Here is a 113076-nt window from a genome sequence, read left to right as displayed (position 1 = left end):
GTACAGCAGATACGCCACGACGAGGTCGGCGAGCCAGCCCGGCGACACCAGCAGCTGGTGCATCACGAACCAGGTCAGCAGCGTCGCCGACACCGCACAGCCGAGCGCCACGAGCCGGTCCTGCGGGGTGGTCGCGGACGTCCGGCGGCGCACCGGGGCCGGACGCGCTTGCTCGACGCGAATCTCGGTGGCGGTCACGCGTCGACCCCCGCTCCGGAACGGCTGCGGGAAATGATCACCGACGCGGTGAAGTTCGTCGCCAGCGTGAACGCGAACAACACCAGCCCGGCCGCCATCAACCCGCTCAGCGCGGGCCCGGACTGCCCGGCGTTGTTGGCGACGAACCCGGAGATGGTCGCGCCGCCGAACTCCAGCAGATGCGTCGTCAACTCCGGAACCTGGGGCAGCAGAAGGGAAACCGCGATCGTCTCGCCGAGCGCGCGGCCGAGCCCGAGCATCGAGCCGCCGACGATCCCGCCGCGGCCGAACGGCAGCACGACGGTCCGCACCATGCCCCAGCGCGTGCTGCCCAGCGCGAGCGCCGCTTCCTTTTCGCCAGGCGGGGTCTGGGTGAACACCTCGCGGATGACCGACGTCGTGATCGGGATGACCATCAGCGACACCACGAGCCCCGCGACGAACATCGAATTGAACAGCACCGCGCCCGGTTTCGTCTCGAACAACGGGAACCAGCCGAGATTGCCGGTCAGCCACTGCGACAACGGGGTGATGTACGGGCGCAGGAAGCTGAATCCCCAGAGCCCGTAGAGCAAACTGGGAATCGCGGCGAGCAGGTCGACCAGTCCGGTCAGGAACCCGCGCACCCGCGGACTCGCGTAGTCGCTGATGAACAACGCGGCCAGCACGGAGAACGGCACCGCGACGGCGACCGCGATCAGCGCGACCACCACCGTGCCGTACAGCAGGCCGAGCACGCCGAAGTGCCCGGACGCCGGGTCGAACTGGATCGTGGTGAAGAAGCCGAAACCGCTGGCCTCGAACGCGGGAACGGACCGGTAGACGAGGAAAAAGCCGATCACGATCAAGAGTGCGAGCACCGAAAGCCCGGCCCCGCTCGTGACGCGGCGGAAGAGCCGATCGGCACGGGAGGGCAGATCGGCGAGGACGAGACGATCCGGAGGCGCGGGGACGGAAGCTGAGGACGAGACGGTCACGGCAGCGAGTATCGCGACCCGGCAGCGGGGAAAGTTGGCTGGACAGCGAAGGCCCGACGGCGCGTTCGTGAACCGGTGCCCGCGTTCGGATCCCGTTTGTTGACGCCGCGCGCGACGCTGGAGAAGTTGAACTCATGAACCGCTTCAGACGCGTGGCGCACGTGCTCGCCGCCGGGGTGCTCGCGGTGCTCGGCGTCGCCGTCGTGCCCGCCGCGTCCGCGCAGACGCAGCCGCTGAACTACCAGGTGCAGGTGACGGGTGCCGATCCGATGAACGCGCAGGACGGGGACCCGCTGCGCATCACGGTCTCGGGGCTGCCCGCGGGGGCCACGGCGAACTACTCGGTGTGCCCGCTGCCGTTGCGGGATTCGCTCGTGAAACCGGGGACCTGGGCGCACGATCCGTCCGTCGCGGCCCGGGTCACCGCCTACTGCAAGAACTTCAACGACGAGCTGTCGGGCACGGAGTTCAAGACCCCGACCGAGGACGTCGGGCGGAGCGCGACCACGCACGACCTCGTGTTCGACACCTATGTGCCGCGAGGAGCGCGTACGCCCGCGACCATCGCCTTCGACCCGGACTTCACGGCTCTCAAGAAGACCGAGGCGCTGAAGTGGCCGAACAACCCAGATCACAAGCAGTATTCGTTCCCCTGCGACGAGAACCATCCGTGCACCATGATGCTGCGGATCGTCGTCCCGGCGACCGCGGCCGGTCCCGCGCAAACAGTGTTCGACAGTTCGATCACGTTCCGCGCGTCCGCGCCCGGACTCAAGATCAAGGGGTGTGGCGGGGTCGGGGCCGGCACACTGACCGGGAGCATGCCGGAGCGGTTCGGCCGCACCGCGGTCGGCTGGAACCAGATGATCTGCGCTCCGAAGAAGACGGTGCAGCCGGTCAACATCGTGAACGAGAGCGAGGACGTCGGGCTGACGTCGTTCGACAAGGGCGAGTCGGATGTGCAGGTCACCGGCTCCGGCGGAACGCTGGCCGCGCAGCAGGTCCGCGCGCGCAGCTACATCCCGACGGCGCTCAACGCCACAGTGCTCGCCGCGGTCGGATGGGCGCCGACGGACCGCCGGGACGACGGCGGCTCGCTGAACTCCCGTCTGGCCGACAACCTGAAGTTCGGCTGGGACGAACTCGCCGATCTGCTGAGCAAGGGCGGTTTGTCGCCGGACAGCACTGGCCGGGGCGGCATCTTCACGGACGGGTCCGCGCTGGTGCGGCGCAATCCGGCGCTGGCCGCGATCAGCGGGGCCGCGAATGCTCTCCTCTCGCCCAACACGCGCGCCGGCCAGTTCGCCACCGATTTCTTCGGGGTCACCGGCGAAATCGGGACGAGCACCGTGCCGCTGGTGCTCAGCAGCAGGCTGAACGGAATGCCCGCGTGGAAGTACGGGACTTTCGTGGACCTTGACAAGCAGAAGCTGAAGGGAAGCGACGGGCCGGTCGGCGTCGTCACTGATCTGAACGCGCTCAACCTCGGCGACGGCGGGGTGCACAACGTCGATGCGAAGACCGGTCAGGTCAACGTCCGCAAACAGGTCAGCAACGTGACGCTGGGGACCGGGAACGAGTGCAAGAAAGGGTGCCTGAACTGGGTCGTCACCGACCTGGCCACCGCGACCGAGAACGGCTGGACCCCAGTCGCCCTGCCCAACGGCAAGGGCGGTTACGTGGCGCCGACGCCGAAATCGCTGCAGGCCGCGGCCGCGCACACGGAGCAGGCCAAGGACGGTTCGGTGCGCATCGTTCCCAGCGAGGACCCGGAGGCATACCCGCTCACGTTCATCGAGTCTCTCACCGCGCCGCTGAACCCGCTGGTGGATGCCTCGTGTGCGCCGGAAGCGGCGAAGCAAGCCCAGCTCGCGACCTTCTTGAAAGCCGCGGCCAACGGCGGGCAGAACAGCTTGGGCCCAGGACTCGTTCCCTTGCCGCCGGATCTGCTTTCCGCTGCTCAGGCGGCCGTGGCGAAGGTCGGCACCGGCACGGCCGCGGATTCCTGCCATGAGCAGAAGGAAGCGCGGAACCCTGGCTCGGCCGCGACCGGCGGTCCTGGTGCCGCCGCGGGCGGGTCTCCGTCGAGCAGTGGCCTCGGAGGTCCGCTGGCTCGCTCCGGTTCGAATGGCCCTGGTGCGGCGGAAGCTGCTGCGCTGGCGATGAAGGCGCCGACGCAGGCGAGTGTCCAAGAAGCGCGCAGCCTGGCAGCGGCGGTGAAGGTCCCGCTGTTCCCGGGAGCGGGCGTGCTGGGGGCGTTGATTCCGTTGCTCGCTTTGGTCGCGTTGGTGCTGCTGCCGTCGACGACCGGTTACCTGACCGCGGGGAAGCCATTGCCCGCGTGGATGAACCGGCTCGCCGAGCGGGTCGTCGCATTGCGACGCCGGGCATGACGGCGACGCCGCGCGCCCCGGTGCGCTTGAATCCTCAGTGGACGGTTGTCGCGGTAGCCGGCTGGCTGCTCACGACGGTGGTGTGCTTCGGCATTGTCGCCTACGCGCTCGGCCCGATGCTCGCGAACAACGACCAGCGGACGGAGCTGGCGGTGCTGCGAGATCGGATGGCGCAGGCGCAGGGCGCGGCCCGCACGCTGCTCGGTGCCGCTCCGGTGACGAAGCCGCCGGAGTTCGGTGCGCCGGTGGCAGTGCTGGAGATCCCGAAGCTGCAGGTGCAGCAGGTGGTTCTCGAAGGCGTCGAACCGGGCGAAACGATGTCCGGACCGGGGCACGTGCCCGGCACCTCGGGCCCCGGCCAGCCGGGGAACTCGGCCGTGGTGGGCCGGTATTCCGGGTACGGCGCCCCGTTCTCGCGGCTGGGCGAACTGGCTCCCGGGGACCAGCTGGTGATCGCTACGACCCAAGGGAAATCGGTGTACACCGTGACCGGCACGGCGAACCGTGACCTGGACGAAGACCGCGACTACGGCCGTACGGAGAACGACCGGCTGACGCTGGTCACATCCGGTTCGTGGTGGCCCGGCTCGGCTTCGGGCGCGACGGTGGTGACCGCGGTTCTCGACGGCAAGCCGTTCCGCCCGACGCCGCAGAACGGCCGGGCCGACGCGCAGGACGGCCGCACGGGCGACCCGGGCGGCTGGGCCCGGCTGGTGCTCGCGTTCGGCGGGTTCGCGGTGGTGGCCGCGGGGGCGACGCTGCTGTATCGGCGCTGGCGCTCGGTGTCGACGTATGTGCTCACGACACCGGCGCTGCTGGCGTTGGCCGTGCTGGCGGCATCGGCGGTGTGGCGGTTGCTGCCTGCTTGGGCTTGATCTGCCTCAGCTGAAACCGGGGCTGGCCCGGAGACTCTCCGGGCCAGCCCCGGTTTCATGCCGGAGCACGGTGGGCGCCTGCCTTGCCGGGCACACGGAACCGGCCCGGCCGGGGAATCCCCCAGCCGGGCCGGTCCGATGCGTCAGCGGGTCAGGAAAGCGTGCAGGTGACGCCGTTCACCGGGGCGAGCGGCTTGAAACCGTACTGGCTCAGCGTGCCGGCGAGGCTGCCGTTGCAGAGCGGGCTCGGGCCGGAGGAGTCGAAGCCGACCGCGTTGAGCGCCGCGTCGTGCGACGGCGAGCGGGTGTCGAGCACGTAGTACACGAAACGGGCGCCGAGGAAGCCGTCGGCGAACGCCGGGGCGAAATTCGGCGCGGAGCCCGAAACCGGGGCGCTGTCCGAACCGGCACCGGTCAGGGCACCCTCGAAGAAGCCGGCGCGCTTGTCGCTGACGACACCGTTGCCCTGGGCGACCCACTGGGCCACGGAGTAGGGCGCGATCGCCGACGGCTGGTCGCCCGCCGGGATGGTGTTGCCTTCGTTCTCCTGGAAGCGCTTGATGGTGACCGGCTTCGTGGTCGGGTCGAAGCCGAGCACCGTGTTGGTGAAGAACGACAGCGTGCCGGAACCGGCCTGCGGAAGGTAGACGGAGATGGGCGTGTTGGTACCGCCGACCTGGTTCCAGTTGGTGATGGCGCCGCTGTAGATGTCGCGAAGCTGGGCCAGCGTCAGGGTGACCCCCGCGCCGGCGCCGGTCGACGAGGCGGCCCAGGACACGCCGTCCTTGGCGAAGGCGTAGTACTGGAAGGTCGACGGGTCGGAGGCCGACCGCGGGGACGAGGAGCGGGCGAGGTCGATCGACCCGCTGCCGGCCGCGGCGGCGTTGGCCAGCGCGGTCTTCCCCGCGGAAGAGCCGTTGGGGGGCGGGTTGGAGACGGTGTAGCTGGTTCCGCCGTCGTAGACGTCGCCGGGCACAGCGAACGACTGGCTGCCCGCGAGGACCGGCGGGACGTTCACGTAGTTGTCGGGGTCGCTGTTCGCCGCCGCGCCGTTGGCAGCGGCGAAGACCGCGCCGGTGACGTCCGCGATCGTGTCGGAGCCCACCGCGGCCACGACCTCGGGGAGCTGGTTCGGGCCGGGAACCGCGCCAGCGGTCCCCGGGAAAATCAGGGCAGCACCCGCGGCGACCGCGGCGGAGACGCCCGCGAACCGGGCAGTACGAGCACGCATCGGTTTGTACTCTTTCTGTCTGGTCTCGACCACGGGATTCCGTGGTCGAGACCAACTTCGCGGGGCCTGGCAAACACTGCCCGCCACGTCGCGTTCCCGCCCGACGGCGCGGGAGTTAATGCCCGACGAACGCGTTCAGCCGGGCAGCCGGTACTTCGTGCGCCAGTCGGTGATCCGGCCTTCCGCCGCGAATTCCGCCGCGTCCGCGATCGCGGCGACGAATCGCTCGTACCCGTGCTGCGCTTCGATGCGGCGTCCGTAGGCGTGGCTCGCCGAAGCGATCGTCCCGCTCCCCGCGCGCAGGACCCACCGCCAGTCGATTCCGTGGTCGTGGGTCAGTTCCATGCGCGTGCGCGGGAGGTTCGCGCACAGCCACTGGATCGCCGCGACGCATTCTTCCCCGTTGCGGTAGTCGACGGTGCCCAGCCCCAGCGACGCGTTGTTCGTGCCGAGGAGCCGCCACCTCGTCGCGTTCCCCGGGCCGCCGATCAGCTGGAACCGGGGAGTCCGACGTGGACTTCGAGCGCTTTTCATGTGTCGCAACCTCAGTCCGGCTCGGACGGCCGTCCGGTGACAAGCCGTCGCAGTCGATGAGGACATCGCGGACACGGCGCCGGAAAGTTACCGCCGGCGGTTAAGCGGCGACGGCCACCCGGTGAACAGCGGGCGGGCGCGGGCATTCCACAGTAGACCGTCGGCAGGCGGTCACCCTGGAGATTCTCTTCGCCACTCCTGGCGATGACATCGTTCGTTCCCGCGCGGACGTTTCGCCGGTTCCGGGGTTCGGGGCGAGTTCGACTGTTCGCCGCAACCCCGATTCGGGCGTTCGGCGGCACCCGCGGCGGGGTAGTTGGGGCACGCTCGGTGTCCTTCGGGGCGCGGAAATCCCGTTCCGAACCGGTATTTCGCGTCGCAGGCAAGGGGAGGTGGCCGCCGTTGCGTCTACTGTGGACGTCCGGGGCCGTTCGTTTCGGATATGGTTGGCGGAATGGCTGATCTGACGCTCACCGGCCTGCGGGTCGTGGTCGAGGTGGCCCGCACCGGGTCGTTCAGTGCTGCCGCGCATCGGCTCGGCTACACGCAATCCGCGGTGTCCCGGCAGATCGCGGCGAGCGAACGCGCTACTGGAACCGCGTTGTTCGAACGGCATGCCCGCGGAATCCGCCCTACGACAGCAGGAGAAGTGCTGATCCGGCACGCCGGTCGCGTGCTGGACAGCGTGAACGCGGCCGGAAAAGAACTCGCCGGACTGCGCGACCGGCTGGCCGGGCGGATCGCGGTCGGCGGATTCCCGGCGGCGTCGGCGGTTTTGCTGCCCCGCGCGGTTTCCCGGCTGCTGCGCGCCCATCCGGGCGTGGAGGTGCAGCTCGCCGAATCCGCGACCCCGGCGCAACTGCAGTCCCTGCGCCGCGGCCGCCTCGACGTCGCGGTGGCCGTCACCGGCGACGGCTTGCCGGAATACGACTTCGAGGGCTTGCGGCGCACCGAATTGCGCAGCGGAACCGGGTACGGAGTGGCGGTCGCGGAATCGCATCCGTTCGCCGGGCGCAGCTGGGTCGAACCGGACGAACTGGCCGAACAGCAATGGATCGTCGGTGCGGGCGGCTCGCCGGAATCCGGGACGTGGCCGGGAATCGCCGGGTCGTCGATCGCCTTCGCGGTACGCGCGTGGCCGACGCGGTTGGGCCTGGTCGCGGCAGGGTTGGGAATTTCGCTGGTGCCCGGTTTCGCGGCGGACTCGTTGCCCGCCGACGTGCGATGGGTCCCCGTGCGCGACGAGTGCGGCGGGCTGCGGCGCGTGCTGTGGGCGGTGACGGGGGAGCAGCCAAGTCCGGCGGCGGTGGCGATGGTGCGGGCGCTGGAGCAGGAGGCTGGGTCGCTGGGGCGGGGCTGTTAGACGAGGGATGTGCCGTCGTGCTGCGGTTTCTGCGGGTTTGATGTTCGTGAGAGGCGGGATTCGTCGTGGGGGCGCGCTTCTGTCCTGAGCGCGGTCCCGCTTCAGTCAGGTCGGCTCGCGTTCGTCGCGGGTCAGCTGATGCGCCACGACTGAGTGCCGCCGCCGTCGCAGTGCCGCGTCTGGATCGAAGCGCCCCACCAGATGTTGCCGAACGAGACGTCCAGGCAGTTCTTGTCGAGATCGCGCAGAGACGCTCCCTCGGTGTGGAATTGCTGGGCATCTCCGCCGCAGCGACTTCGCGTGTGCACGCCCGCACCCCTGCCTCCGGACGCCTCGCGACTGCGGCGTCTCGTATGACGAGACGTTCTCTTCCCGCATCATCGCGAAAGTCCCATTCTCTGTAACACGCGAACCGATTCGCGGAATTCAGCAAGAACTTTGCGGAGAATCCCCGCTCGCAACGAAAAGCGCTGTCCTCGACGACCGCGAGTCCGGTGTCCGGCGGGGTGGACTCGCGAGGGCAGGCGCGCGGGCACCGGGATACCCGGGGGGTCCCGGTGCCCGCGTGCTTCACCGCGGTTTCCGCCCGTCGCGCCGGCCAGTCAAGCCGATGCGGGACACGCGCGGGGCGACCGAATCGCCTCGGCGAGGTCGCGCCGCGTGACCACTGCGCCGGTGGTCACCTCGACCGGGTGGTCGGGTTGTACCTGGCCGAGTGATGCGATATCGAACAGGTGTTCGACATGATGGTGTGGTGACCAGAATGATGATTCTCCCGGAACCGCAGCCGCGAATCTGGGAGCGGAGAGACGAGTCCCGGCGGAGCCGCGGCAGCGAAGTTCAGCCGAAAACGCCGGAGCCGGATGCCTTGCCGCCGGAGTCCGGTGCGCGTCCCTTTCGGCGCGGTTCGTTCCGCGGATGGGGCCGGCGACCCGATCGCGGCCCGGAACGGTTGCCGGGTCGCGGGAAGCCGTGCCTGCGCGCGGGTCGCGACGAGCCGCGACGGTCGGGATTCCGGCGTCGCTGGCCGAGCGCCTGGCACCGCGTTCTTCACGCGGTCAGGAGCTGCCGCGGATGCTCTGACGGTGATTGCCGGAGAACGGGAAGGAAGTGCCGTTCCTGGCCGATGGGCAACCAGCGCATGGAATCTCGGCGTCACCGTCACGCGTTCCCCGTCGGAGTCGAGCCCAACGGCGGCTCAGCGGTCGCTCCAGCCCCAGAGATAACCCGGAACCTCGTCCGGACTCCCTTCCACGCCGAAATCGCCGCGGTAGAAGATCATCGGCCGGTCGTCGGTTCCGGGGTCGAGTGCGAGAACGCGGCCGAGGACGACGTCATGGTCGCCCGCGCGGTGCACGGTTTCGACCTCGGCGTGCACGCGCAGCAGCACACCGGGCAATTCCGGCGTGCCCCAGCGGGAAAGCTCCCAATCCAGTCCTTCGAAGCGAAGCCCGCGGCGGGATCCGAAGCGGCCGCAGAGATCGGCTTGCGGTTCGGCCAGCACGTTGACGCAGAACCGCCCGGCGGACCGGATGCGCGGCCACGCCCGGCCGCCGCGGTCGGCGCAGAACAGCACCAGCGGCGGTTCCAGCGACACCGACGTGAAGGACTGGCAGGTGAACCCCACCGCCTCGCCGCTGTCGACGCCGGTCACCACGGTGACCCCGCTGGCGAACCGGCTCAGCGCGCGGCGCATCTCCAGCGGGCTCGGTGCTTCGGTGGCTTGCATGGCTTCGACGGTAAAAGCTGCCGGCCCGGGCGGCTCCCGGCTCTCTCGGTGACCGGGACTGAAGGCCCGCGCGCGTCCGGCGGCTGGCTAGCTTCGGCGGTATCCCGCACCCACGAGCAAGAGGTCAGCCATGCCGGAACTGAGCCACGACGCGACGCTGCGCGAACTCCGCACCGACCGGGGCGTGCTGCGCTACCACGAAGCAGGCGACGGGCCGCCGGTCGTACTGCTGCACGGATCCGGCCCCGGCGTCACCGGATGGCAGAACTTCCGCGCGAATCTGCCGTCGTTCGCCGCGCACTTCCGGTGCCTGATCCTGGAATTCCCCGGATTCGGCGTCAGCGATCCGGTCGACGCGCCGCCGATGCCCGCCGCCGAACGCGCGGTGCTCGACCTGCTCGACGGGCTCGGCATCGCCGCCGCCGACCTCGTCGGCAACTCCATGGGCGGCTTCGTCGCCACCCGTACCGCGATCGCGCACCCGGACCGGGTCCGCCGGCTGGTGACCGTCGGCGGGATGGGCACGAACATCTTCAGCCCGGCTCCGGGCGAGGGCATCAACCTGCTGACCGAGTTCGTCGAAGACCCGACGCGCGAACGGCTCGTGCAGTGGCTGAACTCCATGGTTTTCGACCGCGGCCTGATCACCGAAGAGCTGATCGAGGAGCGGTGGAAGCTGGCTACCGCGGCGGATTCCTTGGCCAGCGCCAAGAAAATGTACGGCAAAGGAGTGCTGCGGGCGCAGGCGGCCGCGGCCTTCGACGTCACCCCGCTGTGGGCGACCCTGCGCAAGATCCGCGCTCGCACGCTCATCACCTGGGGCCGGGACGACCGGGTCAGCCCGCTCGACATGGCGTTGATTCCGATGCGCACGATTCCCCACGCGGAACTGCACATCCTCCCGAATTGCGGCCACTGGACGATGATCGAGCAGAAGGACGCGTGGGAAAGCGCCGTCCTCGCGTTCCTGCTCCGGAAGGACGGCGAGTGATGGCCTGGGACGCGGAGCACGACTTCGTCGTCGTCGGCTCGGGCGGCGGCGGGATGACCGCGGCGCTGACCGCCGCGGCGGCCGGGCTGGACGTGCTGGTCGTCGAGAAGGGCGCGATGTACGGCGGCTCAACCGGGATCTCCGGCGGCGGCATCTGGATCCCGAACAACCCGACGCTGCGCGCGGCCGGGCACGAGGACAGCCGCGCGTCGATCCGCCGCTACCTCGACCTGCTCACCGAGGGACGGGTGCCCGCGAAGCGGCTCGACGCGTATGTGGACCACGGCCCGGCGGCGATGGAGCTGCTGGAGCGCAGCAAGTGGCTGCGGTTCTTCTGGGTGAAGGGGTACGCCGATTACCACCCGGAGCTGGAGGGCGGTCGTCCGCTGGGGCGGTCGGTCGAGGCGAAGCCGTTCGACACCCGGCAGCTCGGCGAGGACGAGCGGTACCAGCGGCCGAACACGATGAAGGGTCCGCTCGGCCTGTGGGTCACCGCGAAGGATTACCACGATCTGGCGATGGTCAAGCGGACCTGGCGCGGCCGGTGGGCGTCGGTGATCGCCGCCTGGCGGGTCTCGTCCAACGTGGTGCGGCGCCGGCACATGGCGACCGGCGGTCGTGCGCTGGTCGCGCGGTTGCGGATGGCGTTGAAGGACGCCGGGGTCCCGCTGTGGCTGCGGTCGCCGATGACGGAACTCGTCGTCGAAGACGGCCGGGTGACCGGGATCGTCGCCGAGCACGACGGCGCGCAGCAGCGGATCCGCGCCCGCCGTGGTGTGCTGCTGGCGACCGGAGGTTTCGAGCACAGCGCTGATCTGCGGAAACGCTATCTGCCGGAAGCCGCGTGGGACGATTACAGCGGCGGCGCGCGGGAGAACGTCGGCGACGGCATCGAGGCCGGGCTGGGCGTCGGCGCGGCCACGGACCTGATGGACGACGCGTGGTGGATGCCGTCGGTGCGGCATCCGTCCGGCGCGGTCGTGCCGCTGGTGTCCGAGCGGTCGATCCCGCGTTCGGTCATCGTGTCGGCCGAGGGCACGCGGTTCACCAACGAATCCGCGCCGTATGTCACCTTCGTGCACGCCCAGCTCGAAGGCGGACACGTGCCCGCTTGGTTCGTGATGGACGCCAAGGCCCGGGCGCGCTATCCGTTCGCCCAGATCCTGCCGGGCGCGCCGATTCCGGAGCCGTACTACGCGGCGGGAATCGCGCACCGGGCGGACACTCTCGCCGGGCTGGCCGGGAAAATCGGAGTTCCGGCCGACGCGCTGGCCGGAACGGTCGAGCGCTTCAACGGCTTCGCTCGCAATGGAGTGGACGCGGACTTCGGCCGCGGGGAATCCGCTTACGACCGGTATTACGGCGATCCGACCCTGCCGAACCCGTGTCTCGACGTGATCGAGCGGGGCCCGTATTACGCGTTCCGCATCGAGGTCGGCGACCTCGGCACCAAGGGCGGCCTGGTGTGCGACGAGAACAGCCGGGTCCTGCGGGACGACGGTTCGGCGATCGACGGTCTGTACGCCACCGGCAACACGACCGCTGCGGTGATGGGCAACGAATACGCTGGTCCAGGCGCGACGATCGGGCCGTCGATCGTCTTCGGCTATCTCGCGGCACGGCACGCCGCGCGCTCGGCATGAGCGCGATGCGCGTGCGGGTGACCGAGGTGGTCCGCGAGACCGCTGACGCGCATTCGCTGGTACTGGAACCGATCGAGGGCAGTTTCGACTATCTGCCCGGGCAATTCCTCACCGTGCGGATTCCGTCCGCTGAGGACAGTGTCGCGCGGTGCTATTCGCTGTGCAGTTCCCCGTATTGCGAGGAGCCGGCGAGAATCACGGTGAAGCGCACCGCGGGCGGCTACGGGTCGAATTGGTTGGTGGACAACGCGGTCGAGGGGACCGTGCTGGAGGTGCTGCGGCCATCGGGCGCGTTCACGCCGCGTTCGCTCGACGCCGACGTGCTGCTGCTCGCCGCCGGAAGCGGGATCACGCCGGTGATGTCGATCCTGAAATCCTGCCTGCGGGCCGGTTCCGGACGGGTGACGCTGGTTTACGCGAACCGGGACGAGCAGTCGGTGATCTTCTGGGACGAGCTGGTGCGGCTGACGAAGGAGCATCCGGATCGGCTGACCGTGTCGCATTGGCTGGAATCGGTGCAGGGGTTGCCGACCGAGGCCGGGCTTCGGGCGTTGACCGCGCCGTACCGGGATCGGCAGGCGTTCCTTTGCGGACCCGGGCCGTTCATGGACCTGGCTTCAGCGGTCCTTGACGGACTCGGCGTGGAAAGCATTACGGTGGAACGGTTCACGTCGCTCACCGGTGATCCGTTCCAGTCAGTGGAGGTGGACGAGTCCGGCCCGGCGGGCACAGTGGAAGTCGAACTCGACGGGGAGACGCGCACCTTCCGCTGGCCGCGGGAGAACGCGTTGCTCGACGTCCTCCTGGCGGCAGGCCTGGACGCGCCGTTCTCGTGCCGGGAAGGCGCGTGCAGTGCCTGTGCTTGCGTGCTCGTGAGCGGTGAAGTCGACCTGGCGCACAACGAGGTCCTGGATGCCCAGGACCTCGCGGACGGGTTGATCCTGGCCTGTCAGGCCCGCCCGAAGACGGACGAGGTCAAGGTTACGTACGAGGCGTCGTGAGTGGCGATGCCGGTTCTCGCCGGCGTAAACACTCACGGCGCCCCAGTGAGGCAGCGATGGGCCGATTCGAGAACGCGAAAGTCCTGCTCACCGGTGGCGGCTCGGGGATCGGCCGAGCGACCGCGCTCCGTCTCGCGGCCGAATGCGCGACCGTCTTCTCCGTGGACGTCGACCACTCCGGGACTCCGGAAACAGAACGAATCCTGCGGCATCAGGCCGATGTCTCCGACGAATCCGCGATCTCGGCCGCGGTCCGGGCCGCGGCGGCTGAACTCGGCGGCATCGACGTGGTCGTCAATGTCGCCGGAATCCACCGCACGACGCCGATCGCCGAGTTGACCGTCGAGGACCTGCGGCGGCTCTACGACGTGAACTTGATCGGCACCGCGCTGTGCTGCCGGGAAGCGTTGCCGCAGCTGCCCGACGGCCGTGGCGTGATCGTGAACGTGTCCTCCAGTTCCGCTACGCACGGAAATCCTTACATGACCGCCTATTCGGCGAGCAAAGCCGCAGTGCTGGGGTTCTCGCTGAGCCTCGCGGCGGAGGTCGTCGGCCGCGGCGTGCGCGTGGTCGTCGTGTCGCCGGGCACGGTCGCGACGCCGCTGGTCGGCGAGCACGTCCTGGCCGGTCTCGACACCTCGTACTACAGCCGCATCCGCTCGCCGATGGGCGCGGCGGAACCGGACCAGATCGCGGCGACGATCGCCTTCGCCGCTTCCGCGGACGCGGGATACCTGACCGGTGCGGAGATCCGCGTCGACGGCGGCTCGCATATCTGAAGGGGTTTCGGCTCTCCCGGTGAGCGGGATCGCGCCAGGGCTGTCCGGCCGCCGTGATTACGCTCACGTCGATTCCGGCCTCATCAGCGCGGGACCTCGTATTCCGGCGGGGATTCCCCTGATCACTTCTGGAAAGGGACCGGCATGGCACTCGACCTGAATCCGGCGAACGGACCTGTTTCCCGCGGGCGGATCATCGCGGTCTGCGCGCTGATCATTCTGCTCTCCGAAATCGCCACGTTCGAAATACTCATGGTGTACCCGGCGCTGCCCGGGATGGCCGCGCATTTCCGCACCCTGGACGTGGCGCAGGCGGCCTCGGTGGTGACGCTCGCCGGCGCGGTCGTGCTGCCGCTCGCGGGCAAGGCCGCCGACCGCTACGGCAAGAAGCGGATCATCCTCGTGATGGGCGCGATCTTCCTGCTCGGCAGCATCGTGTGCGCGACCACCGACGTGTTCGCGCTGCTCCTGATCGGCCGCCTGCTGCAGGGCAGCCTGGTCGGCATCGTGAACATTTCCTACGCACTCGTGCGCGACGTGATCCCGCGCTCGTACGTGCCGGTCGCCCTCGGTTCGGTGGTCACCGGAATCGGCATGGGCGCGGTCGCCGGCCCGTTTCTCGCCGGGGTGCTGATCGACAATTTCGGGTTCCGCAGCGTGTTCTGGTTCATGGTGATCTACGTCGGCATCCTGCTGCCGCTGCACGCGTGGCTGGTGCCGGAAAGCAAAGTGCGGGTCAAATCTTCGTTCGACATTCTCGGCGCCATTCTGCTCGGCGCGAGCCTCGGCATTCTGCTCGTCGCGGTCGGCAAGGGCGGCACGTGGGGCTGGGGTTCGACGAAGACCGTCGGCGCGTTCGGGATCGGGGTGCTGCTGCTGGCCGCGTTCGTGCTGCGCGAGCTGAAGGCCAGGGAACCGCTGATCGACCTGCGGGTGCTCGTCGGCCGCAAATTCCTGCCGACGGTGGTCGCGGTCGGGCTGGTGTCGTACATGATGAACGCGCACGGCATCCTCAGCCCGACCATGTTCGAGACGCCGCACATCCCCGGAAACACTTACGGCGTCGGCCTTTCCGCGTTGCAGCTGGCACTGTGGACGTTCCCGCTCGGCGTCGTGGGCATGGTCGTCGGCCCGCTCGGCGGCTATCTGTCGAAGCGGATCGGCGCGCGGCAGGTGCTGCTCGCGTCCAGCCTGTGCTTCCTCGTGGTGATGTTCCTCGGCTCGCGGATGTTCACCGTGCAGTGGCAGGTCGCGATCACCAGCTTCGTCGCCGGGTTCGCGGTCGGGTTCCTCCATTCCTCCAACGCGAACCTGCTGCAGGACGCCCTGCCCGAGCGGCTCGGCGGCGCGGGCAACTGCATCGCCGGCGTGATCGCGATGCTGGCGTCGTCGGCCGCGGTGACGGTGACCGGCGCGATCATGGCCGAGCACGTCCGGATGACGCTGCCCCAATCGCACGCGGTGATCTACGGCGACGCCGCGTTCACCCAGTCGTATCTGTGGGCGGGCGTCGTCGGCATCGTCGGGGTGGCGATCATCCTGGTGATGAAGCACGGCCGCAAACCCGCGCAGGGCGGGCTGGTCGAGGAGAACGACACGGCTGCCCGGGTGCGGGTCGCGCAGGCCTGACCGCCGCCATACTGCGTCGCGTGGATCAAGCGGTGCGGACGGAAGACGGCATCCGGCTTTGGGCGGCGAAGACAGGCGACGGCGAACCGGTCGTCTTCTGTCACGGCGGCCCGGGGCTGTGGGACATGATGGCGGACGTCGCGGCTGACCTCTCGGCAGCCGCGACGATCTGTCGCTGGGACCAGCGAGGATGCGGCCGGTCGCAGCGGCGGGGACCGTACTCCGTGGAGCGGACGGTGGCCGACCTCGACGCGATCCGGGCTCATTTCGGCTGGGACAGCGTCGCGCTGCTGGGCCACTCGTGGGGCGCGCAGCTGGCGTTGCGCTACACGCTGGCGCATCCGGACCGCGTAACGAAGCTGGTCTACGTCTCCGGCACCGGGATCGACGACGACTCGACCTGGCACGCGGAGTACGAGCACAACCTCCGCGTCGCGCTCGGTGGGCGCCTGGGGCGCTGGGAGGCGCTGCGGGACCGGGACCGCACCGCGGAGGAAGACCGGGAGTACTGCGTCCTGCAATGGTCAGCGGACTTCGCCGACCGGGAGCGCGCACTTCGGCACGCCGAAGCCATGGCTGACCCGTGGTTCGGCGTGAATTTCGAGTGCAACGCCGCGCTGAACCGTGAGCGTTCGCCGGATCTGCGTGGCCAGTGCGAGACGCTGAAGGCGCCGACCCTGATCGTGGACGGGACAGCGGACATCCGGCCCCGCAAGGCGGTGGACTCGCTGGAACGGGCGCTGCCCGAGGTGTCGCGCGTGCAGCTGCCAGCCGGTCACCTGCCGTGGGTGGAGGACCCGAGCGGTTTCCACTCCGCGGTCGGTGGTTTCTTGGCAGGTCCGTGAAGGGCTCCTTGAGGGAATCAGATTCCCTCAAGGAGCCCTTCACGGACCGCTGGCTACCGCGTTGGGAGCAGCTTCCGCGTCGCCTCGTGTGCGGCCAGCGCCAGTTCCGCTCGCGGGAACCCGCTCCGCTTCTCCGCCGCGGCGAGGTTGCCACCCGCCACCCACACCGGCCCGTCCGCGAGATGCGCCAGCCCTTCCCGCGCGACGTCCTCCGGTTCGGCCACGTTCAGCCCCGGCAGGTCGAACGCCAGCCCGGCCCGCTCCATCGCCGGAGTCCGGGTGACGCCCAGCACCAGTTCGAGCACGTCCACGCCGCGGTCCCGCATCTCCAGCCACAGCCCCTCGGCGAACACCCGGCTGAACGCCTTGACCGCGGAATACACGCTGATCTCCGCCTGCCCGAGATACCCGGCCAGCGAGCCCACGAGCAGGATTCCACCGCGCCCGCGTGCTGCCATCAACGCGCCGAAGTGATGTGCCAACGCGAGCTGCGCGGTGATGTTCAGGTCGATGACCCCACGCACCCGCGAGAGATCCCCGGTGACGAACTCGTGCCCGTAACTGTTCGCGCCAGCATTGAAGATCAGCAGACCGACTTCACGCCCGTCAGTCACTTCCCGGATCGCCGGGAGCGCGACTGGATCGAGCAGATCCACCTGCGCGGTCAGCACTTCCACACCGCGTGCCCGCGCCGCCGCCGCAGTCTCTGCCAGCGGTTCCGGCTTGCGCGCGATCAGCACCAGATTGATCCCGGCCTCGGCGAGCTGATGCGCGAACGCCGCGCCAACGCCCTCCGAACCGCCCGCGATCACCGCCCAGGGTCCGTACTTCTCGTTCATGCTCATTCGCCGGCCACCGGAATTCCCCCGTCCGCGACCGCCCGGTCGATCGAATCCCGCAACGCGTGACAGCCGCGGAACAGATCCTCCGGGCAAGCCGACCGTTCGACACATCGCGCGGAAGCGTCGGCATCCCACTGAATGCTTGTCTGATGCCAGCTGCTCTTGCGCACCGTCAGCCACGCCTCGCAGGTTCCGCATTGGACCGGCCGCATCGGCTCGTCCAGCAGCCGGTTGTCGGCCCGGACCGCCATCAGACGCGCTCGCCGGTCCGGCGGCCGAGGTTCTCCTCGACCTCCTTGCGCCACGCGGCGTTCGGCTTCGCGGTGTCCAGTTCGAACTCGAACCGCTCGGTCATCTCCGGCGTGACGTCCGCGACGTCCACATAGAACTGTTCGTACCAGCGCCGCAGCTGGTAGACCGGACCGTCCTCCTCGCACAGCAGCGGGTTCTCGATCCGGGTCTTGTTCTTCCAGATCTGCACGTCCTGTTCGAACCCGATCCGGATGAAATCGCCCATCTTGCGCGCGGTTTCCTCGGCCTCCGCGCCGGAGAGCTTGTCCGTGCGCTTCACGATGATCCCGTACTGCAGCTTGAACGAATTCGCCGTGACGGGGTAGTGGCAGTTGATGAGGACGGCGTCGATGTCCATGCCCTCGTAGTGATATGTCAGCTCGTCGATCATGAACGACGGCCCGTAGTAGGCGGCGACGGAGGTGTTGCCGAGCGCCTTCGGCTGCCCGTCCTTGGCGGGCGGACGCACGTCCTCCCGCGAAGTGCCGCGCTGCAGCTGGGTGGCGACGTGTCCCTCGAAGATGTTCTTGAAGTACGTGGGGAAAGCGAAGTGCACGTAGAAGAAGTGCGCCATGTCGACGACGTTGTCGACGACCTCGCGGCAGTTCGTGTCGACGTGCGTTTCGTACCAGGTCCAGTCGGTCCAGTCGTCGCGCGTGGCGCCCTCGATGCGCGGGATGACGACGTCGGCCGGCGGCGGATTGCCCTCCGGGTCGTTCCAGACGAACAGCATCTTGTCCTGCACCATCGTCGTCCACGCCGCGGTGCGCGCCCGCAGCGGAACCCGGCGGCTGTAGGGGATCTGCTTGCAGCGGCCGTCGCCGCCCCAGCGCCAGTCGTGGAACGGGCAGGCGACCTCGTTGCCCTTGACCGTGCCCTGCGACAGGTCGCCGCCCATGTGCCTGCAGTACGCGTCGAGCACGTTGAGCTTGCCGTCCTCGCCGGCGAACACCACGAGCTTCTGCCCGAACGCGGTGATGGGATGCGGCTTCCCGTCGGCGAAGCTTTCGGCCAGCCCGAGACAGTGCCACCCACGGGCGAACCGCGTGGGCGCCGCGCCGGCCTCGATCACGCGGACCTCGTCCGGTGCCGGCTCCACTGTGGTCATCGTCGGATCTCCTTCCAGTGCCCCACTTCTGCGAGGTAGAACGTAGAACGGCGGGCGGTCCCGAGGCCGGTGGCATCCCAGTGACCGGAAGTCCTTTGTGGACGGTTCAATTCCAGGCGGGCTCGGCGGTGCGCAACCGGACCATCGGGTACAGCTCCTGCGTGACCTGCCGTGCGGCGACCACGACGAGCGGTGCGACGCGCTCCAGTGCGGTGTGTGCGTCGCCGACCAGAGAGATCGCCGCCTCGGGTCCTTCCGGGCCTCGGATGGCAGCGGCGACACAGGAGATGTCAGCGAAGCATTCGCCGCGCTCGAAGGCGAGGCCGTTGCGGTCGCGGATCCGCCCGAGTTCGCGGTGCAGCGTCACCATGTCGCAGATCGTCCGGCTGGTCTGGCGGCCGAGTGTCGGCATGACCCGGTCCTCGACCTGTTCGGCGGGCAGCCACGCGAGCATCGCCTTGCCGAGCGCGGTGCACTGCGCGGGCGCGCGGCCGCCGACGCGCGACGGGACCACCGCGGCGAACCGGCCGCCGACCTTGTCGAGATACCGGACGTCGGCGCCGTCGAGGATCGCCAGGTGCGCGACCATCCCGGTGCGCAACTGCAGTTCGTGCAGCACGGCCGCGGTCGCCTCGCGCAGTTCGAGGTGGTTGCCGCCGGTGCCGCCGAGATTCAGCGCCCGCGCGCCGAGCGCGTAGCCGAACGACGAATGCGACAGCCACTGCAGTCGCACGAGCTGGTCGAGGATGCGGTGCGCGGTCGAACGGGGGAGATGGGTCGTGCGTGCGACCTGTTCGAGGGTGAGCCGGGTGCTCGGCGCGTCGAACGCGTCGAGGATCAGCGTCATCCTCTCGACCATCGACGGCGGCAGGGCGCGGTTCTGTGCGACGTCCGTGCCGAGGGAGTCCGTTTCGATCGCGACAACCGTCATGCTGTGCTCCTCGCGGACGAATTGAAATCATTTCTAGTTTTGACGGTAACACGGCGGCCGGGCACGGCGTCAACAAGCGGCGGGTCACGAGTGCGGCACGGCTCCCGATCAGCGGGAGAAGCCGCTCGCGCAGGCGCGAGCGGCCGGTAGGCATGGCGCATGGACATCGGCCTCGTGAGCCCCGTGGTGACCCGGCTGCCGGGGGATCCGAACGCCTGGGAGGACGCCGCGGGCATCGAAGACCTGGCACGGATCGCCGAGACCGCGGACCGTCTCGGCTTCCATCACCTGACCTGCAGCGAGCACGTCGCGGTGCCGGTACCGGTGGCGGAGCAGCGCGGCTCGACGTACTGGGATCCGCTCGCCACCTTCGGCTTCCTGGCTGCTCGTACCAACCGGATCCGGTTGGTCACGCAGGTGCTCGTGCTGGGATATCACCACCCGCTGGAGATCGCGAAGCGCTACGGAACGCTTGACACGGTCAGCGGCGGGCGGCTCGTGCTCGGCCTGGGCGTCGGGTCGCTGCGGGAGGAGTTCGACCTGCTGGGCGCGCCGTTCGAACAGCGCGGCGAGCGGGCCGACGACGCGCTCCGGGCGCTGCGGGCCGCGTTGTCGCAGCGGCTGCCGGAATACCACGGTCCGCACTACGACTTCGCCGGGATGATCGTCGAACCGCATGCCGTCCAGGCGAAAGTCCCGCTGTGGATCGGCGGCCGAACCAAACGCTCGCTCCGCCGCGCGGCGGAGCTCGCCGACGGCTGGGTCCCGTTCGGATTGTCGCTGGAAGAGCTGCGCCGGATGCTCGGCACGGTTCAGCTGCCGGACGGCTTCCAGGTCGTGCTGTCGCCCGGACGGCCGCTGGACCCTGGCACGGCGTCCTGCCGGGACCGGCTGGCCCGGGTGGTCGAGGCCGGGGCGACGACGGTCAGCGCGCGGATCGCCGCGAACTCGGCCGACCACTACCGCGAGCAGCTCGAAACGCTCGCCGAGCTAGGAAGCGAGGTCTGAGGTGGACCGGATCGCCCAGTTGGAGGCGCGGCTCGCGCGGCTGGAGGACGAACGCGAGATCAGCAGGCTGATCGCCGCGTACGGTCCGCTGGTCGACGCCGGCGCGGCCGAGGACGTCGCCGCGCTGTGGACCGAGGACGGCGTGTACGACGTCGACGAGATCTACCTCGAAGGCCGGGAGCAGCTGGCCCGGATGGTGCGGTCGAGCGCCCATCAAGGCTGGATCTCCGGCGGATGCGCGCATTTCGTCGGCCCGCCGCACGTGACCGTCGACGGCGACACGGCGATCGCGGTATGTCATTCGCTGATGGTGGTATATCAGGACGACCGCTTTGTTGTCCGGCGGGCGACGGCGAACCATTGGGCGCTCGCCCGCACCGATGCAGGATGGAAGGTCACCCGGCGTACCAACCGGGTTCTCGACGGCCGGGCCGAGTCGCCCGGGCTGCTGCGCCAGGGCGCGTACGGCGAACCAGCGTTCCTCTGAGCCGGTCCCGGTCACTGGAATCGGCCCGGCGCTCACTGCGGCGAGCAGGCACAATCACGCCCGCACCGGTGCGCGAGGAGGGAGACCTTTGATGAGCCTCTCCGCTGATCCTCGGCAGGCACTGACCGCGCCCGGCGGACCGTGCGAGCTTCGCACCGAAGAGGTGCTGGGCGTGCCGATGACGGTGTTCGCCCGCCGCGCGCGGTCCTTGGGGGAGGTGCTGGCGGCCTCGGCACGACACGGTGAACGCGAGTACCTGGTGACGGCCGATCGCCGTATCAACTTCGCTGACCATGCCCGGCAGGTCGCATCGGTGGCCTGCGCGCTTCGCGACGAGTACGGGATCGGCAAGGGCGACCGGGTCGCGATCGCGGCGGCGAACAGTCCGGAGTGGGTGATCGCGTTCTGGGCGACGGTGTCGCTGGGCGCGATCGCGGTCGGCTACAACGCGTGGTGGTCGCGGCCGGAACTGGCGTACGCGCTCGGCCACACCCGACCGTCGCTCGTGGTCGCCGATTCGAAGCGGGCCGCGCTGCTGGACGGCGTTCCGGTGCTGACTGTCGAGGAGGATGTTCCCCGGCTCGCCCGCTCCCGGCCGGACGCACCGCTGCCTTCCTGTGCGGTGGCCGAGGACGATCCGGCGGTCATCCTTTACACCAGCGGCACGACCGGACGGCCGAAAGGCGCGGTGCACACGCACCGGAACCTGACGTCGGTGATCGAGTTTCACCGCCTGAACAGCGAAGTCGCCCGTGTGCTCGGCGACCCGACGGATCCGTCCGCGCGGCGGTACTTGCTCGGGGTGCCGCTGTTTCACATCGCCGGACTGCACAACCTCGTCGTGCCGCGGCTGGCGGACGGCAGCGCGGTCGTGGTGCACCAGGGAGGTTTCGACGCGGAGCGAGTGCTGCGATTGGTCGAGGCTGAGCGGGTGACGAACTGGGGCGTCGTGCCGACCATGGCACACCGGCTGCTGGAACACGGCAACCTTGCCCGATACGACCTTTCCTCGCTGACCGCTTTCACTCTCGGTGCCGCGCCTTCTTCGCCTGCATTCCAGCAACGGCTCCGCGCGGAACTCCCCATGGCGGAGAAGGGATTGGTCGACAGCTACGGCCTCACCGAATCCTCCACGGCGATCGCCGTTGCCGCTGCTGGTGACCTGGCGGCTTTCCCCGGCACTGTCGGGCATCCGATCGCGACGGTGGAGTTGGAGATCCGGGACGCGTCCGGCGAGGCGATGCCGGAGGGCAGCGCGGGAGAGATCTGCGTGCGCAGCCCGTTCACGATGCTCGGCTATTGGGAAGATCCCGAAGCCACCGCAGCCGCTATCGACGACGAGCGATGGCTGCACACCGGGGATATCGGCGTTCTCTCCGACGGGCTGCTCCGGCTCGCCGCACGGCGTTCGGATTTGATCCTGCACGGCGGCGAGAACGTTTATCCGGCCGAGGTCGAGAACGTGCTGGCGGAACATCCGGCGGTGCGGGAATGCATTGTGCTGGGCGTGCCGCATGTCGACCTCGGCCAGGAAGTGGCTGCGGTCGTGGTGGTCTCGGTGCCGATCGAGGCGGAGGAACTGCGGGCCTTCGCGGCCGAGCGGCTGGCGTATTTCAAGGTTCCGTCGCGGTGGCGGATCGGGCCGGATCCCTTGCCGCGCAACGTGACCGGCAAGGTCGTGCGGAGCAAGGTGCCGCGGCCCTGATCCCGTTGACCGGGAGCGCGCCCGCGCGCTCGGGTGCTCCGCTGGGAGGCTCGGGGCAGCCGGGACCGCACCGTATCCGGACCGGAGAAAGGGAAGCGCCATGACCCATCCCGCTCTAGCCGCCGTCGAGGAGCGGTCCGAGGAGATCGCCGCGCTCGGACCGGAAAACGAGCGGCTCGGCCGGCTCGCCGACGAAGCGGCGAAGGTGCTCCGGGAAACCGGCGCGATCAAAATGCTCCAGCCCGCCGATTACGGCGGCGCGGAAGCGCATCCGCGCGAATTCGCGGAAACGGTGATGCGGCTGGCTTCGCTCGACGGTTCGACGGGCTGGGTGGCCGGGATCGTCGGCGTGCACCCGTGGGAAATGGCGCTCTGCGACCGTCGCGTCCAGGAAGAAATCTGGGGTGCGGACAACGACACCTGGATCGCTTCGCCGTACGCGCCGATGGGCGTGCTGAAGCCGGTCGACGGCGGGTATGTCTTCAACGGACGGTGGCAGTTCTCGTCCGGCACCGATCATTGCGACTGGATTTTCCTCGGCGGATTCCTCGGCGACGCGGACGGCGATGTCGTGCAGCCGCCCCGGAATTACCACGTGATCCTGCCTCGCGCGGATTACGAAATCGTCGAGGACACCTGGGATGTCGTCGGCCTGCGCGGCACCGGCAGCAAGGACATCGTCGTCAAGGACGCGTTCATTCCGGAGTACCGGGCGGTCCCGTTCAGCCGGATGACCGACGGCAGCGCGCTGCGGGAATCCGGCCGCACGAACCCGACGTACGGCGTCCCGTTCACCACGATCTTCCCGCTCGGCATCACGTCCGCGGTGATCGGCATCGCGGAGGGCGCGCTGGCCGCGCATCTGGCATATCAACGCACTCGCGTGCAGATCACCGGCACCCGGGTGAAGGACGACCCGTACGTCCTGTTCGCGATCAGCGCCGCCGCCGAAGAGATCAAAGCCTCGCGAATCGCCATGCTGGACAATGTTTCCCGGTTCTACGACAAGGCAGCGGCCGGGGAGCCGGTGACGCTCGCCGACCGTGCCGCGTCGCGCCGCACCCAGGTCGCCGCGGCATGGCGGGCGGTGCGCGCGATGGACGAGGTGGTCGCCCGCAGCGGCGGCAACGGCCTGCGGATGGACAACCCGATCCAGCGGTTCTGGCGCGACGGCCACATGGGCCTGGCGCACGCGATCCACGTGCCCGGTTCGGTGTTCCACGCGTCCGCGCTCACCGACCTCGACGTCGAGCCGCCACCCGGCCCGATGCTCTCCATGATCTGAACCTTCCTATCCCGCAAGGAGTTTCGCCATGACCGAGATCCGAGGGCTCGGATACCTCCGGGTCCAGAGCCGGGACCTGCCGCGCTGGCGCGAACTGACCGTGGAGGCGCTCGGCTTCGCCGAAACGTCCGGCCCGGTCGCCGACGGCCTGTACCTCCGGATGGACGAACGCGAGGCGCGGCTGATCGTGCTGCCCGGCGAGGACGACCGGGTGCTCGCGGTGGGCTGGGAGGTGCGCGACCAGTTCGCGCTGGCCGCGGTCGGGCGGGCGGTGGAGGCGTCCGGAACCGCGGTGAAAGTGTTGTCGGAAGAGCAATGCCGCGAACGCCGCGTGGATTCGGCGCTCACCTTCGACGATCCGTCCGGCACCCCCGTCGAGGTGTTTTTCGGCCCGGTCCTCGATCACGACCCGGTCCGGACGAAGTGGACGCAGCAGTTCGTGACCGGCGCACAGGGCATGGGCCACGTCGTGCTGCCGACCACGAACTTCGCCGAGGTCGAGACGTTCTACACCGAGGTCCTCGGCTTCCTGCCGCGCGGCGCGGTCGCGATGGGCGGCGCGGCTCCCGATCAGAAACCCCGCCGGGTGCGCTTCATGGGCGTCAACCAGCGCCACCACAGCCTGGCGATCTGCCCCGCCCCGCACGGCGAACCGCCGGGCCTGGTGCACCTGATGGTCGAGGTCGACTCCCTCGATGCCGTCGGCCGCGCCCTGGACGAGGTCGGCAAACGCGGGTTCTCGGTGTCGTCGACGCTGGGTCGGCACACGAACGACAAGATGGTGTCGTTCTACGTCCGGGCTCCGGGCGGGTGGGATCTGGAGTACGGGACCGAGGGAATGCTGGTGGACGAGCGGTTCTATACGGCCGAGGAGATCACCCGGGACAGCTACTGGGGGCATGACTGGTCCGGGTCGGAGCAGTTGGCCGCGTTCACCCCGCCGAAGGGATAGCGCGGACCACGGTGTCATCCGGTGGTTTGCTCCGCAACGAAGTCTGCCGTGTTCTCGCTGACGGCGGTGAGCGGGAGCGCACCGGGACCGAGGACGACCTCGTGGAAGGCGCGGACGTCGAAGGCGGCCCCGAGTTTCCGCGCGGCTTGTTCGCGCAGTTCCCAGAACTTGAGGAACCCGAGGCGGTAGCCAAGCGCTTGGCCGGGCATATCAGTGGAGTAGCGCAGCGTTTCGGTGTGTATTTGAGGCGGCGATTCCAAGGTCGTGGCCGCCATGTACGCCTCCGCCTTCTCCAAGGACCAGCCGAACGCGTTGAGCCCGGTGTCGACGACGAGTCGTTGCGCGGTGAGGCGCTGGTGCACGTAGTGGCCGTACCGGTCCCAGGGATCGGCGTAGAGGCCCATTTCGGTCCCGAGCGAGGCGGCGTATTCGGCCCAGCCTTCGGTGTAGGCGCCGAGCAGTTCGGGGGCGAACTTGCCGCGGATCGGGTGCAGTGCGGTGTCTTCTTCCTGGCGCGCGAGGTGGAAGTGGTGCCCGGGAACGAGTTCGTGAAAGATCAGGGTCGCCGCGTTGATCTGTGATCGGCTGTCGAGCCCGGATCCGTTGTAGCGGTAGCGGCCTGCGGGATTGGCCGGTCCTGGTTGTTCGTAGTACCCGTAGGACAGTCCGGCTTCGAGTTCGGGATCGAGGCGTTCGACTGTGTGCGGTGCCTTGGGCAGCACCGAGAACCAATGCCCCAGCAGCGGTTCGACGGCGGCGAGGTGGCGCTGGTAGGTCGCGGCGACGTCCTCGGCGTGGCGGGCGTGGAATCGTTCGTCCGCGTCGAGGACGCTCCGGTAGGCGGCTTCGTCGCCGTCGAACCCGATCTCGGAGCGCAGTTTCGCCATCTTCTCGGTGAGCTCGGCGACCTGGGTTTGCCCGATGTCGTGCACCTGCTCTGGTGAGATGTCATAGGAGGCGTACTGCCGTACCAGTCGCCGGTATGCTTGCTCGCCGCCGGGGTATTGGCCGAGCCCGACCCCTGGTGTCGCGGTGTCTCGTGCCGGACCGTCGAGGTAGCGCAGCAGGGAGTCGACCGCGGGCAGTACGTCGTTGGTCACGGCGCGGCCAAGTCCGTCGGCGAGCCTGCCGCGCAGTGCGGGGGAGAGGGGCTCGATGCGATGCTCGTCCAGGCTGAGCCACCGCTGCGTCGCGGCGCGCAGGCCGACGACGGCGGAGACGAATCCTGGCAACGCCGCTCGCGGCGTTCCCCATCCGCGCTCGGCCTGCGCACGAAGCTTCGCCTCCGCGCCGCGTACCCGCCGAGCGAGATCCCCAGCGAGGGAAAGGAAAAGCTCGACATCGGCGTTCGGGTCGGCGAAAGTGATCGCGCCGAAGGCTTGCGGCGCGGTGAAGCTGAGCTCGAACAGCTGGTAAGGCGCGACCGGGAAGTGCCACCACCACGATTGGTCGGCGCACGCCCACTGGTCGGCGATGAAGTGCAGCAGCGCGGCCGTGTCCCGGTCGAGCGCGGCGTCGTCGGTCTCGGCGAGTGCCGCACGCACGGACCGGCCCGTCGCGGCCCGTTCTTCCGCCTCGTCGAGTGACCCGTTCGGCAGGTGCTCGACGGGACGGCCGGCGCGCAGCGCGTAGTGCGGCTCGGTCCGCAGGACGTGGTCCCACACCCGGTCGGCGAGGGCTCGGACGGTCGGGGCCATGTGCGTCTCCTTGGTCGGACGGATGCGCGCGGTTCAGCGTGCGGCGGTGAGCCGCGCGGGGAGCCGGAAAGACACCGCTGCCACGAGCGCCCCTACCGCGCCCGCGCCGAGGAAGACCCAGGTGATGGCGTTCCAGGTGGGCAGCTGGGTGCCCGGAAGCAGGTCGAGGGCCATGACGGTGGCGGCCAATTGGGCGCCGACCGCGTTGCCGACAGCGCGCAGCACGTAAGCGAGCCCGGTCACGCTCGCGACGCGGTCGGCGGGAAGCGTGAGCGCGATGATGTTGACGCCCTGAGTGAGCCCGGTGCCGATGGCCACCCCGACCAGTCCGGCGCCGACGGCGAGGACGAAAGCGCTGGACCGGCCGCTCACCATGATCAGTCCCGCCGCGAGCAGCAGCGCCCCGGAAAGCACCATCACCATGCGCGAACCGACCAGCCGCTCCAGCCGGCCGGTCAGCGGGGCGGAGACCGCGCCGAGCACCCCGAGCGGGAACATGATCAGCCCGGTGGCGACCGCGGTCGAACCCAGCCCGTACCCGGTCGCCGCCGGCGCCGCCGCGATTCTCGGCACCGCGATCATCAGCACCGCCGAGGACACTCCCGCGGCGAACGCGGTCACGTGCACGATCAGCACCGCGGAGCCGCCCAGCCGCAGATCCACCAGGGGGTCGGCGACGCGTCGCTCGACGAGGACGAACCCCGCCAGCGCGACGATCGCCGCCGCGCCCAGCCCGAGCACGGGAGCCGACGCCCACCCGGTCGAGGCGGCGAAGGTGATGGCCAGCAGGAGCGCGACCACTCCGAGGCCGAGCAGGGCGGCGCCGGCGGAGTCGACCCTGCCGCGTACCGAAGGCGGATAGGAGGGCATCACGGCAACCGCGAACGCCAGCAGCGGAACGAGCACGATCAACGCCAGCCAGTACAGCCATTGGTACGGGAGCGCGGAGAGCAGCGGCCCGGCCAGCAGCACCCCGGCCGCGTTGGCGACGGCCAGTCCTCCGACGAACAGGCCGTTCGTCCGGCGCAACCGCTCGGGCGGTTCGGTGTCGCGGACGATGCCGACGGCGAGCGGCACCAGGCCGACCCCGGCGCCCTGCAGCCCCTGGCCGATCGCGAACACCAGCACCGACGGGGCCAGCCCCGCGGTCGCGATCCCCACGAAGACGACCGCGAGCACACCGAGGAAAACGCGCCGCCGGTCGCGGATGTCGGCGAGCCTGCTGACGACCGGCGTCGCGACCGCGCCGACGAGCGCCATCGCCGAGATGATCCATCCGGCTTCCGCCTGAGTGGCGCCGATTCCGCCTTGAATGAGCGGCAGCGCGGGCACGATCATGGCTTCGAGCAAGCCGTAGACGAGCACGGCACCGACCAGCAACGCGCTCACCGATCGCGTTCGGCCCCTCGGCGCCGGCAGGCCGCTCGCCACCACTTCATTTTTCATCGCCCGCCACCTCCTCCTCGACCAGCCGCTTGAGCGTGGCGAGTTCGGCGTCGAAGCGAAGCCGGTTCGCCGCCCGGTAATCGTCCGCGGTCATCGCGCCGTCCATTTCGTGCCGGCTGTAGACCTCGTAGCTCACCAGCGTCGAGCCGGCCAGCGGGACGAGCTGCCACGCGGCCCACCCGGGATCGTCCGGGGCTCCGGTCAGCAGCTTCACGACCTTGCGGAAAGGCGGTTCGAGCACCACCGTCTCGACGGCCAGGCGGTACTCGACGCCGTCGATCGTCTCCCGGGCGACCCGGACCTCCCCGACGGCGCCCGGCTCACCCGATTCCCGGACCGGTTTCGCCCCCTGTTTCCACCTGTCCGGATCGAGCAGCAACGGCCAGATCGCGGCCGGTTCCGCGGGAATCTCGACGACGTTGCGGGTGACGAGGTCGACCGTGCGTGCGGACATGAATACCTCCAGGCGGGGGCGAAGGCGGCGAACCCGGTACCCAGCTTGCGATGCGGACTCGCCGAGGAGAATTGGACAAACGTCGGGCAGTTCGGCGCGGCGGTCCGACATCTGGCGCGGGCGACAGCTGTCGCGTCCCCGGGCGCGGAGTCGCAACGCTTGTCTGCGGCCGCTAGCGACGGCGAATCCTAAGCTGAACCGCACGATTGGCGCGGAGCGCGTTCCTTGCCCACACAGAACCGAGGAGCACGGGTGACGACGGAAACGGCGGACGGGAATACCAGCGAGCAGGTCGTGACGGTCGGGGCGGTGACGTTCACCGACGAGAACCGCTGGCTGCGGGAGAACACCCCGGAGACGCTCGCCTGGCAGGAACGGGAGAACGCCGCCACCACGGCCGCGATCCGCGGCTGGGCGCACTTCGGCGAGATCCGCGACCAGCTCGGCCGGACCGTCGCGGACCAGCCGTCGAACGCGGAGATCTGGGGGACCACGACGCCGCGCCGCATGGGCCGGTTCTGGTTCCGGCTCGCCGCGGTCGCCGCCGACGACCCGACGCTGGGCCTGTGGGTTTCGGAAACCGCGGACGGCCCCCGCACTCTTCTCGTCGACCCGCGCGACCCCGCGTTCGGCCAGGGCTCGCAGCTGCTCTGGTACGAACCGGCCCCCGACGGAGCACGGGTCGTGTTCGCCGCTTACCCGCTGGGACAGACGATCGGCACGCTGCACGTCGTCCGCACCGAAGACGGCCGGATGCTGCCGGTCGAGGCGCCGCGCCACGTCGCCGCGGGCGCGACTCCTGGCTGGCTGCCGGACGGTACCGGGTTCTACACGGCCGACCGGACGGACACCGGCGAGCACCGGCTGCGCTTCGTCCCGGTAACCGCGGGCGTCCCCGCCGAGGCCGACACCGTGTTCCCCTGCGACCAGTTGCCGCACAACACCTTCACGCTGACCGCGCAGGTGTCCCCGGACGGCGCCCGGGTCGTCGCCCTCGCCGGGCAGCACGAGCAGATCGCCTGCCGCCTCCTGGACCGCGCCACCGGCGAATGGCGGCCCTTCCTCCCCGCGGACTACCGCGGCGAGTGCCACGGGGTGTGGTACGACGACGACACCTACGTCGCGGTGGTCACCGGCGACGCGCCGCGCGGCAGAGTGGTCGCCGTCCCCGTCGCCACCTCCGCCGACGAACGCACCTGGCGCGAACTGGTGCCGGAGTCCGAAGCGGTCCTGCGGTGCGTCCGCAAGCTCGGCGACGACCTGGTCGTCTGCGAGATCCGGGACATCGCGGTCGAGTTCCGGGTGGTCGGCGCGACCGGCGAGGCGAAGGCGGCCGTCCCGATGCCCGGTTCCGGTTCCTCGCCCACCGCGATGGCCGCCCGCCGCTTCGAGCGTTCCACCGAGCTGACGTTCACCCACGAGACTTTCCAGCAGGCGTCGGTGGACTACCGCTACCTGCCCGAGACGAACGAACTCGTCCGGCTGAGCGAGAGCGGCCGGGCCTTTCCGGACCTGACCGTCGACCGCGCGTTCGCCACGAGCCGGGACGGCGCCCGGATCCCGTACTTCGTCGTCCACCGGCCCGATCTCGACCGCAGCAAGCCGCAGCCGGCCTTCATCGAAGCCTACGGCGGGTTCAACCAGGCGCTGATGCCCCACTACCTCGGGAATGTCGGGCCGTTCCTCGCGGCGGGCGGCGTGTACGTGCAGGCGAACCTTCGCGGGGGCGCCGAATACGGCCGGGAGTGGTACGAAGCCGGGCGCTTGGCCAACAAGCAGAACACCTTCGACGACCTGTTCGCCGTCGCCGGCGAACTGATCGCGACCGGGGTCAGCGAACCCGGACGGCTCGCCTTCTACGGCAAGAGCAACGGCGGCATGCTCGCCGGCGTCGCGCTCGTGCGCCGGCCGGATCTCTGGGGCGCGGTGGTGGCCGATGTGCCGCTGCTGGACATGCTGGAGTTCCAGAGCCCCGGCAACCCCGCGGCCAAGGAAGCGCGCGGGGCGTTCCTCGAGGACTACGGGGACGTCACGGACCCCGAGGACTCCCGTCGTCTCGCCGCCTTTTCCCCGTACCACAACGTTCGCGTCGGCGTGCGGCATCCGGCTGTGCTGCAGATTTTCGGGGAGCACGACTTCGGCTGCGAGCCGTTCCACGGCCGCGTCTTCACCGCGCGGCTGCGCGCGGCCAGCGCCGCGAACAAGCCGCTGCTGCGGGTCCGGAAGGACTACGGCCACCTGCCGGCGACGCGGGCGCAGGCCATCGAACACCACGCGGAGATCCTCGCGTTCGTCATGGACCATCTCGGGATGAAGCCAGCTGCCGGCAACCTGTGAGAGATGATGGCTTTGGTGCGGTGGTTTCCGGCGGAGCAGGCGGAAAATCCGCTTGGGCGGCGCCAACGTCATGCCCAGCAGTCTTGCGGCTGAGGGGTGCGCTTTCCTGGTGGGTCAGGACACCGAGCGCAGCGCGGCGGAAGAGGTCTCCGGAGCCGTCTGGTTGCGGTAGGCGGCGGCCAGGGTGCGCAGTTTCAGTCCCAAGTGGAGGGTGAGCCGGTCTTCGCCTCGGTTCAGGTCGCATTCGGTGATCGCTTCGATGCGTTTGAGCCGGTGGTACAGGGTGGCCCGGTGCACCTTGAGCTCGCCCGCGGTACGGGCGACATCGCCCGCGTTGTCGAGGAACGCTTCCAGCGTCGTGACGAGCCCGCGTTGGCCGTCCTCGCGTTCCAGGACGGCGAGCGCCGGCACCTGCGCGGCGGCGAGCAGATCCTCGGCGGGCATTTTCATCAGGAGCGCGTAGGGCCCCAGTTCGTCCCAGCGGGCGATCGGTCCGACGGAGGGGACGAGCTGTGCCGCGCGCACTGCGAGGAAAGCCTGCCGGTACGACTCGATGATGTCCTCGATCCGGGCGACGGGACCGCCGATGCCCAGCACGAGTTGCCCGTCGTGGTGGGTGAGCTGGTCGAATCGTGCGGTGAGGCGGTCGCAGACGGTCTCCGTCTCGCGCCGCGACAACGGCCGCGGCTGGGCGATCACCAACCAGGCCCGGGACTTGTTCGCGGCGACGAGCGCGGAGCCCTGCGCCCCGCAGTACTGCGCGATCGTGTCCTGTGCGTCCTCGAGCGCCGCCTCCATGGCCACCGTCTGCGGGGATTCGGCTCCCCGGTGCTGCACGCCGAGCACCTGGAAGTGCATGGCCGTCGCGGGGAACAGCTGCTCGGCACGCAGGTCCTCGACCGCCTGCGAACGGATGGCCGGGTCGGTGGCCACCAGCTCCCACAGGATCGCCTCGTGCCGGGCCCGGGTGCGTTCGTGCACGATGAGGTCCCGGTACAGCACGACGCCGGCGCGTTCGGCGGCTTCCCGCGCGCTCTCCTTGTCGTGCTCGGTCAGCGTGGCATCGGGGTCGATGAGCCACAGGTAGCCGAGCAGCAGACCGGCACAGCGGATCGGTACGCACAGCCGCGGCAGCGTCCCTTCGTTCGGCACGGCCACCAGGCCCGGGCTGGTCCACTGCACGATGCCCTTGGCGAGGATCTGCTCGCACAACCGCGGGTCGAGCGAGCGGTTGAGCACCGAGAAGACCCGCGTCGTGTCCTCGTCGCCGAAATGGCGGCTCGCCGCGAGCAGCCGGATCTGCGGGTCGTCGATCGCCACCGACCGCTGCAGCCGCTCGGCGAGGGTGTCCACGACCTCCTGCAGCTCATCAGCCATGAGCGCTTACCTCCGCTGGTACGGGCCAGCGTCCACTGTCTCCCACCACGCCTTCGAGGACAAGCGACACCTGTCGTGCGCGGTGGCGGTCCGGCGCGACAGATGACGCGTGCAGGCTGCGCGGTCAGGTCGGCTGACGCAGGGGACAGGCGGCACCGCGGGTCGACAGTGGTCGCGGTTTCGCGCGCGGAGATGCGGCGAATGCTTGATGCCGCGCGACTGCGCGCCTGCCGACAATGGCCGTGTCATCGTGCGTGCCCGGCGTGGCGCACGGGGTTTCCGTGAGGGGAGTGGGGTTCCATGGCCGCCGATGTCGTGGTGATCGGTTCGGGCGTTGTCGGTGCTTCGGTCGCGCTGGAACTCGGCAGGCGTGGGTGGCGCGTGACGGTCGTCGACAAGGCCGGGGCTCCAGGCCACGGTTCCACGGCCGCTTCGAGTGCGGTGGTGCGGTTCAACTTTTCCACGCTGGCCGGGGTCTCCGCGGCCTGGGAGGCGCATTTCGCTTGGCGGGCGTGGGCGGAGCACCTCGGTTGCGACGTCGGGCAGCCGGCCCGGTTCGAGCGGTGCGGGCTGGCGATGCTGGACGTCCCTGCCGCGCCGCGGTCGGCGTATGTGCCGCTGTTCAAAGAGGCCGGGGTCCCGTTCGAGGAGTGGTCGAGCGCGGAGCTGCGGGAACGGATACCGGGTATCGACGTCGGCAGTTACTGGCCGCCGAAACGCCTTGACGACAACCGGTTCTGGGCGGACGCGGAGTCCGCATTGGGCGCGGTGTACACGCCCGACGCGGGATTCGTGACCGATCCGGCGCTGGCCGCGCAGAACCTGGCCGCCGCCGCGCGGTTCCACGGCGCGCAGTTCCGCTTCCGCACGACCGTGTGCGGCGTCGAGCGGGCCGATGGCCGCGTGAGTGCGGTAGTGCTGGGCGACGGGACCCGGATTCCGTGTGCCGTGGTGGTCAACGCCGCCGGCCCGTGGTCGACGCGCGTCAACGAACTGGCCGGGGTCGGCGCGGATTTCACGGTGTCGTGCCGGCCGTTGCGCCAGGAGGTCGCGCACGTGGCGGCGCCGCCGGGGTATCAATCCGGTGCCGGGGTCGGGATTTCGGTGGCGGACATGGACCTGGGCACGTATCTGCGCGGCGAGCCCGGCGGGGGTCTGCTGGTCGGCGGCACGGAACCGGAGTGCGATCCGCTGCAGTGGGCGGACGACCCGGACGCGGTCGCGACGCACCCGACCATGGCGGTGTTCGAGGCGCAAGTGACCCGCGCAGCCCGGCGGCTGCCCGAGTTGACGGTCCCGAACCGGGCGCGGGGGGTGGTAGGGGTCTACGACGTCGCCGACGACTGGACCCCCATCTACGACCGCACCGGGCTCGACGGGTTCTACGTCGCCATGGGCACCAGCGGCAATCAATTCAAAAACGCCCCGGTCGTCGGCAAGTTCCTCGCCGCGATCATCGAACAGACCGAGAACGGCACGGACCACGACACGCGACCGGCGCAGTACCTCGGCGAACACACCGGGCTGGAGATCGACCTCTCGGCCTTCTCCCGCAAACGCCCTCGCAACACGGAAAGCTCGGGCACGGTGCTCGGTTGACGCGCCTGGCCCGCGGTGGTGCGGTGCTGCGCGGCAATCCGGCTATTTTCCGGCCTGTGCCACCAGATCGTCGACGGCCCGCGCCGCGAAAGCCATCGCCGTGCCCAACGGAATTCCCGGACCCGGGTAGTAGCTTCCGGTCATGGACGCCGCCGAATTGCCGACCGCATAAAGACCTGCCACCGCCGAGCCGTCCTCGCGCAGCACCCGCGCGTCCGGATCGGTCACCAGACCGCCCTTCGTGCCCAGGTCCGACAACACCAGCCGGGCAGCGCGAAACGGCGGGCGATCCACCGGCACCAGCACCGGATTCGCGAAATGCCGCGCGTATTCGTCTTCGCCCCGCCCGAAATCCTCGTCGCGCCCGGCTTCGGCGAACGAGTTGAACCGGGCCGCCGTCTCGGGCAACTCGGGAGCGTCGATCAGTTTCGCCAGTTCCGCGAGCGTGTCCGCCTCCACCCAGGTGCCAGCCGCCAGATGGTCGTCCGGCCGTCCGCCCGGCAACGCGATCGCGGGCAGCCGGCCGCCCTCCCGGCTGTCGAACACGAGGTGCGAGGGAACCCGCCGCGCCGGGTCTGCTGCCATCTCACGGCCCATCTGGTCGTATGGCAGCGACTCGTTCGCATAGCGCCGCCCGTCGCGGTCGACGACGAGACCGCCGCGGAAGCCGAGCGTGAACGACGCGCCGCCGTCCGGCATCGCGATTCCCGGGCACCACCAGCCCTCGTCCATCAGGTCGACGGCCGCGCCGAGTGCGAGCGCCGCCGCCAGGACCTGGCCGCGGTTCGTTTCCGCGGGTGCCATCGACCACGCCGCCGAGCCCGGCACGCCGGACTGTTCCCGCAGGTCCGCGTTCCGCTCGAATCCGCCCGCGCCGATGAGCACGCCGCGGGTCGCCCCGATCCGCCTCGAGCCGGCACCGACGCCGACGACCCGGCCGTCCTCGACCACCAGTTCGTCGACCGGAGTTCCGGTGAACACAGTGCCGTTGCCGGTCGCGTCGAAGGCCAGCAGCAGCCGGCCGATCAGCGCGCGGCCGCCGTCCAGCGGGGCGTCCCGGTGCCCGCGGCCGGCGCGGTCGCGGTCGACCGGCGGACGCACCAGTTCGGCCCGGTCGCCCAGTTCGGAGAGCGGCAGGTCGACCGGCACGAACGAGCGTCCGCCGGGGACCCGGCCCGGCCGGTCGAAGTAGTCCGGGAACGCCCGCCATTCGAACTCGAGCGCCGGATCCGCCTCCAGCGCCGCGACCAGTTCCGGCGCCTTCGCCAGGAACGCCTCCTGCCGCCCGGTCCGGTCCTCGCCGAGCAGCGCGCGCAGGTACTCGCGCGCGGCGGCGGTGGAATCCGCGACGCCGAACCGCTCCTGCACCTGTGTGCCGGGCAGCCAGCAGGCCGCGCCGGAGTAGGCGGAAGTCCCGCCGAGCAGGTCCGCGCCCTCGACCACCGCGGTGCGCAACCCGGCCCGGGCGGCGAGGTACGCGCCGGTCAGCGCGCCCGCGCCGGAGCCGGCCACCACCACGTCGAACTGGTCGTCGAAAGCCATGAGTCCTCCAAGTCGTCGCGACCCGGCGAGCCAACCGCATCGCCGCCGCGCCCGGGCGCGGTCATCCCACTCACCGGTAGCGGCGGCGCCCGGTGGGAGGATCGTGGGAGAGAATGGCCTGATCACGAGCGGAGGAGTCGCGGTGCCGAGAGTCGCCGAGAACCGGGCGCCGGCCACGCCGAGTTCGCCCGCGCAGCAGGAGCGCTACCGGCGCATCCTGCGAGCGGCCGCGGACCACGGTGCCGAGCACGGCCTCGACCGGATCCAGATGCTCGACGTCGCCCGCGACGCCGGCGTCGCCATCGCCACGCTGTACCGGTACTTCCCGTCGAAGACGATCCTGTTCACCGCGCTGCTGCACAGCCAGGTCGAGCAGCTGGACCGCAACAGCGTCCCGGTCGAACCCGGGCAGGAACCGGCCGAGGCGGTCGCACGCGTGCTGGTCGACGCCGCCCGCCGCCTGCTGGAACGGCCGCGGCTCGCGCAGGCGATGCTGCAGTCGAACAACGCGACCGTCGCGGGGGAGTCGCCGAACATGGCCGCGGCGGTCGAGTTCGCCGATCTGATCCTGCGCGTCGCCGGGGTGGCCGAGCCCAGTGACCACGACCGCCGTCTGGTCCGGTTGATCGAGCAGACCTGGTACGGCGTGCTGACTTCGCAGCTCAACGGGCACATCACCGCCGAGGAGGCGGAGGCGGACACGGTGCTGGCGTGCCGGTTGCTGCTGGCCGGACTGGGCCGCTGACCGGCTTCTCCCGGTGACCGGGATCGACCCGCCGTGCGCGCGCGGAGTCCCCGTAGCGTCGCGGCCGTTCCCGGAACCACACTTCAGGAGGCCGTCATGCCGCGCACCGTCGTCGTCACCGGAGCGAGTTCGGGGATCGGGGCGGCGCTCAGCGGTCTCCTCGCCGAACGCGGCGACCAGGTCCTCGGCGTCGACCTCGCGGGCAGCGACGTCGACGCGGACCTCTCGACCCCGCACGGCCGCGCCGCCGCCGCCGAGGAGGTCGGCAAGCGCACCGGGCACGTCGACGCGGTCGTCACCTGCGCCGGAACGTCGAATCCCGGCGAAGCCATGATCACGGTGAACTACTTCGGCAGCACCGAGTTCATCGAGGCCCTGCAGCCGCTGCTCGCGAAGTCCGAGTCGCCGCGGGTCGTCCTGGTCGGCTCGATCTCCGGCACCCAGCCGAACGACCCCGCGGTGGTCGAGGCCTGCCTGCGCGGCGACGAGCAAGCCGCGCTGACCGCTGCCCGCGAGGCGATCGCGGACAATCGCGCGCTGCAGCTCTACCCGTCCTCGAAGTCCGCGATCGCGCAATGGGCGCGCCGGACGTCCGTCTCGGCGGGCTGGGCCGACGCGGGCATCGCGGTCAACGTGGTCGCGCCCGGCGTGGTCCGGACGCCGATGACCGACGAGCTTTTCGCCGACCCGAAGATGAAGGCCGTGATGGACAAAGCGGTCCCGATGCCGCTGCACGGTTACGCGGCCGCGGAGGACGTCGCGCGTGTGCTGGTGTACTTCGCCGACGCCGCGACCACGCACATCACCGGCCAGGTCGTCTACGTCGACGGCGGCGCCGAGGCGACCCTCCGCCCGGCGGCGCACTACTGATGACGACTTACGCCGAAAACGTTCCCTTGTCACCGGTCCCGAATGACGACGGCATCGACGCTGCCGCCGCGGCCGCGCGCCGGGTCGTCAACGCGCTCCTGCACGCTGGTGCGGGCAGCGCCGCACCGATGTCCGACATCGCCCGCGACCTCAACCGGATCGCCGCCCAGCTGGAAGAACACGCGCCGGAGCGCCAGGAGCGGTTCGTCGGAATGTGGGCCGGGCGGCCTCGGCACGATCCTGTCACCGGCCCGGAAAACGCGCTCGCGCCGCCGCTGCGCCTGCACGGCCTGCCGGACGGATCGGTGACCGGCACGGTGACGCTCGGCTTGCCGTATCAGGGCCCGCCCGGCTGCGTGCACGGCGGGATTTCCGCGCTGCTGCTGGATCACGCGCTCGGCGTCGCCAACAGTTGGGGGCCGGGACCGGACGGGATGACCGGCACCCTCAGCGTCCGCTACCACCGGACGACCCCGTTGTTCGAGGAGCTGACCGTGCGTGCGCGGCAGCAATCCAGCGAGGGCCGGCGGATCCACACGACCGGCGAGATTCTCGCCGACGGCCAGGTCTGCGTTTCCGCGGACGGCATTTTCGTGGCGAAACACGTCGCACGACCGGTTGCCCCGGACGAAGGAGGCCGATGAACACGCTCGCGGGCCGGGTGGCCCTGGTGACCGGCGCCGGACAAGGCGTCGGGCAAGGAATCGCGCTGGCGCTGGCGGGGGAGGGGGCGTCGGTCGCCGTCCTCGGGCGTACGCGCGGCAAACTGGACGAGACCTGCCGCCTCCTGCGCGAGCGGGGAGCTTCCGCGGAACCGTTCGAGTGCGATGTCGCGGATACCGCGTCGATTCCCGGCGTCGTCGACGAGGTCGGTTCGCGGTTCGGCCGACTGGACATCCTGGTCAACAACGCATACTCCGGTGCCTTCGGTCCGTTGCTGGAAATGAGCGACAAGGATTTCGCGCGCGGTTTCGAGACCGGCCCGTTCGCGGCTTTCGCCTTCATGAAAGCCGCCCACCCGCATTTGAAGGCGACCGGCGACGGTTCGATCGTCAACCTGGTCACCTCAGCGATGGTGCGCTGGGATCCCACCACCTACGGTGCTTACGCCGCAGCGAAACAAGCCTTGCGCTCGCTGTCGCGCACTGCTGCCGTGGAGTGGGCGCGCGACGGGATCCGGGTCAACGCGATCGCGCCGCACGCGTTGTCGCCCGGGTTGAAATGGTGGACCGAACACAATCCGGAAGAGGCCGCCGAATTCGTCGCGACCATTCCGATGGGCCGGATCGGGGAATGCGAGGAGGACATCGGCCGCGCCGTCGTCGCGCTGGTCGGCTCCGATCTGCGCTACCTGACCGGAGCCACCGTGCCGCTCGACGGCGGCCAAGCCTTCTTCGGCTGAGCTTTTCTGAGGAGACCTCGCTGTGCTTTCTGTCCTCGATACCGCCGCCGCCATCCGCCGCGGCGACCTGTCCGCCCGAGAGGCCGCCGAAGCCGCGATCACCCGCATCGAGCAGGCGAATCCGCGGCTCAACGCCGTCGTCGGCCGCCGTTTCGAAGCCGCCCTGGCCGAAATCGACGCCGGACTGCCGGACGGCCCGCTCACCGGAGTCCCGTTCCTGGTCAAAGATCTCGGCACCGAGGTCGCCGGACTCCCCGCCACCCAGGGCAGTCGCTTGTTCGCCTCTGCTGTATCCACTGTGGACAGCGAACTGATCCGCCGCTACAAACGCGCCGGCCTGGTCATCCTGGGCACCACCAACACTCCCGAATTCGGCCTCAACGCGAGCACCGAACCGCAACTGCACGGCCCGACCCGCAACCCGCACGACCGGTCCCGCTCACCCGGCGGCTCCAGCGGCGGTTCGGCAGCCGCCGTCGCCGCGGGCCTGGTCCCCGCCGCCCACGCGACCGACGGCGGCGGCTCGATCCGCATCCCGTCGGCGATGTGCGGCCTGGTCGGCCTGAAACCGAGCCGCGGCCGCACCACCGGCGCCCCAGACTCCGGCACCCTCGCCGCGCCGGTCTCGGTCGCCCACGCGGTCACCACGACGGTCCGTGACAGCGCAGCCCTGCTGGACGCGATCGCCGGACCGCTCCCGGGCGAAGCCTTCGCCGCCCCGACCCCGTCCGGCACCTTCCTGGACGCGACCCGCCGCGCCCCCGGCCGCCTCCGCATCGGCGTGGCCACGGAGGCCCGGACCGGCGTCGACCCGCATCCCGCTTGCGTGGCTGCCGTGCAGCAGGCCGCGAAACTGTGCGAGGAACTCGGCCACCGCGTCGAGGAAACCGTGGCCCCGTTCGATGTCCCGGACGTCCGCACGACCGGCGGAGTGCTGATGGGCGCGGACCTGGTGGTGATCGTCGAAGACCGGCTGGCCGCACTGGGCCGCGAACTCGAGCCGGGCGACGTCGAGCCGTTCACCGCGCTGCTGCTCGACCACTACCGCGGCTTGACCGCGAACCAGCTCCACCGCGCACTGCGCCGGGCACAGGAGATCGGCTGGGAAGTCGGGCAGGTCTTCACCTCGTATGACGTGCTGCTCACGCCGACCTTGCCGCTCCCGGCCCCGCCGCTGGGCCTGCTGGACACGACCGATCCGGCGTCGATCTACGAGCACGCGGGCGCGTATTCGGCGTGGACCAGCGTTTTCAACGTGACCGGGATGCCTGCGATCTCGCTCCCGCTGGGCCGGGACGACGACGGGCTGCCGCTGGGGGTGCAGTTCGCGGCGGATCTTGGGCAGGAGGGGCTGCTGTTGTCGCTGGCGGCGCAGCTGGAGGAGGCGGCTCCTTGGGCAGGGCAGGGAATGTGACGGTTCCTTAGTAGCGGTAGAGGGACGATCCGCTGCTGAGGAGATTGGCCATGAGCACGATGAACCCGATCAAAGTCAGGATCGCCCACAGCACGACTATGGTGGCCAGGATCAGCGCGTGCCGCCGGATAGCCGCGAGCTGGCCGAGGATCTCGAGGTTGATCCGGTTCGCGTAGTCCGTCGGCCCGTCCGTTTCTGACGCTTCTTTGAGCCGCGCGGCGACTGCTCGGGGACCGGTGAACGCATCGGCGTGATAGCGAGGGCGGGGCTCGGGATCGGCCACGGCTGTTTCTCCTCGGGCGCACGGATAGATGCACCGGAGTCGCCGGGCCCGGCCGGAGCGTTACCGCATCCGCGGGTTCGCCGCCGGTCCCAGGCCTCCCGGTCACCGAGATCGCGAGAGCGGCCCACCCCCTGCCTTTCCTACCGTGACACCGTGACTTCCACGACCCCCACCCCGCCCGATCCGCTTGCCCCCGCGAGGCTCGGGCCGGTGCAGTTGCGCAATCGCGTCGTCAAGGCGGCGACCTACGAGGGCCTCAGCCATCACGGCCGGGTCACCCGGGATCTGGTCGATTTCCACGTCGGGTACGCGAAGGGCGGCGTCGGGATGACGACGGTCGCCTACTGCGCGGTGGCCAAGGAAGGCCGCACCGACCGGCATCAGATCTACTGGGCCGACGAATCCCTCCCCGGGCTGCGCGTGCTCACCGACGCGGTGCACGCCGAGGGCGCGGCGATCTCGGCGCAGATCGGGCACGGCGGGCCGGTCGCGAATCCGAAGGGCAACGGGCTGCCCGCGCTCGCGCCGAGCCGGTACTTCCACAAGACGACGCTCAGTTTCGCGCAGGAAATCGACCACGCCGGCATCGAACGCGTCAAACGCGCCCACGCCGACGCGGCCCTGCGCGCCATCGAGTGCGGCTTCGACGCGATCGAGGTCCACTTAGGACACAACTATCTGATCAGCTCCTTCCTGAGCCCGAAACTCAACCATCGCACCGACGAATACGGCGGTTCGCTGGAAAACCGCGCCCGGCTCGCGCGCGACACGATGCGCGCGGTGCGCGACGCGGTCGGCGACCGGATCGCGGTGATCGTGAAAATGAACATGGACGACGGCGCGCCTGGCGGCTTTTGGCTCGACGAGGCGATCCCGGTGACGCAGTGGCTCGAAGCCGACGGCACTTGCGACGCGCTCGAGATGACCGCCGGTTCGTCGCTGCTCAACCCGATGTACCTCTTCAAGGGGGACGCGCCGGTCCGCGAGTTCGCGGCGGTGATGCCGCAGCCGCTGAAACTGGGCGTGCAGGCGGTGGGGAAGAAATTCATCCGAGAATATCCTTACCGGGACGCGTTTCTCCTCGAGGACGCCCGGCAGATCCGGGCCGCGGTGAAGCTGCCGATGGTGCTGCTCGGCGGGATCACCGACCGCGCGTCGATGGATCTGGCGATGCGGGAAGGATTCCAGTACGTCGCGATGGGCCGGGCGTTGCTGCGCGAGCCGGATCTGGTGAACCGCATCGCGGCCGAGCCGGAGACGCCGTCGTTGTGCATCCACTGCAACAAGTGCATGCCGACGAACTTCACCGGAACCCGGTGCGTGCTGGTGGACCGGACTACGACCCGGGGTGCGGACTGGGGACAGCCCGCGGGCTACGTGGGCTGACCGCGCTCAGCGGTTCTCCGGCAGATCGGACAGGTCCAGCACGAAGCGGTAGCGGACGTCGTTGCGCTCCAAGCGTTCGAGAGCCTCGTTGACGCGGGCGGACGGCAGAAGTTCGATGTCGGCGGTGATCCCGTGCTCGGCGCAGAACTCCAGCATGGCGGCGGTCGCGGGACGGCCGCCGCTGCCCGCGGAGCTGAGTTTCTTGCGTCCGATCAGCAGATCGGTGGCCTGCACGGTGACCGCGCCGAGGTGCCCGACGTGGCTCAGGGTTCCGTCGAGGGCGACCAGGCCCAGATACGGCGAGACGTCGTGCGGGACGGCGATGGTGTCGATGACGACGTCGAACCGGTCCCGGGCGGCGGCCATCTGGCGCTGGTCCGCGGAGACGATCAGGTCGTGGGCGCCGAGCCGCCGGGCGTCGTCGGCTTTCCCGGCCGATCGGCTGACGACCGTGGTGTCGGCCCCGAGCGCGACAGCGAGTTTGACGGCGAGGTGCCCGAGGCCGCCGAGCCCGGCCACGGCGACCCGGGTGCCGGGTCCGGCGCCGAGGGCGCGCAGCGGTTCCCAGACCGTGATTCCCGCGCACAGCAGGGGAGCGGCGGCCGCGGGGTCGAGTCCGGCGGGGAGCGGGTAGGCGAACTCGTCGCGGACGACGTACTCGCGGGAGAACGCTCCGAGCGTGCTGGTTCCGTCGTGGCGGTCGGTGCCGCCGTAGGTCAAGGTCGGGAACTCGTGACAGAAGTTTTCCTGTCCTGCCCGGCACATCGCGCATTCGCCGCACGAATCGACGATGTTCCCGACCGCGACCGGGTCGCCGCTGGCGAATCGGGTGGCCTCGCGCCCGAGATCGGTCACCACGCCGGTGAACTCGTGGCCGGGCACCAAAGGCGCTTCGCCGCTGTGAGTGCGGACGGCGTGGAGATCGGTATGGCAGACGCCGCAGTAGTCCACGCGAACGGCGACGTCGTCGGGCCGCAGTTCCCGGCGTCGCAGGACGGTCTGCCGTAACCCGGCGCCGTCGGCTTGCCAGCCCGGAGTGCTTCTCATGTTCGCCCCTTAGCAAACAGACTGTTCGGTCTATTGCCACGCTAGCCGCCGCCCGCCGATTCGGCAAACAGACTGGTCTGTTGTTATCGTGCCCGGCATGGCCGACAAGCCCCTGACCTCGCGCGGCACCGCCACCAGGCAGCGCATCCTGGACGCGGCGACCCGGGAGTTCGCCGAGCACGGGATCGCCGGGGCGCGAGTCGAGCGCATCGTGGCCGCGGCCCGCACCAACAAGGCGCAGCTCTACGGCTACTTCGGCAACAAGGAAGGGCTGTTCGACGCGGTTTTCTCCGCTTCCCTGGAGCGGATCATGACCGTCGTGCCGATCGACGCCACCGACCTCGCCGACTGGGCCGTCCGCCTCTACGACGAGTACCTCCGCCGGCCCGACCTCATCCGGCTGGCCACCTGGGAACGCCTGGAACGCCGTCCGGCCGGGCACCTCGTCGACGACAGCGACCGCCTCGACGACGCCAAACTGCGTGCCATCGCCGACGCGCAAACCGCGGGCCTCGTCCGGGACGGCGACCCGTTCGACCTGATGGCCATGGTGATCGCGATGTCGATGGCGTGGTCGCCGGTCAGCAACGTCTATGCCGCCAGCGACCAGGAGCCTCCGGAACTGCACGAGCAACGCCGGAACCTGCTCCGCGACAGCGTTCAGCGGGCCGTCGCACCGGGGTCGTGAGTGTTCATGCCGGTGAGAACCGGCATGAACACTCACGACCCCTTACGTCTCCCGCGGAAAGTTCGTGAACCCCTTCCGGTTGGTCCGCAAGTACCACCCCGAGGCCGCGAGCGTCCCGCCGTCCACCGGGATCGTGTGGCCGGTGACGTAAGACGCCGCGTCCGTGGTCAGGAATTCGATCACTTTCGCGTATTCGTCCACGTGCCCGAACCGGCCCAGCGGCACCCACGTTTCGATCGCCGCGGGGTCGTTGTCGCGCAGCATCGCCGCGGCGGGAGTCTGCTCGCTGTCCGCGAGATCCGGCGCGATCGCGTTCACCCGGACGCCATGCCGTCCCACCTCGACGGCCAGGCTCTTCGTGAAAGCGGAAACCCCGGCGTTGTAAGCGGAATACACCGCGTGCCCGGGGATGCCGCGAAACGCTTCCACGGTCGAATTGTTCACGATCACGCCTGAGCCCTGCGAGATCATGCGCGGCAGCACCTGGTGGGTGAGCTTGAAGACGTGCAGCAGGTTCAGTTCATGCAACCGCGCCCATTGTTCCGGTGTGCTGTGCAGGAAATCCCGGGAAGCAGGGCGGAAATCGCCGACATTGTTGACCAGGACGTCGATCCGCCCGTCGCCCAAGCGCAGGGCAGCAGCGGTGACAGCTTCGACCACTTCGTCGGTCACGATGTCGCCGACGACCGTTTCGCACACGCCACCGGCCGCCTCGATCTCGGCGCGCGCGACGGCGGCGGCAGCGGCGTCGATGTCGTTCAGCACAACCAGGTCCCCGCGCGCGGCGAGGCGGCGGCTGGTCGCCCCGCCGATCCCCAGTGCCCCGCCGGTGACGACGCTGACTCGCCGGATTGCTTCCTGTGGCATGGAAAACCTCCTCGTCCTCAACCTAGCATTTGTTTGGTAGGCTGAGCGCTCCCGGCGAGAAGGAGCAGCATGCCTGTCAGCTTCGACCTGACCGATCGCGTCGTCCTCGTCACCGGCGGAGCGCGCGGAGTCGGCGACGGCATCGTGGCGACGTTCCTCGAAGCGGGCGCCGAGGTCGAGATCTGCGGGCGCACGGAACCCGGGAAGCTGCGCGAGGTCGGCGGACGCGCACCTCGGTTCTCGCGGGTCGACGTGCGGGAGGCGGATCAGGTCCGGCAATGGCTGGACGAGATCGGCGAGCGGCACGGGCGGCTCGACGTCGTGGTCAACAACGCGGGCGGCGCGCCGTTCGCGCAGTTCGCCGAGGCGTCGCCGCGGTTTCATCGCAAGATCAACGATCTCAACTTCCTGGCCGCCGCGTACGTGCTCCACGCGGCGCATCCGATCCTGCGCGAGACGCCGGGAGCGTCGGCGGTGAACGTCACGTCGATCTCGGCGCGGCGGCCCAGCCCCGGCACCGCGGTGTACGGCGCGGCGAAGGCGGCGCTGGAAAGCCTCACCACCAGTTTGGCCGTGGAATGGGCGCCGCGGGTGCGGGTCAACGCGGTCAGTTGCGGTTTGGTCGAGACGCCGGGTTCCGAGGACCACTACGGCGATCCGGCGCAGCGCGACGCGGTCGCCCGGACGATCCCGCGCGGGCAGTTCGCGTCGCCGGCCGAGGTCGGCCAAGCCTGTTTGCTGCTCGCGTCGCCGCTCGCGAGCCATGTCAGCGGAGCGGTGCTCAATGTGGACGGAGGCGGCGAATGGCCCGCGTTCCTCCAGCACACCCCGAACGCCTGAGGAGGACCCTGCTGTGCCCGAAGCCGTGATCGTCTCCGCCGCCCGCTCGCCGATCGGGCGGGCGTACAAGGGCTCGCTCAAGGACCTGCGGCCGGACGACCTCGCCGCGCAGACGGTCGAAGCCGCGCTGGCCGCGGTTCCGCAGATCGACCGGATCGACGACCTGATGCTCGGCTGCGCGCAACCGGCCGGCGAACAGGCGTACAACCTCGGCCGGATGGTCGCGCTGCGGCTCGGCCTCGACGCGGTGCCCGGCACGACTGTGCATCGCTATTGCGCGTCCTCGCTGCAGACCACGCGAATGGCGATGCACGCGATCCGCGCCGGCGAGGGCGACGTGTTCGTCTCGGCAGGTGTCGAGTGCGTTTCCCGGTTCTCCCAGGGGAAAGCTGACGGCATGCCGGACACGAAGAACCCGTTGTACGCCGACGCGATGGCGGTGACGGAGAAGCGAGCAGCTGGTGGTCTGCAATGGACAGACCCGCGTAAAGACGGTGCGCTGCCGGACGTTTACATCGCAATGGGCGAGACCGCGGAGAACGTCGCGGACCATTGTGGAGTGTCGCGTGCGGATCAAGACGCCTTCGCGGTGCGCAGCCAGAATCTCGCCGAGGCGGCGGGGGAGTTCTGGCAGAAGGACATCACGCCGGTGACCTTGCCAGACGGCAGCGTGGTGTCCACGGACGACGGTCCGCGCGCGGGAGTGACGCTGGAGAAGGTATCTCAACTGAAGCCGGTGTTCCGTCCAGACGGGACGGTCACCGCGGCGAACTGCTGCCCGCTCAACGACGGGGCTGCCGCGCTGGTGGTGATGAGCGACGTGCGGGCCCGCGAACTGGGCATCCAGCCGCTGGCGAGGATCGTCGCCACCGGGGTGTCGGCGTTGAGCCCGGAGATCATGGGACTGGGCCCGGTCGAGGCGAGCCAGCAGGCGCTGGCGCGGGCCGGACTGGCCGTTGAGGACATCGGCCTGGTCGAGATGAACGAAGCCTTCGCCGCGCAGGTACTGCCGTGCGTCGACCAGTTGGGCCTCGACATCGACCGCGTCAACGTGCACGGCGGGGCGATCGCCCTGGGACACCCGTTCGGATCGACCGGCGCGCGGATGGCGACGACGCTGCTGCACGGCCTCCAGGCGAAAGACGCGGCCTTCGGCCTGGAAACGATGTGCGCGGCGGGCGGACAGGGCATGGCGATGGTGCTGGAACGGCTGGCGTAACGGCCGCACGCGGGACGGTTCGGCGCGCACCGAACCGTCTCGCCGCCAGGATGCGGTCATCGATTCCGTCGTGATCGCCTCGCCGGTGCGCTGCCCCGGCACTCCCGTCGTGCTGCTGTCCAGCGCGAACGCCGACGGGACGACCAATCTGGCGCCGAGTCCTCCGCCTGGGTGCCCGGCCGCACCGAGCGCGACAAGTTCGGCGCCGCACCGCTGAGTACGTCGTGAGTGGCTATCCCGGTTCTAACCGGCGTAGCCACTCACGACGTCAGGACAGCTCTCGCTTGACGATCTTCCCGCTGGCGTTCCGCGGCAGCTCCCTGATCGCCACGAACTCGCGCGGCGCCTTGAAGTTCGCCAGCCGCTCCCGGCAAAACGAGCGCAGTGCCTCCGGATCCAGCTCGACCCCGTCCCGCAACGTCACGTAAGCGCGCCCCACCGACCCCATCCGGTCGTCGTCCACGCCGATCACCGCGGCCTCCACGACGTCCGGGTGGGTGCTCAGCACGTTCTCCACCTCGGCCGGGTACACGTTGAACCCGCCGACGGTGAACATGTCCTTGAGCCGCCCGGTGATCTTGACGCAGCCGTGCTCGTCCAGCTGCCCGACGTCGCCGGTGTGCAGCCAGCCGTCGGCGTCGATCGCGGCCGCGGTCGCGTCCGGGTCGTCGAAGTAGCCGAGCATCACGAACTCGCCCCGGATGAGGATTTCGCCGTCCGCGTCGACCGGCACGTCCTCGCCCTCGCCGTCGACCGCGCGGATTTCCAGGCCGGGCACTGCCGGACCGGTCGTGTGCGCGACGTGCCGAGGGTCCTCGTCCGGCCGCGACTGGGTCGCCACGACGCATTCGGTGAGCCCGTACGCCTGCGCGACCTGTTCGAAGCCCAGGATTTCCAGCATGTCCGAGAACAGGTTCTCCGGCACCGACGCCGCACCCGCGATCGCGAAGCGCAGCGACGACAGGTCGAACTCCGTGCGGCGCGGGTGGTTGATCAGCGTGGTGAAGATGGTCGGCGCACCGGGCAGCACCGAGATCCCGGCTCGCTGGACCAGCTCCATCAACGCGACCGGGTCGAAGGTCGGCACCGGGTAGATCGTCGTGCCCGCGGTGATCGCCGCGACGACCCCGGCCTTGTAACCGAAGGAGTGAAAGAACGGGTTGACGATCGCGTAGTTGTCGGCCGGGGCGAGCGACGCGCCCTTCGCCCAGACGTCCGCGACGCCGATCGTCTGGGCATGCGTGCTCATGACGCCCTTGGGGACGCCGGTGGTGCCCGAGGTGTACAGAATGTCCGCCACCGTCGACGGCGTCACCACCGACTCATCGACAGCGGCCACCGATTCCGCCCCGGCGAGGAATTCGTTCCACGGCAACGCGACGCCGTCCGATCCGAGGTCGATCACGGTGTGCAGCCGCGGAAGCCCAGGCACAACAGAACCACCGGAACCAGACCGGGAAGCCGCCTCGGTCAGCATCCCGAGATAGTCGTTCCCGAGGAATCCGTTGCACAGCACCAGCACCGAAGCACCGGAACGCTCCAGCACCACCCGGGCCTCCTCGCCGCGGTACCGGGTGTTGATCGGCACCAGCGCCGCGCCGAGGCATTGTGCGCCCAGGAACGTCAGGATGAATTCCGCCCGGTTCGGCGACCACACCGCGACCCGGTCGCCGGACCGGACGCCGGCGGCGGCCAGCGCGCGGGAAACCCTCCGCACCTCCTCCCGCAACTCCGTCCAGGACAGCTGTGTCGTACCGTCGACCACAGCCGGAGCGTCGCCGTGACGGCGGGCGGCTTCGTCGAGCAGGGCGGGCATCGTGCGAGGTGTCGACACGCGGGTCTCCTCACTGAACAAGTGCTTGTTCGGTAGCATAGGGGAAAGCAGCGGGCAGGAAGGGATCCATGCGATGACTCCGCGAACCGGCCGGGCTCCGGCGAAAAACGGCGGCACCCGGCGCGGCGAACTGCTGGGCATCGCCGCGCAGTTGTTCGCGACCCGGGGCTACTCCCAGACCACCGTCCGCGACATCGCCGACGAGGCGGGCATCCTCTCGGGGAGCCTGTACCACCATTTCGCGTCCAAGGAGGACATGCTCCGCGAGATCCTCAAGGAGTTCATGGACGACCTGCTGGCCGCGTTCACCGAGATCGCCGGGAAGGACGGCACGCCGCGCGAGCAGTTCGACGCGCTGGTGTACACCGCCTTCGCGACGATTCACGAGCGGCCGTTCGCGGTGGCGCTCTACCAGAACGAATCGGCCGTCGTCGGCAGCCTCGCCGATTTCGAATTCGTCGGGAAGACATCGCTGAAGATCGAGAAACTGTGGCTCGGAGTGCTCCACGCGGGCCGGGAGACCGGCGAGTTCCGCGACGACCTCGAGGTGAGCCTCGTGTACCGGTTCATCCGGGACACCGTGTGGTCGTCGGTCCGCTGGTACAACCCGCGCGGAAAGCTCCGCCACGACGTCGTGGCGGAGCAGTACCTCGCGATGCTGTACGGCGGTTTGCTCGCCGGCTGAGCGGTTCAGGACCGGGGCTCCTTGACCTCCCGGTCCCGGGCGTTCCTGGGGTCGAGCACGGTGCGGATCAGCTCCAGTTCGTGCTCGTCCGGCACCCGCGACACGCCCGCGCCGCTGAAGTCCAGTTCGAAGCCGGTGTTCGCGCGCACCTCGTCCTCGGTGACGCCCGGGTGCAGCGAGCGCACCTTCAGCCGTCCGTCCTCGTCGTAGTCGAGCACCGCCAGGTCGGTCACCACGACGCCGAGGTCGTGGAACCGCAGCGAGGTCGACGGATGCGCGCGGGCCCGGTCGTTGCCGACGCCGGACACCACGTCCACCCGGTCCACGAACACACGGCTCGAATGCCGGCTCACCCAGTAGTCGGTGCGGTGGTTGACCGTGTTGCCCGGCGCGCCGCGCATGCCGATGAGCTGGCGTTTCGGCTTCCGCCAGTCGCCGATCAGCGAGATGTTCTGGTTGCCGAACCGGTCGATCTGGCTCGCGCCCATCATCGAATGCCGCCGCCCGGTGTTGAGGATGTCGAAGATCCGGCCGAACGGCGCCCAGGCTTCGACGGTCCCGCCCGCCGCCGCGGTCTTGCCCAGCGGCGGCGGGTCGGCCATGAAGTGGCATTCGCCGTCGGACAGCACCAGTTCGGGGGAGTGGGTGAGCCGGGCCAGCCGCGCGCTGACCGCCGGGACCGTGCCGACCGCGTGGGCCAGCACCTCGCCGGAGCCGCGCCACGCGTCGGAGCACGCGGCGATGCAGACCTCGGCGCGGGTTGCGGGGGCACTCATGCGGACTCCTTCTCGGTCGCGCGGTGGAAGGCGCGCACTGCTTCGTGGTAGCTGGCCTCGTCGCCGGTCAGGAAGGTTTCGCGGAACTGCTTCCACGAGACCTCGTCCTGTGCCGACTGGGCGTAATGCCGCTGGAACGCCTCGTCCCGGCCGTAATCCGGGTCGCACGAGGTGAAGTGCGCGCCGTTCGGGGCCTCGATCACGCCGTTCACGAACATCCGGCTGATCAGCAGCGACGTCGACCGCTCGGCAGCGGTGAGGTCCTCGGTGTCCACGATCTTCTCGACGCTCAGCAGCGTTTTGCCCGACGCCATCGCGAACAGGTCGTCGAAGTACGGGTCCGGGCCGAGGAACTGGCCGTTGCCGAGGGTGTCGCTGCGGTTGAGGTGCAGCAGCGAGACGTCCGGGCGCACCGCGGGCACGGCGAGGTAGACGTCGTCGTCATAAGGCGACGCGACGGTCTTCAGCTCCGGATTCATCAGCAGCACGTCGCTTTCCAGCCCGGCCCGCGTCGGCAGGAACGACAGCCGGTTGGCGCCCGCCCGCAGTGCGGCGACGAACATGCCCTCGTCGTACTCGGTCGTCTCGACCCGGCCGCCCTCGCGAGCGGCGCGGAAATGCGGGTCGAGCGGGATCGTGTCGAGCGAGACGAACCCGTAGATCACCCGGCGCACCTTGCCCGCCGCGCACAGCAGCCCGACCTCGGGCCCGCCGAAGGTGACCAGCGTGAGGTCCTCGACGTCGCTGCGCAGCAGTTCGCGCACCATCGCCATCGGCTTGCGCCGCGACCCCCATCCGCCGATCCCGACGGTCATCCCGGACCGGACGTACTCGGTGACGCCGTCCAGGGTCATGGACTTGCCGCCCATTCGTTCCTCCATTGTTGTTCCGCTCAGGCGGGGAGTTGCACCAATTCGACGCGCACCCGGTCCGGATCGAGCACGTACACCGCGCGGCAGCCCGCCATCGGATGGCTCGTGACGATCGGCTCCGAGAGCGCGGCGACCCCGCGTCCGCGCAGCCGCTCCAGCGTCGCGTCCAGGTCGGCGACGGTGATCGCGACGTGCGCGGCGCCCGCCTGCCCGTGGTCCGGGTCGAGCCGCGCCGGCGACCCGTTTTCGTACTGCAGCAGCTCGACCACCGTGTCGCCGTCGTCGGCCGACACGAAGCTCTGCCGCACAATCACGCCCGGATATCCGGTGACCTCGTCGATCCGCGGACCGCTGCGCTCGAACGGGCCTTCGACGTCGCCGCCGAGCAGATCGCGGTAGAACTCCGTCGACGCGGCGAGATCGGTCACGGTGATGCCGACGTGGTGGATCATAGCCGCGTCCGGTGTTCACGGGCGTCGCCGAAGAGCTGCCCCAGCGCGTGCGCGCGTTTGAAGTACAACTGGGCGTCGTGTTCCCAGGTGATCGCGATTCCGCCGTGCAACTGGACGGTTTCGGCCGCGACCGCGGTGAAAGCCTCGCTGCACCACGATTTCGCGTACGCCGCCTGCCGGGCGAGATCCTCGCCGTTGCTGGCCGCGAATCCGGCTGCCCACGAAATCGACCGGGCGGTTTCGACCTGCACCAGCATGTCCGCGACCCGGTGTTTCAACGCCTGGAACGAACCGAGCGGGCGGCCGAACTGTTCGCGTTCCCTGAGGTGTGCGACGGTTCGGTCCAAACAGGACTGTGCGCCGCCGACTTGCAAGGCGGTGCAAGCGATCGCGGCGATGGCGTGCAGCCGGGGGAGGGCTTCGGCGAAGTCTTCCGCGAGCAACGTCGCCGGGGTGTCGCTGAACTCGGCCTTGGCGAACCTGAGGGTCTGGTCGACTGCTGGGGTCGCTTCGGCGGTGGCGTCAGTCCGGAACAGCGCGGGCCGCCCGTCGGCCATCGCGACCACCAGCAGCTGCGACGCCTGCGCGCCGTCCAGCACCAGAGTCGCGGTGCCGTTCAGGGTTCCGCCCGAGGCGACCACGTCCGAACCGTCGGTGCGATGCCGTCCGGCCCGATCCGCCCAGGCCAGCGCGACGACCTCGCCCGCCGCGATCCCGGGGAGCAACTCCGGCGCGTTTGCGGCCAGCAACGCTTGTGCGGCAAGCACTCCCGACCCCAGCAGCGGAGACGGCGTCAGGCTCGCGCCCAGCTCCTCCAGCACGACATGCGTTTCGAACAGGCTGTACCCGGCCCCGCCGTACTCCTCGGGAATGGCCAGCGCCGCGACGCCGATCTGCTCGCACAACGCGGACCACAGCTCGGTGTCGTACCCGGTCGGCGAGTCGATCGCCGCTCGCAGATCGGTCTTCGCGGCTCGTCGCTGGACCAGCCCGCGGACGGCGGCGGCGAGTTCCCGCTGCTCGTCGGTCAGCGCGAAGTGCATCAGCGGCCCCTCGTCAGGCTCTCCAGCACCCGCGCGCGGTGCACGGCCGGCGTGCCCCAACAGCCCACGAGCGCCCGGACGCGCAGCAGCCACAGGCTCAGATCGCATTCGAGCGTGTAACCGATCGCGCCGTGCAACTGCAGCCCGGTGCGCGCGGCGAGCTGGGCCGCGTCCGACGTCGCGACCTTTGCCGCCGAGATCGCACGAGCGCTGGGTTCGCGGGCCGCGCCCAGCAGCAGCGGACGGGCGAAGTCGAGCGCCACGCGGACGTCCGCGGCGGCGTGCTTGAGCGCCTGGTACTCGCCGATCACGCGGCCGAACTGGCGTCGCTGGCCGAGGTAGGCGACAGTGTCGGCCAGCATCCGTTCGCCACAGCCCAGCAGCTCCGCGGCGCAGGCGAGGCTGGCGAGATCGAGCGCTTTCTGCCGCGCTTGCGGGGGAAGCGGCTGAACCCCGGCACCGGCGGCGACTTCGTACAGATGCCGGGAAGGATCGACCGACTGCAGCTCGCGGCCGATTTCCGCGCGTGCCAGCGAATCACCGATCACGAAGACGTCCGTGGCGACGTCCGCATCCAGCGCGTACGGAGTGTCCGGCGCGCTCGCGAACGTCACCACGGCGTTTCCGGAAGCCAGCGCGGACAGCAACGAACCGTCGGTGAGCAACGCGGGCGCGGCGGCGATCGACTCGATCACCGGCCCCGGTACGCCGTGGTATCCCAGCCGCTCGAAGGCCACGATCAGATCGACCGGAGTCCCGTCGACGCCGCCGTGTTCCTCGGACACGCCGAGCGCGGTGACACCCAGTTCGGCGAGCTGTTTCCACAGCAGCAGCCCGGATTCCGGCCGCTTGGCCGCCCAGGACCGGGTGACGCCGGGGACGTCGGCCGCGCCCAGCAGGGCGTCCAGCGCTTCGGCGAACGCGCGCTGTTCGGCGGACAACCGGAACTTCATGCTTGTGCCTTCCTGCGCTCGCCGCGGGGGAGGCCGAGCAGCCGTTCCGCGACGATGTTGCGCTGGATTTCGTTGGTGCCGGCGTAAATCGGGCCGCCGAGGGCGAACAGGTAGTCCTCGGCCCAGCGGCCGCGCAGCTCCTGGCCCGCGCCGAGCAGGTCCAGCGCCGTTTCGTGGATGCCGAGGTCGAGGCCGGTCCAGAAGAGCTTGTTGACGCTGCCCGCCGCGCCGACGTCGCCGCCGTTCTGCACGTGGTCGACGGTGTCCCAGGTGTAGAGCCGGTAGGCCTCGGCCTTGATCCAGGCGTCGGCCACGCGGTCGCGCAGGTGCGGCGCCTCGGCTCCGCGCTCGGCCCAGAGGTCCAGAAGCCGGTCCGCCGCCGCGAGGAACCGGCCCGGCGAACGCAGCGACAGCCCGCGTTCGTTGCCCGCGGTGCTCATCGCGACGCGCCAGCCGTCGCCGACCCCGCCGAGGACGTCCTGATCGGGCACGAAGACGTCGTCGAAGAAGATTTCGGCGAAGCCGCAGTCGCCGTCGAGCTGGGCGATCGGCCGGACGGTGACGCCGTCCGCATCGAGCGGGAACAGGAAGTAGGTGAGGCCGCGGTGCCGCTCGGCTTCCGGGTCGGAGCGGAACAGGCCGAACCCCCAGTCCGCGAACGGGGCGCGCGAACTCCAGATCTTCTGTCCGTTGAGGACCCAGCCGCCGCGTTCGTCGTCGCGGACGGCGGTGCTGCGGATCCCGGCGAGGTCGCTGCCCGCCTCCGGCTCGGACCAGGCCTGCGCCCAGATCCGGGTGCCGTTGGCGGTCAAGGGCAGGTGCCGCGCGCGCTGGTCGTCGGTGCCGTGCTCGAAGATGATCGGGGCCAGCAGCGAGATGCCGTTCTGCGCGATCCGGGTCGGCGCGCCGCTGAGGTAGTACTCCTCCTCGAACAGCACCCACTCGGTCAGTGTCGCGTCGCGGCCGCCGTATTCGGCGGGCCAGGCGACCACGGACCACCGGCCCTCGGCGAGTTTCGCCTCCCACTCGCGGTGCGCGCGGGCGCCGTCTTCGGTGTCCATCGACGGCAGCGGGCCGGGGCTGTTCTCCGCCAGCCAGGCGCGCGCCTCCGCACGGAACTCCTCTTCCGCGACGGTGAATTCCGGGCTCATGACTCTCCCGCGGCCTTCTTGTTGGCTTTCGCCATGGAACGCGCGTCGAGCCCGGCGAGCGAGTCGGTGTCCAGTTCGGCGTTGTGTGCGTGCGCGGCGTGGTGCAGGCCGAACACCGAGTCCATTCCGGACCGCATGCCCATCAGGTCTTCAGCCTGGTTGACGGCCTTCTTCGTGAGCGCGAGGCCGAGTTGCGGCATCTGCGCGATCCGCTCGGCGATCGCGAACGTCGCTTCTTCGAGTTCGGCGCGCGGCACGACGTGGTTGACCATGCCGAGCGCCTGCGCGCGGTCCGCCCCGAATCGGTCGCCGGTGTAGAGGAATTCCTTCGCAGCGCGCGGGTTCATCACCCACGGGTGCGCGAAGTACTCGACGCCCGGGATGCCCATCCGCACGACCGGGTCGGAGAAGAACGCGTCGTCGGAGGCCACGATGAAGTCGCACGACCACGCGAGCATCAGGCCGCCCGCGATGCAGGCGCCCTGCACCATCGCGATGACCGGCTTCGGGATCTCCCGCCACCGGCGGCACATGCCGAGGTAGACCTCCGACTCGCGGGCGAACCGCGAATCGACGCCCGCCCGGTCGGTGTGGTCCCACCAGATGACCGCTTTGCGCTCGAAGCTCTGGTCGATGTCGCGGCCAGGGGTGCCGATGTCGTGCCCGGCGCAGAAGTGCTTGCCGTTGCCCGCCAGCACGATCGCCTTGACGTCCGCGTCGTCCACGGCCTTGGTGAAGGCGGCGTCCAGCGCGTAGGTCATCTTCGAGTTCTGGGCGTTGCGGTACTGCGGCCGGTTCAGCGTGACGACCGCGACCGGACCGCGCACCTCGTACGTCACGACCTGCTCGTCGGTGCTTTCTTCGGTTCCGCTCAACGCGCATCACTCCTTCTCGGTTCGGCGGCGATGCTACCAAACAAGTGCTTGGTTTGGTAGCGTGACCGGACCGGCACCGGCGGACCAGGAGGACGGGTGGATCTTCGCTACACCCCCGAGGACGAGCAGTTCCGCGCCGAGGTGCGCGAGTGGCTCGGCGACCACCTCGCGGGCGAGTTCGCCGCGCTGAAGGGCCTCGGCGGATCCGGGCGCGAGCACGAGGCGCCGGAGGAGCGGCAGGCGTGGAACCAGCATCTGGCCGCGCACGGCTGGACCTGCCTCGGCTGGCCGGTCGAGTACGGCGGGCGCGGGCTGAGCCTGCTGCGGCAGGTGATCTTCCACGAGGAGTACGCGCGGTCGAACGCTCCGGCGCGGGTCAACCACCTTGGCGAGGAACTGCTCGGGCCCACCCTGATCGCGCACGGCACGGACGAGCAGCGGCGGCGGTTCTTGCCGGGCATCGTCGGGGTCGCCGAGCTGTGGTGCCAGGGCTATTCGGAGCCGGGCGCGGGGTCGGACCTTGCCGGGGTGCGGACGCGGGCCCGGCTGGAGGGCGGGGAGTGGGTGATCGACGGGCAGAAGATCTGGACGTCGCTCGCGCAGCACGCGCAGTGGTGTTTCGCGGTGGTGCGGACCGAGCGGGGTTCCCGGCGGCATGCCGGACTGTCGTATTTGCTGGTGCCGATGGACCAGCCCGGGGTCGAGGTGCGGCCGATCCGGCAGCTGACCGGGACCAGCGAGTTCAACGAGGTCTTCTTCGACGGGGCGCGGACTTCGGAGTCCCTCGTGGTGGGCGCGCCCGGGGACGGGTGGCGGGTCGCGATGGCGACGCTCGGGTTCGAACGCGGGGTGTCGACGATCGGGCAGCAGGTCGGGTTTGCCCGGGAGCTGGCCGGCGTGGTCGCCGCCGCGCAAGAGAACGGGCGTTATGACGATCCGGTGGTGCGGGATCGGTTGGCGCGAGCTGCCGTCGGCCTCGAGGTGCTGCGGGTGCACGCGCTGCGGACCCTGAGCGCGTACGAGGCTGGGTCGCAGGGGCCGGAAGCGTCGGTGTCGAAGCTGTTGTGGGCCCGGTGGCATCGGGAACTGGGGGAGCTGGCGATGGAGGTCCGCGGGGGTTCCGCGTTGACCGCCGCCGGTTCTTACGACCTCGATGCTCAGCAGACGCTTTTCTTGTTCAGCCGGGCCGACACGATTTACGGCGGTTCGGACGAAATCCAGCGCAACATCATTGCCGAGCGCGTGCTCGGCCTGCCTAGGGAGCCGCGACCGTGAGCGTTAAACCGGAACAGCCCGCGCCTGATTACGTGCCCGGGCATGGCTTGCTCGCCGAGCGCGTGGTCGTCGTGACTGCCGCGGCGGGCGCGGGCATCGGGGCGGCGATTGCCCGGCGGTGCCTGGAAGAAGACGCCCGGGCGGTCGTGATCGGGGATACCCACGAGCGACGGCTTGCCGAGGCGGCCGCCAAGCTGGGCGCGGAGTTCGGTGCCGAGCGGGTCGCGTCAGTGGTGTGCGATGTGACCAAAGAAGAGCAGGTCGCCGCCTTGCTGGACGCGGCCGACCCGTTCGGCGGGGTCGAGGTCATGGTGAACAACGCCGGTCTCGGGGGCACCGCTTCGATCACCGAGATGACTGACGAGCAATGGTCGCTGGTCCTCGACGTGACTTTGACCGGGACTTTCCGGTGCGTCCGGGCGGCGTCCCGGCGGATGATCGCTCGCGGTTGTCGCGGGGTGATCGTGAACAACGCCTCGGTGATCGGCTGGCGAGCGCAGGAGGGCCAGGCGCATTACGCGGCGGCCAAGGCCGGGGTGATGGCGTTGACCCGTTCCGCGGCGATGGATCTGGCTTCGTCGGGGATCCGGGTCAATGCGGTGTCGCCCAGTCTGGCGATGCATCCGTTCCTGGAGAAGGTCACTACTGCCGAACTGCTGACCGAACTCAAGGGGCGCGAGGCGTTCGGGCGGGCCGCCGAGCCGTGGGAAGTCGCCAATGTGATGGTGTTTCTCGCTAGTGCTTATTCGTCTTATCTCACTGGTGAAGTCGTCTCGGTGAGCAGTCAGCATCCCTGATCCCGCTGGAGGATTTCGTGCCTGAGGCATATGTGGTGGACGCGGTTCGCACTCCGGTGGGCCGACGCGGCGGTTCGCTCGCCGCGATGCATTCCGCCGACTTGGCGGCGCACGCGATCCGTGCGCTGGTGGAGCGGACCGGGATCGATCCCGGTGCGGTGGACGACGTCGTGTTCGGGTGTTGCGACACGATCGGGTCGCAGGCTGGGGATGTGGCTCGGACTGGCTGGCTGGTGGCCGGACTGCCGGATCATGTGCCTGGGGTGACCATCGACCGGCAGTGCGGGTCGAGCCAGCAGGCGGTGCACTTCGCGGCGCAGGGGGTGATGTCCGGGACCGCGGATCTTGTGGTGGCCGGAGGAGTGCAGAACATGTCCGCTATTCCGATTTCTTCGGCGATGGCGGTGGGGCAGCAGTTCGGGTTCAGCACGCCCTTCGCGGAGTCGCCCGGGTGGGTGGCTCGGTATGGGGACCAGGAGGTTTCGCAGTTCCGGTCGGCGCGGATGATCGCCGAGAAGTGGGGGCTTTCCCGGGCCGTGCTGGAGGAATTCGCGTTCGAGAGCCATCGGCGGGCGTTGGCGGCCATCGATGCCGGGCGGTTCTCCCGGGAAATCGCGCCGGTCGGGCCGTTCGCTGTGGACGAGGGGCCGCGCCGGGACACGACTTTGGAGAAGATGGCCGGGCTCAAGCCTCTTGAGGAGGGAAGTCCGCTTACTGCCGCGGTGGCGTCGCAGATCAGTGACGGCGCCGGGGCTATGCTGATCGCGTCCGAACGTGCGGTGTCGGAGCACGGTTTGACGCCGCGGGCGCGGGTGCATCACATCAGCGTGTACGGGGCGGATCCGGTGTGGATGCTGACCGCGCCTATTCCGGCCACTCAGCGGGCGTTGGAGAAGACCGGGCTGTCCGTGGACGACATTGACTTGTTCGAGTGCAATGAAGCGTTCGCGCCGGTGGTTCTCGCTTGGATGCAGGAGATCGGCGTGCCGCACGAGAAGGTCAATGTCAATGGGGGCGGGATCGCGCTGGGGCACCCAATCGGGGCGACGGGTGCTCGGTTGATGACCACTTTGCTGCACGAATTGGAGCGGAGCGGGGGGCGGTATGGGTTGCAGGTCATGTGCGAGGGCGGCGGGCAGGCGAACGTGACTGTGCTCGAGCGGCTTTAACCTGCGGTTCCGGGGCGGGGTGGCTGCGGTTTGGCGGGGCTCGTGAAGTACGCGAGGGGAACCCTGAGGAAATCGGAGTCCCGCAGGGTTCCCTCACGTGCTTGGACTCAGTCCAGCAGGGCGCTGGTGGCTTTCAGCCGCTCCTGTGCGGCGTCCACGATCCGGGTCACCAGTTCCGCGCAGCTCGGCAGATCCTCGATCACCCCGACCACCTGCCCGGACGCCAGCATCCCGGCCTTGGTGTCGCCTTCCACCAGGCCTGCTTTGAGCAGCATGGGGGTGTTCGCGGCCAGCATCGTCTGCGTCCACGAGCGGTCGCTGCCGCGTTTCATGCGGAGGCCGTCGGCGACCAAGGACGGCCAGGATTGGCCGCTCAGGCGCTTGAAATCCTTCGTTCGGCGCAGAGTCCGCGCCATGCGTTGCACGAAGCCTTCCTTCGTGAGGCCCTCGATGAACGGGGTGCGCAACAGCCGATGCGGCATGCCGTCGGCCTTGGTGGTGACGACGGTGCCGTCCAGGCCGAAGCCCAGGTAGGTGCGTTTGATTTCATCCGGCACCGCGCTGTCGCTGGTGAGCAGGAAACGCGTGCCCATCCCGATGCCGGCGGCGCCGTACGCAAGTGCGGCGGCTAGGCCGCGGCCGTCGAAGAATCCTCCAGCGGCGACCACTGGGATGTCAACTGCGTCCAGTACGGACGGCAGCAGCAGGGTGGTGGCGGTCGGACCGGTGTGGCCGCCGCCCTCGCCGCCTTGCATCATCACCAGGTCCGCGCCCCATGAGGCGACTTTTTCGGCATGTCGCGCGGCGCCGACGGAGGGCATGACGACCAGGCCGTGGTCCTTCAGGCGGGCGATCAGGTCCTTTTTGGGCGCCAGGGCGAAAGATGCCACCTTGACGCCGTGCTGTATCAGCAGTTCGACGCGTTCGGCGGCGTCGCCCGCGTCGGCGCGGAGGTTCACGCCGAAGGGCTTGTCCGTGCGCTGCTTGACTTCTTTGATGGCGTGGTCGAGTTCGTCGTAGGTCATCGTCGCGGAGGCGAGGATGCCCAGAGCTCCGGCATTGGCGGTCGCGGAGACCAGGCGCGGGCCGGCGACCCAGCCCATGCCGGTTTGCACGATCGGGTGGGTCACGCCGGTGAGCTCGGTGAGCGGGGTGCGGAGAGGCACGGGTCTCCTCGAGAGGTCAGTCGTTCATCGGGCGGCCGGTGGCGACGAAGGCGTCGCGGTGTTCGTCGGCGGCTCCGATGAGGTTGAGTTCGAAGGTGTAGCCCTGTTCGTAACGGTAGCTGCGGTTGACGTCGATCGGGTCGATGCCGTTGAGCGCGGCTTTGGCGGCCCGGATGACGCGCGGATCCTTCGCCGCTACCTCGGCGGCCAGCGCGAGTGCGGCGTCGTGCAGGTCGGCGGCGGGCACGGTTTCCAGTACCGAGCCGTGCTGGACCAGGTCTTTCGCCGCGATGGTGCGGCTGGTGAAGTACAGCGTGCGCATCAGGTGCTGGGGGACCAGGCGGGCGAGGTGCGTCGCCGCGCCCAAAGCGCCGCGGTCTACCTCGGGGACGCCGAAGTACGCGTCGTCGGCGGCGATGATCGTGTCGCAGTTGCCGACGAGGCCGACACCGCCGCCGAGGCAGAAGCCGTTCACCGCGGCGATCACCGGGACGGCGCATTCGTAGATCGCCTTGAATGCCAGGTAGCAGCCGCGGTTCGCGCCGACGAGGGCGTCGAAACCGGTGGTGCGCTGCATTTCCTTGATGTCGACGCCCGCGTTGAAGCCGCGTCCCTCGGCCCTGAGCAGGACGACGTGCACCGCCGGGTCCTCGCCTGCCTGCCGGACCGTTTCGGCGAGGCGGAACCATCCGGCGACCGGCAGGGCGTTCACCGGCGGGTAGTCCATGGTGACCACGAAGGTGCCGTTGTCGTGGAGCTGCGTGGAAATCGTCACGTGCGTTCCTAACCTAGCGATTGCTTGGTAGCCTAACACTTGCTTGGTTTACGGGGAACCGCCTCGCCGGCCGGTCGACGAAACGGAGATGATGTGAGCGGGATTTTGGAGGGCCGGGTCGCGATCGTGACCGGGGCAGGCCGCGGGCTCGGCCGCGAGCACGCGCTGGAGCTGGCCCGGCAGGGCGCACGCGTCGTGGTCAACGACCTCGGCACGTCGGGCGCGGGCGAAGGCGCGTCCGACGGTCCGGCGGGCGAAGTGGTCGAGGCGATCCGCGCGCTGGGCGGCGAAGCGGTGGCCAACGGTGCCGATGTCGCCGACTTCGCGGCGACGGAAGCGTTGGTCCAGCAGGCGGTCGACGCGTTCGGCGGGCTGGACATCGTGGTCAACAACGCGGGCTTCGTGCGCGACCGGATGATCGTGACCACCAGCGAGCAGGAGTGGGACGCGGTCGTCGCGGTGCACCTCAAGGGGCATTTCGCGCTGATGCACCACGCCGCGGGTTACTGGCGCGCGGAGGCGAAGGCGGGGCGTACGCGGGCGGCGCGGATCGTCAACACCACCTCCGGTGCGGGTCTCCAGGGCAGCGTCGGCCAGGGCAGCTACAGCGCCGCCAAAGCCGGGATCGCCGCGTTGACGCTGGTCGGAGCGGCGGAGCTCGGCCGGTACGGCATCACGGTGAACGCTCTCGCCCCGGCCGCGCGCACCCGGATGACCGAAGGCCCGTTCGCGGCGCAGATGGCCGCGCCGGAGGACGGGTTCGACGCGATGCACCCGGGCAACGTGTCGCCGATCGTCGCGTGGCTCGCCAGCGAGGAGGCGGCGGACGTCACCGGCCGCGTGATCGAGGTCGAGGGCGGCCGGATCTGCGTGGAGAACGGCTGGAGTCACGGTCCGTCCCGCGAACTGGACCGGCGCTGGACCGCGGACGAAGTCGGCCCGGCCGTGCGCGAGCTGCTGAAGGAAGCGCCCGCGCCCGAACCGGTTTACGGAGCGCAGTGAACAGCCCCGCGGACTGGAAGGGTCGTGTCCTCGGCGAACGCACCGTCGCCTACACCGACCGCGACCCGATCCTCTACGCCCTCGCCATCGGTGCCCGGCCGGACGAACTCGACTTGGTCTTCGAGGACCGGCTTCGGGTGCTGCCGCCGTTCGCGCTGACGCTGGCCCAATGGGCCCCGGACGTCCTCGGCTCGGCCGGCGCGTTCGAGGTCGGCAACGCGGTGCACGGTTCGCAGCGGTTGCGGGTTCTGCGGCCATTGCCGCCCGCGGGCGAGATTTCCATGCGGGCCCGGGTTCCGGAGGTATGGGACAAGGGCAGCGCGGCGGTGTATGACGTGGCCGTCGAATCGGACTACTTCGTCGCGACGTGGTCGTTGTTCTGTCCCGGCATCGGCGGTTTCGGCGGCGAGCGCGGCCCCGGCCGCCCGCCCGCTTTGGACAGTCCGGATTGGACCGTCCCGTTGTCCACTGCGGACAATCAAGCCCTGCTGTACCGGTTGCTCGGGGACCGGCATCACATCCACGTCGACCCCGCGGCAGCGGCCGGGATCGGCCAGCCGCGCCCGATCCTGCACGGTTTGGCCACCCTCGGCGCGGGCGCTTTGGTCGCGGCCCGGCAGGTCGGCGCGCATCCGGCGGACCTGACGTCGCTGGAAGGCCGGTTCGCCGCACCAGTGTTCCCCGGCGAGGAACTGCGAGTCGAAGGCTGGTCCGACGGCGGCCTGCGGATCACGTCGGAACGCGGCCCGGTGGTCGACGGCGGGCGAGTCCACTTCGGATAGAGGAATGCGCATGAAGGTCTTGGTCATCGGCGGCACCGGCATGATCGGCGCGAACACCGCCGTGCACCTGAGCGACTCCGGGCACGCCGTCACGGTCGCCGGACGACACGAACCCGACGCCGATTCGCTGGCGGCGGGCCTGCCGGTGCTGCTCGGCGACTACGCCCACGACGGTTTCGACGAGGCCGCGCTCGCCCCGTTCGACGCCGTCGTTTTCGCGGCCGGGCAGGACATCCGGCACGTCACCGGCTGGGGCGACGAGGAATTCTGGCGGACGTACCAAATCGACGGCGTCACCGCGATCGCGGCGCGCGCGAAACGGGCCGGCGTCGGAAGTTTCGTCCAGATCGGCAGTTACTACCACCAGGTCCGGCCGGATCTCGCGGAAACGAATCCGTACGTCGACGCGCGCCGCCTCGCCGACGAAGGAGCGCGCGCCCTCGCCGGGGACGGGTTCACGGTGTGCACGCTGAACCCGCCGTCGATCGTCGGCATGGCACCCGGCCGGTCGACGCGGCAGTTCGCGAAAATGCTGGCCTGGGCCGGCGGGGAGCTAATCGGAAAGGTGCCGGACTTCGCACCGCTCGGCGGGACGAACTACCTGTCCGTGCGGAGCCTGGCCGAAGCGGTCGAGGGCGCGCTGCTGCGCGGGGAATCCGGTGCGGCGTACCTGGTGGGCGACGAAAACCTCAGCTTCCGGGACTACTTCCAGCTGATCTTCGACGTCTCCGGTTCGGGCCGGGTCTTGGCAGAACGCGACGAGGAGCACCCGTTCCTGCCCGACCGGGTCCTGGTCCCCGGCCGCGGCGCGACGATTTCCTACGAACCGGACGCCCGCGAGACGGAGCTGCTCGGCTACCGCCGCCGGGACGTCCGGCCGATGCTGGAGAAGATGGCCGCGGCGGTGCGGTGAGCTCGTGAGCGGCGATGCCGGTGCTGACCGGCAGTGCCGCTCACGACGTCTCGGTGTCGTCGAGCCCCACGATGTCGCTGGCCGCAAACGTTTTCCGCGGGTCGCGCCCGGCGAAATACGGCGTGACTGCCCGCTCGAGCTCCGCCGGGTCGAACGCTCCTCGAGCGGACACGAACCGGTGCTCGACGGTCGGCGGGGCGAGCAGCGCGACCATGTCCCCGTACACGACGAACACCTGCCCGTTCACCGCCTCCGCCGCCGGGGACCCGAGGTACGCGACGAACGCCGCGACCCGCTCCGGCGCGAGGATGTCCAGCCCGCCCGCACTGCGTCCGGCGGCGAAGATCCCGTCGGTCATCGCCGTCCGGGCACGGGGGCAGATCGCGTTCGCGCGCACGCCGTAGCGGCTCAGTCCTCGCGCGCACGACAACGTCAGCGCCGCGATCCCTGCCTTCGCCGCCGCGTAGTTCGGCTGCCCCGCGCCGCCGAGGAGGAACGCCTCCGACGACGTGTTGATCAGCCGTCCGTAAGCGGGCTCGCCAGCGGTTTTGCTGACCTGCCGCCAATGGCGTGCCGCCGCGCGGGACAGGGCCGCGTGGCCTTTGAGGTGGACGCGGATGACGTCGTCCCAGTCCTGCTCGCCGAGGTTGAACAGCATCGCGTCGCGGGTGATGCCGGCGTTGTTGACGACGATGTCGAGAGACCCGAAGCCCTCGGTCGCCGCGGCGACGAGCTCTTCGGCGTAGTGCCAGTCGCCGATGTCGCCCGGGACGGCCAGCGCCTGGCCGCCGCCTGCCTCGATCTCGGCGACAACCTTGTCCCCGGCCTCGCTCACATCGTTGACGACGACGTTCGCCCCCGCCGCGGCGAGCGCGAGCGCTTCGGCCCGTCCGAGCCCGGCTCCGGCCCCGGTGACGATGGCGGTGCGGCCGGACAGGGCGGTGCTGGGGTGGGACACGGGGCCTCCAATGCGGGAAGGGATGCCGCCATGGTGCCGATGGCGGGGCCCCGGCGGGCGGCTGCTCCCGGTGAGTGGCATCGGCGGCTCGCGGCGGGGGAGCGACGGCGCAGGCTGGGCGGGGCGGGGCGGGCCGGCTTTGCGGACGGAGCGGTGTGTGCGGTGCTTGTTGCGCAGTGGGCTGATCGGGCCGGGCCAGTTCGGGAGCGGGCATCGCAAGCTGGCCGGAGCGTGTCCGCCGGCGCGCGGAGTGGTGCGACCGGGTTGCGTGGTGGTTATTCGGCGAGCGTGCGGCGCGAGGTTGCCAGGCCTTGCTTGCTCGCCAGCGGGGCGGCGCGGCGGCTCGTTCGGCAGCGGGCAGCCGAGGCTGGCCGAGCCGAGCCCGCCGCGGCGCCGGGCCACTCCCGCTCACCAGTACCTGTGCTTGTCCCGCCTGCCGGGCCGGAGCTAACCTCCAACCAAACGCTTGCTCGATTACCGGGGCCGGTCCAGCCTGTCCCGCGACAAGGAGATCCGGGCTTGAACGACACCACGCCAGTACTCGTCGACGCGGTTCGCACGCCGTTCGGCAAGCGCGACGGCTGGGTTTCCGACCTGCATGCCGTCCAGTTGCTCAGCCGGGTCCAGCGCGGCGTCCTCGATCGCGCCGGACTCGAGCCGGGCGAGGTCGACCAGGTGATCGGCGGTTGCGTCACGCCGCTGGGCGAGCAGTACGGCCACGTCGTCCGCTCCGCCTGGCTTTACGGCGGGCTCCCGGCGGCGACCGGAGCCACCACGATCGACGCGCAGTGCAGCACTTCGATGCAGGCGTCCTTCCTGCTCACCGGCCAGATCGCGAACGGAACGGTCGACGCGGGCGTCGCGTGCGGCGTCGAGTTGATGTCGCGCGTGCCGCTCACCCCGAAGCAAGGGACCGGTGCGGGCACGCCGAGACCGGCCGATTGGTCTCTCGAAACCCCGGACCAGTACACCGCCGCGGACCGCATCGCCCGGAAGCGCGGGCTGAGCCGGGCGGATCTCGACGCGTTCGGCCTCCGTTCCCAGCACAACGCGCGGAAGGCTTGGGACGCTGGGCTTTTCGACCGGCAAGTCCTCCCGCTGGAAGTGCCGGACGGCCGGCGGATCACTCGCGACCAGGGCCTCCGCGAGACCTCGACGGAAGCGCTCGCCGGTCTCCGCACCACCGTGCCCGACGGCCTGCACACCGCGGGCACCTCGTCCCAGGTCTCCGACGGCGCGAGTGCCGCGCTGTTCCTGTCCCGCGGCCGCGCCGGGGAACTGGGCCTCCGGCCGAGGGCGCGGCTTCTCGCGCAGTGCGTCATCGGCGGCGACCTCGAATACCTCCTCGACGGGCCGGTCGCCGCGGCGCGGAAACTGCTCGACCGCACCGGGCTCACCATCGGCGACATCGATCTGTTCGAGGTCAACGAAGCTTTCGCGGCCGTTCCGCTGTCGTTCGCGCAAGTGCACGGCGTCCCGGAGGACAAGCTCAACGTCCTCGGCGGCGCGATCGCGCTCGGCCATCCGGCGGGCGCGACCGGCATCCGCCTGCTCGCGACGGCCGTCGAGGAACTCGAACGCCGCGACGCCAGCCTCGCGATGATCGCGATCTGCGCCGCGGCCGCCACCAGCTGCGTGCTCGTCGAACGGATCTGACCCATGCCCATCGCCCTGTCCGAGGAACACCGCGACCTGGCCGCCTCCGCCGCCGGGTGGGCCGCGCGGTACGCGCCGATCGCCGAGACCCGCGCCCAACCCGGGCGGCCGGACCTTTGGAAAGCCCTGACCGGTCAAGGCTGGCACTCCCTGCACCTGCCGGAATCCGTTGGCGGCCAAGGCGCTGGGCTGCTCGAACTCGCCGTGGTGGCGGAGCAGTTCGGCCGCCATCTGGTGCCGGGACCGTTCCTGCCGACCGTCATGGCCAGTGCCGTTCTCGCCGCCGCCGCACCGACGGAGGCGTTGTCCGCGTTCGCCGCTGGTGCGACCGGAGCTGTCGTACTAGACGGTCTCTCCGCGACCCGCACCGCGGACGGCTGGCATGTCAACGGCACGAGTTGCCCGACGCTCGGGCTCGCGGACGCGGAGATCGCGGTCGTCCGCGCACAAGAGATCTGGTTCGTGCTCCGGCCAGAGCCCGGGCAGCTGATCCCCGTCGAGGCCGTTGATCTGACCAGATCCGCGGCGCGGCTCACACTGGAGAACTTCCTGGTATCTCAGGACAACCTCGTAGAACTTCACCCGGAACGCGCCGAGTTGGCTCTCGCGGTCCCGACGGCCGCGGAGGCGGCGGGGTTGTGCGGCTGGGCTCTGGACTGCGCCGTCGACCACGTCCGCACCCGCGTCCAGTTCGGCCGTCCGATCGGTTCGTTCCAAGCCGTCCAGCATCAAGCGGCGGGCATTCTTCTGCACCGCGAGATCGCGACGGCCGCCGCTTGGGACGCGGCGCGCGCCGAGCAGCATTCCGTTGCGCAGCAAGCGCTTTCCGCTGCGCAGGCCAGGCACGCCGCGCTTCCCGCCGCGGTGGACGCATCCCTCGGCTGCGTACGCCTCCTCGGCGCGATCGGCTTCACCTGGGAACACGACGCGCACCTCTACTGGCGTCGCGCCGTCGCGCTGTCCGGTTCCCTCGGCCGATCAGCCGCCCGCACCCTCGGCGAGCGTGCCCGGACCACGACCCGCGACCTGACCATCGCCAGCCCCCGAGACTGCCTCGAACTGCGCCGCCAGATCGCCGCCGTCCTCGACCAGACCGAGCCGTCCACCCGCGCGCTCGCCGACGCAGGTCTCGCCGCCCCGCACTACCCGAAGCCCTACGGCCTGGCCGCGGGGCCGCTCGAACAGGCCGTCATCGCGGAGGAGTTCGAGCGCCGCGGAATTCCGCAGCCCACCACGGTGATCGGCGAATGGGTCCTGCCGACTCTGCTCGTCCACGGTTCCCCGGAACAGCGCGAGCGGTTCGTGCTGCCGACGCTGCGCGGGGAAATCCGCTGGTGTCAGCTGTTCAGCGAGCCCGGCGCGGGTTCCGACCTCGCCTCGCTCACCACTCGCGCGGCCAAAGCGGACGGCGGCTGGCGGATCTCCGGGCAGAAGGTCTGGACCTCGCTGGCCCACGAGGCGCACTGGGGCGTCTGCCTCGCCCGCACCGACCCGGAAGCGCCGCAGCACCGCGGAATCTCGTACTTTCTCGTCGATCTGGCCACGGAGGGCGTCACCGTCCGGCCGATCAAACAGGCCACTGGACGCTCGGAGTTCAACGAGGTCTTCCTGGACGACGTGTTCGTCCCGGACCGCGATCTGGTCGGCGAACCGAACAGCGGCTGGAAGCTCGCGACGACCACGCTCGCCAACGAGCGGCACAACATGGGCGCGACTCTCGCGCATGGTTCGTCCGACCGGATCCGCCAGCTGCTCCGCGACCATCCCGACGATCCCGACGCACTGGCCGCGCTCGGCCGGTGCGCGTCGCGGGAACTCACGCTCGCCGCGCTCGGCCTCCGCAGCGTCCTGGCCCGGCTCGCCGGACTCGACCTGGGCGCCGAGGTCAGCGTCCAGAAGGTGTTCAGCGCGCTCGCCCAGCAGGAGGGCTCGCGCGAGGTGATCGCCCTGCTCGGCCCCGGCTCCGCGAGCGCGGAGGACGGGCACGTCGTCGACCACCTCGGCCTTCCCGCCGTGCTGTTCGGCGGCGGCACCGTGGAAATCCAGCTCAACGTCATCGCCCACCGCGTCCTCGGCTTGCCCCGCTGACCCGATCCTGAGGAGAAACCGCATGCATCCGGAGCTGTCGGAGCGTTCGCGAAGGCTCCGCGCGCAGCTGCGCGAGTACTTCGCCCGCATCATCGACGAGGACGACCGCCGCGCGCTGGCCGAACAGACCGAGGGCGGCCCGGTGTTCGACCGGGTGCTGCGCCGGATGGGCGCGGACGGCTGGCTCGGCCTCGGCTGGCCGGAGGAGTACGGCGGCCGCGGCGAGGACCCGGAAGCGCTTTTCGTGTTCTACGACGAGGTATTGCGCGCGGGAGCCCCGCTGTCGCTGGTCACCCTGAACACGGTCGCGCCCGCGTTGATGCACCACGGCACCGAGGAACAGAAGAAGTTCTTCCTGCCCCCGATCCTGCGCGGCGAGCTGATGTTCGCCATCGGCTACACCGAGCCCGGCGCGGGCACCGACCTCGCGTCGCTGCAGACGCGGGCGAAGATCGACGGCGACTCGCTCGTCGTCAACGGCAACAAGATCTTCACCAGTGCCGGCGTCTTCGCCGACTGGATCTGGCTGGCGGTCCGGACCGATCCGGACGCGCCGCCGCACCGGGGCATCTCCGTCGTGCTCGTGCCGACTGACACGCCAGGTTTTTCCGCCACCGAAATCCACACGGTGGGCGGGATCAGCACCTCGGCGACGTACTATGAGGACGTCCGAATTCCACTGTCCAATGTGGTCGGCGAGCTGAACGACGGCTGGCGGCTCATCACCAGCCAGCTCAACCACGAACGCGTCGCCCTCGCCGCACGCGGCGGCATCGCGAACCAGATGTACGACGCGGTCCTCAAGTGGGCGCAGGAGGAGCCGTTCGGCCCGGGCACGGTGTACGACCTGCCGTGGGTCCGGCACACGCTGGCCGAGGTGTACGCGCTGCTCAGCGCCACGGACCTGATCAACCTGCGGCTGGTCGCGGATGTCGCGGCAGGCACCCTCGGCGGCGGGGATTCCGCTGCCGCCAAGGTGTTCGGCACCGAAGCGGTGGTGACCGCGTACAGCAGGCTTCAGGAAGTGCTCGGCGCTCGCGGCCTGCTGCGGCCCGATTCGCCCGGAGCGGCGGTGAACGGACGGGTCGAGACGCTCGCCCGCCGTGCGCAGAACAACACCTTCGGCGGCGGCACCAACGAGGTGCTGCGCGAGATCGTCGCCGCGAAAACCCTCGGCATGACGCTGTCCGCGCGCCGCCGTCCGGAAAAGGCCAGGAGCTGACATGGATTTCGACCTCAACGACGACCTTGGCGCGGTCCGCGAGCTGGCCGCGAAGATCTTCGCCGACCGCGCGACCGTCGAGCGGGTGGCGGCCGTCGAGAAGCAGGGCGGTTTCGACGCCGGCCTCTGGCGAGTGCTCGCGGAAGCGGACCTTCTCGGGATCTGCCTGTCCGAACGGGACGGCGGGGCCGGGCTGGGGATGACCGGGCTGGCGGTGCTGCTGGAGGAAGTGGGACGGCACGTCGCGCCGGTTCCATTGTGGAACGTCGTCGCGGGCGGATTGCTGCCGGTCGCGCAGTTCGGTTCCGAGGATCAGCGGAACCGGGTCCTGCCGCGCGTGCTGGACGGTTCGGCGCTGCTGGTCGGCGCGTTCGACGACACGGTTTCGGTGACCGCCACCCGGCGCGGCGACGAGCTCGAACTCGCCGGCGAGGTCGGGTCAGTGCCCGCTGGCGCGCAAGCCGATCTGGTGCTGGTGCCGGTCAAGGAAGCCGACGAAGTCCACTTGGTACTGGTACCGACGGTCAACCTCGCCGTGACGCCCGTCGAAGTCACCAGCCGCGAAAGCCACGCATCCATCAGCTTCACGGGGGCAGTAGCCGCCCCGCAGGACATCCTGGCTTCCGGCGACAAAGCTCTGCGATGGACACTGCGGAGGCTCCGGGTCGCACTGGCCGCGATCAGCGTCGGCGTGTGTGCCGAGGCATTGGCGACCACCGCGAAGTACACCTCGGAACGAGTCCAATTCGGACGTCCGTTGTCGACGAATCAAGCTGTCGCGGTACGGGCCGCGGACGCCTACCTCGACACCGAGGCAATCCGCGTCTGCACCCAGCGCGCCGCCTGGCTGCTGGACGAGGGCCGCGAGGACGAAGCGGAGATCGCCGCGGTGGTCGCCAAATGGTGGGCCTCGCGCGGAGGACTGCGGGTCGTGCACGCGACCCAGCACCTGCACGGCGGCATCGGCGCGGACGTCGACTACCCGATCCACCGCTACTTCCTCTGGGGCCGCCAGGTCGCCTTCACCCTCGGCGCCGCCGACGCACTCGCCGCCGAACTCGGGGACCGGTTGCCGTCCGCACCCCCGATCGGTGCCCCGGCTTAGGAGGATTCCGTGCCCATCGACGTCGACAAAGCGCTCAACGCCCCGCCGCGCACCCAGCAGCTCGCCTGGACCACCCGGGACGTGCTGCTGTACCACCTTTCCCTCGGCTCCGGCACCGACCTGCGGTACGGCTACGAACGGGACCTGGAAGTCCTTCCGACCTTCGCGCTCGTTGCCGGACAAGGAATTTCCGCCGGAGACCGCCCCGCGGAAGGGTTGACGCTGCCCGGTGTGGACGTCGACCTGACCCGGCTGCTGCACGCCGGACAGGTCGTCACACTCCACCGCGACCGGCTGCCGACGTCCGGCTCGGCGGAACGAACCACGCGGATCGCGGAGATCCAGGACAAGGGCAAAGCCGCGGTTATCGTGCTGGCCCACGAGGTCGCGGACGCCGATGGTCCGCTGTGGACGTCGAAGATGTCGATCTGGGCCCGCGGCGAGGGCGGTTTCGGCGGAGACCCAGGCACCGCAGCCGGACCGAAGCTGCCGGACGGCGATCCGACGCACGTGCTCGACGTCGCCACCACGCCGGACCAGGCGCTGCTGTACCGGTTGAACGGCGACCGCAACCCGCTCCACGCAGATCCGGAGGTCGCGGCCAAGGCAGGCTTCGAAGCACCGATCCTGCACGGGCTGGCGTCCTACGGCTTGGTCGCCAAAGCCGTCGTGGACCACTTCCTCGACGGCCGCCCCGCACGCCTCCGTGAACTGGGAGCGCGCTTCGCGGGTCCGGTAATCCCCGGCCAGACATTGAGGATTTCCGTGTGGCAGCAGGAAAGTGACTTGAGGCTGAAAGCGACCTGCGGCGACGCGGCGGTCCTCGCCGACGCCTGGGCCCGCACGACTCCAGGAGATGCATGATGGGCACCCCGGTCATTGTGGACGCGGTCCGCACCCCGTTCGGCAAGCGGCGCGGCGCGTTGTCCGGCATCCACGCGGTCGAACTGCTCGGTCACGTGCAGCGCGGGATCCTCGACCGCACCGGCCTCGATCCGGCGCTGGTCACCGACGTCGTGGCGGGATGCGTCACGCAGGCGGGCGAGCAGTCGAACAACGTCGGCCGGTTCGCCTGGCTGCACGCGGGGCTCCCGGAGGAGACCGCGACCACCACCATCGACGCGCAATGCGGGTCCGCGCAGCAGGCGGTGCACCTGATCGCCGCGCAGATCGCGGCCGGGCTGGTGGACGCCGGAATGGCGTGCGGGGTCGAGTCGATGAGCCGGGTGCCGCTGCTGAGCAACCTCGGCGACGCGGGCCGCCCGCGTCCGGAGTCGTGGAAGACCGACCTCCCCGCGCAGTACGAGGCGGCCGACCGGATCGCCGCACGGCGCGGGCTCGCCCGCGCGGACCTGGACGCGTTCGGGCTCCGCTCGCAGCAACGCGCGCGCCGTGCCTGGGACGAGGGCCGGTTCGGCCGTTCGATCCTGCCGGTCCCGCTCGACGGCGGCCAGTTCGACCGCGACCAAGGACTGCGCGACACCAGCACCGAAGCCCTCGCCGGACTCGCCCCGATCAAGGAAGACGGCCTGCACACCGCGGGCACCGCGTCGCAGATTTCCGACGGCGCCTCGGCCGCGCTGCTGGTCGACGCCGACCAGACCTTCGGGCTGCGGCCGCGGGCGAGGCTGGTCGCGCAGACCATCGTCGGCGCCGAGCCGAAGTACCTGCTGGACGGCCCGATCCGCGCGGCCGAACGCGTGCTTGGCCGAGCCGGGATGACCATCGCGGACATCGATTTGTTCGAGGTCAACGAGGCGTTCGCGGCGGTGCCGCTGTCATTCGCCCGCACCCTCGGGGTCGGCGAGGACCGGCTCAACGTCAACGGCGGCGCGATCGCGATCGGGCATCCGGTCGGCGCGACCGGAATCCGGCTGCTCGCAGAGATCGTCGACGAACTGGAGCGCCGCGACCAGACGCTCGGCCTGGTGGCGATCTGCGCCGGCGGGGCGCAGGCGACGGCGGCGATCGTCGAGCGGCTCTGAGATGTATCCGCTGAGCGGGTTCGACGGCAAAGTCGCGGTGGTGACCGGGGCGGGCCGGATGCGGTCGATCGGCCGGGCGATCGCGGTCGAGCTGGCGAAGGCCGGCTGCGCGGTCGCGCTGACCGGCAGCGGCCGCCCGCGCGAGAAATTCCCGCCGGAAGAGCAGGCCGCGGGCTGGCGGGACATCGAGTCCGTCGCGGACGAGATTCGCGAGTTCGGCGGCCAGGCCTTGCCGGTGGTGAGCGACGTCGCTGACCCGGTGCAGGTCGACCGCCTGCTGGCGACCGTTCTCGACGCGTTCGGCCGCGTGGACATCGTCGTCAACAACGCCGCGGCCGCGCGCGGGCCCGATCGCCTGCCGGTGCTGGACCTCGACGTTAAGACCTGGGACCGGGTCCTTGCGGTCAACCTGCGCGGGCCGTTCCTGATGACGCGCGCGTTCGGGCGAAGGATGGTCGAGCAGGGCGACGGCGGGATTTTCGTGAACATCTCCTCGATCGGCGGGAAGCTGTCCGGAGCGGGCTCGGCGGCCTATTCCGCGTCGAAAGCCGCGCTGCAGTCGCTGACCTCCTCGACGGCGAAAGAGCTGGGAGAACACGGAATCCGGGTGAACGCGCTGTGCCCCGGGGTGGTCGGCACGAGCAGGCTGGACGACGTGGATCCGGCTTCGTGGGCCGAGTACGTTCGCGCGCAAGTGCCGTTGCGGCGGGTTGGCGAGCCGGCCGACATCGCGGCGGCCGCGGTGTTCCTGGCCAGCGCCGAGGCGGGCTGGGTGACCGGGCAGTGCTGGAACGTCGACGGCGGGCAGCTGACGATCCGATGATCACAACGGGAGGCGACCGATGACCGATCGGGACGACATCATCGCGCGGCTGACCGCGCCGGGCGCGAGGTTCGAGATCCGGCCGGAGCCGGTCGCGGGCCGTCCGGCGAGGGTGTTCGCGCGGCGGCATCGGCGCCTGACCGAATTGCTGGAGGCCTCGCGCGAGTTCGGCGACCGCGAGTATCTGGTCACTGTGCACAGCCGGCTCACCTTTGCCCGGCACTACGACCAGGTTTCGGCGCTCGCCTCGGTGCTGCGGACCGAATACGGGGTCGGCCGAGGGGACCGGGTCGCGTTGTGCGCGGCGAACTGTCCGGAGTGGATAGTCGGATTCTGGGCCGCGGTGTCGCTCGGCGCGATCGCGGTCGGGATGAACTCGATGTGGGCCGCGCCGGAGGTCGCGCATGGCCTCGACCTGACCACGCCGAAAGTCGTGCTGACCGACGCGTCCCGGACACCGCTGGTCGCGGACCAGTATCCGGTGCTGGAATTAGGCAGCCCGCAGTACCGGGAACTCCTTGGCCGGCACGAAGGCACCGCGCTGAAACCTGAGCCGGTCGACGAGGACGACCCCGCCGTCATCCTCTTCACCAGCGGCACTTCCGGCCATCCGAAGGGCGCGACGCACTCGCACCGCAACGTGCTCGCCGCGGTCTGGTTCCACCTGTTCAACGACGCGTTGGCGGCGGAATTCGGCCGTCCGGCGCGGGACCGCCGATTCCTGCTGGCCACCCCGTTGTTCCACATCGCCGCCCTGCACAACCTCGCCGTCGTGCGGCTCGCGGTGGGCGACACCGCCGTGCTGTACCAGGGGAAATTCGACATCCACCGGGTGCTGGACCTCGTGCAGGCCGAACGGATCACCAACTGGGGCGCGGTCCCGACGATGCTGTCCCGCCTGGTCGAAGCCGATCTCTCCGGCTACGACCTCAGCACGCTCAAGACCGTCTCGGTCAGCAGCGCGCCGTCGACCGCCGAACTGAAAGACCAGCTGCGGGACGCGCTGCCCGGTGCGGCCGCTTCGCTGAGCACGAACTACGGTCTGACCGAATCGTCCACCGCGGCCACCCTCGCGACCCCCGCCGAACTCCTCGCCGACCCGGACACCGCGGGACGGCCGGTGCCGAACATGGAAGTGCAGATCCGCGACACCGAAGGCCGTCCGGTCCCGGACGGCACCGACGGGGAGATCCACCTCCGCGGCCCGCAGGTGATGCTCGGCTACTTCAACGACCCGGCCGCGACCGCCGCCGCGTTCACCGACGACGGCTGGTTCCGGACCGGCGACCTCGGCCAGCTGCGCGACGGCGCGCTGTTCGTGCTGAGCAGGCGCAGCGACCTGATCCTGCGCGGGGCGGAGAACATCTACCCGGCGGAGGTGGAGGAACAGCTCGCCGGACATCCCGGGGTCGCCGAATGCATTGTCGCGGGTCTGCCGGATCCGGATTACGGGCAGATCGTCGCGGCGAAGATAGTGGTTCGTGCGGAGTCTGAAGTGGACGCTGATGAGCTGCGCGAGTATCTCGGCGAAAGGTTGGCCCGGTACAAGGTTCCGACGGCCTGGTTCTTGACCCGGGACCCGTTGCCGCGCAACGCGACCGGGAAGGTGGTCCGGCGGCTGGTGCGGTGGGAGTAAGGGCTCGTGAGTGGCGGCGCCGGTGCTGACCGGCATAGACACGCACGAGCCGCCCGCCCACCGGGACTGTCGCTTGCCCGCTTTCCCGCACGCTCCTAACGTCCTGCCAAACGCTTGCTCAAGGAGGGGTGATGACCGGTCTCCGGACGGACTTCGCCGAGTTCACCGGCCAGCAGGCCGAGCCGCCGCGGGTGGCCCGGTACGCGGTGAACGAGGCGATGATCCGCAACTGGGTCGAGGCGCTCGACGACCGCAATCCGGTGTATGTCGACGACGCCGCGGCGAAGGCGACCGGCCGCCCCGGCGTCGTCGCTCCGCCCGCGATGTGCTCGACCTGGGTGATGGCCGGGTACCGGCGCTACCGCGAGATCCAGCAGCTGCGCCGCGAGGGCGCGGTGGAGGATTTCGCGTACTCGCGGCTGATGAACGTGCTCGACGCCGCCGGCTACACCTCGGTGGTGGCCACCGACGTCGAACAGGAGTACGTCCGCGAGATCACCCCGGGCACGCACGTGACCTGCCATTTCACCATCGAGGCCGTGTCGGGGTGCAAGCGCACCGCGCTCGGCTACGGGCATTTCGTGACGCTGCGCAAGCATTACGTGGACGAGGCCGGCGAACTGCTGGTCGACGAACGTTTCCGGATCCTGCGGTTCCGCCCGGCCGAACGGAGCGAGTGATGGGCGAGCACACCGCGGTCCCGCGGCTCACGATCACCCAGGACAACCAGTTCTTCTTCGCCGCCGCTCGCGAAGGACGCCTGGAAATCCAGCGCTGCACCGGCTGTCAGACGCTCCGGCATCCGCCCGGCCCGGCGTGTCCGGTGTGCCGGAGCTTCGCGTGGGACACGGTCGTCGCCAGCGGACGCGCGGTATTGCACAGCTGGACGGTGCTGTATCACCCGAAGGATCCCGCGTTCGACTACCCGCTCGCGGTCGGCCTGGCCGATCTGGAGGAGGGCGTCCGGCTGGTCGCGGACATCGCCGGGATCGACCACGACCGGCTCGAGATCGGTCTGCCGCTGCGGGTCGGCTTCAGCGAGCACGCGCACGGCGAAATCCTCCCGCAGCTGCGGCCGCGCGACCCGAAGGAGCACACCCGATGACCCTGGCTCTCGGGGACCGCCTGCCGGAGCTGGCGATCCCGTTCGACCGGACCGCGATCGTCGCCACCGCGATCGCGTCGCAGGATTTCGAGGACGTGCACCACGACCCCGGCAAGGCGGCCGAACGGGGAATGCCGGACATTTTCATCAGCATCAACGCCACCAACGGGTTCATCGACCGCTACCTCACCGACGTCTGCGGCCCGGCGACGCGGATCCGCAGGGTGTCGCTGCGGCTCGGGCTGCCGTTGTTTCCCGGGGACACGCTCACTTTCGCCGGCGAAGTCATCGAAGCGACCGAGGACGCGGTGACGATCAAGGTCGCCGGAAGCCACGAACGCGGCGTGCACGTGTCGGCTCGAGTGACGGTGGCGGCATGAGCGCAGCTCGCAAGCGAATCATGGTTGTTCATGCCGGCACCTTCCGGTCGGCCGGCGTGCGACTCCGTGAAGAGGTGGCGGCATGAGCGGGTTCGCGCGGCGGGCCGCGATCGCCGGGATCGGCGCGACTGAGTTCAGCAAGAATTCCGGGCGCAGCGAATGGCAGCTCGCCTGCGAATGCGTCCTCGCCGCTCTTGCCGACGCGCGGATTCCGGTCGAAGAAGTCGACGGATTCGCATTGTTCACCATGGAAACCAACCCGGAGATCGCGGTCGCGCGGGCGTTGGGGATTCCGCGGCTCAAGTTCTTCAGCCGTATTCCGCACGGCGGCGGCGGGGCGTGCGCGCCGGTGCAGCAGGCGGCGCTCGCGGTCAGCTCTGGCGTCGCGGACGTCGTCGTGGTGTACCGGGCGTTCAACGAACGTTCTGGCCACCGGTTCGGGGCCGGGCCGCCGCCGTTCGCTTACACCGCGAACACCGACCAGGAATACCGGAACTGGATCAACCCGTACGGCCTGCTCACTCCCGCGCAGCAAGAAGCCTTTCTGGCGCGGCGGTACATGCACAAATACGGGGCGACGAGCGAGGACTTCGGCCGCGTTTCGGTGCTTTCGCGCACACACGCGGCGGTGAACCCGAAGGCCTGGTTCCACGAACGGCCGATCACGCTCGAAGACCATCAGGCGTCGCGGATGATCGCCGATCCGTTGCGGTTGCTGGATTGCTGCCAGGAAAGCGACGGGGGACAGGCGCTGGTGATCGTGAGCGCGGAGCGGGCTCGCGACCTGCCGCATCCGCCCGCGGTGATCGCCGGGGCAGCGCAAGGCGTGGGGCCGCAACAGATTTCGATGAGCAGCTATTACCGTGCCGACATCGACGAGATGCCCGAGGTGCAGCTGGTCGCCGAGCAGTTGTGGGCCCAGTCGGGGATGGGGCCGGACGGCATCGACGCGGCGATTCTGTACGACGCGTTCACGCCGATGGTGTTGCTGCAACTGGAAGAATACGGGTTCTGCGGTCGCGGCGAAGCAAAGGACTTCATCGCCGGCGGCGCGCTCGAACTCGGCGGGCGGCTGCCGGTCAACACCCATGGCGGCCAGCTGGGGGAGGGCTACCTCCACGGGGTCAACGGAATCGCCGAGGGCGTCCGGCTGATTCGCGGCAGCTCGGTGAACCAGCCGGCGAAGTCGCTGGAGCACGTGCTCGTCACCGGCGGTTCGCCGGTGCCGCACTCGGCGATCGTCCTCGCGGCGGACCGCTGATGGAGACGTTCGCGGAAGTCGTCCGGTCCCGGCGCGGGGACGCGCACGAGGGGTTGCGGTTCGAGGGGCGAGGCTGGACGTGGGCGGAAGTCGTCGACGAGGCCGCCGTCCGGGCGTCGTTGCTGCGCACCTTCGAGCCGGGGCCCGGCCGGACGCAGCGGCACGTCGGGGTGCTGCTGCAGAACCTGCCGGACTTCGTGTTCTGGATCCTGGCCGCAGCGGTGACCGGGGACGTCCTGGTCGGCGTCAACTCCACCCGGCGCGGTGCGGAGCTGGCGGCGGACATCAGCCACACCGACGTCGACGTGCTGCTCACCGAACCGCTCTACCGCGACGAAGCGGCGAGCCTCGACCTGCCGACCGTCCGCCGGATCCTCGACGTGGAGTCGGCGGAGTACCAAAGCTTGCTGGCCGAGCACGCGGGCGCGGACCTGCCCGCGTGGCTCCCGGACCCGGCCGCGATCTTCCTGCTGCTGTTCAGTTCCGGGTCGACCGGCACGCCCAAGGCGGTGATCTGCGGCAACGGCCGCCTCGGCCGGTTGACCGACGCGCTGGCCGAACGCGTCTCGCTGCACCGCGATTCGGTCACCTACCTGTGCCTGCCGATGTTCCACGGGCACGCCATCATGATGAACCTCGCCGCGGCGGCGAAGGTCGGCGCGACGATCGTGCTGGTGCGGAAGTTCTCCGCGTCGCAGTTCGTCCCGGACCTGCGCGCGCACGGCGTGACCTACTTCAACTACGTCGGCCGGGTGCTGAGCTACGTCGTCGCGCAGCCGGAACAACCGTCCGACGCCGACAACCGGCTGGAAGTGGCCTTCGGATCGGAAGCCGCGCCGGGAGAATCCGCCGAATTCCGCCGCCGGTTCGGCTGCGAAGTGCGGGAAGGATACGGGTCCAGCGAGGGCGGAATCCGCATCGTGGCGGACCCGGACGCGCCGCCGAACGCGCTGGGCCGTCCCGCGCCCGGAATGCGCGCGGAGATCCGCGACCAGGACAACCGGGAATGCCCGCTCGCGGAATTCGACGGGAACGGCCTGCTGCTGAACGGCGAGGAAGCGACCGGCGAGATCGTCGCGGTCGGCCGGGGGAAAACGTTCGAGGGCTACTACCGCAACCCCGCCGCGATGGCCGAACGGCTGAAATTCGGCGGCGAAGACTTCTGGACCGGCGACCTGGGCTACCGCGACCGCGACGGCTACCTGTACTTCGCGGGCCGGGCGGCGGACTGGCTCCGCGTGGACGGCGAGAACTTCGGCACGGTCGCGGTCGAGCGGATCCTCGGCCGGTACCCGGCGTTCGCTGCGGCGCACTGCTACGGCGTGCCCGATCCGCGGACCGGGGACCTGCTCATGGCGTCGGTGATTCTCGCCGAGGATGCCGCGTTCGATCCGGCCGAGTTCGCCGGATTCCTTGCCGCGCAACCGGATCTCGGCACGAAATGGCGGCCCACGTTCGTCCGGATCATCGACGAGGCCCCGGTGACCGGCAGCGGCAAGGTGGACAAGGCGCCGTTGCGCGCACAGGGCTGGGAAGGCGGCCGGGTGTGGTACGCGCCGAGCCGGACCAGTCCGTACCGGCTGCTCACCGAGGAGGATCGGGAGGCGCTGCGGGCCGAGTTCGCCGCGCACGGCAGGGAGAATTCGCTGCCCGCGGCTTCGCGGCGCTGATCACTGGGGCGGCAACCCCCGGGAAATCCGCGCGAACACGTCGCGCAGCGTCGCCGGAACCGTTTTCTCCAGGCTCTCGTCGAGAAACCGGTTCAGCACTGTGGTCATCGCCGCGATCGCCACGTCGGACACCAGCTGCGGGTACAGGTCGCCGACCTGCGTGCCGGTGCGTTCGGCGATCGCCTTGACCAGGTCGCCGGTCTCCACGCGGGCCAGCGCGGTGCGCATCTCCGGCGTCGCGCTCCACGCCTGCACCGCGCTGAGCTGGTCGGACGCTGGCTGCCCGTACGGCACTCCGTCGGCGCGCAGCGGTTCGATGAGCGCTTCGGCGAGCGCGGTCCAGAGCGGTTCGTCCGCCGGGCGTTTCCGCAGCAGTTCCGCGCTGAGCCGGATCCGGTGCTCCTGCCGGTAGGCGACCGCGTCGTATTTCGTGGCGAAGTAGTTGCTGAACGTCCGGAGCGACACCCCGGCCCGTTCCGCGATGTCCTCGCGGACGACGTTGTCTGGACCTCTCTCGTACATCAGCGCCACGGCGGCGTCGCTCAGCGCTTTGCGCGTGTCGAGCTTCTTGCGTTCTCGCAAGCCGAGCGGTCGTTGGTCAGCCATGCCGACCACGGTATCCAATTGTCCGCCGCATTCGCCCGGCCCGCCGGTTTCGTTACGGACGAGCGCCGCGCAGGAACTGTTCGACGGCGGTGTCCACGAGCCCGTCGAGCAATTCCGGCGGAACGAGGTCGCCGTTGCCGAGCGTCGCGATTCCTTGCAGCGTCGCGAACAGCACGACCCCGATCCGCTGCGGCGGCCCGTCCTGCAACGCGCCTTGCTGCTGCCCTTCGACGATCAGGTCGTTCATCAGCGAGAATGGCGCTTCGGCGGCCTGCACGATCCGCGACGCGCCAGGGCGATGCTTGCTGGTGTACATCAGTTCCAGCAGTGCCGAGTTCTCGGTGGCGAAGCGGGTGTACGCGGTTGCCGCGGCGCGTACGCGGCCCGGGAAGTCGTCGGCAGTCTTCAACGCCGTGCGCAACGCGCTGTCCAGGCGGGCGAAACCGGCTTCGGCGAGGGCGTCGAGCAACGCCTGCCGATCCGGGAAGTGCCGGCGCGGCGCGGCGTGACTGACGCCGATCTCTCTGGCCAGGTCGCGCAGCGACAGTTGATCGGCCCCGTGCGCGCGCAACCCGCGTTCGGCCGCGTCGAGCAAGGCGGTGCGGAGGCTGCCGTGGTGGTAGGGGCGGTCGTCGGACTGGTCGGGCACCCGGCCAGTCTAGCAGTATGTTTCCGTTGACAACATTGTTGTCGGTGCCTACTTTGGGGGCATGGACCTTCTTCCGGAAAACCAGACCGGCCGCACCGCCGTGATCACCGGTGCGAACAGCGGATTGGGCCGGGCGACGGCGGCGGCGCTGGCCGCCAAGGGCGCACGGGTCGTGCTCGCGGTGCGGAATCCGCGCAGCGGTCGCGAGGTCGCCGGCCAACTGCCCGGCGACGTCGAAGTCCGGCAGCTCGACCTCGCCGAGCTGGCCTCGGTCCGCGCGTTCGCCGCGGAGTTCGCCGAGCCGATCGACCTGCTGATCAACAACGCCGGGATCATGATCCCGCCGCTGTCGCGCACCGCGGACGGCTTCGAATCCCAGTTCGGGACCAATCATCTCGGCCATTTCGCGCTCACGAATCTGCTGCTGCGCCAGATCCGCGGCCGCGTGGTGACGGTTTCGTCGAACGGCCACCGGGTGGGCTCGATCGATTTCGCCGACCTGAACTGGGAACGGAGGCCGTACCGGGCGACGGCGGCCTACGGACAGTCGAAACTCGCGAACCTGCTGTTCACCGCCGAACTCCAGCGCCGCCTGGCCGAAGCCGGTTCGCCGGTGCTCGCGACCGCCGCGCATCCGGGCGTGGCGGCGACGAACCTGCTGAAAGTCGAGACGCCGGTGCTTTCCTCCATCGCGAAATTCGGCACTCGCCTGATCGCGCAAACCCCCGAGCAAGGCGCCCGGCCGACGCTTTACGCCGCGCTGGCCGACATTCCCGGCAACAGCTACGCGGGCCCGCGCGGCTTCCTGCAGAACCGCGGCGCGCCGAAACTCGTCGGCCGGTCGGCGAAAGCACGCGATCTCGAGACCGCGCGTCGCTTGTGGACGGTCTCCGAGGAACTGACCGGCGTGCGGTTTCCGCTGACTGTCCCGGCCTGACGCGTTATTTCGCGCCGGTCTCGGCAAGAAACGCCGTCAGTTCCTTGGCCAGTCGTTCCGGCTGATCCTCCGGGATCAGCGTGCCGCTGTCCGGGATCTCGGCGAGACGGCCGTCCGGGAACAGGTCCGCGAGCCGTCGTCCGTGCTCGGCGGGCATCATCCGGTCCTTGCCCGCCCACACGACCAGGACCGGCCGGTCGAAGGTCCGCAGCCGCTCCGTCCATTCGAGCAGCACTCGCCGCGGCGGGCTCCCGGTGGCGAATTTGACCATGTCCCGGCGGATTTCCTTGTCCCGCAAGGCCGGCGCGAACCAGCCTTCGAGAACGTCGTCGGGGATCCGGCTTTCGCACATCCCGCCGTAGGCGGCCTTGGCGTGGCGGTAGAACGACGTCCTGGTGGCTTGGGCGTGCAGCCACGGTCCGCCGGGAAGCCGGAGCAGCTTCACGGCCGGTCGAGCGGGTTTGGGCGGGAAGTTGTCGAACGCCTCGCACGCGACGAGCGCGAGCCGGCCGACCCGGGCGACGTGCTCGGCCGGGGCCAGCCCGTCGGCGACGAGGAATTGGCCGCCGCCCCAGTCGTTGAGCACGATTGTCGCGTCGTGGAGGTCGAGTGCGGCGAGGAATTCGCCGAGCAGCCGCGCGATCCCGAACTGGGTCAGGTCCGCGTCGGGCCGCATCGGGGCGAGGTGCGCGCCGAGCGGCAGCGTGGGCAGCAGGCAGCGGCAGCCGTCCAGCAGCGGGACGACCTTGCGCCACTGCGTGCCGGACATCGGGAAACCGTGCCCGAACACCAGGACCGGTCCGGCGCCGCCGGTGTCGGTGTAGTCGATCGGCCCGGCGGACAGCTCCACGCGCGGCATCGGACCTCCTCGGGTCTCGCGACTAGAGCGATCTCTCTAGTCGTGACCCTAGGCCGGTCCGGGCCGGCCGGTCAAGCCGGGTCACCGGCCGCTGAACACGACGCGGTTCCCGTCCGGGTCGACGAGCGGCAGAATGCGCGCGCCGCCGCCGGGCTGCGGTCCGTCGTGCGCGATGCCTGCTTTCGTTGCCTGTGCGGCGGCCGCGTCGAGGTCAGTCTCTTCGAAGACGACCGTCGACCGTCCGGCGCGCTCGGGTTCGGACCACACCTGCAGTCCGAAGGCGTCGCCGAGGTGCCATTCCAGCAGTCCGGGCATCGGCCGCGCGTCGGGACCGCGATCGAACAACGCGGTGTACCACTTCTCGGCGCGTGCGAGGTCGGAGACGGTGCACTGGGCGAGTACTCGGCGGATCATGACCAGTCCTTCCGTGGTGATTTCGTTGTGCAAGCACTGTGAGGAGAGCACAGGTGATGGCAAAGTGCAAGCACTTGCGATCGCCGGGGGTTCGGAATATCTGCCGGACGCGGGGAACCTGTGCTCGGTTCGAGTCGTCGCACCTGGCATGTCGAGGCTGAGGAATTCCGTGGTCGTCACCGGTGCTTTCGTTGCTGTGACGGTGCTTTCCGGCTGTTCGGACCCCGCGCCGCCCCCGGTGCCGCCCCCTTCGCCCAAGGCGGACCCGGAAGCGGCACAGCAGAAGATCCCCGAAGCGTTCGACGCGGCCAAGGGCTGGACGGCGGTGGGCGCCGACGGCGGCAAACTGGCTGATCCGGTGCTCGCGGCGCGGGTCGGAGCGGTGTTGTTCGCGGTGCCCTCGCCCGACGGCAAGACCGTCCGGCTCCTCGCGAAGGACGAGAAGACCGGCGCGGACCGGTGGACGAGCGCGCCGGTCGAACTGCCCGGCGAGGAAAGCGGTTACCACGACGTCGCCACGCGATTGTTCGAGACGGCCAAGGACGGCAAGGATTACGCGGTGCTGGCCAGCACCGGCCTCGAAGGCGGCGACGCGGTCAACAAAGCGAAGGAAGTAACGCATCTCGACGTGTTCGACCTCGGCGCGACCGCGAACGGCGGGAAGGCGGTGCGGCAGATCGCCATCCCCGTCGCGGCGGGCCGGTTCACCGTGCAGGACGGCGGAACGGCGCTGGTCGAAGCGGACCGCGCGACTGCGGTCGCGGACGTGTCCACCGGCGAAGTCACGACCTACGACCGGAGCAGTCCGTCGCTGAACGCGCCGAAGCCGTGCGAGCACGCGATCGGCGACTGCAACCTGAATCTCAGCGTCCCCGGCGCGACCGCGAGAGGGCCGCTGGTACAGGGGTTCCGGGCGTTCTGGACGCCGGGCGGCTGGTTCAGCGGCGACGCGGTCCCGGCCGGGGCGGCGGCGAACGTCGGCAGTGCCGATGTGCGGACCTACGGCACGCCGGACGGCAAGCACGTCCTCGCGGCGTGGCCGGTCGAGGACGACGCGACTGCACGGATGTGGGCGGTCCACGACGCGGCGACCGGACAGGTGCAGGCCTCGGTCCGTTGCGCGCAGTCCACTCTGGACGACAAGGAGAGCAGGCGCGCCGGGCCGTTCCTGGACGCGGGCGGCCGGTATCTCGTGGCGGGACGGGCGGTTTTCGATCTGGAAGCGAAGAAAGGATACTGTTTCGCCGAAACCGCGACACGCAAGGCCATCAAGGTCGAATCGGTCGATCCGGACGGAATTGCCTACGGGGCCAGTGAATCCCCGGTGCGGATCGACCTGTCCACCGGGGAGGCGAAGCCGCTGCCCGAGGGGACTTCGGCTCCGGCGGCGATCGACCAGAGCGTCGCAGTGATCGACAAGGACTCCGACGGCGTGTACGTGTATCCGCGCCGTTGAACGAATCGGGCGAATTGCGCCGCCGTTTCGCCGCGAGCGTTCATCTTGTGTTTCTCCCGCGGTTTTCCCTCGTCTTTGTGCGCGGCCTGGAATACGCCGGTCGCTGTGTCGGCGGCGGAGACGAGGAGGACACCCGTGTCGAGAATTCGTTGGCGTGCGGCCGTGGCGATGGCCGCGGCCGGTGCCGTCGCGGCGGCCGTGCCCGCACTGGCCGCGCCGGTTCGCGCCGAGCACGTGCTGCTGCTTTCGGTCGACGGTCTCCACCAATCGGACCTGGAGTGGTACACGCGCACCCACCCCGGATCGGCGCTGGCCGCGCTCGTCGCGCACGGCGCCGAGTACACGCACGCGAGCACGCCGGTGCCGTCGGATTCGTTCCCCGGCATGGTCGGCCAGGTGACCGGTGGCAACCCGGCGACCACCGGGATCTATTACGACGCCACCTACAACCGGGCTTTGCTGCCGTCTGGCACGACGGCGTGCGCGGGCGCGAAGCCGGGGTCCACAGTGGACTACACCGAGGATCTCGACCGGGACAAGGACCGCATCGACGCCGGACAGGGACTGCCGAACCTGCCCGACGGCGTGCTCGCGATGACCGGCGATCCGCGTTCGCTGATCGACCCCGCCGCGCTCCCGGTCGATCCGAAGACGTGCGAACCCGTTTACCCGCACCAATATCTGCGGGTGAACACCGTGTTCGAGGTCGCCCGGCAGGCCGGGTTGCGCACCGCGTGGTCGGACAAGCATCCGGCGTACGAACTGCTCAGCGGTCCGTCCGGGACGGGAATCGACGACCTCTTCGCCCCGGAGATCAACAGCAAGGCGCCCGGCTCCGGCGATTGGACCAAGGACAACGCCACGACCCAGCGATACGACAGCTACAAGGCCAAGGCCGTCCTGAACGAGATCGACGGCTTCGACCACAGCGGACGCGCGCACGCCGGTACGCCCGGCGTGTTCGGCATGAACTTCCAGTCCGTCTCGACGGCGCAGAAGCTGCCGGTTTCCGGTGGCAGGCCCGGCGGGTACCAGGCGGACGGCACGCCGGGCCCGGTGCTGCGGTCCGCTTTGGACTTCGTCGACCGGCGACTCGGCGCGTTCATCGCTGAACTGCGGAAACAGCACCTCGACCGTTCGACGGCCGTGGTCCTCTCCGCGAAACACGGCCAGTCGCCGATCGACCCGGCCGCGCTGACCCGCATCGACGACGCCCCGCTGCTCGCCGGACTGAACGCCGCCTGGCGCGCCGCGCACCCGGGCGCGCCCGACCTGGTCGCCCAGTCCACCGACGACGACGCGATGCTGCTGTGGTTCACCGACCACTCGCCGGAGGCCGCCGCCTTCGCCCGGCAGTACTTGCTGGCCCAGTCCGGTACCGGAAACGGCAGCACCGGCGCGCCGAAACCGTTCACGCACGCGGGTCTGACGGCGGCGTATGCCGGAGCCGACGCCGCCCGGTACTTCCACGCCGCCCAAGGCGACCCTCGGGTGCCGGATCTGGTCGGCATCGCGCAGCACGGCGTCGTGTACACCGGCGGCCACTCGAAAATCGCCGAACACGGCGGCGCGGCGGCCGACGACCGCGCGGTTCCGCTGGTCGTCAGCGGCGGGCACGGCGAGCGGATCCCGGCGGCCGTCGAGACGACGCAGATCGCGCCGACGATCCTGCGGCTGCTGGGCCTGGACCCGCGTGCGCTGGACGCGGTGCGCGCGGAGGGCACGCGTCCGCTGCCTGGCCTCGGCCGCGGCTAGGGCCGAGGCCCGCCGGAGAATCGCACACCTGCTGTTCAGCGGCTTATTATGAGCAAAAGCTCACCGCCGTCGAGGAGGCTTGCGATGTCCGGAAAGCGGCTCCAGCCGCGCAAGGAGCCCCAGCAGGTGCGCGGCGAGCTGACCCGGCAGCGGATCCTGGCGGCGGCCGCACGGGTTTTCGCCGAGCTGGGCTACGCCGCGGGCACGACGAACCGCATCGCGGAGCGGGCGCGGGTGTCGATCGGGTCGCTCTACCAGTACTACCCGAACAAGGACGCCATCCTCGTCGCGCTGGCGGCCCGGCATCTCGACGCCGGCGCGGAAACCCTGCGCCGCCACCGGGAAACCGCCGGGCCGCCGGAGACGCTCTACGGGGCGCTCCGCGAGCTCGTGCACGTGGCGGTCCAGAACCACCTCGACGATCCGCAGCTGCTGCGCGTGCTGGCCGACCAGGCCCCGCGTTCGGCGGAGTTGCTGGAGCAGGTGGCCCGGTACGAGGAGGAGCGGGTCGCCTCTGTGCGCGAGCTGCTGGAACGCTCGCCGGAAACGCGCGTGTCCAATGTGGACATGGCGGCGCGGATCGTGGTGAACACGGTGGAACTGCTCGTGCACAAGCTGATCGCCGGGCCGGAGCCGCTCGACCTTCCCGCGTTCGAGGACGAGCTGACGGCCATGCTGACCCGGTACGCGACCGCAGGCTCCGAGCGGAGCAGCGGGTTGGGCCGCCCGGTCGGCTGAGCGCGGGGAGGCCGGTTGTCAAGTGGCGGACATCACTGCGGGCGTCGTGATCGATCCGGCGGCTGTGTCCGAGAGCACGGCCGGATCGGCCCGGGCCAGGACCGGCGAGGCGGTTCAACCGGGTAGTCGGCGGCTGACCTGCTCGCCGCCGCGGCCCGCGGGACGGCGGGCGCGGGCCGGCCGCCCGCGACGGCCCGGGCTATGACCGTGATCTCGTCGCACTCGCCGGGAAAAAGGGGCTCCGGTTGGCTGCCGGAGGCCGGGCGGCATGGGAGTATCCAGCGCATCTGTACCTGAAGCGGGCGAAGTCGGACCAGGTGGCGACCCAAAACGCCGTCAGGCCCGGCCGGCGGATCTTCCGCGAACGAGCGGGAAGGAGACGGCATGCTGATCGGGGTGCTCAAGGAGGCCCAACCGGGGGAGACGCGCGTCGCGGCGACCCCGGAAACGGTGGGCAAGCTGCGCGGGCTGGGCTACGAGGCGGCGGTGGAGCCGGGCGCGGGGCTGGCGTCGGGGTTCTTCGACGAGGCGTATGCGGACGCGGGTGCGGCGGTCGGGCCGGTCGCCGAGGCGGACGTCGTGTTCGGGGTGAACGCTCCCTCTTCCGAGCAGTTGGATGCGGTGAAGCCGGGCGCGACGGTGGTGAGCTTGCTGGCGCCGGCGTTGAAGCCGGAACTGGTGGAGGATCTGGCGAAGCGGCCGATCACGGCGTTGGCGATGGACGCGGTGCCGCGAATCAGCCGGGCGCAGTCGCTGGACGTGCTGTCCTCGATGGCGAACATCGCCGGGTACCGCGCGGTGGTGGAGGCGGCGCACACGTTCGGGCGGTTCTTCACCGGTCAGGTGACCGCGGCGGGGAAGGTGAACCCGGCGAAGGTCCTGGTCGTGGGCGCCGGGGTCGCGGGGTTGGCGGCGATCGGCGCGGCGGGGTCGCTGGGTGCGATCGTGCGGGCGACGGACCCGCGGCCGGAGGTCGCTGATCAGGTGAAGAGCCTGGGCGGGGAGTATCTGTCCATCGAGGACCCGAACGCGGAGGTTTCCGCCACCGGGTACGCGAAGGAGATGGGCGACGACTACAAGGCGCGCGAGAAGGAGCTGTACGCGACGCAGTGTCGCGAGGTCGACATCATCGTCACGACGGCGTTGATCCCGGGCCGTCCGGCGCCGCGGATCATCACCGGCGAGATGGTGGCGTCGATGAAGCCGGGTTCGGTGATCGTGGACATGGCCGCGGCGAACGGCGGCAACGTCGAGGGTTCGGTCGCCGGGGAAAGCATCGTCACCGGCAACGGGGTGACGATCCTCGGGTACACCGATCTCGCGGGGCGGCTCCCGGCGCAGGCGTCGCAGCTGTACGGCACCAACTTGGTCAACCTGATGAAGCTGATGACGCCGGAGAAGGACGGCCGCTTGGTCGTGGACTTCGACGACGTGGTGGTCCGCTCGATCACCGTCGTGAAGAACGGCGAGCTGACATGGCCGCCACCGCCGGTGCAAGTCTCCGCGGCACCGCAGAAACCCGCGGCGGCGGCGGAGAAGAAGGAGGAACCGGAGAAGCAGCCGATGTCCTCGGGGCGTCGGCTCGGGCTGGTGCTGGGGATCGCGGCGGTGTTCCTGCTGCTGGCGGCGCTGGCCCCGGCGGCGCTGCTGCCGCATCTGACGGTGTTCGCGCTGGCGATCGTGATCGGCTACTACGTGATCGGGCACGTGCACCACGCGCTGCACACGCCGTTGATGTCGGTGACGAACGCGATTTCCGGGATCATCGTCGTGGGCGCTCTGCTGAATCTGGTCAGCGGCAACACGGTGGTCGTCGTGCTGGCGGCGGTGGCGACATTGCTGGCGACGATCAACATTTTCGGCGGGTTCGCGGTGACCCGCCGGATGCTCGCCATGTTCTCCCGCAGCTGACCCGAGAGGCCTTCTTCAGATGACTGTGCACACTGCGAGCCAGGCCGCCTACATCGTGGCCGGGCTGTTGTTCATTCTCGCGCTGGCCGGGCTGTCCCGGCACGAGACCGCGCGGGTCGGGAACTATTTCGGCATCGCCGGGATGGTCGTCGCGCTGATCGCGACGATCGCGCAGGCGGTGTCCGGGGAGATCACCGGCACCTCGATCGCGTTGATGATCATCGCGATGGTGATCGGCGCGGGGATCGGGTTGCGCCGGGCGGCCGTGGTCGAGATGACCGGGATGCCCGAGCTGATCGCCCTGCTGCATTCGTTCGTCGGTCTCGCCGCGGTGCTGGTGGGCTGGAACGGGTACCTGCAAGTCGAAGACGATCCCGCCGGCGGCGAGGCGCAGCACCTCGATTCCCTGGGCACGCTGGGAATTCACCACGCCGAGGTGTTCATCGGGGTGTTCATCGGCGCGGTGACGTTCACCGGGTCGATCGTGGCGAACCTGAAGCTGTCGGCGAAGATCAAGTCCGCGCCGTTGATGCTGCCGGGCAAGAACTTCCTCAACCTCGGCGCCCTGGTTTTGTTCGTGGCGTTCACCGCGTGGTTCGTCGCGAGCCCGGCGCTGTGGCTGCTGATCGTGGTCACCGTGCTGGCGTTGGCGCTGGGGTGGCACCTGGTCGCCTCGATCGGCGGCGGGGACATGCCGGTGGTCGTGTCGATGCTGAACAGCTATTCGGGCTGGGCCGCGGCGGCGTCGGGCTTCCTGCTGGAGAACGACCTGCTGATCATCACCGGCGCGTTGGTCGGCTCGTCGGGTGCGTACCTGTCCTACATCATGTGCAAGGCGATGAACCGGTCGTTCATCTCGGTGATCGCGGGCGGATTCGGCATCGAGGCCGGACCGTCCGGGGACAAGGATTACGGCGAGCACCGGGAAATCAACGCCGAGGGCGCGGCGGAACTGCTGACGGCCGCGTCGCGGGTGATCATCACGCCGGGCTACGGGATGGCGGTCGCGCAGGCCCAGTACGGCGTGGCCGAGCTGACCCGGAAACTGCGCGACAAGGGCATCGAAGTCCGGTTCGGCATCCACCCGGTCGCCGGACGTCTGCCCGGGCACATGAACGTGCTGCTGGCCGAGGCGAAGGTGCCGTATGACATCGTGCTGGAACTGGACGAGATCAACGACGATTTCGCCGACACCGACGTGGTGCTGGTGATCGGCGCGAACGACACCGTCAACCCGGCCGCGGCCGAGGACCCGGGCAGCCCGATCGCGGGCATGCCGGTGCTGACGGTGTGGGAAGCCGAGAACGTCGTCGTGTTCAAGCGGTCGATGGCCTCGGGCTACGCGGGCGTGCAGAACCCGCTGTTCTTCCGGGAAAACTCGGCGATGCTCTTCGGCGACGCCAAAGACCGGGTCAACGACATCCTCGCCGCGCTGTGAACCAGGAGAAACGCATGAAAGCCGTACACATCAAGGACCTCGAAGGCCCGTCGACCGTTTCGGTAGTCGAAGCCGACGCGCCCGCGCGCGCTGACGACCAGGTGCTGATCGACGTGCACGCGGCCGGGGTGTCGTTCCCGGACCTGCTGCAGACGCGCGGGCTGTACCAGGTGAAGCCGGAGCTGCCGTTCATCCCGGGCGCGGAGGTCGCCGGGGTCGTGGCGGAGGCTCCGGAGGGCGCGGCGGTCAAGGCCGGCGACCGGGTCGCGGCGCTGCCGTTCCTGGGCGGGTTCGCCGAGCAGGTCGCGTGCGCGGCCGACGCGGTGTTCCCGATCCCGGACGACCTGGGCTTCGACCAGGCGGCGGCGATTCCGTTCAACTATCTGACCGCGCATTTCGCGCTGTGCCGCCGCGGCCGGATGGCGGCCGGGGAGACCGTGCTGGTGCACGGTGCGGCCGGCGGGGTCGGGACGGCGGTCATCCAGGTCGCGAAGGCGTTCGGCGCGGGCAAGGTGCTCGGCGTGGTGTCCACGCCGGAGAAGGGCGAGACGGCGGTCGCCGCCGGGGCCGACGAGTACGTGCTGGCGGACGGCTTCAAGGACGCGGTGAAAGCGTCGACCGGCGGCCGCGGCGTCGACGTGATCGCGGACGTCGTCGGCGGCGACCGGTTCACCGATTCGCTGCGCTGCCTGGCCGCGGACGGGCGGATGCTGGTCATCGGATTCACCGGCGGGTCGATCCCCGAGGTGAAGGTCAACCGGTTGCTGCTCAACAACTTGGACGTCGTGGGCGTCGGCTGGGGCGCGTACGCGCTGCCGCGGCCGGGGTACTTGCAGGGGCAGTGGGCGGAACTGCTGCCGAAGCTGGCTTCCGGGAAGATCGTGCCTCCGCTGGGCGGGAGCTACCCGCTCGCGGAGGTGCAAGAGGCGTTGGAGGCCATCGAAAACCGGAAGGCGATGGGGAAGCTCACCCTGTCTGTGCGGTCGTAGCGGACTTAGCGCGGAGCGAGGTCCTGGGTGCCGACGGCGGCCAGCAACTCCAGACGGTCGCTGCCCGGCGGGGCGGTGAACCACAGGAGGCGCTGGCCGCCGTCTTCGCTGAGCAGGTTCATGCAGTCGAGCTCCAGGACGCCGAGCGCCGGGTGGACGAGCCGCTTGCGGTCCGTGCGCCGCACGGCGACCTCTCGTTGTTCCCAGAGGTGCGCGAATTCCTCGCTGCTCGCGCGCAGCGTCGACACGAGCTCTTCGGCCAGGGCGTCGCGGCCGCGTTTGGCGATCGCGGCGCGCAGGTCGGCGACGAAGACGCGCGACTGGTGCTCGTGTTCGTCCGGGTGGTACCGCGCACGCGCGGCGGGGTCGGTGAACCACTGGCAGACGAAGCTCGCTCGGACACCGTCGCCGGGCGCGGCGGGGCCGAGCAGCGCCTCGGCGAGGCGGTTCTGCACGAGCGGGACGCTGAGGTCGGTCATCACCTGCGCCGGCGTCGAGGTCAGCTGTTCGAGGAGGTTGAGCAGCGCGGGCTGGACGTGCGCGCTGCCGCTCGACGCGGGCGGCAGCGGACGCCCGGCGAGATGGTAGAGGTGATCGCGTTCGTCGCTGGTCAGCCGCAGTGCGCGGGCCAGCGCGGCGAGCATCTGCTCGGACGGCTGGGTGCCGCGGCCCTGCTCCAGTTGCACGTAGTAGTCCACCGAAGCACGCGCAAGGGTCGCCACCTCGTCGCGGCGCAGCCCGGCCACCCGGCGGCGCGGACCGGCGGAAAGGCCGACGTCCGCCGGGCTGATCCGGTCGCGCCGCGATTTGAGGTACACGCCTAGTTCGCGCAGGTCCATGCCGCCACTATGCCTCCGCGTGCGCTGCCCCAGCCAGGCGTCGTCAGCACCACTCAGGCGATGCGGAGCAGGGTTTTGCCTCGTGCGCGGCCTTGGGCGAGGCGGGCGAGTGCTCGGGCGCCGTCGGCGAGCGGGAAGGTGCGGTCGACGAGCACGTCGAGGTCCAGTTCCGCCACTTTCGCCAGCCGGGCCGCGTCCGAGGTGTGGAACACGAACTCGGCGCCGTCGGCCGGGGCGGGAGTCGTCACGAGCCGTCCGCCTGGTTTGAGCACCTGCCGGGACCGGGCCCCGACCTCGCCGCCGACGGTGTCGAGCACGACGTCGATTCCGCGAAGCCGGTGGTCGAAGGCGACCTTCCGGTAGTTGAGGACCTCGTCGGCGCCGAGCTTCTCCGCGATGGCGATCCCCGAACCGGACGCGGTCGCGACGACGCGCGCACCGAGGCGCCGGGCGATCTGGACGGCGAAGCTGCCGACGCCCCCGGCCGCGGCGTGCACGAGAACTGTCTGTCCAGAGCGGACATTCGCGACTTCGGCCAGTGCCTGCCACGCGGTCGCGGCGGCGGTCGGGAGCCCTGCCGCGGTTTCCAGGCTGATCCCGGCCGGTGCGGGCGCCAGTTGTGCGGCGTCGATCACGAGCTGTTCGGCGAAAGCTCCGCCGGCGCCGGGATCCAGGCGGCCGATCACCGGATCGCCGATCTGCCAGCCGGGGCCCGGTGTCGCGATCGTGCCGGAGAAGTCGGTGCCCAGGACGTAGGGGAGGGTGACGGGGAAGTAGCCGTGCATGGCGCCGGAGGCGATTTTGAGGTCGAGCGGGTTGACCGCCGCGGCGGCGACGTCGACTGCGACCTGGCCCGGTCCGGGGGCCGGGGCGGGGACGTCGGCAAGGGTGGCTTCGGTGCCGAAGGCGGTGATGCGCAGTGCTTTCACGGGGGCTGCTCCAGTCCGGCCGCGAGGTGCGGCTCTCAGGCCAGAGTGCGGGGCCGGAGGGCGCGGAGCTAGGCGGCGGTTGTGCTGGTGATGGCGGCACTACCGTCCAGAAGCGACCGCGGCGGCGTCCTCGACCGGCAACCGGGTGCCGCGCTCGAAGATCGCGGCGAAGGCGGATGCGCCGAGAACCCGTTGCGCCGCTTCGGTGATCCGGTCGACGTCGCCGCGCTCGGCGGGCGGGAGCGGTGCGCCGACACTGCGTCGCGCGGCGTCGGCGGCACCGAGCAGCAACGCCGCGGTTTCCGGAACCGCCGTGCCCGCCAATCCCTCCAGCGACAACGCGAAAGCCCGCGGCTCGGCGAGCATTCGCGCGTATTCCAGACCTTGCCGGTGATATCTCTTCGCCTGCACCGCATCTCCCCGGAGTTCGGCGACGAAACCGAGTTCCGCGTACAGCAAATGGTCGCCCGCCGTCGAGGACAGACCGCGGTATTCGTCGCGGATGCGGGTCAGGTGGCGTTCGGCGGCGTCAAGATCGCCGGAGCGGCGGGCGCCCAGCGCGAGGCCCATTTCGGCGTGGATCCGGCCGTAGGCGTAGCCGTGCGCGGCCGCGCTGCGGAGGGCTTGTTCGTGCAAGTCGCGGGCTCGTTGCCAGTCGCGTTCAAGCAGTGCCAGGCGGCCGAGGCCGGACAGTCTCGCGGACACTTCCGCCTGCAAGTCCAGTTCGCGCGCGATGGCGAGCCCTTCGTGCTGGCGGCGCGCGGCTTCGGCGTAGTCGCCCTTGATTTCGGCGAGCGCGGCGAGCGGCGGGATGGTCTGCATCTCGCCCCACCGGTCGCCGAGGCGGCGGAAAATCTCGGCGCTGCGCAGACCGTCGCGGCCGAGTCCGGCGAGATCGCCGCGGACCAGGCTGAGCATCGCGCGCAGGCTGAGCGCCGCGGCGGTGCCCCATTCGTCGTCCTCGGCAGCCGCCAGTGCACGCGCGTTGACTTCGCGGCTGGCGGCGAGGTCGCCGACGCTGAACAGGCTGTAGGCGCGCAGCCATAGTGCGCGGACGCTGCCCGGGGAATCGGGCGGGGCTGGTTCGCCGGTCAGCAGGGCGAACGATCCATTGAGGACGGTGAGATCCGGATTCGGCCCGGCGACCTGGAGCACGGCGGACAGCATCCGGCGGCCCTCGGCGAGCCTGCCGCGCAGCAGCCACCACCAGGACAGCGCCGTCGCGAGCCGTACTGCCTCGGCGGGCGACCGGCAGACGGCCTCGTCCAGGGCCGCGCGCAGGTTGCCCGCTTCGGCGTCCAGCCGGGCGAGCCACATCCGTTGTCCGGTGCCGTGCAGTCGGGCGTTCTCGGCGATTTCGAGGTAGTGCCGCAGGTGCCGGCCGCGCGTGGCAGCCGGATCCGCCAACCGCTCGACGGCATACGCGGCAACGGATTCCAGCAACCGGTACCGGATCCCGGACGGTCCATTCGCGACGGAGACCAGCGACCGGTCTACCAGCCGGAGCACGAGATCGACCACGTCGCCGTCTCCCGCGCAGACCGCTTCGGCGGCGGCGAGATCGAAACTGTCGCGATGGACGGCCAGTCTGCTGAGGACGGTCCGCTCCGGTTCGCTGAGCAGTTCCCAGCTCCAGTCGAGCACCGCGCGCAAGGTCTGCTGCCGTGCCGGCGCGCCGCGCGAGCCTCGGGTCAGCACGGCGAACCGGTCGTTGAGCCGGGCGGCCAGTTCCCGCACGCCCAGGCCGCGCACGCGGGTGGCCGCGAGTTCCAGCGCGAGCGGGAGGCCGTCGAGGCGACGGCAGATTTCGGCGATCGTGTCGGCGTCGCCGGTGAAATCCGGGGCGGCGGCGGTGGCGCGTTCGGTGAACAACCGCACGGCATCGGCGGGCGGCAGCGGCTCGACGGCGAACACGGTCTCGCCGGGCAGGCCGAGCGGTTCCTGGCTGGTGACGAGGATCCGCAGGTCGCCGGTGGCGCGGAGAAGTGTTGTGACGAGTTCGGCGGCGGCGTCGACGACGTGTTCGCAGTTGTCCAGGACGAGCAGCATCCGCCGGTCGCGCAGGGCGGCGGCGAGTCGTTGGGCCGGGGAGGCGGCGTCGGCCGAGTCACGGATTCCGAGCGCGGCGGCGACCGTCTCGGCGAGATCGGCCGCGGAGCCGCGCACGCCCGCGAATTCGACCAGCCACACGCCGTCCGGGGCGCTTCGGGGAGAACCCGCCGCGGCCACCGCCAGCCGGGACTTGCCGACCCCGCCCGGCCCGGTGAGCGTCACCAGCCTGGCCGGCGACCCGGTCAGCCGGGCCAGGGCCGCTTCCCGGCCGACCAGCGGCGTCAACGGACGGGGAAGGTTGCCGTGTGGTCCGGCGGCCAGTCCGGGGTCCTGGCGGAGCAGCGATTCGTACAGCGCGCGCAGCTCCGGCCCCGGGTCGACGCCCAGTTCCTCGGCGAGGCGGGTGCGGAGACCGGTATAGGACGCAAGGGCTTCGCTCTGCCGTCCGCGCAGGTAGAGCGCGCGCATGTGCGCTGCTCGCAAGCCTTCCCGCAGCGGGTGCCGCGCGATGACGTCCGCCAGATCGTCCGCGGGGGAGTAGTCGCCTGCTTCGACCTGGGCCGCAGCTCGTTCTTCCACCGCGGCCAGGCGTAGCTCGGCCAGCCGGTGCGCGGCCGGTCTCGCGAACTCCTCGTCGGCGAAGTCGGCGAACGGCTCGCCTCGCCACAGGCCGAGGGCTTCGGCGAAGCGCGCCGCCCGGGCTCGGGGGTCTGTCGTCGCGCGAGCCCGGGCGACGAGGTCGCGGAACTGGGCGGCGTCGGAGCGGTCGATCCGCAGCCGGTAGCCCGTCGGCTGCCGCTCGACGCCTTCCCGGCCGACGATCCGGCGCAGCTGCGACACCTTGGCCTGCAACGCGCCGGCCGGTTTGCCAGGCGGGCGATCGCCCCAGAGGTCCTGGATCAGCCGGTCCGGGGCGACCGGTCCGCCGTCGCGGGCCAGGAGTGTCGCGAGCAGGGCGCGGACTTTCGCTTCGGGCACGGTGACTGGTGCGCCTGTCTCGTCCCATACCGCGAGCGGGCCGAGCACCCCGAACCGCACGCGTCGCCCCCCCTGTTCGCGCCGTCAGCCCCACCGTCAGTCGATCGTAAGCATTCCCGAAGGCCCGGTCCGCACTGTGGGCGCATGAGCCCCACTTCAGCCGCCGTCGCGCCGACTCAGCGGCTTCCGCTTTTCGCGCTGCTGTCCCTCGCCACCGCGGTGTTCGTCACCAGCCTCACCGAGACGCTGCCGGCCGGTCTGCTGCCCGCAATGAGCGGCTCGCTCGGCGTCAGCCAATCCGCGACCGGGCAGACCGTCACGGTCTACGCGCTGGGCACTGTGCTGACCGCGATCCCGCTGTCCACTGTCACCGCCGGCTGGCGACGCAAACGGTTGCTCCTGACCGCGATGGCCGGATTCGCCGTGGCCAACACCGTCACCGCCGTGTCGTCGGAGTACGGCGTGACGATGGTCGCGCGGTTCGTCGCGGGCGTCGCCGCCGGTCTCGCGTGGGCGCTGCTGGCCGGGTACGCCCGGCGCCTCGCCGAACCCGCTCTGCAGGGGCGTGCCATTGCCATCGCCATGGCTGGTATCCCCGTCGCACTGTGCCTGGGCGTGCCCGCCGGGACCTTCGTCGGCCAGTTGACCGGCTGGCGCACCGCGTTCCTCGCTATGACTGTGCTCACGGCGGTGTTGCTGGCCTGGATCGTCGTGGCTGTGCCGGACTTCCCCGGCCAGCCCGGGGGAGCGCGTCCGAAAATGCTGCCCGCGCTGCGGATCCCCGGAGTCGCGGCGGTCCTGTTCGTCACGCTGGTGTTCGTGCTGGCGCACACCGTTCTGTACGCCTACCTCGCCACCTTCCTCACCGGCCTGGACCTGGGCGGCGACACCGACCTGGTCCTGCTGACGTTCGGCCTCGCCTCGATCGCGAGCATCTGGATCGTCGGCGCGCAGATCCACCGGCGGCTGCGGTTGCTGACGGTCGTCAGTGCGCTGCTGGTCGCCGTCGCCGCGGCGTTGCTCGCGACCGAACCGGCGCTGGTCTACGCGGCCGCCGCGCTGTGGGGTCTCGGCTGGGGCGGCGTGCCGACGCTCCTGCAAACCGCGGCCGGCGAGGCAGGCGGCGAGTCCGCGGACACTGTGCAAGCGATGCTCGTGACGCTGTGGAACGCCGCGATGGCCGCCGGCGGCGTCGTCGGCGGGGTGCTGCTCGACGCGGCTGGCAGCGGCTCCTTCCCCTGGGCTGTGCTGGCGTTGATGGCGCCGGTCCTGGCGGTCGTCCTGCTTGCCCGACGGCACGGCTTCCCCGCGCGGGACGCTTGACGCCGCGGTCGCGGGAGATCTTGGATGGAACCGTGCCAGAGCCTGTGAACACCGACCTCGGAAGCTATCTGCGACGGATGCGCGAGCGCCTCCAACCCGCCGAAATCGGCCTGGTCAGCCGCGGGTCCCGGCGAGTGCCCGGACTCCGGCGGGAGGAGGTCGCCGCGCTCGCCGGGGTCAGTTCGACCTACTACACCCGGCTCGAACAGGCGCAGACCGCGCACGCGTCGCCGGAAGTCCTGTCCGCGATCGCCCGCGCGCTGGACCTGAGCGCGGCCGAGGAAGCGCACCTGCTCAAGATCGGCACGACCGCGCCCGCCCCGCCGGTGCGCCCGGCCACGACCGACGAACTGACCCCGCACACCCGCATGCTGGTGAACACCCTCGGCGCCGCGGCGGTCGCGGTGCTGAATTTCCGCTGCGACATCCTGGCGTGGAATTCGCTGTTCCACAAACTGTTCGCCGCCCATCTCGATTTCGCCGCGCCGGACCGGGACCGGCCGAATGTCGTCAAACTGAACTTCCTCGACGACAACGTCCGCGCGCTGTACGCGGACTGGCCGCTGGAGGCGCAGCAGAACGTCTCCTACCTGCGGTACATCGCCGCGGACCACCGGCACGACCCGCGGCTGGCCGAGCTGATCGGCGAGCTGACGATGGCCAGCCCGGAATTCGCGAAGCTGTGGGTCGGCCAGACGGTCGGGAATTGCACGGCCGGGGTGAAAACGTTCCGGCATCCGACGGTGGGGGAGTTCGAGCTGATGTACCAATCGGCTGAGCTGGGCGACGGAACTGTTCTGAAGATATATCACGCCGCGCCGGACTCGGCGCATGAGGCTGCGGTGAAGCTGCTGGCCACTGATCTCAGCTGATCCCAGCCTGACACTGGCAGTGCTAGTCACAGCGGGGATCTGGCTGTTTCCGGCGCCGGCCGCGAATCTGGCCGCATGACGACCGATACGGCTCACGTCCGCCTGACCGGCCGCCGCGTGATGGTGCTCGTGGTCCTGCTGGCCGCGCAGTTCATGCTGGCGGCGGATTTCTCCGTGCTGAACGTCGCGCTCCCGCGGGTCGGGGCGGACCTCGGCTTTCTCTCCGGCGATCTGCAATGGATCACCACCACGTTCGCGCTGTGCGCGGCCGGCTGCACGCTGATGTTCGGCCGCGTCGGCGATCACCTCGGCCGCCGCCGGATCTTCGCCGCCGGGATGGCCGTGCTCGCGGCCGCCTCGGCGGTCGGCGGCCTCGCCGGTTCGCCCGCGGTGCTGCTCGTGGCCCGGACGCTGCAGGGCCTGGCCACCGCCGCGGTCACCCCGGCCGCGCTCGCGCTGCTGACCGCCGCGTTTCCGGAACCTTCCTTGCGCACCAAGGCATTGGGGCTCAACGGGGTGATGATGAGCTCGGGCTTCACCGTCGGCTCGATCCTCGGCGGACTGCTCACCGACCTGCTCTCCTGGCGCTGGGCGTTCTTCCTCAACCTGCCGGTCGCGCTCGCCGCGCTGGCGGTCGTGCCGCTGGTCGTTCCGGAAAGCCGCGCGGAAACCCGCCGGAAACCCGACGTGCCCGGTGCGGTGCTCATCACCACCGGGCTGTTCGCGGGCGTCTACGGCATCACCCGGGCCGCCGAGTCCGGTTTGGACACTGCCGCTGTCTTCTCGCTCGCACTGGCGGCCGTCTTGCTGATCGCGTTCGGAATCGTGGAAAGCCGGACCGCCGACCCGCTCGTCCCCGCAGCCATCCTCCGGCACCCCGACGTCGCCTACGGCAACGTGGCCGCCCTGTTCCTCTTCGGCGGCGAGACCGCGCTGATCTTCTTCACCGGCTTGTACGTCCAGAACGTCCTGGGCCATTCCTCGCTGGTCGCCGGAATGGTGCTGGTGGGGATCGGGGCCGGCCAGATCCTCGGCGGCAGCATCGGCCCGAGGATCCTCGCGAAGGTCCGTCCGCGCACGCTGCTCGGCGTGGCGCTGGTCGGCCAGGGCGCGTTCATGCTGCCGGGCCTGTGGCTGGCCGCGACGAACGGCTGGCTGGCGGTGCTGATCGCCGCCGAGTTCGCGAACGCGGTCTTCTCGATGCTGGCGATGCTGTCGTTCCTGGTGCTCGCCACGTCGGCGGCCGGCGCGGACGCCCAGGGCCTCGCGACCGGGATGGCGACGCAGAGCCAGCAGATCGGCATGGCGATCGGGATCCCGCTGGCGAGCGCGGTGTTCACGACGGTCACGACCGGCGAACTGGACGCCATCCGGGCGGCGATCGGGGTGGACGCGCTGGCCCTGGTCGGTGCGGGGGCGTTCGGGTTGCTGCGCAGAGGAAAACGCTAAACGCTCTTCGTGAGATAAACCGCCCCGCGGATGTGCTTCCCGAGCGTGTCCGCTGGCGGTTCGGCCACCTGGTACCCCGCGCGCCGGTACATCGTCAGATTCCGCTCGCTGCCCGCCCCGGTGTAGAGCACCAGGCTGGTCGCCCGCGGAGGGGCCTGCTGCTCGGCATAGCTCAGCAGCCACCGCCCGACGCCCTGCCCGGCGAGATCGGGGGCCACCATCAAGCGGCCGATCTCCCAGCGGTCCTGCTCGAGGTGCGCGCGCACGGCAGCGACGAGCCGCCCGCCGATCCGGACGGTCCACACACGAGTGGTCTCGATCCAGCCGCGCACGGTGTCCAGGTCCTCGTGCAGGGCGGGGACGTCGAAGGTGTCGTTGACGATCGCCTGCGGGACCCAGCAGCACCGTTGCAGCACAAGGAGCTCGGCGGCGTCGGAGGGCTGGGCTTCGGACAGCTGGGCATCAGCGAGCGGCAAGGCGGCGAGGTCGGTCACGTCTCTCGATCTTGCGCGCCGCCGGAAGCCCTGTCCACCGAATATCAGCCGTTCGACGGCCAGGGCGGCCCCGGTATCGCCCGGCGCAACGCCGGTGCCACCTCGGCTTGGAACAGCTCCAGCGCGGCCCGGTGCTCGGATGGGGTCCGTCCGTCGCGGTCGGCGGACAGATGCGTCACCCGGTGGCCGAACTGTTCGTGGTACCGCAACACCTTCTCGGTCACCTGAGCAGGACTGCCGATCAGCGCGGAGCTTCGCTCGACGAAATCCGCCAGCGTCGGGAAAACCGGTTTCTGGCCGAGTTCGCGCTGGAGCGCCAGCCGGGCCTCGAAAATCGGCCGGTACGCGTCGAGGGCGTCCTGCGAACGGCTCGCCAGGTGGAATCCGGCCGTGCCCGCGCCGACCACGGCGGCGCCCGGATCGTGGCCGTGGAAGGCCCAGCGTTCGCGGTAGTGCCGGATCAGCTCGGCGTACGGTTCGATCGGGTTGGTCACGTTGGCCGAGAACAGTGGATCGCCGTGTTTCGCGGCCAGTTCGACGGAGTCGCGGCTGGTGGCGCTGCCGTGCCAGATCCGGATCGGCTGCTGCAGGGGGCGCGGCCACACCTCCGCCGAGGTGAGCGGCGGACGGAACCGGCCGGACCAGGTGACCCGGTCCGCCTCCCACAGCTTGCGGAACAGTTCGTAGCCCTCGGCGTTGCGGTCCCACTGGTCCTCGGGCGTGACGTCGAACAGTTCGCGCTGGGCCGAGCCGTTGCCCTTGCCGATGATGAGTTCGAGCCGGCCGCCGGAAAGGTTGTCCAGCATCGAATAATCCTCGAACGCGCGCACCGGGTCGAGCAGGCTGAGCGTCGTGACCGCGGTGAACAGCCGGATCCGGCGCGTGCGGGCGGCGATGTGGCTGAGCACCACCGGCGGGGACGACGAGAGGAAGGGTCGCTCATGCCGTTCGCCGACGCCGTAGCCGTCGAAGCCCAGTTCCTCGGCGAGTTCGGCGTTTTCGACCACCTCGCGCAGCCGTGCGTCGGGGGCGGCGAGTTCGCCGGTGACCGGGTCGGGGGTGTGCGTGATGAGGGTGATCAGCAGGAACTTCACCGCAGCTCCAGATGTTCGCGCAGCGTCGACCCGGTGTACTCGGTGCGGTACACCCCGCGCTCCTGCAGTTCCGGCACGAGCCGGTCGACCACCTCGTCGATCGAACCCGGAACCAGCTGCGGGCTGAGGTTGAACCCGTCCACCACCCGGTCAGTGACATACCGGGCCCATTCGTCGGCGATCTGTCCCGGCGTCCCGACGAACGAGTGGTGCCGCGGTTCGACCTCCAGCACCAGTTGGTGGATCGAAAGGTTCTTCGCCTCGGCCAGATCGCGCCACTGCCGGATGCGCTCGAGCTTCCCGGTGCGGTGCTCGATCGAAATCGTGCCGCGCGACGGGTCCAGTTCCCCTTCTGCCGGTTCGATGTCCGGCAGCGGTCCGTGCGGGTCGTAGGCCGACAGGTCCTGGCCCCAATACTGTTCGAGGAACGCGATGGCGCGCTGCGGGTTGATCTGGCGGCGGCGGATGTCCTCTGCGCGTTCAGCGGCGTCGGCTGGCGTATCACCGAGAACCACTGACGCGCCAGGCAGGATGCGTACCGCGTCAGCGGGCCTTCCGTGGCGGGTCAGCCGGGCTCGCAGGTCGGCCGCGTAGGCCGCGGCCTTGTCGTAGGCGGTGTTCGCGGAGAAGACGACGTCGGCGTGTTGGGCGGCCAGTTCCCGGCCGCCGGGGGAGTCGCCGGCCTGGAACAAAACCGGCCGCTGAGGCGGGAGTGTCGGCTCGGCGCGCAGCCGCACCAGGTCGGTGTCCGCCTCGACCGGTCCGGCCCACAACGCTTTCGCGGCTTCCACGAACTGGGTCGCGCGTTCGTAGCGGCGCTCGTGCGCGAGCCAGCCGCCGTGCCGGAAGTTGGCTCCGGTCCAGGCGTTGTCGGTGGTGACGATGTTCCACCCGGCCCGACCGCCGGAGACGTAGTCGAGCGAGGCCAGCCGGCGGGCCAGGTCGGCCGGGTAGTTGTAAGTGGTGTTCTGCGTGGCGACCAGCCCGATTTTCGTCGTCGCCCCGGCGAGCGCGCTCAGCTGGGTGATCGCGTCCGGACGGCCGGCGACGTCGAGGGCGTGCACGCGGCCGCGGTTCTCCCGGACCCGGAGGCCTTCGCCGAGGAAGAACGCGTCGAACAGCCCGCGTTCCATCGTGCGGGCCACCGACACGTAGGTCTCGATCTCGGTGTGCTCCGCGTTCGACGGGTCGTCCCACAGGAACTGCGGTCCGACACCGGTGTAGAAGACCCCGAGGTGCAGCTGCGCGGTCATGCGATTCCCTTCGACGACACGGCGAATCGGTTCCCGGGACGCGGGAGGCCCAGCGTCGTGCGGAGGGTCGCGCCCGGTTCCGGCGGGGCGTGCACCCCGCGCCGGCGCAGTTCCGGGAGCACTTCCCGGCTCAGCACCGGCAGGTCCGCCGCGCCGGGGTGCAGGCGCACGCCGTCGAGGTCGAGCTGTTCCAGCAAGGCGACCAGCCCGGCGGGAGACCCGGTGTAGCGGGTGCGTCCGCTCGGTGTCGGGTCCGCGGAATCGAAGCGGACTTCCAGCTCGCCGAACACCAGGGGAGCGCCGGCTTCACGGCGCCGCTGGAGATCGTCGGTGAGCACGATGTCCGGCCGGACGACGTCGGCGAACTCCTCCGCGGCCAGGACGACGAGGCTGCCCTGCGGCGGTCGCGGCGTGATCAGCGGGCCTTTGACGGAGAAGGTTTCCCCGGCGAAGTCCACGTGGTGGACCTTGTCCGGGTCCAGGTAACGGCCGGTGGCGAGGTCCTTGATGACCGCGTCGTCCTCCCACGAGTCCCACAGCCGCCGGATCGCTTCGACGACGTCAGCCACCTCCTGGCGGAGATCGCCCGGTTCGGCGCGGCCGACCGTCGCGAGCGCCTCCGGAGTGGCGGCGGTACCGACGATCCAGGCGGCGCGGCCGTGCGTGGCGTGGTCGAGGCTCGCGAGCTGGGCGGCCAGGTGGAACGGTTCGGCGGTCAGCACGTGCGACGTCGGGGCCAAGCCGATGCGGGACGTCCGGGTGGCGGAATACGCGGCGCGGACCGTGGCGTCGACCCGGAATCCGCCGGCGGGCGGGACGGGCGCGTCGTCGAAGGTGGCGAACGTGTACCCGGCGCGCTCGGCGTCGGCGACGACGTCCGCCAGCGCGTGCGGGCCGGTTTCCGGAGGTGCTCCGTCGCTGTCGAGTTCGACCGCGAGGTGCAAGGTTTTCGATGAACTCATGCGGGCACTGCCCCCTCGATTCGGTTGTGCCACAGGTAGCCCGGATCCGGGGTGCCCCGCACTGCCGCTCAGGATGTGGGCGGCTGGGGGATGTTGTTCCGGCAGGGTGTTCCCAGCTGGTGGACGAGGCGGACCAGCGCGGCCGGTCCGCCTACAGTCCTGCGGTCATGAGTTCAGATGCGAAGCCGCGAGGCGCTGCGCGGATCAGCGCCGACTGGGCCGCGGTGCTGGTCGCGGCCGTTCTGGTGGCGTTGGCGGCGTTCGGCGTGCTGCCGGCGATTCCCTTTCTCGTCACATGACCGCCGCACTGGAGAGCCGCCGCACGGTGCCCGCGGTCGTGAGATATCTGCCGGGGCTTCTGCTGTTGGCAGCAGTGGGCATTGCGGGAACACTGGCGCAGAACGGGATTCGCAGCCTCGGCCACGCGACCGGGACGGCGCTGCCGGACATCGAGTACGTGCTGTGGGCGATCGTCCTCGGACTGGTCATCCGCAATACGATCGGCGTCCCCGCGCTGTTCCGCCCAGGGGTCGGGACCTACGAGTTCTGGCTGAAGACCGGCATCGTCCTGCTCGGCGCCCGGTTCGTGCTGGGCGACCTCGCCAAGCTCGGCGGGTTCAGCCTGGGCCTGATCCTGGTCGACATGGCCGTCGCGACCACTGTGATCCTGTTAGTGGGCAAGGCTTTCGGCCTCGGCGGAAAGCTGTCCTCGCTGCTGGCTATCGGTACGTCGATCTGTGGCGTGTCCGCCATCATCGCGGGCCGCGGCTCCATCGACGCCGACGACGAGGATTCCGGCTACGCCATCGCCGCGATCCTCGCCCTGGGTGCGGTCGCGCTGTTCACCTTCCCGGCGATCGGGCACGCGCTGAACCTGACCGACACCGAATTCGGCCTCTGGGCGGGACTCGCGGTGGACAACACCGCCGAGACGACCGCGACCGGCGCGGCGTACTCCCCGCACGCGCAGGACATCGCCGTCGCGGTGAAGAGCACGCGGAACGCGTTGATCGGGCTGGTCGTCCTCGGCTACGCGGCATACTGGTCCACGCGCGGCGGCAAGGCGGTCGCCAGCGGGGTGAAGGGCCGCGCGGGCTTTGTGTGGCGCACCTTCCCGAAGTTCGTGCTGGGGTTCATCGCGGTCTCCGCCCTGGCGACCGCGCACGTCTTCACCAAGGCGGAGGTCGCCAGCCTCGGGAACCTGTCGAAGTGGGCGTTCCTGCTGTGCTTCGCCGGGGTGGGCCTGAACTTCGACCTTCGCCAGATGGCGCGCAGCGGGCTGCGGCCGTTGATCGTGGCCGCGCTCGGACTGGTGGTGGTCGCGGTGTGCTCGCTCGGGCTGGTGCTCGTGTCCTCGCAGTGGTTCAGCTTCTAGAACTTCTGGAACGACGGACGACCGCGCCGCCGCCAGACCCCGGGCGGCGGCGCGGTCGCGCGGTCAGCGTGCTTCCCGGGTCGCCGTGTCCAGTGCGGCCAGCAGAATCCCGGCGGCCGTGCGCACGACTTCCGCGGCGACGTTGAGCGGCGGCAGCAACCGGACCACGCTGTCGCCGCGTCCGCCCAGTTCGACGATGAGCCCGCGCCGCAGCGCGTGGTTCTGCACGGCCAGCGCGAGTTCCGACGCGGGCGCGCCGGTGCGCGGATCGGCCAGTTCGATGCCCCACATCAGCCCGGCGCCGCGCACGTCCGTCACCCACGGATGGCTGGCCAGCGGGGAAAGCAGTTCCTCGAACTGGTATCCGCGCTCGACGACGTTGTCCAGCACGCTGTCGCGGTTGACGACCTCGATCGCCCGCGCGCCCGCGGCGAAGGCGAGCTGATTGCCGCGGAACGCGCCGGCGTGCGGGCGGGGAGCCCAGTTGTCGAGGCGCTCGTCGTAGATGATCAGCGAGACCGGCGAGCCGATTCCGCTGAGCGCCTTGGACGCGACGATCACGTCGGGTTCGATGCCGTAGCGCTCGAAGGCGAACCAGGTCCCGGTCCGGCCGCAGCCGGTTTGCAGTTCGTCGACGATCAGCGGGATGCCCAGCTCCCGGGTCAGCTCGCGCACCCGGTGCACGAAATCCGCCCGCGCCGGGACCACTCCGCCCTCGCCCTGCACCAGTTCGAGCACCACCGCCGCGGGCAGCGGGAGGCCGCCGTCGGGATCGTGCAGCGAGCGTTCGAGCAGGTCCGGGCAGGTCGCCGCGCAGGTGTCCGGATCGTGGCCGGCCGGGCAGCGGGGGCAGGAGGAGTACGGCGGGTACTGCGTGCCGGAGAGAGCGCTCGCGCCGGGCCGCTGCCCGGTCAGGCCGAGCGCGGCGTGCGCGCTGCCGTGGAACCGGCCCTGGAACGACACGACTCCGCCGCGTCCGGTCGCGGTCTTGCACAGCTTGAGCGCGGCCTCGACCGCGTTGGTCCCGGCCGGTCCGCAGAAGTGCAGCTTCATCCGCGAGCGCAGGGCTTCGGGCAGCATCGCGAGCTGGGCCTCGGAGAACTCGTCCTTGACCGGGGTCGCGAAGTCGAGCGCGTGGGTCAGCTTGCTCAGCTGCGCGGTCATCGCCGCGACCAGTTCGGGATGGTTGTGCCCGAGGGAAAGCACGCCCGCCCCGGCGAGGAAGTCGATGAAGACGTTGCCGTCGGCGTCGCGCACGAAGCTGCCCGAGCCCTCGGTGATCGCGATCGGCAGCCGCCGCGGGCCGCGGCGGGCGTTCGGCTCCCGGCGGTCCTGCCGGGCGAGGTACTCGGCCGAACGCGGGCCGGGCAGGTCGCAGTAGACGGCGGGGCCGGTGAGCGGCGCGGGATGCTCGAGGGTGGTCATCTGGCCTGTTCTCCCCTGACAGTGGTGGTGGCGCGGCCGGTTTTCCCTCCGCGAAGGGCTTTCGGGGCGGACTGGCCCCGCGCGGACTTCGCGGCCGCCCGCCGGACGCGCTTCTCCCGGAACGAACAGAGCAGCGGTTTTCCCGATCGCCGCGGCAGCGGGTTGCCTTCTCCGGGACAGAACGGTCCGTTTCCCGGATGCGTTCCGCCGACGTCGCGCCGCGGTTCCGGCGCCGAGTCCGTCATGCACTCCTCCTCTTTTTCGCAGGGATTCGCCAACCGTAGGAAAACGGTCCGCGGTGAGGAAAACGGTGTGTCGAGAGCGAAAGCGGGGAGGGCCGCGCCGGTGCTCGGCCCTCTCCGGCCGACCTCGCTGGAATGCCGCGGGGCACAGAGTAGCGCAGCCGGTTCCGGCCGAACGGAGGGTCGGCGGCGGCCGGGTGGCGTCCGGCTGCGGAAAGAAAAGAATCGGCCGCGATAAGGCAAGGCAATGCGCCGGGAGAGTGAACGCGGCGATTTCGCGGAGTTCGCCGTACTGGGCTGAACGACTGAAACGGCAACGGCGTTCTCGGTTCCGCGAAACGGGGCGTGAATATTCACGATCCGTTTCCGGCGTGTGAATCGGCGGGAAGGGCCGCATGGTGAGATGTTTCCGCGAGTGGCGCGGCCGACGTTCGAGAATATTCCGACGGGGAGAAATGTGGACCTTTCCGGGGTTTTTCTGGTCTTTTCGCCGTCTGGGTCCGGCGGCGGGTGCGGTTTCCGCCGGGAAGGAGCGGCGGACCGCGGTTTCGGCGGCGGGGAGCGGCGGGGCTGTCGGGCGGGTGGTCCAGACCATCGTGGTGGTCCGGACCGCTGGTCCGCCGACTCCGGTCGCTCGCGGACGGCGGCGGGCGCGAGCGCGTCCGGGGGAGCGGGCCTGCTCCGGCGGGGCGCGCGCGGCCGGGCCGGGCGGAGCAGTGCGGGTGAACGAGGTCCGCGAAGCTGCGTTTATCTCGACCGTTATCTACGTTTGAAGAGCAAGTAACTCACAGTTCTTTCTGTTGGAAAATTTCCGGTGCTTTGGTGGAGGGCAGTTTTGGGCGGGTGATGGGCAAGATACCGTTGCGGTTGAGCAGTGATTTATTAACCAGATGTGCGGCGGTGACCATGACGGACTGTCGCCCCACTGCTACGCGCCGAGGCGATCTGTGGCCGATCCCACTGCCTCTGTACACCTGCCGTTTCCGTTTCGTAATCTTCTCGAGCTTTTGCGGTGACCTGCGATCTACCCCGAGGATCAGCGACCCGAAGCCGCCGCGCGCCGTCGCGGCTCGCTGCCTGGTTCAGGCACGAGGACGGCGGTGCGGTGTGACAGCGAAGGAGCCCACCTACCGTGGGACGGCACAGCAAACCCAGCAAGACGAAGACAGTCCTCCAGCGCACCGGCGCGACCGCGGCTCTCGCGGGAGCCACCCTCGGCGGCATCGGCCTCGCCGGGGCCGGCACGGCCAACGCCTTCCCGGGGCAGGCCGGCATCGTCAAGTGCGAGAGCAGCGGCAACCCGAAGGCGGTCAACAACACCGCCGCGGGCCAGCGCGCGGGCCGCCCCGCCGGCCTGTTCCAGATCGTCACGAAGACCTGGCTCGCGAACGGCGGCGGCCAGTTCGCCCCGACGGCCGACAAGGCCACCCCTGCGCAGCAGCAGATCGTCGCGGACCGGATCTACGCGAAGCAGGGTTCGGCCCCGTGGCAGTGCCGCGGCGGCTCCGGTCCGGCGAGCTACGCGGACTTCGGCGGCGACACCTCCGGCGGCTCCGCCGAGGTCGAGGCCGTCGCCGCGAAGCCGAAGGTCGAGGTCAAGGCCGAGACGAAGGTCAAGTCCGCGCCCAAGCACGCCGCACCGTCCTCGAACCCGGACGGCAGCTACACCGTGGCCGCCGGCGACACCCTCTCCGGCATCGCGAAGAACCTGAACGTCGAGGGCGGCTGGCAGCACCTGCAGCAGCTGAACGCGAAGTACATCCCCGACGCGAACCTGATCCTGGTCGGCCAGAAGATCGTCACGAAGTAACCTGCCGAGGCCCTGGCCGGGCCCGCGCCGCTTTCCCCCGGGCGGCGCGACCCCGGCCGGAGGCCGCTGGTGCACGCGCGCGCACGTGCGCTCGGGCACCGAACGCGCGCCCCGGCGGCCGGCGTGCGGGGCGGGCGGGCCTGCATTGTGGGAACACAGGCCGGTTCGCGCCGCACGCCTTGCCTCGTGGGGCTTTCGAGTGCGCGAACGGGCGCTTGGGCGCCGCGCGGATCGTGAGTTGGCGGAGGTTTTCGAGTGCGCGGGACCTGTGCGCGTGCTCTGCGGGAAGAAGAGCCTGCCTGTCCTGCGTGCCTTGCCTTGAGCGCCCGGTTCGCGGACTGTCTTGCCGGTGTTTCCGCGAGAAGAGTCGGAAACACGCTCGGAACTCGCAGCCGAAATGCGGCCGCTGCTGTCGCGCTGGCCGTGTTCCGATGGGGGCTGTGCGATGCATCGCCGTGAAGAATCCCGTGGCAGCGCGGCGCGCCAGTTCGGTGTATTCGCCGCCCACGTCACGCACGAGAACTCGTGCGGTTACGATTTTCCGCCCGCATCCGGACGGTGAGTGGCGTTCCCGGCAGCCGGAATCCGCAGCGGAACGCTCCGCAGCAAAGACAGCGCATCAGCGCTCGGACTCCCAGGCTCAGCCTGATAGACAATCAACTGCTGCCCAGTCGCACCGCGCACGTCGAAGGCTTGATAAGTCAACGTCAGCGGCCCAACCGCCGGATGCACGAACTGCTTCGGTTCGCGGGTTTTCCCGCGCACTTGATGGGTCTCCCACAGCACTCGGAACTGCTCGCTGCCCTCGCTGAGCTCCGCGGTTAAGCGAGGCAATGCGGGATCTCCCGCGGCGGCGCGCAGGTTCGCCACGGTGGCTTGGGCCGTCCAGTCCCAGCGGGCGTAGAACTGCCGACCCGCTGGGTCGAGGAAGGTCATGCGGGCCAGGTTGCCGGCTGCGGCGAAAGGGGAGAACAGGGCGTCGGCGAGGGCGTTCGCGGCCAGGATGTCCAGGACGCGGTTGAGCACGAACGCGGGCGCGTGCGGGTGGCCGTCCATGAGTTGCCGCAGTTCCGGGCTCACGCTCTGCGAAACGGGGGACGGCAGGTCGGGCGGGGCGGCGCCGGCTAGGCGGTACAGGTGTTCGCGGGCGTCGGGGTCCAGGTCCAGGGCGCGGCTGAGGGCGTCGAGCACCTGGGTGGACGGCCGGGCTTCCCGGCCTTGCTCCAGGCGTGCGTAGTAGTCGACGTTCACTCCGGCGAGCACGGCGACTTCCTCGCGGCGCAGTCCCGCGACTTTGCGTCTGCCGGAGTAGCGCACGCCGGCGTCCTCCGGGGAGCGTTGTGCGCGGCGTGCTCGCAGGAAGTCGCCCAGTTCCGTGCCCATGCGGACCAGGGTAGGCGGCGGCTGGGTGGGTGTGACACGTCCTGTCAGCGAGACTCGAAGCGGCTGAGACTGGGCGGCATGACGAGTGAATTGGCGGGAAAGGTCGCCCTGGTCACGGGTGCCGCGCGGGGGGTCGGGGCGGCGACGGTCGCTTGGCTGCGCTCCCGTGGGGCACGAGTGCTGGCGACCGACATCCGGCCGGAGGCGGAGCAGCTGGCCGGCGACGGGGTGGCGGTGCTGGTCGGCGATGTGTCCGAAGAGGACGTCGCGTTGCGGTCGGCGGCTGCGGCGATCGAGCGGTTCGGCGGGCTCGACATCCTGGTCGCCAATGCGGGACGTTCGGTGAACAAAGCGATCACTGAGACGACCGCGGCGGACTGGGACGAGGTGATGTCCGTCAACGCCCGCGGGGCGTTTCTGCATGCGCGGGAAGCATTTCGGGTGATGCGCGACAACGGCGGGGGAGCGATCGTCACGGTCGGCTCGTTCGCCAGCACGGTGGGGTTGGCCGAAGCGGCGGCGTACAGCGCGTCGAAAGGAGCGCTGGCACAATTGACAAAAGTGCTCGCACTGGAAGGCGCGCCGCACGGAATTCGTGCGAATGTGGTCGCTCCGGGCGTGATCGAGACAGATCTGCTCGACACTTTCCGCGCCGACAGCCGGGCGTATCTGCGGTCTTTCGGCGACGCCCATCCGCTCGGCCGGGTCGCGCAGCCTGAAGAAATCGCCGAGGTGATCGGGTTTCTGGCTTCGCCGCGGTCCGCGTTCGTCACCGGTGCGGTCGTAGCCGCCGACGGCGGCTACACGGCGGCTTGATTTCCCTCCGGCGAAAGGAAATATCCCATGCGGCTTGGCGGCAAAGTTGTGTTGCTCACTGGAGCGACCGGAGGGATTGGACAGGCTACTGCTGAGCTGTTCGCCCGTGAAGGGGCCAGTCTGGTCATTACCGATGTCGATTACGGCGCGGTGGAGAAACTCGCGGCGAGGCTCGGGACTGACGTGCTCGCCGACCGGTTGGACGTGTCCTCGGCGGACAACTGGCGTGAAACCGTCGAACGGACCCAGCAACGGTTCGGCCGTCTCGACGTGCTGGTCAATATCGCGGGAATCGTGGACTGGCCGGGGATCGAGGAAACCGGGAAGGACGCCTGGGACCAGGTGATCGCGGTCAACCAGACCGGGACCTGGCTCGGGATGAGGGCCGCGATGCCGCTGTTGCGCGCCTCCGGCAACGGGTCGGTCGTCAATACCTCCTCGGTGCTGGGGCTGGTCGGCAGCGGCGCGGCTGCCGCGTACCAGGCGTCGAAAGGGGCGGTGCGGCTGCTGACCAAGACGGCCGCGGTCGAGTACGCGACGCGCGGGGTCCGGGTCAATTCGGTGCACCCGGGCGTCATCGCGACGCCGATGATCCAGGACCTGCTCGACGAACAGGGCGACCAGCAGCCCGACATCGTCCGCACGCCGATGCGCCGCGCGGGCAGCCCGGCCGAGGTCGCGCACGCGATGCTGTTCCTGGCCGGCGACGAATCCTCGTTCGTCACCGGAACCGAACTGGTCGTGGACGGCGGGCTCACCGCGCATTGACCTCGGCATCATCTACTATCCGGCATAGTAGATGAGATCCGGCGAGACGAGCACCTTGGCGGCTGCCCGCGGGCGGCGTTCGAACCGGGTGTCCGCCGGTGCTCGCGGCGGGCTCGTCCTGGCCGGGTTCGCGGGCGGGGGGTGTTCGCGGCGGCGGCACGAGCAGCCGGGGCATGAGGTTCTTCCGGTTTCCGCACGTCCGCCCACGGCGGAGCTGAAGTCGGCGGTCAAGGTGCGCGACGACCGACCGGAGCGGGAGGAGCGAGCCAGTCGGGAAGCCCCGTGCCTGCGCGCCGGTGACCGGCACGGTCGCCTCGAACTACGGCATCCGCTGGGGAACGACCCACTACGGCCTGGGCGTCGCGAACGCCATCGGCACCCCGGTCCGGACGCCGCTCGCCGGGACGGTGCTCTCGAACCGGGCGGGTGACCTCGGGTGGACGCCGGGGCGGAGCGTGCGCGACAATACATGCACGTTTCGCAATATGTCAGGGACGGTGCGGGTGAGCGAGCAACACCAAGGCCATGGTCACGGCGTATCCGCGGGCGCGGACCGCATGTGGCTGGTGCGGGCGCTGGCGCTGATCGTCGGGTTCATGGCCGTCGAGCTGGTCATCGGCCTGATCGCCGGGTCGCTCGCGCTGATCACCGACGCCGGCCACATGCTGACCGACGCCGCGTCGATCGTGCTCGCGCTGGTCGCGATCCGGCTGGCGGCGCGTCCGGCGAAGGGCGGGTTCACCTACGGGCTCAAGCGCGCGGAAATCCTGTCCGCGCAGGCCAACGGGATCACCTTGCTGCTGCTGACCGCGTGGTTCGGCTACGAGGCGGTGACCCGGCTGATCGAACCGCCGGAGGTCCAGGGCGCGCTGGTGCTCGTGACCGCGCTGGCCGGGATCGTCGTGAACGTCGCGGCGAGCTGGTGCATCAGCCGGGCGAACCGGTCGAGCCTGAACGTCGAGGGCGCGTTCCAGCACATCCTCAACGACCTTTACGCGTTCATCGCGACCGCGGTGGCGGGCGCGATCGTGTGGTGGACGGGATTCGCCCGCGCGGACGCGATCGCCGCGCTGGTCGTCGCCGCGCTGATGGCGAAGGCGGGCTGGGGGCTGGTCCGCGAGTCGGGCCGGATCTTCCTGGAGGCCGCGCCCGCGGGAATCGACCCGGAGACGGTCGGCGAGCAGGTGGCGTCCGTCCCGGACGTGGTGCAGGTGCACGACCTGCACATCTGGCAGATCACCTCGGGCGAGCCCGCGCTGTCCGCGCACGTGCTGGTGCGGCCCGCCGCCGATTGCCACGCCGTGCGCGCCGGGATCGAGGAGATCATGCGGTCGCGGCACCGGCTCGACCACACGACATTGCAGGTGGACCACGCCGACGAGGACCGGGCCGAGCACTGCGAACGGTCGCACGGGCCGACGTACCGGTTCACCGGGCGGTCCTGATCCCGCCACCAGAAGGAACCGCGTGCGAGCCGCTTCGGCCCGGCGGCCTCCGGAAAACGAGCCGGAGAGCGGGGAAACCGCCGGATGAGCGAGCCCTAGGATGCGTGGCGTGCAAGGACTCGGCGAGCTGGAATCGGCGGCGATGGACGTCTTGTGGCGCGCGAGCGAAGCGCGCACCGTCCGCGAAGTGCTGGAGGCGCTGAACCGGGATCTCGCCTACACGACGGTCCTCACCGTCCTCGATCATTTGCACAGCAAAGGCTGGGTGGAACGCGAAAAACGCAGCCGCGCCTACTGCTACACGCCAGCGCTGTCGCGAGAGGAAGCCGCGGCGCGCGCGATGCGGAACCTGCTCGCGGACGTGGGCGATCCCGAAGGGGTGCTGCTGCATTTCGCGCGGTCGGCGTCCGAGGGGGAGCGGGACGCATTGCGGCGCGGGCTGCGGAAGCGCTCGTGATCGTCTCCGCGGCGCTCGTCGCGACTGCGGCGATGGCGGGTTGCCGCGGACCGTTGTTGCTGCGTCGCGTATTGCGGGCACGGATGCCGGCGACGCTGCGTTTTGGCGCGTGGATTCTGTTGCTGGGCGGCATGATCGCGGCCGGAGCAGGTGCGGTAGCGACGGCGTTCGCGCTGGCGTCGATCCGCCTGTATCGGCGTCAGCTTCGCTTGCACGACCGGCCTCGTCGTGCTCTCCGAAGGGCTCGCGAAGGATCTCTCCGAAACCGAACTCGCCGCGGTCGTCGACCACGAACGGGTCCCATCTGCGCGGACGGCATCACCGCCTGGCCGGGTTCGCGCACGCGGTGTCGGCGGCGCTGTCGTTCGTTCCGCCGGCCCGGCGGTCGCCGGAGTTCGTCGCCGCTGCGGTCGAGCTGAGCGCGGACACCGCGGCTGGACGTCGGCATGGAGCGGCGACCGTCAGCGCGGCGTTGGACCGGACGCATCCGGTGCGTTCGGCGGACACGAGCTCCGGCTCGAACACTTCGCCCGCGGGCGGCACACCGCGATTACCGGTGTTCTCGCCTTCGCGACGGCCGCGTTACTCCCCGTGAGCACAGCCGTGGCCCTGATCGCCGCCGGGGCCTGGACGGCGACTCCCGCTCTGCTCCACGCCTGACCGGTATGACTACTATGTCCGGTAGTAAGGGCGAACGGGGGCAAATCAGGTGCTGGGGCGAAAAACGCAGATCATCGGGGGGATCGTTGCCGGGCTGGCGCTGACGGCGGCGTGCACGTCCGCACCGGAGCCCGGTCCCGCTGCCGGCGCCGAACAGAAGACCAGCGCGGCGCCGGCGCCCGCGACCCTCGACCTCGGGCCGAAGGACGGCTCGAACGACGTCGCACCGGGTGAACCCGTCACCGCGGTGGCGGGCGGGTCCACGCTCAGCGAGGTCAC

At 70.1% G+C, this 113076-nt stretch carries 106 protein-coding genes (2 of these 106 cut by a window edge); 63 read left to right on the top strand and 43 right to left on the bottom strand.

The features are described from left to right. Positions 1-198, bottom strand: the beginning of a protein-coding gene (pstA, locus tag H4281_RS24505; protein WP_182893273.1) for a phosphate ABC transporter permease PstA. It extends 909 nt beyond the left edge of the window; 198 of the gene's 1107 nt are visible here — the first part of the coding sequence; its start codon is at positions 196-198; the stop codon falls past the left edge of the window. Beyond that, positions 195-1175, bottom strand: a complete 981-nt coding sequence (gene pstC, locus H4281_RS24500) for a phosphate ABC transporter permease subunit PstC (protein WP_182893272.1) — start codon at positions 1173-1175, stop codon at positions 195-197. Before pstC ends, pstA begins: the two co-directional genes overlap by 4 nt. A 134-nt stretch (positions 1176-1309) precedes the next feature. On the opposite strand from pstC, the gene H4281_RS24495 reads away from it, so the two are divergent. Together H4281_RS24495 and H4281_RS24490 are read left to right on the top strand one after the other, a co-directional pair. Next, the gene (locus H4281_RS24495) at positions 1310-3568 is read left to right on the top strand and encodes a hypothetical protein (protein WP_182893271.1); all 2259 of its coding nucleotides are present in this window, start codon (positions 1310-1312) and stop codon (positions 3566-3568) included. Further along, positions 3565-4443, top strand: coding sequence for a sortase (locus tag H4281_RS24490; protein WP_182893270.1), 879 nt, complete (start codon positions 3565-3567; stop codon positions 4441-4443). Before H4281_RS24495 ends, H4281_RS24490 begins: the two co-directional genes overlap by 4 nt. A gap of 151 nt (positions 4444-4594) precedes the next feature. On the opposite strand, the gene H4281_RS24485 is transcribed toward H4281_RS24490, so the two are convergent. Further along, entirely contained in the window at positions 4595-5674 is a 1080-nt protein-coding gene (locus H4281_RS24485) for a substrate-binding domain-containing protein (protein WP_182893269.1), read from the bottom strand. Between the two features lie 135 nt (positions 5675-5809). Next, positions 5810-6208 carry a DUF1508 domain-containing protein gene (locus H4281_RS24480; protein ID WP_220507750.1) on the bottom strand — a complete coding sequence of 133 codons (399 nt, stop codon included), beginning with the start codon at positions 6206-6208 and terminating at the stop codon, positions 5810-5812. A 454-nt stretch (positions 6209-6662) separates the two neighbouring features. On the opposite strand from H4281_RS24480, the gene H4281_RS24475 reads away from it, so the two are divergent. Next, positions 6663-7571, top strand: a complete 909-nt coding sequence (locus H4281_RS24475; RefSeq protein ID WP_182893267.1) for a LysR family transcriptional regulator — start codon at positions 6663-6665, stop codon at positions 7569-7571. Positions 7572-7702: 131 nt separating this feature from the next. Here the strand turns inward: H4281_RS24475 and H4281_RS24470 are convergent, their stop codons facing one another. Together H4281_RS24470 and H4281_RS24465 are read right to left on the bottom strand one after the other, a co-directional pair. Further along, positions 7703-7879: an RICIN domain-containing protein gene (locus H4281_RS24470; RefSeq protein ID WP_182893266.1), complete on the bottom strand. Its 177-nt coding sequence runs from the start codon at positions 7877-7879 to the stop codon at positions 7703-7705. An 890-nt stretch (positions 7880-8769) separates the two neighbouring features. Further along, positions 8770-9300 (bottom strand): flavin reductase family protein, encoded by a 531-nt coding sequence (locus H4281_RS24465; RefSeq protein ID WP_182893265.1) that lies wholly within the window; start codon positions 9298-9300, stop codon positions 8770-8772. Positions 9301-9430: 130 nt separating this feature from the next. On the opposite strand from H4281_RS24465, the gene H4281_RS24460 reads away from it, so the two are divergent. The 6 genes from H4281_RS24460 to H4281_RS24435 all read left to right on the top strand — a co-directional run bounded on the left by H4281_RS24460 (position 9431) and on the right by H4281_RS24435 (position 16188). Further along, a complete protein-coding gene (locus H4281_RS24460; RefSeq protein ID WP_182893264.1) occupies positions 9431-10291 on the top strand; it encodes an alpha/beta fold hydrolase in 861 nt (286 codons plus the stop codon). Continuing rightward, positions 10291-11934, top strand: coding sequence for an FAD-binding protein (locus H4281_RS24455; protein WP_182893263.1), 1644 nt, complete (start codon positions 10291-10293; stop codon positions 11932-11934). Before H4281_RS24460 ends, H4281_RS24455 begins: the two co-directional genes overlap by 1 nt. Next, positions 11931-12935 carry a ferredoxin--NADP reductase gene (locus H4281_RS24450; RefSeq protein WP_182893262.1) on the top strand — a complete coding sequence of 335 codons (1005 nt, stop codon included), beginning with the start codon at positions 11931-11933 and terminating at the stop codon, positions 12933-12935. The genes H4281_RS24455 and H4281_RS24450 overlap by 4 nt, the downstream gene beginning before the upstream one ends. A gap of 56 nt (positions 12936-12991) precedes the next feature. Beyond that, positions 12992-13714 (top strand): SDR family NAD(P)-dependent oxidoreductase, encoded by a 723-nt coding sequence (locus tag H4281_RS24445; protein WP_182893261.1) that lies wholly within the window; start codon positions 12992-12994, stop codon positions 13712-13714. A gap of 144 nt (positions 13715-13858) precedes the next feature. Then, positions 13859-15343, top strand: a complete 1485-nt coding sequence (locus H4281_RS24440) for an MFS transporter (protein WP_182893260.1) — start codon at positions 13859-13861, stop codon at positions 15341-15343. 20 nt (positions 15344-15363) lie between these two features. Continuing rightward, a complete protein-coding gene (locus H4281_RS24435) occupies positions 15364-16188 on the top strand; it encodes an alpha/beta fold hydrolase (protein WP_182893259.1) in 825 nt (274 codons plus the stop codon). Positions 16189-16241: 53 nt separating this feature from the next. On the opposite strand, the gene H4281_RS24430 is transcribed toward H4281_RS24435, so the two are convergent. From H4281_RS24430 to H4281_RS24415, 4 genes are all read right to left on the bottom strand, one after another. After that, complete coding sequence (locus H4281_RS24430) at positions 16242-17033, bottom strand: SDR family NAD(P)-dependent oxidoreductase (RefSeq protein ID WP_182893258.1); 792 nt, start codon at positions 17031-17033, stop codon at positions 16242-16244. Beyond that, complete coding sequence (locus tag H4281_RS24425; protein WP_182893257.1) at positions 17030-17281, bottom strand: ferredoxin; 252 nt, start codon at positions 17279-17281, stop codon at positions 17030-17032. The genes H4281_RS24430 and H4281_RS24425 overlap by 4 nt, the downstream gene beginning before the upstream one ends. Beyond that, the gene (locus H4281_RS24420; protein WP_182893256.1) at positions 17281-18429 is read right to left on the bottom strand and encodes a 3-ketosteroid-9-alpha-monooxygenase, oxygenase component; all 1149 of its coding nucleotides are present in this window, start codon (positions 18427-18429) and stop codon (positions 17281-17283) included. Before H4281_RS24420 ends, H4281_RS24425 begins: the two co-directional genes overlap by 1 nt. A 106-nt stretch (positions 18430-18535) precedes the next feature. Next, entirely contained in the window at positions 18536-19360 is an 825-nt protein-coding gene (locus H4281_RS24415; RefSeq protein WP_182893255.1) for an IclR family transcriptional regulator, read from the bottom strand. 159 nt (positions 19361-19519) lie between these two features. Here H4281_RS24415 and H4281_RS24410 point away from each other — a divergent pair, with 159 nt between their 5' ends. The 5 genes from H4281_RS24410 to H4281_RS24390 all read left to right on the top strand — a co-directional run bounded on the left by H4281_RS24410 (position 19520) and on the right by H4281_RS24390 (position 24797). Further along, the gene (locus H4281_RS24410) at positions 19520-20368 is read left to right on the top strand and encodes an LLM class F420-dependent oxidoreductase (protein WP_182893254.1); all 849 of its coding nucleotides are present in this window, start codon (positions 19520-19522) and stop codon (positions 20366-20368) included. 1 nt (position 20369) lies between these two features. Next, positions 20370-20855: a nuclear transport factor 2 family protein gene (locus H4281_RS24405; RefSeq protein WP_182893253.1), complete on the top strand. Its 486-nt coding sequence runs from the start codon at positions 20370-20372 to the stop codon at positions 20853-20855. A gap of 91 nt (positions 20856-20946) precedes the next feature. After that, a complete protein-coding gene (gene casG / locus H4281_RS24400; protein WP_182893252.1) occupies positions 20947-22560 on the top strand; it encodes a steroid-24-oyl-CoA synthetase in 1614 nt (537 codons plus the stop codon). A 100-nt stretch (positions 22561-22660) separates the two neighbouring features. After that, the gene (locus tag H4281_RS24395) at positions 22661-23845 is read left to right on the top strand and encodes an acyl-CoA dehydrogenase family protein (protein ID WP_182893251.1); all 1185 of its coding nucleotides are present in this window, start codon (positions 22661-22663) and stop codon (positions 23843-23845) included. Between the two features lie 28 nt (positions 23846-23873). After that, the gene (locus tag H4281_RS24390) at positions 23874-24797 is read left to right on the top strand and encodes a VOC family protein (RefSeq protein ID WP_182893250.1); all 924 of its coding nucleotides are present in this window, start codon (positions 23874-23876) and stop codon (positions 24795-24797) included. Positions 24798-24811: 14 nt separating this feature from the next. On the opposite strand, the gene H4281_RS24385 is transcribed toward H4281_RS24390, so the two are convergent. From H4281_RS24385 to H4281_RS24375, 3 genes are read right to left on the bottom strand one after another with little or no spacing between them, the layout of a single operon-like run. Continuing rightward, the gene (locus H4281_RS24385; RefSeq protein ID WP_182893249.1) at positions 24812-26494 is read right to left on the bottom strand and encodes a DUF885 domain-containing protein; all 1683 of its coding nucleotides are present in this window, start codon (positions 26492-26494) and stop codon (positions 24812-24814) included. Between the two features lie 33 nt (positions 26495-26527). Further along, the gene (locus H4281_RS24380; protein WP_182893248.1) at positions 26528-27940 is read right to left on the bottom strand and encodes an MFS transporter; all 1413 of its coding nucleotides are present in this window, start codon (positions 27938-27940) and stop codon (positions 26528-26530) included. Further along, a complete protein-coding gene (locus H4281_RS24375) occupies positions 27930-28394 on the bottom strand; it encodes an SRPBCC family protein (RefSeq protein ID WP_182893247.1) in 465 nt (154 codons plus the stop codon). Before H4281_RS24375 ends, H4281_RS24380 begins: the two co-directional genes overlap by 11 nt. A 252-nt stretch (positions 28395-28646) precedes the next feature. On the opposite strand from H4281_RS24375, the gene H4281_RS24370 reads away from it, so the two are divergent. Then, positions 28647-30731 carry a prolyl oligopeptidase family serine peptidase gene (locus H4281_RS24370; RefSeq protein ID WP_182893246.1) on the top strand — a complete coding sequence of 695 codons (2085 nt, stop codon included), beginning with the start codon at positions 28647-28649 and terminating at the stop codon, positions 30729-30731. A 114-nt stretch (positions 30732-30845) separates the two neighbouring features. Here the strand turns inward: H4281_RS24370 and H4281_RS24365 are convergent, their stop codons facing one another. Continuing rightward, positions 30846-32108, bottom strand: a complete 1263-nt coding sequence (locus H4281_RS24365) for a PucR family transcriptional regulator (RefSeq protein WP_182893245.1) — start codon at positions 32106-32108, stop codon at positions 30846-30848. Positions 32109-32408: 300 nt separating this feature from the next. Here H4281_RS24365 and H4281_RS24360 point away from each other — a divergent pair, with 300 nt between their 5' ends. Continuing rightward, on the top strand, positions 32409-33707 hold the full coding sequence (locus H4281_RS24360; RefSeq protein ID WP_182893244.1) for an NAD(P)/FAD-dependent oxidoreductase: 1299 nt from the start codon (positions 32409-32411) through the stop codon (positions 33705-33707). A 42-nt stretch (positions 33708-33749) separates the two neighbouring features. Here H4281_RS24360 and H4281_RS24355 read toward each other — a convergent pair whose 3' ends face one another. Then, positions 33750-35249, bottom strand: a complete 1500-nt coding sequence (locus H4281_RS24355) for an FAD-binding protein (protein ID WP_182893243.1) — start codon at positions 35247-35249, stop codon at positions 33750-33752. A 142-nt stretch (positions 35250-35391) separates the two neighbouring features. Between H4281_RS24355 and H4281_RS24350 the strand changes: the two genes are divergently transcribed. From H4281_RS24350 to H4281_RS24330, 5 genes are all read left to right on the top strand, one after another. Beyond that, positions 35392-35994 (top strand): TetR/AcrR family transcriptional regulator, encoded by a 603-nt coding sequence (locus H4281_RS24350; protein ID WP_182893242.1) that lies wholly within the window; start codon positions 35392-35394, stop codon positions 35992-35994. A 96-nt stretch (positions 35995-36090) separates the two neighbouring features. Next, entirely contained in the window at positions 36091-36864 is a 774-nt protein-coding gene (locus H4281_RS24345) for an SDR family oxidoreductase (RefSeq protein WP_182893241.1), read from the top strand. After that, positions 36864-37508: a PaaI family thioesterase gene (locus H4281_RS24340; protein ID WP_182893240.1), complete on the top strand. Its 645-nt coding sequence runs from the start codon at positions 36864-36866 to the stop codon at positions 37506-37508. Before H4281_RS24345 ends, H4281_RS24340 begins: the two co-directional genes overlap by 1 nt. Continuing rightward, positions 37505-38266, top strand: coding sequence for an SDR family NAD(P)-dependent oxidoreductase (locus tag H4281_RS24335; RefSeq protein ID WP_182893239.1), 762 nt, complete (start codon positions 37505-37507; stop codon positions 38264-38266). Before H4281_RS24340 ends, H4281_RS24335 begins: the two co-directional genes overlap by 4 nt. A 22-nt stretch (positions 38267-38288) precedes the next feature. Continuing rightward, positions 38289-39680, top strand: coding sequence for an amidase (locus H4281_RS24330; protein WP_182893238.1), 1392 nt, complete (start codon positions 38289-38291; stop codon positions 39678-39680). A gap of 7 nt (positions 39681-39687) precedes the next feature. Here the strand turns inward: H4281_RS24330 and H4281_RS24325 are convergent, their stop codons facing one another. Next, entirely contained in the window at positions 39688-39963 is a 276-nt protein-coding gene (locus H4281_RS24325; RefSeq protein ID WP_182893237.1) for a hypothetical protein, read from the bottom strand. Positions 39964-40116: 153 nt separating this feature from the next. Between H4281_RS24325 and H4281_RS24320 the strand changes: the two genes are divergently transcribed. After that, entirely contained in the window at positions 40117-41349 is a 1233-nt protein-coding gene (locus H4281_RS24320; RefSeq protein WP_182893236.1) for an NADH:flavin oxidoreductase, read from the top strand. Between the two features lie 6 nt (positions 41350-41355). Here the strand turns inward: H4281_RS24320 and H4281_RS24315 are convergent, their stop codons facing one another. Beyond that, positions 41356-42396, bottom strand: coding sequence for an NAD(P)-dependent alcohol dehydrogenase (locus H4281_RS24315; RefSeq protein ID WP_182893235.1), 1041 nt, complete (start codon positions 42394-42396; stop codon positions 41356-41358). 97 nt (positions 42397-42493) lie between these two features. Between H4281_RS24315 and H4281_RS24310 the strand changes: the two genes are divergently transcribed. Next, the gene (locus H4281_RS24310; protein WP_182893234.1) at positions 42494-43084 is read left to right on the top strand and encodes a TetR/AcrR family transcriptional regulator; all 591 of its coding nucleotides are present in this window, start codon (positions 42494-42496) and stop codon (positions 43082-43084) included. A gap of 42 nt (positions 43085-43126) precedes the next feature. On the opposite strand, the gene H4281_RS24305 is transcribed toward H4281_RS24310, so the two are convergent. Continuing rightward, entirely contained in the window at positions 43127-43951 is an 825-nt protein-coding gene (locus H4281_RS24305; protein WP_182893233.1) for an SDR family NAD(P)-dependent oxidoreductase, read from the bottom strand. Positions 43952-44020: 69 nt separating this feature from the next. Here H4281_RS24305 and H4281_RS24300 point away from each other — a divergent pair, with 69 nt between their 5' ends. Both H4281_RS24300 and H4281_RS24295 read left to right on the top strand, forming a co-directional pair. Then, positions 44021-44791 carry an SDR family oxidoreductase gene (locus H4281_RS24300; RefSeq protein WP_182893232.1) on the top strand — a complete coding sequence of 257 codons (771 nt, stop codon included), beginning with the start codon at positions 44021-44023 and terminating at the stop codon, positions 44789-44791. A gap of 13 nt (positions 44792-44804) precedes the next feature. After that, positions 44805-46010, top strand: coding sequence for an acetyl-CoA C-acetyltransferase (locus H4281_RS24295; protein ID WP_182893231.1), 1206 nt, complete (start codon positions 44805-44807; stop codon positions 46008-46010). A 268-nt stretch (positions 46011-46278) separates the two neighbouring features. Here the strand turns inward: H4281_RS24295 and H4281_RS24290 are convergent, their stop codons facing one another. Next, a complete protein-coding gene (locus H4281_RS24290; protein WP_312872172.1) occupies positions 46279-47844 on the bottom strand; it encodes an AMP-binding protein in 1566 nt (521 codons plus the stop codon). Positions 47845-47917: 73 nt separating this feature from the next. Here H4281_RS24290 and H4281_RS24285 point away from each other — a divergent pair, with 73 nt between their 5' ends. Next, the gene (locus H4281_RS24285; protein ID WP_182893230.1) at positions 47918-48529 is read left to right on the top strand and encodes a TetR/AcrR family transcriptional regulator; all 612 of its coding nucleotides are present in this window, start codon (positions 47918-47920) and stop codon (positions 48527-48529) included. A 5-nt stretch (positions 48530-48534) separates the two neighbouring features. Here the strand turns inward: H4281_RS24285 and H4281_RS24280 are convergent, their stop codons facing one another. Genes H4281_RS24280 through H4281_RS24250 form a run of 7 tightly spaced genes read right to left on the bottom strand, consistent with a single transcriptional unit; the run spans position 48535 to position 54651 of the window. Beyond that, positions 48535-49305: a CoA-transferase subunit beta gene (locus H4281_RS24280; RefSeq protein ID WP_182893229.1), complete on the bottom strand. Its 771-nt coding sequence runs from the start codon at positions 49303-49305 to the stop codon at positions 48535-48537. Beyond that, positions 49302-50174, bottom strand: a complete 873-nt coding sequence (locus H4281_RS24275) for a CoA transferase subunit A (RefSeq protein ID WP_182893228.1) — start codon at positions 50172-50174, stop codon at positions 49302-49304. Before H4281_RS24275 ends, H4281_RS24280 begins: the two co-directional genes overlap by 4 nt. A gap of 23 nt (positions 50175-50197) precedes the next feature. Beyond that, positions 50198-50629, bottom strand: coding sequence for a VOC family protein (locus tag H4281_RS24270; RefSeq protein WP_182893227.1), 432 nt, complete (start codon positions 50627-50629; stop codon positions 50198-50200). After that, positions 50626-51672: an acyl-CoA dehydrogenase family protein gene (locus tag H4281_RS24265; RefSeq protein ID WP_182893226.1), complete on the bottom strand. Its 1047-nt coding sequence runs from the start codon at positions 51670-51672 to the stop codon at positions 50626-50628. Before H4281_RS24265 ends, H4281_RS24270 begins: the two co-directional genes overlap by 4 nt. Then, positions 51672-52625: an acyl-CoA dehydrogenase family protein gene (locus H4281_RS24260; RefSeq protein ID WP_182893225.1), complete on the bottom strand. Its 954-nt coding sequence runs from the start codon at positions 52623-52625 to the stop codon at positions 51672-51674. The genes H4281_RS24265 and H4281_RS24260 overlap by 1 nt, the downstream gene beginning before the upstream one ends. Continuing rightward, positions 52622-53776: an acyl-CoA dehydrogenase family protein gene (locus H4281_RS24255; RefSeq protein WP_182893224.1), complete on the bottom strand. Its 1155-nt coding sequence runs from the start codon at positions 53774-53776 to the stop codon at positions 52622-52624. The genes H4281_RS24260 and H4281_RS24255 overlap by 4 nt, the downstream gene beginning before the upstream one ends. Next, entirely contained in the window at positions 53773-54651 is an 879-nt protein-coding gene (locus H4281_RS24250) for an enoyl-CoA hydratase (RefSeq protein WP_182893223.1), read from the bottom strand. The genes H4281_RS24255 and H4281_RS24250 overlap by 4 nt, the downstream gene beginning before the upstream one ends. Positions 54652-54747: 96 nt before the next feature. On the opposite strand from H4281_RS24250, the gene H4281_RS24245 reads away from it, so the two are divergent. Genes H4281_RS24245 through H4281_RS24235 form a run of 3 tightly spaced genes read left to right on the top strand, consistent with a single transcriptional unit; the run spans position 54748 to position 57892 of the window. Continuing rightward, complete coding sequence (locus H4281_RS24245; protein WP_182893222.1) at positions 54748-55926, top strand: acyl-CoA dehydrogenase family protein; 1179 nt, start codon at positions 54748-54750, stop codon at positions 55924-55926. Further along, positions 55923-56723, top strand: a complete 801-nt coding sequence (locus H4281_RS24240; protein WP_182893221.1) for an SDR family oxidoreductase — start codon at positions 55923-55925, stop codon at positions 56721-56723. The genes H4281_RS24245 and H4281_RS24240 overlap by 4 nt, the downstream gene beginning before the upstream one ends. A 17-nt stretch (positions 56724-56740) precedes the next feature. Continuing rightward, complete coding sequence (locus H4281_RS24235) at positions 56741-57892, top strand: acetyl-CoA C-acetyltransferase (RefSeq protein ID WP_182893220.1); 1152 nt, start codon at positions 56741-56743, stop codon at positions 57890-57892. 107 nt (positions 57893-57999) lie between these two features. Here H4281_RS24235 and H4281_RS24230 read toward each other — a convergent pair whose 3' ends face one another. Both H4281_RS24230 and H4281_RS24225 read right to left on the bottom strand, forming a co-directional pair. Beyond that, on the bottom strand, positions 58000-59058 hold the full coding sequence (locus H4281_RS24230) for an NAD(P)H-dependent flavin oxidoreductase (RefSeq protein WP_182893219.1): 1059 nt from the start codon (positions 59056-59058) through the stop codon (positions 58000-58002). A 16-nt stretch (positions 59059-59074) separates the two neighbouring features. Then, positions 59075-59833, bottom strand: a complete 759-nt coding sequence (locus H4281_RS24225; protein ID WP_182893218.1) for an enoyl-CoA hydratase family protein — start codon at positions 59831-59833, stop codon at positions 59075-59077. Between the two features lie 93 nt (positions 59834-59926). On the opposite strand from H4281_RS24225, the gene H4281_RS24220 reads away from it, so the two are divergent. From H4281_RS24220 to H4281_RS24210, 3 genes are read left to right on the top strand one after another with little or no spacing between them, the layout of a single operon-like run. Then, positions 59927-60835 carry an SDR family oxidoreductase gene (locus H4281_RS24220; RefSeq protein ID WP_182893217.1) on the top strand — a complete coding sequence of 303 codons (909 nt, stop codon included), beginning with the start codon at positions 59927-59929 and terminating at the stop codon, positions 60833-60835. Further along, a complete protein-coding gene (locus tag H4281_RS46605) occupies positions 60832-61617 on the top strand; it encodes a MaoC/PaaZ C-terminal domain-containing protein (protein ID WP_182893216.1) in 786 nt (261 codons plus the stop codon). The genes H4281_RS24220 and H4281_RS46605 overlap by 4 nt, the downstream gene beginning before the upstream one ends. A gap of 10 nt (positions 61618-61627) precedes the next feature. Then, positions 61628-62530: an NAD-dependent epimerase/dehydratase family protein gene (locus H4281_RS24210; RefSeq protein WP_182893215.1), complete on the top strand. Its 903-nt coding sequence runs from the start codon at positions 61628-61630 to the stop codon at positions 62528-62530. A 40-nt stretch (positions 62531-62570) separates the two neighbouring features. Here H4281_RS24210 and H4281_RS24205 read toward each other — a convergent pair whose 3' ends face one another. Continuing rightward, positions 62571-63488 carry a 3-oxoacyl-ACP reductase gene (locus tag H4281_RS24205; RefSeq protein WP_312872171.1) on the bottom strand — a complete coding sequence of 306 codons (918 nt, stop codon included), beginning with the start codon at positions 63486-63488 and terminating at the stop codon, positions 62571-62573. A gap of 519 nt (positions 63489-64007) precedes the next feature. Here H4281_RS24205 and H4281_RS24200 point away from each other — a divergent pair. The 13 genes from H4281_RS24200 (at position 64008) to H4281_RS24140 (ending at position 78419) form a co-directional block, all read left to right on the top strand. Beyond that, positions 64008-65144: a steroid 3-ketoacyl-CoA thiolase gene (locus H4281_RS24200; RefSeq protein ID WP_246412267.1), complete on the top strand. Its 1137-nt coding sequence runs from the start codon at positions 64008-64010 to the stop codon at positions 65142-65144. A 3-nt stretch (positions 65145-65147) separates the two neighbouring features. After that, on the top strand, positions 65148-67232 hold the full coding sequence (locus H4281_RS24195; protein ID WP_182893213.1) for an acyl-CoA dehydrogenase family protein: 2085 nt from the start codon (positions 65148-65150) through the stop codon (positions 67230-67232). A 22-nt stretch (positions 67233-67254) separates the two neighbouring features. Further along, positions 67255-68454, top strand: coding sequence for an acyl-CoA dehydrogenase family protein (locus tag H4281_RS24190; RefSeq protein WP_182893212.1), 1200 nt, complete (start codon positions 67255-67257; stop codon positions 68452-68454). Between the two features lies 1 nt (position 68455). Then, positions 68456-69559, top strand: a complete 1104-nt coding sequence (locus H4281_RS24185) for an acyl-CoA dehydrogenase family protein (protein ID WP_182893211.1) — start codon at positions 68456-68458, stop codon at positions 69557-69559. Between the two features lie 9 nt (positions 69560-69568). Further along, on the top strand, positions 69569-70423 hold the full coding sequence (locus H4281_RS46600) for a MaoC family dehydratase (RefSeq protein WP_182893210.1): 855 nt from the start codon (positions 69569-69571) through the stop codon (positions 70421-70423). Continuing rightward, positions 70423-71544, top strand: a complete 1122-nt coding sequence (locus tag H4281_RS24175; protein WP_182893209.1) for a steroid 3-ketoacyl-CoA thiolase — start codon at positions 70423-70425, stop codon at positions 71542-71544. The genes H4281_RS46600 and H4281_RS24175 overlap by 1 nt, the downstream gene beginning before the upstream one ends. A 1-nt stretch (position 71545) precedes the next feature. Beyond that, entirely contained in the window at positions 71546-72367 is an 822-nt protein-coding gene (locus tag H4281_RS24170; RefSeq protein ID WP_182893208.1) for an SDR family NAD(P)-dependent oxidoreductase, read from the top strand. Positions 72368-72386: 19 nt separating this feature from the next. Further along, positions 72387-74003 (top strand): class I adenylate-forming enzyme family protein, encoded by a 1617-nt coding sequence (locus H4281_RS24165; RefSeq protein ID WP_182893207.1) that lies wholly within the window; start codon positions 72387-72389, stop codon positions 74001-74003. Between the two features lie 131 nt (positions 74004-74134). Beyond that, positions 74135-74683: an FAS1-like dehydratase domain-containing protein gene (locus H4281_RS24160; RefSeq protein ID WP_182893206.1), complete on the top strand. Its 549-nt coding sequence runs from the start codon at positions 74135-74137 to the stop codon at positions 74681-74683. Further along, on the top strand, positions 74683-75108 hold the full coding sequence (locus tag H4281_RS24155; RefSeq protein ID WP_182893205.1) for a Zn-ribbon domain-containing OB-fold protein: 426 nt from the start codon (positions 74683-74685) through the stop codon (positions 75106-75108). The genes H4281_RS24160 and H4281_RS24155 overlap by 1 nt, the downstream gene beginning before the upstream one ends. Continuing rightward, a complete protein-coding gene (locus tag H4281_RS24150) occupies positions 75105-75488 on the top strand; it encodes a hotdog family protein (RefSeq protein WP_182893204.1) in 384 nt (127 codons plus the stop codon). Before H4281_RS24155 ends, H4281_RS24150 begins: the two co-directional genes overlap by 4 nt. Positions 75489-75570: 82 nt before the next feature. Beyond that, entirely contained in the window at positions 75571-76749 is a 1179-nt protein-coding gene (locus H4281_RS24145; protein ID WP_182893203.1) for a lipid-transfer protein, read from the top strand. Next, entirely contained in the window at positions 76749-78419 is a 1671-nt protein-coding gene (locus H4281_RS24140) for an AMP-binding protein (RefSeq protein ID WP_182893202.1), read from the top strand. Before H4281_RS24145 ends, H4281_RS24140 begins: the two co-directional genes overlap by 1 nt. Here the strand turns inward: H4281_RS24140 and H4281_RS24135 are convergent, their stop codons facing one another. Beyond that, positions 78420-79025: a TetR/AcrR family transcriptional regulator gene (locus tag H4281_RS24135; protein WP_182893201.1), complete on the bottom strand. Its 606-nt coding sequence runs from the start codon at positions 79023-79025 to the stop codon at positions 78420-78422. Positions 79026-79077: 52 nt separating this feature from the next. Next, on the bottom strand, positions 79078-79674 hold the full coding sequence (locus H4281_RS24130; RefSeq protein ID WP_182893200.1) for a TetR/AcrR family transcriptional regulator: 597 nt from the start codon (positions 79672-79674) through the stop codon (positions 79078-79080). Between the two features lie 61 nt (positions 79675-79735). On the opposite strand from H4281_RS24130, the gene H4281_RS24125 reads away from it, so the two are divergent. Beyond that, positions 79736-80611, top strand: coding sequence for an oxidoreductase (locus H4281_RS24125; protein ID WP_182893199.1), 876 nt, complete (start codon positions 79736-79738; stop codon positions 80609-80611). Positions 80612-80615: 4 nt separating this feature from the next. Here the strand turns inward: H4281_RS24125 and H4281_RS24120 are convergent, their stop codons facing one another. Continuing rightward, positions 80616-81470, bottom strand: a complete 855-nt coding sequence (locus H4281_RS24120) for an alpha/beta fold hydrolase (protein ID WP_182893198.1) — start codon at positions 81468-81470, stop codon at positions 80616-80618. An 81-nt stretch (positions 81471-81551) separates the two neighbouring features. Beyond that, positions 81552-81884, bottom strand: a complete 333-nt coding sequence (locus H4281_RS24115; RefSeq protein ID WP_182893197.1) for a VOC family protein — start codon at positions 81882-81884, stop codon at positions 81552-81554. A 196-nt stretch (positions 81885-82080) separates the two neighbouring features. Between H4281_RS24115 and H4281_RS24110 the strand changes: the two genes are divergently transcribed. The 6 genes from H4281_RS24110 to H4281_RS24085 all read left to right on the top strand — a co-directional run bounded on the left by H4281_RS24110 (position 82081) and on the right by H4281_RS24085 (position 90171). Then, positions 82081-83340, top strand: a complete 1260-nt coding sequence (locus H4281_RS24110; protein ID WP_182893196.1) for a hypothetical protein — start codon at positions 82081-82083, stop codon at positions 83338-83340. A gap of 168 nt (positions 83341-83508) precedes the next feature. Next, the gene (locus H4281_RS24105) at positions 83509-85095 is read left to right on the top strand and encodes an alkaline phosphatase family protein (protein WP_182893479.1); all 1587 of its coding nucleotides are present in this window, start codon (positions 83509-83511) and stop codon (positions 85093-85095) included. Between the two features lie 84 nt (positions 85096-85179). Further along, complete coding sequence (locus H4281_RS24100; RefSeq protein WP_182893195.1) at positions 85180-85833, top strand: TetR/AcrR family transcriptional regulator; 654 nt, start codon at positions 85180-85182, stop codon at positions 85831-85833. Positions 85834-86217: 384 nt separating this feature from the next. Further along, on the top strand, positions 86218-87744 hold the full coding sequence (locus H4281_RS24095) for a Re/Si-specific NAD(P)(+) transhydrogenase subunit alpha (RefSeq protein WP_182893194.1): 1527 nt from the start codon (positions 86218-86220) through the stop codon (positions 87742-87744). Between the two features lie 19 nt (positions 87745-87763). Further along, a complete protein-coding gene (pntB, locus tag H4281_RS24090; RefSeq protein ID WP_182893193.1) occupies positions 87764-89182 on the top strand; it encodes a Re/Si-specific NAD(P)(+) transhydrogenase subunit beta in 1419 nt (472 codons plus the stop codon). A 14-nt stretch (positions 89183-89196) separates the two neighbouring features. Further along, complete coding sequence (locus H4281_RS24085) at positions 89197-90171, top strand: NADPH:quinone oxidoreductase family protein (RefSeq protein WP_182893192.1); 975 nt, start codon at positions 89197-89199, stop codon at positions 90169-90171. A 5-nt stretch (positions 90172-90176) separates the two neighbouring features. On the opposite strand, the gene H4281_RS24080 is transcribed toward H4281_RS24085, so the two are convergent. The 3 genes from H4281_RS24080 to H4281_RS24070 all read right to left on the bottom strand — a co-directional run bounded on the left by H4281_RS24080 (position 90177) and on the right by H4281_RS24070 (position 95029). Continuing rightward, positions 90177-91010, bottom strand: coding sequence for an MmyB family transcriptional regulator (locus H4281_RS24080; RefSeq protein WP_182893191.1), 834 nt, complete (start codon positions 91008-91010; stop codon positions 90177-90179). A gap of 53 nt (positions 91011-91063) precedes the next feature. Further along, positions 91064-91939 carry an NADP-dependent oxidoreductase gene (locus H4281_RS24075; RefSeq protein ID WP_182893190.1) on the bottom strand — a complete coding sequence of 292 codons (876 nt, stop codon included), beginning with the start codon at positions 91937-91939 and terminating at the stop codon, positions 91064-91066. Between the two features lie 99 nt (positions 91940-92038). Continuing rightward, positions 92039-95029: an AfsR/SARP family transcriptional regulator gene (locus tag H4281_RS24070; RefSeq protein ID WP_182893189.1), complete on the bottom strand. Its 2991-nt coding sequence runs from the start codon at positions 95027-95029 to the stop codon at positions 92039-92041. Positions 95030-95113: 84 nt separating this feature from the next. Here H4281_RS24070 and H4281_RS24065 point away from each other — a divergent pair, with 84 nt between their 5' ends. The 3 genes from H4281_RS24065 to H4281_RS24055 all read left to right on the top strand — a co-directional run bounded on the left by H4281_RS24065 (position 95114) and on the right by H4281_RS24055 (position 98613). Then, positions 95114-96292, top strand: coding sequence for an MFS transporter (locus H4281_RS24065; protein WP_182893188.1), 1179 nt, complete (start codon positions 95114-95116; stop codon positions 96290-96292). A gap of 32 nt (positions 96293-96324) precedes the next feature. Next, entirely contained in the window at positions 96325-97164 is an 840-nt protein-coding gene (locus tag H4281_RS24060; RefSeq protein ID WP_182893187.1) for a helix-turn-helix transcriptional regulator, read from the top strand. A 75-nt stretch (positions 97165-97239) separates the two neighbouring features. Then, on the top strand, positions 97240-98613 hold the full coding sequence (locus H4281_RS24055; RefSeq protein WP_182893186.1) for an MFS transporter: 1374 nt from the start codon (positions 97240-97242) through the stop codon (positions 98611-98613). On the opposite strand, the gene H4281_RS24050 is transcribed toward H4281_RS24055, so the two are convergent. The 4 genes from H4281_RS24050 to H4281_RS24035 are packed head-to-tail and all read right to left on the bottom strand — an operon-like array spanning position 98610 to position 102416. After that, on the bottom strand, positions 98610-99107 hold the full coding sequence (locus H4281_RS24050; protein WP_182893185.1) for a GNAT family N-acetyltransferase: 498 nt from the start codon (positions 99105-99107) through the stop codon (positions 98610-98612). The genes H4281_RS24055 and H4281_RS24050 overlap by 4 nt on opposite strands. Positions 99108-99151: 44 nt before the next feature. Then, on the bottom strand, positions 99152-100201 hold the full coding sequence (locus H4281_RS24045) for an LLM class flavin-dependent oxidoreductase (RefSeq protein ID WP_182893184.1): 1050 nt from the start codon (positions 100199-100201) through the stop codon (positions 99152-99154). Then, the gene (locus H4281_RS24040) at positions 100198-101454 is read right to left on the bottom strand and encodes an LLM class flavin-dependent oxidoreductase (RefSeq protein WP_182893183.1); all 1257 of its coding nucleotides are present in this window, start codon (positions 101452-101454) and stop codon (positions 100198-100200) included. The genes H4281_RS24045 and H4281_RS24040 overlap by 4 nt, the downstream gene beginning before the upstream one ends. Beyond that, positions 101451-102416 (bottom strand): LLM class flavin-dependent oxidoreductase, encoded by a 966-nt coding sequence (locus H4281_RS24035; protein WP_182893182.1) that lies wholly within the window; start codon positions 102414-102416, stop codon positions 101451-101453. The genes H4281_RS24040 and H4281_RS24035 overlap by 4 nt, the downstream gene beginning before the upstream one ends. Positions 102417-102583: 167 nt before the next feature. Between H4281_RS24035 and H4281_RS46300 the strand changes: the two genes are divergently transcribed. Together H4281_RS46300 and H4281_RS24030 are read left to right on the top strand one after the other, a co-directional pair. Continuing rightward, on the top strand, positions 102584-102715 hold the full coding sequence (locus tag H4281_RS46300; protein WP_255751364.1) for a hypothetical protein: 132 nt from the start codon (positions 102584-102586) through the stop codon (positions 102713-102715). Then, the gene (locus H4281_RS24030) at positions 102712-103791 is read left to right on the top strand and encodes a YeiH family protein (RefSeq protein ID WP_182893181.1); all 1080 of its coding nucleotides are present in this window, start codon (positions 102712-102714) and stop codon (positions 103789-103791) included. The genes H4281_RS46300 and H4281_RS24030 overlap by 4 nt, the downstream gene beginning before the upstream one ends. 63 nt (positions 103792-103854) lie before the next feature. Here H4281_RS24030 and H4281_RS24025 read toward each other — a convergent pair whose 3' ends face one another. Next, the gene (locus H4281_RS24025) at positions 103855-105216 is read right to left on the bottom strand and encodes an aspartate aminotransferase family protein (RefSeq protein ID WP_182893180.1); all 1362 of its coding nucleotides are present in this window, start codon (positions 105214-105216) and stop codon (positions 103855-103857) included. A 1374-nt stretch (positions 105217-106590) separates the two neighbouring features. On the opposite strand from H4281_RS24025, the gene H4281_RS46295 reads away from it, so the two are divergent. Further along, positions 106591-107268: a LysM peptidoglycan-binding domain-containing protein gene (locus H4281_RS46295; RefSeq protein WP_182893179.1), complete on the top strand. Its 678-nt coding sequence runs from the start codon at positions 106591-106593 to the stop codon at positions 107266-107268. A gap of 531 nt (positions 107269-107799) precedes the next feature. On the opposite strand, the gene H4281_RS24015 is transcribed toward H4281_RS46295, so the two are convergent. Then, positions 107800-108651 carry a helix-turn-helix transcriptional regulator gene (locus tag H4281_RS24015; protein ID WP_182893178.1) on the bottom strand — a complete coding sequence of 284 codons (852 nt, stop codon included), beginning with the start codon at positions 108649-108651 and terminating at the stop codon, positions 107800-107802. A gap of 78 nt (positions 108652-108729) precedes the next feature. Here H4281_RS24015 and H4281_RS24010 point away from each other — a divergent pair, with 78 nt between their 5' ends. From H4281_RS24010 to H4281_RS23995, 4 genes are all read left to right on the top strand, one after another. Then, a complete protein-coding gene (locus H4281_RS24010; RefSeq protein ID WP_182893177.1) occupies positions 108730-109467 on the top strand; it encodes an SDR family NAD(P)-dependent oxidoreductase in 738 nt (245 codons plus the stop codon). 27 nt (positions 109468-109494) lie between these two features. Beyond that, positions 109495-110235, top strand: a complete 741-nt coding sequence (locus tag H4281_RS24005) for an SDR family NAD(P)-dependent oxidoreductase (RefSeq protein ID WP_182893176.1) — start codon at positions 109495-109497, stop codon at positions 110233-110235. Positions 110236-110531: 296 nt separating this feature from the next. Then, entirely contained in the window at positions 110532-111680 is a 1149-nt protein-coding gene (locus tag H4281_RS24000; RefSeq protein ID WP_237600456.1) for a cation diffusion facilitator family transporter, read from the top strand. 109 nt (positions 111681-111789) lie between these two features. Then, on the top strand, positions 111790-112137 hold the full coding sequence (locus H4281_RS23995; RefSeq protein WP_182893175.1) for a BlaI/MecI/CopY family transcriptional regulator: 348 nt from the start codon (positions 111790-111792) through the stop codon (positions 112135-112137). Positions 112138-112455: 318 nt separating this feature from the next. On the opposite strand, the gene H4281_RS23990 is transcribed toward H4281_RS23995, so the two are convergent. Continuing rightward, complete coding sequence (locus tag H4281_RS23990; protein WP_182893174.1) at positions 112456-112680, bottom strand: hypothetical protein; 225 nt, start codon at positions 112678-112680, stop codon at positions 112456-112458. A gap of 166 nt (positions 112681-112846) precedes the next feature. Between H4281_RS23990 and H4281_RS23985 the strand changes: the two genes are divergently transcribed. Then, a protein-coding gene (locus H4281_RS23985; protein WP_182893173.1) for a L,D-transpeptidase crosses the window boundary here: on the top strand, positions 112847-113076 show its 5' portion. It continues 943 nt past the right edge of the window; 230 of the gene's 1173 nt are visible here — the first part of the coding sequence; the start codon lies at positions 112847-112849; its stop codon lies off the right edge, out of view.

The sequence above is a fragment of the Amycolatopsis dendrobii genome, assembly GCF_014145675.1.
Classification (GTDB): Bacteria; Actinomycetota; Actinomycetes; order Mycobacteriales; family Pseudonocardiaceae; genus Amycolatopsis; species Amycolatopsis dendrobii.
This window is presented reverse-complemented; position numbering and strand designations above follow the sequence as displayed.

Coding starts and splice junctions, on each gene's coding strand:
- H4281_RS24495 (WP_182893271.1), top strand. CDS start 1,310: ATGAACCGCTTCAGACGCGTGGCGCACGTGCTCGCCGCCGGGGTGCTC.
- H4281_RS24490 (WP_182893270.1), top strand. CDS start 3,565: ATGACGGCGACGCCGCGCGCCCCGGTGCGCTTGAATCCTCAGTGGACG.
- H4281_RS24485 (WP_182893269.1), bottom strand. CDS start 5,674: ATGCGTGCTCGTACTGCCCGGTTCGCGGGCGTCTCCGCCGCGGTCGCC.
- H4281_RS24480 (WP_220507750.1), bottom strand. CDS start 6,208: ATGAAAAGCGCTCGAAGTCCACGTCGGACTCCCCGGTTCCAGCTGATC.
- H4281_RS24475 (WP_182893267.1), top strand. CDS start 6,663: ATGGCTGATCTGACGCTCACCGGCCTGCGGGTCGTGGTCGAGGTGGCC.
- H4281_RS24465 (WP_182893265.1), bottom strand. CDS start 9,300: ATGCAAGCCACCGAAGCACCGAGCCCGCTGGAGATGCGCCGCGCGCTG.
- H4281_RS24460 (WP_182893264.1), top strand. CDS start 9,431: ATGCCGGAACTGAGCCACGACGCGACGCTGCGCGAACTCCGCACCGAC.
- H4281_RS24455 (WP_182893263.1), top strand. CDS start 10,291: ATGGCCTGGGACGCGGAGCACGACTTCGTCGTCGTCGGCTCGGGCGGC.
- H4281_RS24450 (WP_182893262.1), top strand. CDS start 11,931: ATGAGCGCGATGCGCGTGCGGGTGACCGAGGTGGTCCGCGAGACCGCT.
- H4281_RS24445 (WP_182893261.1), top strand. CDS start 12,992: ATGGGCCGATTCGAGAACGCGAAAGTCCTGCTCACCGGTGGCGGCTCG.
- H4281_RS24440 (WP_182893260.1), top strand. CDS start 13,859: ATGGCACTCGACCTGAATCCGGCGAACGGACCTGTTTCCCGCGGGCGG.
- H4281_RS24430 (WP_182893258.1), bottom strand. CDS start 17,033: ATGAGCATGAACGAGAAGTACGGACCCTGGGCGGTGATCGCGGGCGGT.
- H4281_RS24425 (WP_182893257.1), bottom strand. CDS start 17,281: ATGGCGGTCCGGGCCGACAACCGGCTGCTGGACGAGCCGATGCGGCCG.
- H4281_RS24420 (WP_182893256.1), bottom strand. CDS start 18,429: ATGACCACAGTGGAGCCGGCACCGGACGAGGTCCGCGTGATCGAGGCC.
- H4281_RS24415 (WP_182893255.1), bottom strand. CDS start 19,360: ATGACGGTTGTCGCGATCGAAACGGACTCCCTCGGCACGGACGTCGCA.
- H4281_RS24410 (WP_182893254.1), top strand. CDS start 19,520: ATGGACATCGGCCTCGTGAGCCCCGTGGTGACCCGGCTGCCGGGGGAT.
- casG (WP_182893252.1), top strand. CDS start 20,947: ATGAGCCTCTCCGCTGATCCTCGGCAGGCACTGACCGCGCCCGGCGGA.
- H4281_RS24395 (WP_182893251.1), top strand. CDS start 22,661: ATGACCCATCCCGCTCTAGCCGCCGTCGAGGAGCGGTCCGAGGAGATC.
- H4281_RS24390 (WP_182893250.1), top strand. CDS start 23,874: ATGACCGAGATCCGAGGGCTCGGATACCTCCGGGTCCAGAGCCGGGAC.
- H4281_RS24385 (WP_182893249.1), bottom strand. CDS start 26,494: ATGGCCCCGACCGTCCGAGCCCTCGCCGACCGGGTGTGGGACCACGTC.
- H4281_RS24380 (WP_182893248.1), bottom strand. CDS start 27,940: ATGAAAAATGAAGTGGTGGCGAGCGGCCTGCCGGCGCCGAGGGGCCGA.
- H4281_RS24375 (WP_182893247.1), bottom strand. CDS start 28,394: ATGTCCGCACGCACGGTCGACCTCGTCACCCGCAACGTCGTCGAGATT.
- H4281_RS24365 (WP_182893245.1), bottom strand. CDS start 32,108: ATGGCTGATGAGCTGCAGGAGGTCGTGGACACCCTCGCCGAGCGGCTG.
- H4281_RS24360 (WP_182893244.1), top strand. CDS start 32,409: ATGGCCGCCGATGTCGTGGTGATCGGTTCGGGCGTTGTCGGTGCTTCG.
- H4281_RS24355 (WP_182893243.1), bottom strand. CDS start 35,249: ATGGCTTTCGACGACCAGTTCGACGTGGTGGTGGCCGGCTCCGGCGCG.
- H4281_RS24345 (WP_182893241.1), top strand. CDS start 36,091: ATGCCGCGCACCGTCGTCGTCACCGGAGCGAGTTCGGGGATCGGGGCG.
- H4281_RS24340 (WP_182893240.1), top strand. CDS start 36,864: ATGACGACTTACGCCGAAAACGTTCCCTTGTCACCGGTCCCGAATGAC.
- H4281_RS24335 (WP_182893239.1), top strand. CDS start 37,505: ATGAACACGCTCGCGGGCCGGGTGGCCCTGGTGACCGGCGCCGGACAA.
- H4281_RS24315 (WP_182893235.1), bottom strand. CDS start 42,396: ATGAGAAGCACTCCGGGCTGGCAAGCCGACGGCGCCGGGTTACGGCAG.
- H4281_RS24310 (WP_182893234.1), top strand. CDS start 42,494: ATGGCCGACAAGCCCCTGACCTCGCGCGGCACCGCCACCAGGCAGCGC.
- H4281_RS24305 (WP_182893233.1), bottom strand. CDS start 43,951: ATGCCACAGGAAGCAATCCGGCGAGTCAGCGTCGTCACCGGCGGGGCA.
- H4281_RS24300 (WP_182893232.1), top strand. CDS start 44,021: ATGCCTGTCAGCTTCGACCTGACCGATCGCGTCGTCCTCGTCACCGGC.
- H4281_RS24285 (WP_182893230.1), top strand. CDS start 47,918: ATGACTCCGCGAACCGGCCGGGCTCCGGCGAAAAACGGCGGCACCCGG.
- H4281_RS24280 (WP_182893229.1), bottom strand. CDS start 49,305: ATGAGTGCCCCCGCAACCCGCGCCGAGGTCTGCATCGCCGCGTGCTCC.
- H4281_RS24275 (WP_182893228.1), bottom strand. CDS start 50,174: ATGGGCGGCAAGTCCATGACCCTGGACGGCGTCACCGAGTACGTCCGG.
- H4281_RS24270 (WP_182893227.1), bottom strand. CDS start 50,629: ATGATCCACCACGTCGGCATCACCGTGACCGATCTCGCCGCGTCGACG.
- H4281_RS24265 (WP_182893226.1), bottom strand. CDS start 51,672: ATGCACTTCGCGCTGACCGACGAGCAGCGGGAACTCGCCGCCGCCGTC.
- H4281_RS24260 (WP_182893225.1), bottom strand. CDS start 52,625: ATGAAGTTCCGGTTGTCCGCCGAACAGCGCGCGTTCGCCGAAGCGCTG.
- H4281_RS24255 (WP_182893224.1), bottom strand. CDS start 53,776: ATGAGCCCGGAATTCACCGTCGCGGAAGAGGAGTTCCGTGCGGAGGCG.
- H4281_RS24210 (WP_182893215.1), top strand. CDS start 61,628: ATGAAGGTCTTGGTCATCGGCGGCACCGGCATGATCGGCGCGAACACC.
- H4281_RS24195 (WP_182893213.1), top strand. CDS start 65,148: ATGCCCATCGCCCTGTCCGAGGAACACCGCGACCTGGCCGCCTCCGCC.
- H4281_RS24190 (WP_182893212.1), top strand. CDS start 67,255: ATGCATCCGGAGCTGTCGGAGCGTTCGCGAAGGCTCCGCGCGCAGCTG.
- H4281_RS24185 (WP_182893211.1), top strand. CDS start 68,456: ATGGATTTCGACCTCAACGACGACCTTGGCGCGGTCCGCGAGCTGGCC.
- H4281_RS24175 (WP_182893209.1), top strand. CDS start 70,423: ATGGGCACCCCGGTCATTGTGGACGCGGTCCGCACCCCGTTCGGCAAG.
- H4281_RS24170 (WP_182893208.1), top strand. CDS start 71,546: ATGTATCCGCTGAGCGGGTTCGACGGCAAAGTCGCGGTGGTGACCGGG.
- H4281_RS24165 (WP_182893207.1), top strand. CDS start 72,387: ATGACCGATCGGGACGACATCATCGCGCGGCTGACCGCGCCGGGCGCG.
- H4281_RS24160 (WP_182893206.1), top strand. CDS start 74,135: ATGACCGGTCTCCGGACGGACTTCGCCGAGTTCACCGGCCAGCAGGCC.
- H4281_RS24155 (WP_182893205.1), top strand. CDS start 74,683: ATGGGCGAGCACACCGCGGTCCCGCGGCTCACGATCACCCAGGACAAC.
- H4281_RS24150 (WP_182893204.1), top strand. CDS start 75,105: ATGACCCTGGCTCTCGGGGACCGCCTGCCGGAGCTGGCGATCCCGTTC.
- H4281_RS24145 (WP_182893203.1), top strand. CDS start 75,571: ATGAGCGGGTTCGCGCGGCGGGCCGCGATCGCCGGGATCGGCGCGACT.
- H4281_RS24140 (WP_182893202.1), top strand. CDS start 76,749: ATGGAGACGTTCGCGGAAGTCGTCCGGTCCCGGCGCGGGGACGCGCAC.
- H4281_RS24135 (WP_182893201.1), bottom strand. CDS start 79,025: ATGGCTGACCAACGACCGCTCGGCTTGCGAGAACGCAAGAAGCTCGAC.
- H4281_RS24125 (WP_182893199.1), top strand. CDS start 79,736: ATGGACCTTCTTCCGGAAAACCAGACCGGCCGCACCGCCGTGATCACC.
- H4281_RS24120 (WP_182893198.1), bottom strand. CDS start 81,470: ATGCCGCGCGTGGAGCTGTCCGCCGGGCCGATCGACTACACCGACACC.
- H4281_RS24115 (WP_182893197.1), bottom strand. CDS start 81,884: ATGATCCGCCGAGTACTCGCCCAGTGCACCGTCTCCGACCTCGCACGC.
- H4281_RS24105 (WP_182893479.1), top strand. CDS start 83,509: ATGGCCGCGGCCGGTGCCGTCGCGGCGGCCGTGCCCGCACTGGCCGCG.
- H4281_RS24100 (WP_182893195.1), top strand. CDS start 85,180: ATGTCCGGAAAGCGGCTCCAGCCGCGCAAGGAGCCCCAGCAGGTGCGC.
- H4281_RS24095 (WP_182893194.1), top strand. CDS start 86,218: ATGCTGATCGGGGTGCTCAAGGAGGCCCAACCGGGGGAGACGCGCGTC.
- pntB (WP_182893193.1), top strand. CDS start 87,764: ATGACTGTGCACACTGCGAGCCAGGCCGCCTACATCGTGGCCGGGCTG.
- H4281_RS24085 (WP_182893192.1), top strand. CDS start 89,197: ATGAAAGCCGTACACATCAAGGACCTCGAAGGCCCGTCGACCGTTTCG.
- H4281_RS24080 (WP_182893191.1), bottom strand. CDS start 91,010: ATGGACCTGCGCGAACTAGGCGTGTACCTCAAATCGCGGCGCGACCGG.
- H4281_RS24065 (WP_182893188.1), top strand. CDS start 95,114: ATGAGCCCCACTTCAGCCGCCGTCGCGCCGACTCAGCGGCTTCCGCTT.
- H4281_RS24055 (WP_182893186.1), top strand. CDS start 97,240: ATGACGACCGATACGGCTCACGTCCGCCTGACCGGCCGCCGCGTGATG.
- H4281_RS24040 (WP_182893183.1), bottom strand. CDS start 101,454: ATGACCGCGCAGCTGCACCTCGGGGTCTTCTACACCGGTGTCGGACCG.
- H4281_RS24035 (WP_182893182.1), bottom strand. CDS start 102,416: ATGAGTTCATCGAAAACCTTGCACCTCGCGGTCGAACTCGACAGCGAC.
- H4281_RS46300 (WP_255751364.1), top strand. CDS start 102,584: ATGAGTTCAGATGCGAAGCCGCGAGGCGCTGCGCGGATCAGCGCCGAC.
- H4281_RS24030 (WP_182893181.1), top strand. CDS start 102,712: ATGACCGCCGCACTGGAGAGCCGCCGCACGGTGCCCGCGGTCGTGAGA.
- H4281_RS24025 (WP_182893180.1), bottom strand. CDS start 105,216: ATGACCACCCTCGAGCATCCCGCGCCGCTCACCGGCCCCGCCGTCTAC.
- H4281_RS24015 (WP_182893178.1), bottom strand. CDS start 108,651: ATGGGCACGGAACTGGGCGACTTCCTGCGAGCACGCCGCGCACAACGC.
- H4281_RS24010 (WP_182893177.1), top strand. CDS start 108,730: ATGACGAGTGAATTGGCGGGAAAGGTCGCCCTGGTCACGGGTGCCGCG.
- H4281_RS24005 (WP_182893176.1), top strand. CDS start 109,495: ATGCGGCTTGGCGGCAAAGTTGTGTTGCTCACTGGAGCGACCGGAGGG.